The 84,254-nt window shown below is 43.9% G+C and carries 78 protein-coding genes and 3 tRNA genes (1 of these 81 cut by a window edge); 29 read left to right on the top strand and 52 right to left on the bottom strand.

Going from position 1 to position 84,254, the window contains the following annotated elements; all coding sequences use genetic code 11:
* From CLV51_RS25935 to CLV51_RS25960, 6 genes are all read right to left on the bottom strand, one after another.
* Window positions 1–1,312: the 5' portion of a bifunctional alpha,alpha-trehalose-phosphate synthase (UDP-forming)/trehalose-phosphatase gene (locus tag CLV51_RS25935; RefSeq protein ID WP_106531024.1), read on the bottom strand. 866 nt of this gene lie to the left of the window's left edge; the window shows 1,312 of its 2,178 coding nt (coding positions 1–1,312); it begins with the start codon at window positions 1,310–1,312; the stop codon falls past the left edge of the window.
* 234 nt (window positions 1,313–1,546) lie between these two features.
* Complete coding sequence (locus CLV51_RS25940) at window positions 1,547–2,509, bottom strand: Gfo/Idh/MocA family protein (RefSeq protein ID WP_106531025.1); 963 nt, start codon at window positions 2,507–2,509, stop codon at window positions 1,547–1,549.
* Between the two features lie 15 nt (window positions 2,510–2,524).
* Complete coding sequence (locus CLV51_RS25945; RefSeq protein WP_106531026.1) at window positions 2,525–3,433, bottom strand: EamA family transporter; 909 nt, start codon at window positions 3,431–3,433, stop codon at window positions 2,525–2,527.
* Window positions 3,430–4,050, bottom strand: a complete 621-nt coding sequence (locus tag CLV51_RS25950; RefSeq protein WP_106531027.1) for a CGNR zinc finger domain-containing protein — start codon at window positions 4,048–4,050, stop codon at window positions 3,430–3,432. The genes CLV51_RS25945 and CLV51_RS25950 overlap by 4 nt, the downstream gene beginning before the upstream one ends.
* A 228-nt stretch (window positions 4,051–4,278) precedes the next feature.
* Complete coding sequence (locus CLV51_RS25955; protein WP_158267159.1) at window positions 4,279–5,517, bottom strand: glycosyltransferase family 87 protein; 1,239 nt, start codon at window positions 5,515–5,517, stop codon at window positions 4,279–4,281.
* A gap of 140 nt (window positions 5,518–5,657) precedes the next feature.
* On the bottom strand, window positions 5,658–7,298 hold the full coding sequence (locus tag CLV51_RS25960) for a hypothetical protein (RefSeq protein WP_146151385.1): 1,641 nt from the start codon (window positions 7,296–7,298) through the stop codon (window positions 5,658–5,660).
* Window positions 7,299–7,396: 98 nt separating this feature from the next.
* Here CLV51_RS25960 and CLV51_RS25965 point away from each other — a divergent pair, with 98 nt between their 5' ends.
* The 4 genes from CLV51_RS25965 to CLV51_RS25980 are packed head-to-tail and all read left to right on the top strand — an operon-like array spanning window position 7,397 to window position 10,961.
* Window positions 7,397–8,284: a decaprenyl-phosphate phosphoribosyltransferase gene (locus CLV51_RS25965; protein WP_106531030.1), complete on the top strand. Its 888-nt coding sequence runs from the start codon at window positions 7,397–7,399 to the stop codon at window positions 8,282–8,284.
* On the top strand, window positions 8,284–9,615 hold the full coding sequence (locus CLV51_RS25970; RefSeq protein WP_106531031.1) for an FAD-binding oxidoreductase: 1,332 nt from the start codon (window positions 8,284–8,286) through the stop codon (window positions 9,613–9,615). Before CLV51_RS25965 ends, CLV51_RS25970 begins: the two co-directional genes overlap by 1 nt.
* A gap of 27 nt (window positions 9,616–9,642) precedes the next feature.
* On the top strand, window positions 9,643–10,374 hold the full coding sequence (locus tag CLV51_RS25975; RefSeq protein WP_106531032.1) for an SDR family oxidoreductase: 732 nt from the start codon (window positions 9,643–9,645) through the stop codon (window positions 10,372–10,374).
* Window positions 10,371–10,961 (top strand): HAD family hydrolase, encoded by a 591-nt coding sequence (locus tag CLV51_RS25980; RefSeq protein ID WP_106531033.1) that lies wholly within the window; start codon window positions 10,371–10,373, stop codon window positions 10,959–10,961. Before CLV51_RS25975 ends, CLV51_RS25980 begins: the two co-directional genes overlap by 4 nt.
* Window positions 10,962–11,040: 79 nt before the next feature.
* On the opposite strand, the gene CLV51_RS25985 is transcribed toward CLV51_RS25980, so the two are convergent.
* Together CLV51_RS25985 and CLV51_RS25990 are read right to left on the bottom strand one after the other, a co-directional pair.
* Window positions 11,041–11,820, bottom strand: a complete 780-nt coding sequence (locus CLV51_RS25985) for an acyl-CoA desaturase (protein WP_106531034.1) — start codon at window positions 11,818–11,820, stop codon at window positions 11,041–11,043.
* A 111-nt stretch (window positions 11,821–11,931) separates the two neighbouring features.
* Window positions 11,932–13,575 (bottom strand): ABC transporter substrate-binding protein, encoded by a 1,644-nt coding sequence (locus CLV51_RS25990; RefSeq protein WP_106531035.1) that lies wholly within the window; start codon window positions 13,573–13,575, stop codon window positions 11,932–11,934.
* 45 nt (window positions 13,576–13,620) lie between these two features.
* Here CLV51_RS25990 and CLV51_RS25995 point away from each other — a divergent pair, with 45 nt between their 5' ends.
* Window positions 13,621–15,255 carry a M1 family metallopeptidase gene (locus tag CLV51_RS25995; protein WP_106531036.1) on the top strand — a complete coding sequence of 545 codons (1,635 nt, stop codon included), beginning with the start codon at window positions 13,621–13,623 and terminating at the stop codon, window positions 15,253–15,255.
* A gap of 99 nt (window positions 15,256–15,354) precedes the next feature.
* On the opposite strand, the gene CLV51_RS26000 is transcribed toward CLV51_RS25995, so the two are convergent.
* Window positions 15,355–16,014, bottom strand: coding sequence for an NADPH-dependent F420 reductase (locus CLV51_RS26000; RefSeq protein ID WP_106531037.1), 660 nt, complete (start codon window positions 16,012–16,014; stop codon window positions 15,355–15,357).
* 155 nt (window positions 16,015–16,169) lie between these two features.
* Entirely contained in the window at window positions 16,170–16,916 is a 747-nt protein-coding gene (locus CLV51_RS26005) for a menaquinone biosynthetic enzyme MqnA/MqnD family protein (protein WP_106531101.1), read from the bottom strand.
* A gap of 143 nt (window positions 16,917–17,059) precedes the next feature.
* On the opposite strand from CLV51_RS26005, the gene purB reads away from it, so the two are divergent.
* Window positions 17,060–18,400 carry an adenylosuccinate lyase gene (gene purB / locus CLV51_RS26010; RefSeq protein ID WP_106531038.1) on the top strand — a complete coding sequence of 447 codons (1,341 nt, stop codon included), beginning with the start codon at window positions 17,060–17,062 and terminating at the stop codon, window positions 18,398–18,400.
* A gap of 419 nt (window positions 18,401–18,819) precedes the next feature.
* Here the strand turns inward: purB and CLV51_RS26015 are convergent, their stop codons facing one another.
* Window positions 18,820–19,170: a YraN family protein gene (locus CLV51_RS26015; RefSeq protein WP_106531039.1), complete on the bottom strand. Its 351-nt coding sequence runs from the start codon at window positions 19,168–19,170 to the stop codon at window positions 18,820–18,822.
* A 145-nt stretch (window positions 19,171–19,315) separates the two neighbouring features.
* Between CLV51_RS26015 and manA the strand changes: the two genes are divergently transcribed.
* Complete coding sequence (gene manA, locus CLV51_RS26020) at window positions 19,316–20,518, top strand: mannose-6-phosphate isomerase, class I (RefSeq protein ID WP_106531040.1); 1,203 nt, start codon at window positions 19,316–19,318, stop codon at window positions 20,516–20,518.
* 77 nt (window positions 20,519–20,595) lie between these two features.
* Here manA and CLV51_RS26025 read toward each other — a convergent pair whose 3' ends face one another.
* The 15 genes from CLV51_RS26025 to ureA all read right to left on the bottom strand — a co-directional run bounded on the left by CLV51_RS26025 (window position 20,596) and on the right by ureA (window position 36,493).
* Window positions 20,596–21,543: an NADP-dependent oxidoreductase gene (locus tag CLV51_RS26025; protein ID WP_106531041.1), complete on the bottom strand. Its 948-nt coding sequence runs from the start codon at window positions 21,541–21,543 to the stop codon at window positions 20,596–20,598.
* Window positions 21,544–21,592: 49 nt separating this feature from the next.
* Window positions 21,593–22,150 (bottom strand): GNAT family N-acetyltransferase, encoded by a 558-nt coding sequence (locus tag CLV51_RS26030; RefSeq protein WP_106531042.1) that lies wholly within the window; start codon window positions 22,148–22,150, stop codon window positions 21,593–21,595.
* Window positions 22,151–22,161: 11 nt separating this feature from the next.
* Window positions 22,162–24,765: a polynucleotide kinase-phosphatase gene (locus tag CLV51_RS26035; RefSeq protein ID WP_106531043.1), complete on the bottom strand. Its 2,604-nt coding sequence runs from the start codon at window positions 24,763–24,765 to the stop codon at window positions 22,162–22,164.
* Window positions 24,749–25,825: a DNA polymerase beta superfamily protein gene (locus CLV51_RS26040; protein WP_106531044.1), complete on the bottom strand. Its 1,077-nt coding sequence runs from the start codon at window positions 25,823–25,825 to the stop codon at window positions 24,749–24,751. The genes CLV51_RS26035 and CLV51_RS26040 overlap by 17 nt, the downstream gene beginning before the upstream one ends.
* Window positions 25,815–26,576 carry a nucleotidyltransferase domain-containing protein gene (locus CLV51_RS26045; RefSeq protein ID WP_106531045.1) on the bottom strand — a complete coding sequence of 254 codons (762 nt, stop codon included), beginning with the start codon at window positions 26,574–26,576 and terminating at the stop codon, window positions 25,815–25,817. The genes CLV51_RS26040 and CLV51_RS26045 overlap by 11 nt, the downstream gene beginning before the upstream one ends.
* Before the next feature lie 3 nt (window positions 26,577–26,579).
* Window positions 26,580–27,956, bottom strand: a complete 1,377-nt coding sequence (locus CLV51_RS26050) for a 3' terminal RNA ribose 2'-O-methyltransferase Hen1 (RefSeq protein WP_106531046.1) — start codon at window positions 27,954–27,956, stop codon at window positions 26,580–26,582.
* A gap of 286 nt (window positions 27,957–28,242) precedes the next feature.
* Complete coding sequence (locus CLV51_RS26055) at window positions 28,243–30,672, bottom strand: AsmA family protein (RefSeq protein ID WP_106531047.1); 2,430 nt, start codon at window positions 30,670–30,672, stop codon at window positions 28,243–28,245.
* Window positions 30,673–30,718: 46 nt separating this feature from the next.
* Window positions 30,719–31,423: a hypothetical protein gene (locus CLV51_RS26060; RefSeq protein WP_106531048.1), complete on the bottom strand. Its 705-nt coding sequence runs from the start codon at window positions 31,421–31,423 to the stop codon at window positions 30,719–30,721.
* A 9-nt stretch (window positions 31,424–31,432) separates the two neighbouring features.
* On the bottom strand, window positions 31,433–32,218 hold the full coding sequence (locus tag CLV51_RS26065; protein ID WP_106531049.1) for an urease accessory protein UreD: 786 nt from the start codon (window positions 32,216–32,218) through the stop codon (window positions 31,433–31,435).
* Entirely contained in the window at window positions 32,215–32,853 is a 639-nt protein-coding gene (ureG, locus tag CLV51_RS26070; protein ID WP_106531050.1) for an urease accessory protein UreG, read from the bottom strand. Before ureG ends, CLV51_RS26065 begins: the two co-directional genes overlap by 4 nt.
* Before the next feature lie 24 nt (window positions 32,854–32,877).
* Complete coding sequence (locus CLV51_RS26075; protein WP_106531051.1) at window positions 32,878–33,558, bottom strand: urease accessory protein UreF; 681 nt, start codon at window positions 33,556–33,558, stop codon at window positions 32,878–32,880.
* A gap of 5 nt (window positions 33,559–33,563) precedes the next feature.
* Window positions 33,564–34,067, bottom strand: a complete 504-nt coding sequence (gene ureE, locus CLV51_RS26080; RefSeq protein ID WP_106531052.1) for an urease accessory protein UreE — start codon at window positions 34,065–34,067, stop codon at window positions 33,564–33,566.
* Window positions 34,068–34,079: 12 nt separating this feature from the next.
* Window positions 34,080–35,801, bottom strand: coding sequence for an urease subunit alpha (gene ureC / locus CLV51_RS26085; protein WP_106531053.1), 1,722 nt, complete (start codon window positions 35,799–35,801; stop codon window positions 34,080–34,082).
* Window positions 35,798–36,178, bottom strand: coding sequence for an urease subunit beta (ureB, locus tag CLV51_RS29680; RefSeq protein ID WP_245898963.1), 381 nt, complete (start codon window positions 36,176–36,178; stop codon window positions 35,798–35,800). The genes ureC and ureB overlap by 4 nt, the downstream gene beginning before the upstream one ends.
* 12 nt (window positions 36,179–36,190) lie before the next feature.
* Window positions 36,191–36,493, bottom strand: a complete 303-nt coding sequence (gene ureA / locus CLV51_RS29685) for an urease subunit gamma (RefSeq protein ID WP_106531055.1) — start codon at window positions 36,491–36,493, stop codon at window positions 36,191–36,193.
* A gap of 177 nt (window positions 36,494–36,670) precedes the next feature.
* On the opposite strand from ureA, the gene CLV51_RS26100 reads away from it, so the two are divergent.
* On the top strand, window positions 36,671–37,417 hold the full coding sequence (locus tag CLV51_RS26100) for a DUF3108 domain-containing protein (protein ID WP_106531056.1): 747 nt from the start codon (window positions 36,671–36,673) through the stop codon (window positions 37,415–37,417).
* A 73-nt stretch (window positions 37,418–37,490) separates the two neighbouring features.
* On the opposite strand, the gene CLV51_RS26105 is transcribed toward CLV51_RS26100, so the two are convergent.
* Together CLV51_RS26105 and lepA are read right to left on the bottom strand one after the other, a co-directional pair.
* Window positions 37,491–38,036: a thioredoxin family protein gene (locus CLV51_RS26105; protein ID WP_106531057.1), complete on the bottom strand. Its 546-nt coding sequence runs from the start codon at window positions 38,034–38,036 to the stop codon at window positions 37,491–37,493.
* A gap of 114 nt (window positions 38,037–38,150) precedes the next feature.
* On the bottom strand, window positions 38,151–39,944 hold the full coding sequence (lepA, locus tag CLV51_RS26110; RefSeq protein ID WP_106531058.1) for a translation elongation factor 4: 1,794 nt from the start codon (window positions 39,942–39,944) through the stop codon (window positions 38,151–38,153).
* Window positions 39,945–40,196: 252 nt separating this feature from the next.
* Between lepA and CLV51_RS26115 the strand changes: the two genes are divergently transcribed.
* From CLV51_RS26115 to CLV51_RS26125, 3 genes are all read left to right on the top strand, one after another.
* Complete coding sequence (locus CLV51_RS26115) at window positions 40,197–40,454, top strand: acyl-CoA-binding protein (RefSeq protein ID WP_106531059.1); 258 nt, start codon at window positions 40,197–40,199, stop codon at window positions 40,452–40,454.
* A gap of 238 nt (window positions 40,455–40,692) precedes the next feature.
* Entirely contained in the window at window positions 40,693–41,931 is a 1,239-nt protein-coding gene (gene rocD, locus CLV51_RS26120; RefSeq protein WP_106531060.1) for an ornithine--oxo-acid transaminase, read from the top strand.
* 7 nt (window positions 41,932–41,938) lie between these two features.
* Window positions 41,939–42,580 (top strand): VIT1/CCC1 transporter family protein, encoded by a 642-nt coding sequence (locus CLV51_RS26125; protein ID WP_106531061.1) that lies wholly within the window; start codon window positions 41,939–41,941, stop codon window positions 42,578–42,580.
* 2 nt (window positions 42,581–42,582) lie between these two features.
* Here the strand turns inward: CLV51_RS26125 and CLV51_RS26130 are convergent, their stop codons facing one another.
* Window positions 42,583–42,963 carry a hypothetical protein gene (locus tag CLV51_RS26130; RefSeq protein ID WP_106531062.1) on the bottom strand — a complete coding sequence of 127 codons (381 nt, stop codon included), beginning with the start codon at window positions 42,961–42,963 and terminating at the stop codon, window positions 42,583–42,585.
* Between the two features lie 136 nt (window positions 42,964–43,099).
* A complete protein-coding gene (locus CLV51_RS26135; protein ID WP_106531063.1) occupies window positions 43,100–45,280 on the bottom strand; it encodes a S9 family peptidase in 2,181 nt (726 codons plus the stop codon).
* 278 nt (window positions 45,281–45,558) lie between these two features.
* Between CLV51_RS26135 and CLV51_RS26140 the strand changes: the two genes are divergently transcribed.
* The 3 genes from CLV51_RS26140 to CLV51_RS26150 all read left to right on the top strand — a co-directional run bounded on the left by CLV51_RS26140 (window position 45,559) and on the right by CLV51_RS26150 (window position 47,184).
* The gene (locus CLV51_RS26140; RefSeq protein ID WP_106531064.1) at window positions 45,559–45,816 is read left to right on the top strand and encodes a hypothetical protein; all 258 of its coding nucleotides are present in this window, start codon (window positions 45,559–45,561) and stop codon (window positions 45,814–45,816) included.
* Window positions 45,817–45,887: 71 nt separating this feature from the next.
* Window positions 45,888–46,502, top strand: coding sequence for a trimeric intracellular cation channel family protein (locus CLV51_RS26145; RefSeq protein ID WP_106531065.1), 615 nt, complete (start codon window positions 45,888–45,890; stop codon window positions 46,500–46,502).
* Between the two features lie 37 nt (window positions 46,503–46,539).
* On the top strand, window positions 46,540–47,184 hold the full coding sequence (locus CLV51_RS26150) for a MarC family protein (protein ID WP_211302127.1): 645 nt from the start codon (window positions 46,540–46,542) through the stop codon (window positions 47,182–47,184).
* Between the two features lie 389 nt (window positions 47,185–47,573).
* Here the strand turns inward: CLV51_RS26150 and CLV51_RS26155 are convergent, their stop codons facing one another.
* The 9 genes from CLV51_RS26155 to CLV51_RS26195 form a co-directional block, all read right to left on the bottom strand.
* Entirely contained in the window at window positions 47,574–48,662 is a 1,089-nt protein-coding gene (locus CLV51_RS26155; protein WP_106531066.1) for an efflux RND transporter periplasmic adaptor subunit, read from the bottom strand.
* Window positions 48,663–48,734: 72 nt separating this feature from the next.
* Window positions 48,735–51,953, bottom strand: a complete 3,219-nt coding sequence (locus CLV51_RS26160; RefSeq protein ID WP_106531067.1) for an efflux RND transporter permease subunit — start codon at window positions 51,951–51,953, stop codon at window positions 48,735–48,737.
* Window positions 51,954–51,964: 11 nt separating this feature from the next.
* Window positions 51,965–53,362 (bottom strand): TolC family protein, encoded by a 1,398-nt coding sequence (locus CLV51_RS26165; protein WP_106531068.1) that lies wholly within the window; start codon window positions 53,360–53,362, stop codon window positions 51,965–51,967.
* Window positions 53,363–53,408: 46 nt separating this feature from the next.
* Entirely contained in the window at window positions 53,409–53,756 is a 348-nt protein-coding gene (locus tag CLV51_RS26170) for a hypothetical protein (RefSeq protein WP_106531069.1), read from the bottom strand.
* 88 nt (window positions 53,757–53,844) lie between these two features.
* Window positions 53,845–54,663 carry a DUF6630 family protein gene (locus tag CLV51_RS26175; RefSeq protein WP_146151386.1) on the bottom strand — a complete coding sequence of 273 codons (819 nt, stop codon included), beginning with the start codon at window positions 54,661–54,663 and terminating at the stop codon, window positions 53,845–53,847.
* A gap of 301 nt (window positions 54,664–54,964) precedes the next feature.
* The gene (locus CLV51_RS26180; RefSeq protein ID WP_106531071.1) at window positions 54,965–55,978 is read right to left on the bottom strand and encodes an outer membrane beta-barrel protein; all 1,014 of its coding nucleotides are present in this window, start codon (window positions 55,976–55,978) and stop codon (window positions 54,965–54,967) included.
* A gap of 81 nt (window positions 55,979–56,059) precedes the next feature.
* Window positions 56,060–57,244 (bottom strand): BamA/TamA family outer membrane protein, encoded by a 1,185-nt coding sequence (locus tag CLV51_RS26185; RefSeq protein WP_106531072.1) that lies wholly within the window; start codon window positions 57,242–57,244, stop codon window positions 56,060–56,062.
* A gap of 268 nt (window positions 57,245–57,512) precedes the next feature.
* Complete coding sequence (locus CLV51_RS26190; RefSeq protein WP_106531073.1) at window positions 57,513–57,797, bottom strand: Rdx family protein; 285 nt, start codon at window positions 57,795–57,797, stop codon at window positions 57,513–57,515.
* 12 nt (window positions 57,798–57,809) lie between these two features.
* Window positions 57,810–59,039 (bottom strand): TCR/Tet family MFS transporter, encoded by a 1,230-nt coding sequence (locus CLV51_RS26195; RefSeq protein ID WP_106531074.1) that lies wholly within the window; start codon window positions 59,037–59,039, stop codon window positions 57,810–57,812.
* 142 nt (window positions 59,040–59,181) lie between these two features.
* Here CLV51_RS26195 and CLV51_RS26200 point away from each other — a divergent pair, with 142 nt between their 5' ends.
* Complete coding sequence (locus CLV51_RS26200) at window positions 59,182–61,254, top strand: ATP-binding protein (protein WP_146151387.1); 2,073 nt, start codon at window positions 59,182–59,184, stop codon at window positions 61,252–61,254.
* On the opposite strand, the gene CLV51_RS26205 is transcribed toward CLV51_RS26200, so the two are convergent.
* On the bottom strand, window positions 61,255–61,719 hold the full coding sequence (locus CLV51_RS26205) for an Lrp/AsnC family transcriptional regulator (protein ID WP_106531076.1): 465 nt from the start codon (window positions 61,717–61,719) through the stop codon (window positions 61,255–61,257).
* Window positions 61,720–61,885: 166 nt separating this feature from the next.
* On the opposite strand from CLV51_RS26205, the gene CLV51_RS26210 reads away from it, so the two are divergent.
* Window positions 61,886–63,016 (top strand): histidine decarboxylase, encoded by a 1,131-nt coding sequence (locus CLV51_RS26210; protein WP_106531077.1) that lies wholly within the window; start codon window positions 61,886–61,888, stop codon window positions 63,014–63,016.
* 92 nt (window positions 63,017–63,108) lie between these two features.
* On the opposite strand, the gene CLV51_RS26215 is transcribed toward CLV51_RS26210, so the two are convergent.
* Complete coding sequence (locus CLV51_RS26215) at window positions 63,109–63,363, bottom strand: hypothetical protein (RefSeq protein ID WP_106531078.1); 255 nt, start codon at window positions 63,361–63,363, stop codon at window positions 63,109–63,111.
* Window positions 63,364–63,460: 97 nt separating this feature from the next.
* The gene (locus CLV51_RS26220; protein ID WP_106531079.1) at window positions 63,461–63,763 is read right to left on the bottom strand and encodes a DUF6496 domain-containing protein; all 303 of its coding nucleotides are present in this window, start codon (window positions 63,761–63,763) and stop codon (window positions 63,461–63,463) included.
* Between the two features lie 271 nt (window positions 63,764–64,034).
* On the opposite strand from CLV51_RS26220, the gene CLV51_RS26225 reads away from it, so the two are divergent.
* The 6 genes from CLV51_RS26225 (at window position 64,035) to CLV51_RS26250 (ending at window position 68,797) form a co-directional block, all read left to right on the top strand.
* Window positions 64,035–64,355, top strand: coding sequence for a KGG domain-containing protein (locus CLV51_RS26225; RefSeq protein ID WP_211302128.1), 321 nt, complete (start codon window positions 64,035–64,037; stop codon window positions 64,353–64,355).
* 315 nt (window positions 64,356–64,670) lie between these two features.
* Complete coding sequence (locus tag CLV51_RS26230) at window positions 64,671–65,054, top strand: ribosomal maturation YjgA family protein (protein ID WP_106531080.1); 384 nt, start codon at window positions 64,671–64,673, stop codon at window positions 65,052–65,054.
* A 34-nt stretch (window positions 65,055–65,088) separates the two neighbouring features.
* Entirely contained in the window at window positions 65,089–65,451 is a 363-nt protein-coding gene (locus tag CLV51_RS26235) for a DUF1304 domain-containing protein (RefSeq protein ID WP_106531081.1), read from the top strand.
* Window positions 65,452–65,463: 12 nt separating this feature from the next.
* Window positions 65,464–65,877 (top strand): hypothetical protein, encoded by a 414-nt coding sequence (locus CLV51_RS26240; protein WP_106531082.1) that lies wholly within the window; start codon window positions 65,464–65,466, stop codon window positions 65,875–65,877.
* Window positions 65,878–65,967: 90 nt separating this feature from the next.
* Window positions 65,968–68,067 (top strand): transketolase, encoded by a 2,100-nt coding sequence (gene tkt, locus CLV51_RS26245; protein ID WP_106531083.1) that lies wholly within the window; start codon window positions 65,968–65,970, stop codon window positions 68,065–68,067.
* Window positions 68,045–68,797, top strand: coding sequence for an HAD-IIB family hydrolase (locus CLV51_RS26250; RefSeq protein WP_106531084.1), 753 nt, complete (start codon window positions 68,045–68,047; stop codon window positions 68,795–68,797). Before tkt ends, CLV51_RS26250 begins: the two co-directional genes overlap by 23 nt.
* 8 nt (window positions 68,798–68,805) lie before the next feature.
* On the opposite strand, the gene CLV51_RS26255 is transcribed toward CLV51_RS26250, so the two are convergent.
* From CLV51_RS26255 to CLV51_RS26280, 6 genes are all read right to left on the bottom strand, one after another.
* The gene (locus CLV51_RS26255) at window positions 68,806–69,813 is read right to left on the bottom strand and encodes a glycoside hydrolase family 130 protein (RefSeq protein WP_106531085.1); all 1,008 of its coding nucleotides are present in this window, start codon (window positions 69,811–69,813) and stop codon (window positions 68,806–68,808) included.
* Window positions 69,814–69,990: 177 nt separating this feature from the next.
* On the bottom strand, window positions 69,991–70,962 hold the full coding sequence (locus CLV51_RS26260) for a lipid A deacylase LpxR family protein (RefSeq protein ID WP_106531086.1): 972 nt from the start codon (window positions 70,960–70,962) through the stop codon (window positions 69,991–69,993).
* Between the two features lie 128 nt (window positions 70,963–71,090).
* Window positions 71,091–71,167: transfer RNA gene (locus CLV51_RS26265), tRNA-Arg, on the bottom strand.
* A 145-nt stretch (window positions 71,168–71,312) separates the two neighbouring features.
* Window positions 71,313–71,386, bottom strand: a tRNA-Arg gene (locus CLV51_RS26270).
* Between the two features lie 187 nt (window positions 71,387–71,573).
* Window positions 71,574–71,894 (bottom strand): hypothetical protein, encoded by a 321-nt coding sequence (locus CLV51_RS26275; RefSeq protein ID WP_106531087.1) that lies wholly within the window; start codon window positions 71,892–71,894, stop codon window positions 71,574–71,576.
* A 190-nt stretch (window positions 71,895–72,084) separates the two neighbouring features.
* A tRNA-Arg gene (locus CLV51_RS26280) sits at window positions 72,085–72,158 on the bottom strand.
* Window positions 72,159–72,281: 123 nt separating this feature from the next.
* Between CLV51_RS26280 and CLV51_RS26285 the strand changes: the two genes are divergently transcribed.
* Window positions 72,282–72,755, top strand: a complete 474-nt coding sequence (locus CLV51_RS26285; protein WP_106531088.1) for a 23S rRNA (pseudouridine(1915)-N(3))-methyltransferase RlmH — start codon at window positions 72,282–72,284, stop codon at window positions 72,753–72,755.
* Between the two features lie 29 nt (window positions 72,756–72,784).
* Window positions 72,785–73,411, top strand: a complete 627-nt coding sequence (locus tag CLV51_RS26290; protein WP_106531089.1) for a rhomboid family intramembrane serine protease — start codon at window positions 72,785–72,787, stop codon at window positions 73,409–73,411.
* A gap of 53 nt (window positions 73,412–73,464) precedes the next feature.
* On the opposite strand, the gene tilS is transcribed toward CLV51_RS26290, so the two are convergent.
* On the bottom strand, window positions 73,465–74,802 hold the full coding sequence (gene tilS, locus CLV51_RS26295) for a tRNA lysidine(34) synthetase TilS (protein ID WP_106531090.1): 1,338 nt from the start codon (window positions 74,800–74,802) through the stop codon (window positions 73,465–73,467).
* A 24-nt stretch (window positions 74,803–74,826) separates the two neighbouring features.
* Window positions 74,827–75,138: a tetratricopeptide repeat protein gene (locus CLV51_RS26300; protein ID WP_106531091.1), complete on the bottom strand. Its 312-nt coding sequence runs from the start codon at window positions 75,136–75,138 to the stop codon at window positions 74,827–74,829.
* Between the two features lie 135 nt (window positions 75,139–75,273).
* Between CLV51_RS26300 and CLV51_RS26305 the strand changes: the two genes are divergently transcribed.
* The 4 genes from CLV51_RS26305 to ispE all read left to right on the top strand — a co-directional run bounded on the left by CLV51_RS26305 (window position 75,274) and on the right by ispE (window position 78,689).
* Window positions 75,274–76,014 carry an electron transfer flavoprotein subunit beta/FixA family protein gene (locus CLV51_RS26305; RefSeq protein WP_106531092.1) on the top strand — a complete coding sequence of 247 codons (741 nt, stop codon included), beginning with the start codon at window positions 75,274–75,276 and terminating at the stop codon, window positions 76,012–76,014.
* Window positions 76,015–76,050: 36 nt separating this feature from the next.
* Window positions 76,051–77,028, top strand: a complete 978-nt coding sequence (locus CLV51_RS26310) for an electron transfer flavoprotein subunit alpha/FixB family protein (protein ID WP_106531093.1) — start codon at window positions 76,051–76,053, stop codon at window positions 77,026–77,028.
* A gap of 177 nt (window positions 77,029–77,205) precedes the next feature.
* Entirely contained in the window at window positions 77,206–77,805 is a 600-nt protein-coding gene (locus tag CLV51_RS26315; protein WP_106531094.1) for a bifunctional nuclease family protein, read from the top strand.
* A 74-nt stretch (window positions 77,806–77,879) separates the two neighbouring features.
* Entirely contained in the window at window positions 77,880–78,689 is an 810-nt protein-coding gene (ispE, locus tag CLV51_RS26320; protein WP_106531104.1) for a 4-(cytidine 5'-diphospho)-2-C-methyl-D-erythritol kinase, read from the top strand.
* Window positions 78,690–78,692: 3 nt separating this feature from the next.
* Here the strand turns inward: ispE and rplT are convergent, their stop codons facing one another.
* On the bottom strand, window positions 78,693–79,037 hold the full coding sequence (rplT, locus tag CLV51_RS26325; protein ID WP_106531095.1) for a 50S ribosomal protein L20: 345 nt from the start codon (window positions 79,035–79,037) through the stop codon (window positions 78,693–78,695).
* A 48-nt stretch (window positions 79,038–79,085) separates the two neighbouring features.
* Window positions 79,086–79,283: a 50S ribosomal protein L35 gene (rpmI, locus tag CLV51_RS26330; RefSeq protein ID WP_106531096.1), complete on the bottom strand. Its 198-nt coding sequence runs from the start codon at window positions 79,281–79,283 to the stop codon at window positions 79,086–79,088.
* A gap of 430 nt (window positions 79,284–79,713) precedes the next feature.
* Between rpmI and CLV51_RS26335 the strand changes: the two genes are divergently transcribed.
* On the top strand, window positions 79,714–84,254 hold a 4,541-nt coding region (locus CLV51_RS26335; protein WP_146151388.1), incomplete at its 3' end, for an Ig-like domain-containing protein.

Genomic DNA, 84,254 nt, shown 5'->3' on the forward strand with positions numbered 1-84,254 from the left:
GTTTCATCCGGCGCTGTTGCTCTGCCAACGGCATATCCAGTGCATCTACAATGGCACGTGTGATGGCGCCAATGTTATTGGGGTTTACTATGATGGCATCAATCAGTTCTTTAGATGCTCCTGCCATCTCGCTCAAAATCAATACGCCATCATTATTATTCCGGCTGGCCACATACTCTTTACTCACGAGGTTCATGCCATCGCGCATGGGTGTAACCAGGCAGATATCTGCAAAATTATAAAGGGCAGAAAGTGTTTCTACAGGGAATGAGCGGTAGAAATATTGAATGGGATGCCAGGCCAACGTGCGGAAACGTGCATTGATATTACCTACCTGCTTATCTATTTCATCACGCAGCTCTTTGTATTGTGGCACCGTATCGCGTGAAGGCACTACTATCATATACAACACCACCTTGCCTATGTATTCGGGATGTAGTTGCAGCAGCAACTCGAATGCCTGCAATCGTTGTAAGATCCCTTTGCTATAGTCCAGGCGATCGATAGAAAGTATCAGACGATCCTCCTGGAAGTTCTCTTTTAAATTTTTGATTTGCTGCAGCACCATCGGGTCACTACCCAGCGCAACAAATTTATCGTAGTCGATGCCCATAGGAAATGTTTCCACAACAATGGCCCTGTCGTTAAATGACACTACATTGGCGGAAGTGTTCACCGGCAGGATACGGCTGGCTGCATTCAGAAAATGACGGGTATCATCAAAAGTATGAAAGCCCATCAGATCTGCACCCAGCATACCTTCCAGTATTTCTGCACGCCATGGGATGAGGCGAAATAATTCGTAAGAAGGAAAAGGGATATGCTGGAAGAAGCCGATGGATATTTCCGGTAACGCTGCACGGATCATACCGGGCAGGAGTAATAATTGATAATCATGAATCCAGATAATATCTCCGGGTTCGGCCACCTTCAAAATAATATCCCTGAATTTCTGGTTTACCTGGTAATAAGCATCCCAATTGACTTGTTCATAGTGTGCATATACGGCCATATAGTGGAAAACCGGCCACAGTGTTTCATTTGAGAAGCCTTCATAAAAATTATTAATCTCCTCCTGTGTAAGAAAAACCGGCATGAGGTTAGTCTTACGTAATTCCTTTGTTACCTTTTCCTGGTCCTTCAGATCAATAATTTCCTGCCCTGGCCAGCCTACCCAGATATTATTTCCTTCTCTGTAAACAGCGCCTAAACCAGTAGCCAATCCGCCTTCGCTGGTATGCAATATAAATTCACCGTCTGTTTCCGAAATTTTTACCGGTAGCCTGTTCGATACAATAATGGTCTTTCGCATAGTCAGTTTATATAAGCTATTATCTAATTACATTCAATCGGAACAGCACCAACAAAACAAAAAATGCACCCAAAAGAGCGGAACCTATATATAAATAAATACAATGCTGCTACAATGGCTAAGGTTCATCAACAGGGTTTATCCAGAGTTGGATAATGGGCTATGCCTGTGTAACGTGAAATCGCAATATACTGATTATCAAAGGAAAGAGGAAGAGAAATCTCCCCTTCCCTATTATTTTTGACTGGTTAATTGTTCCATCATATCCATCCCAATGGCAGCTTCGGCCACGGTACAGGGATTGGGGCCTTCGCCCCGGAAATACTTTACCACTTCCGCAATAAGGGGCTGCTGTATATGTGCAGGTGTTTCAAATCTGAATTCCTGGGTATGCCCTGCGGTATGCAGTGTTACCTGGTCAAAATCCCGGAAAAAATGAAAGCGGATACTTCCTTTACTCCCACTGATGATGCATTCGTCTGTTATTTCGTTTTCGGGAGAGATAAAATTCCAACTGCCATTAAAGATGATATCATTATTAAAGAGCAGCTGTCCACTAACGATATCGGGTACACGCTGATCATCTCCCCTGCTAATACCACTGCATTGCAGTGGTTCACCAAAGTAACGGAGCATTATATCCAGCTGATGCGGCGCCAGGTCATGAAAATAGCCGCCGCCTGATATGGCGGGGTCCAGGCGCCAGCCTGCATTTTCTTTGGCTGCTGCTTTCCAGAGACGCAGGTCCACTGCATGTACTTTGCCAATACGCTCTTCAGTGAGCAGCTGCTGTACACAGGTAAAAGCCGGTAATTTGCGGCGGTAATGCGCCACACTCACTTTTGCATTGGTATTAGCTACGGTATCGGCTATACGATGCGCTGCTGCAGCATTTAGCCCTACCGGCTTTTCAATATACACCGGGTATCCCCGCTTAATAGCCCCCAATGCATATTCCTCGTGACTATCGGGCGGCGTGGCAATATAAATAGCGTTTACTTCCGGATCATCCAGCAAAGCATTGGCATCTTCATAATAATGACCGATGCCATGTCTTTCTGCATAATCCTTTGCCAGTGCACCATTTCTGCGCATCACGGCCCATACCATACTGTTTGGCACCAATCCGAAAGCCGGACCGCTTTTCACTTCTGTTACATTGCCGCAGCCGATAATGCCCCATTTGATCGTGTCCATATACAAGTGGTTTATTTATTTTCTTCCTAAAGTCATTAGTACTACCCCGGAAATAACGATGGCTGAAGCCACACCAATCATGGAAGTAATAGCCTCATGCCCGATGGCCCATCCCAGAAATAGGGCAACTACCGGATTTATGTATGCATAAGTAGCTGTTAACTTGGGCGGTGCATTCTTCGCGAGCCAGCTGTAAGAAGTATACCCTACCAGGGAACCTATTAGCACAAGATACAAATAAGCCGTCCAACCTTCAGGCGTCATCATTGGCAAAGTGCTCCAGGCACCGGGCTCAAAAATGCCGCTCACCAGGAAGGAAAATACACTACCAGCCAGCATCTGTATAGCGGTACTGGTTATTTGTGTAGGCATAGGCAATCTTTGCACAAAGAGTGTTCCCACCGCCCAACAGATATTACCCACTACCACCACTATAATTGGCCATAACGGAAACGTACGTACGTCATGCTGTGCAAAAGGATTAAAGAGCAGAAAGAGTCCGAGAAAGCCCAGCGCTATACCGATCATAGTAAGCGCAGACGGTCGTTTTTTACTGAAAAATGCCCAGTCTATTCCCATGATCCAGGCTGGCATAGCCGCCACCAGGAGCGCCACCAACCCGGAAGGCATATAATGTACTGCCAGTGCTACCGTGGTATTGCCAATACCAATGAGTAGCACGCCCACAAAACAAGCCGACAAAAACTGTTGCCGCGTAGGCCATACTTTTTCCCGCAGGTGCCCTATCACTAACAACAGGCTTCCGGCCAGCAAAAAGCGCAGGGCTGATAACAGAAATGGCGGCACCACTTTGGTGGCTATTTTCATACCCAGGTAAGTAGAGCCCCAGATAATATACACCGCCAGCAGACATAGGACCAGTTTGGAAGAAAGAGGGCTGCCGGGTTTACTTAAAGTCTTCATTGATGCTTATGTTTATTACGCTGATAACATTGTTGTACTTTATTGACATCTCCGCAGGTGCTCATGCTGCACCATTTGCGTGAGCTATTACGGCTTTTATCCAGGAACAACCAGCCGCAGGCAGGACACTCCTTTACCTGTGACAATTTATCCGAGGTGTAAAGCTCCACCGCCGACTTAACCAACCACCAATTCACCTGCTCCGGTGCCGGCGCATTAAACTGCAGCTTACCTTCTTTGGTGCCGGCAGACCAGCTCATTTCAATATTGGCGTAGGCATCGCCTATGTAAGTGTTTAATTGTATAAGGTCGGCAGGTGCCGGTGACTTATGCGCTATTACTGCGGTAAAGAGCCGGTATAGTAATTCCCGTAGTACGATACTCTTTTCAAAAACGACGGTGGCCTTTTGCGGATATTCTTTAGCCAGTCGTTCCAGTGTGTGAATAATTTTGGCAGACAATGCTCCCGTATGTCCGTACCATTGAAGCAAATCTTTGAAGCCGGAGAGGTAATCACAAGACGCTTCCTTTTTCCGTTTACTAACAGTATTCACAAAATCGAGACACAAAATACCGCCATCGAGCCGGAGGGTGGTAATGGATTTTTGGACAGACATAAATAGCTGTTTTAAGACCTGTGTGACAAAGGTAAATCTAATTATTAACCACCAAAATTAATTTTACTGGTTAATAAAAAACAGGGTAAAAACAAGGCGTTTATCTATCTAAAACAATCCCTCAAACAGATTTACGTAAAACACTAATAATCAATATTGTTATAAATAGAAAACAGCCCTTAAAAGGGCTGTTTTCTATTACATATTGATAGTATTTTAATCAGCTGATTAACCGATGGCGTTACTTAAACGCCTTCTTACCGGAGCAGCTTTTTGCGGTGCTGCAATTATTATTTGCGGTGCTGTAAATAATGGTTCCAACACAATTTTTATCCATACGATTGAGCAAAAAACAGCCTTCACTGCATATGGTTCAATGTAGGTTCTGGCGATCCAATAAGGGGTAATAATATCTGTTGAAGAAAAGGAAGTGAACACTAAAGTGAGCACTACCAAAACTGTATTTACACGGGTAGGTGCCTGTGTAAAATACCAGATGGCCACCCCTGTCAGGGCAATAATATAGGTAGGCGACTCTCCTTTGTGATTGAAGATAACCACCCATATTAAAATAGAAGCCAGCATATGTAAACGGAAAACCGGCTCCTTGTAATAACGGAAACGGGTAAATGGCAGCATAAATACAAGGCCGGCACAAAGTATAAATAGCTGCTTGGAAATATCCATATTAAACCAGGTATGCCACCAACCCATTACAGATACCCCATAGGAAGCACTGTAATCATTGGCCAGCAGATTCCCCCAGCTCTTGTACAGAAATACCAGCTGATCGGAAGATATGACCAGTAATGGCATTAATCCGATCACTACTGTCCAGAATACGGTATACAAAGCGGCCTTCCAGCGTTCCGGGTACAACAGGAACAAGGACAGCGCCACAATGCCAAACACTTTAATATAGATAGTAATGACCAGCAGCAAGGCAGCTGCCCATACTTTTTTGTTTTCCATAAAATGCCAGGCCAGGATAAAGGCACCTGCTATCATCACATTGATCTGTGAGCTGGTAAGCGCAATCATCATCTCAATAGCCAGGAACAAGAGCATTACCGGAAACCGTTCTTTCTTAACGGGCAATGTTTTCACCGCAATAATAAACACGATGACGTTCATCAGGTTCCAGCAAATCAATGCGGGCACATCCGGCATCCAGGCAAAGGCACCCATCCACATGGCAAAGGAAGGACTGTATTTGTAGAGGTCATAATACTGATCTTCATAGAGCACATAAAGGTCCTGACCATGAATCAGATGCGACCAGGCATTCTTGAAAATCAGAAAGTTGTTATAACGGGTCCATCTTTCCATGTCTGCTGATGAATACCAACATTGAAGGGAAATGGCCACTGCCATCAAAAGGAATACGAGGTAAAGATATTTGACCGGAATTCGACTGACGGCCTGACATAAGGCTTGCCAGCGGGTTCTCACGGCTAACATTGGCATGATACTCATTTATGTGACGGTTGTAGTTCGTTAGTTGACAGTTGTAGTTGACAGTTGCAGGCAAATCTATAAAAATAAATCTCAAAATCCATTGCCGGTAGCAACAGATTTTGAGATTATTATGTTAAAATTTTAATATGTTAAGGTTTCACATACACTTCAATGATGGCATCTGTAGGTCTGCGTGGTGCCAGGAAAGAGTCTACCTGGTGATAGTGCTGCTTCAGCTCGGCGCGCAAAGCAAAGGGGTAAAAATTATTTAACGTGGGAGCATATTCAAATAAGATCAGATCATAATGATGTTGCTGCACCTTTTCTTTAAAAGCAGCCAGCTGCCGGTTAAACATACCTACGCCCAAATGATACCACATCGGGTAATCAGCGCCCGTTTCCAGTTTATAAGGCATCGCCACCGCCAGCGGGGTGAGTTCCGTCATGTTCAACACTTTGATGTCGCCCTGCTTTTCCTTTACTACCGGTAATGCCAGTACGCGATCGATACCTTGTACAGTGGCAGCAGGCATGTATATTTTATGAAACACTTTCAGGTTAGAGAAGATCCAGTTGGATACTGGTACATCAGTGGAATCGACAGACAACAAATAGTTACGCTTAGATACTACATTCTCCCGATTAGGATCGTTGCCTGCCGCTGCTTCCTGTACAGGGAATAACCGGTCGGTAAAACGACCAATATATTTCCACCATGCACCAGACCACCAGAATAATACCAGTAATGTAGCTGCCAGCAATGGCTTAAACTGATTAATCTTTATTTGCAACAGGTCGCATAAATACGTGGCAATGAAAGCAAAAGCAAAACTGTGAAAGAAGATATTATTATCCGGTGGAGTGTAACTGGTTACCTGGAAAATAGCTGCTTCTCCCAACATTCCTATAGTGAGCAATGCAAATAAAACGTCGCGGCGCTGTTGCATCCAGGTCTTCCAATCCTTCACTTTGGCTACTATGCAAACTATTACCAGCACTACATATCCTTTAATCCAATTGGAACTACCCAGTATCTCATCTGTAAAATCGTTTATGGCTAACCGTGAGTTATGAGGTGGTTGTCCGTGATTAAACCAATAAGCGAATCCCGGCATAAGTGGTACTATGAAGATCAATGCAATCACAGTAAACATGGCAACGAATACCGGCACATTCCACCAGCGGCGGGTTACTATACTATCATACGCCAAGAGTGCCAGGCAAAGCATAAGTGCCATACCTCCGCCATCCTGTTTGGTAAAAAGCGACAGGAAAATAAACAGTGCAGCTGCCCCCATCCAGGTGTATCTCCCCCTGTTGTTGTCTGAGAGGATACCCTTTAACAGGAAACTCATACCTACCAGTTCAAATACAATCACGGTATGATTGTACCATGGCCAGAAATTAGAAAAAGAATAGGATAATACAAACACTAACACCGACAGCAAACGTACACCTGGCGCAGTACCTACACTTTTCAAAATAGAACGGAAAGCTAAACCTGCCATTATATTAATAAACACCTGCGCCTTAACCAGCGTAATCAGCTGGGGGCCCAGTAGCTTAAAAAACAATGCGGGTATTAACCAGTATCCGTAGCCCAGTGGCGTACCGAAATCCTTATAGGGGATTTGCCCGGATGAGATACGATAAGCACCTTCCCAGGATAAAAAAATGTTTACCCTATATGGGAATGTAACGAATAGCGGCACCAGGGCCAATGCTATAATAATAATGACTTCGGTAATAGCCAGTTTACGACCTTTTAAGGACAAAAACGATGTAGACATAATTGGGATTCACTGTAAATACAGAAACAGTAATAATATTAACGTAATCAAAAGTACTTGAATAATTTGTAACTTGTCGCGACAACTTCCAGGCCCCTATGCGATATTTACAACTACTGCGTCCAAAACATTGGGCGAAAAACGCTTTTTTGTTTATCCCACTCTTCTTTGCAGGTGAGGTATTCAATATTGATAAGTTGCTGCAGCTGTTAGTGGCATTTATATCCTTTAGCCTTGTTGCCAGTTCTATTTATGTTATCAATGATTACCGCGATATTGAAGCAGATAAAAATCATCCAATAAAAAGGAAACGCGCCCTGGCCTCAGGTGCAGTATCCAAGCCAGCAGCCATTATCATCGGCTCCCTCTGTTTTATCATTGGTATGGCATTGGCGCTATATATAAAAGAGAAGTTTGCTTTTGTTGTTTCCATCTACTTTGTGATGAACCTTTGTTACTCGCTGGGTTTAAAGAATACTTCTATTCTCGACATTTTTATACTGGCCATTGGTTTTGTGTTGCGGGTGAAAGCCGGTGGCGTAGCAGTACATGTGGCAACATCCGAATGGTTGATCATCATGGTGTTCCTGCTGGCATTATTTATGGCGATCGCCAAACGCCGCGATGATGTTCTGATTAAATTACAATCCGGCAAAGATATGAGGAAGGCAGGCAAAGGTTATAACATGGATTTCATGAATGTAATGCTATCACTGGTTTCAGCGGTAATTATTGTGGCCTACCTGATGTATACCATATCGCCTGAAACGCAGACCAGATTCAATACTTATCGCCTCTACTACACCTCCCTCTTTGTAATTGGCGGATTATTACGATATTTGCAAATAACCTTCGTAGAGAACAATACAGGTTCTCCGACCCAAATCCTATATAAAGACCGTTTTATTCAATTAACCATACTCCTGTGGGTCCTGAGTTTTTACGTAATAATTTATTTACCCACGAATAAAAGCTTTTTTGAATAATGCAAAAACGGTTAGCAAACTGGGGAAACTACCCTGCTGTTGCCAGTGATGAAAATGTGTTTACGCAGGAGGCGCAACTACGGAAATTTGTGGTATCCAATACCCACATGATTGCCCGTGGTAATGGTCGTTGTTATGGTGATGCTTCTCTTGGGGAGCACAGCATTTCCATGCTGAGATATGATAAGGTACTGGCCTTTGATAAAGAGAACGGCATACTGGAAGCACAGGCCGGCGTTACGCTGGACCAGATACTGGATATTATTGTACCACATGGCTGGTTTTTACCTGTTACCCCTGGTACCAAGTATATTACCCTTGGCGGTGCTGTTGCTTCAGATGTCCACGGCAAAAATCATCATGTAGATGGTTCCTTCTCCGGCCACATTATTGATATGGATATAATTACAGGCAATGGAGAAACTATTTGCTGCAGCCATACAGCGCATACAGATCTCTTCTGGGCTACCTGCGGAGGCATGGGGCTTACCGGCGTAATTACCCGTATAAAATTTTCCCTGAAAAAAATAAGTACTGCTTATATAAAACAAACACAAATCAAAGCCAGCAACCTGGAAGAGGTAATCCGTTTGTTTGATGAATATAAACACTACACCTACTCTATGGCCTGGATTGATTGTCTGCAAAAAGGCGATTCCTTTGGCCGGAGTATCTTAATAGTTGGTGAACATGCTGCACCGGAAGAGCTGAGCGCAAAACAAAAAGAAGCGCCCCTAAAGTTGCCGGCTAAACGAAAATTATCTGTGCCTTTTAACCTGCCCTCTTTTGTGCTGAATACCTTTACCGTAAAAGCTTTCAATTGGTTATACTACGGAAAGAATTATAAAAAAGAGATGCATAAGGTAATTCCTTACGAACCTTTCTTTTATCCACTGGATGCTATCCTCCATTGGAATCGTGGTTATGGCAAAGCGGGATTTGTACAATATCAGTTTGTTTTACCACTCAATAAAAAAGAGGGTCTGGTAACTATTCTGAAACGCATCAGCGATAAAGGCTGGGGTTCCTTCCTGGCCGTACTCAAGGTATTTGGTCAACAGGACAGCCTGATTTCCTTTCCTATGGAAGGTTATACGCTGGCGCTGGATTTCCCGGTGCGCAATGGTTTGCTGCCATTCCTCGATGAACTGGATGAGATTGTATTACAATATGGTGGCCGTTTATATCTGTCGAAAGATGCGCGGATGAAACAGGAAATATTCTGGAATAGCTATCCAAATGCGGCAAAGTTTGCTGCTATTGTGCAACAATACAATACCAACAACCGGTTTGTCTCGTTGCAATCGGAAAGATTATTATTGACAAAATAGTTTACCCTCATTAACCAAACACCACACATGCCCACTGTTTTATTATTAGGCGCAGGTTCGGATATGGCTGTAGCCATTGCCAGGAAATTTGCTGCTGAGCAATATGATATACAATTAGCAGGTCGTAATGCTGCCGCTTTACAACCACTGCAACAGGATTTGCAGGTTCGTTATGGCGTAACAGCTACTACACACGACTTTGATGCTACTTCTTTTGGCAGCCACCCTGCTTTTTACAACTCCCTGCCGGTACAACCGGACGTTACTATCTGTGTATTCGGGTACCTGGGCGACCAGGAAAAGGCGCAAAGCAACTGGGAAGAAGCAGCGGCTATTATTAATACCAACTTTACCGGTGCTGTTTCCATATTAAATATTGTAGCAGATAGCTACGCAGCCAAAGGACAGGGTACTATCATAGGTATCAGTTCCGTTGCCGGAGAAAGAGGCCGGCAGAGCAATTATATATATGGTAGCGCCAAAGCGGGATTTACAGCTTACCTGAGTGGATTACGTAATCGTCTTTTTCGTAGTGGCGTTCACGTGATGAGCGTACAACCCGGTTTCGTAAACACCCGCATGACGCAACATTTAACCTTGCCTCCTTTGCTCACAGCCCAACCGGAAGCAGTGGCTACTGCGGTATTCAAAGCTGCGAAAAAGAAAAAGAATATATTGTATGTAAAATGGCATTGGAAATACATCATGCTCATTATCAAATCAATACCGGAAGGTGTTTTCAAAAAGCTTAAACTGTGACTATTGCATTTTTTGATTTTGACGGCACTATTACCAGGAAGGACACGCTCTGGGAAATCATTCGTTTTCACAGAGGCCGTGCAGCGATGTATGCCGGCATAGTGCAACTATTGCCGGCACTGATTCAGTTTAAATGTAAACTGACTACTGCGCAGGAAATGAAGCAACAGGTATTACAGTATTTTTTTAGTGAGATGACCATCGCGGATTTCAATGCCAAATGCGAAGCCTTTTGCCAACAGGAATTACCTTCCATGATTCGCCCAAAAGCGTTAACGGCTATACGAAAACATCAGCAACTGGGACACAAGGTAGTTGTTGTTACAGCTTCTGCGCATAACTGGGTAGCCCCCTGGTGTAAGACAACTAACGTTGCCTGCATTGGCACGGAACTGGAAGTAAAAAATAAACGTATCACTGGTAATATACTGGGACTCAACTGTAACGGAGAAGAAAAGGTAAACCGCATCAGGCGCGCTTACCGACTGGAAGACTTTCAGCAGATATATGCTTATGGAGATAGTAAAGGAGATAGACCCATGCTCGAATTAGCACAGCATGCAGAGTTCAAACCATTCAGAGATTAAGACTTCCTTAAATAAAAAATGTCTCACCATTACAGTGAGACATTTTCTATTATTGTAACAGATTGATTGTACTACGTAATTAAGCCGCTTTGGCTTTCTTCAACTGTGCCGGTGTAATCATCGCTGGTTTCAGCTTGATGATACCTACAAAGTTCAACAGTTTCATTACCTGGTAGCTAGGATCCAGTTCGTACCATTTCTTAGCGAAGTTAGGACTGTCTTTAAACTTGTGGTGGTTATTCTGGAACAGCTCACCCATCAAAACGATACCCCATGGAGAAGTATTGCGGGAATGATCACCGTTATCAAAGTTTTTGTAACCATACTTGTGACCGCACCAGTTAACGATAGCACCCTGTACAGGTCCCATCAGGAAATGGATAGGTAATAGTAAATACAGATACCACATACCTGCAGGAACAAATACTACGTAGAAAGCTACATAAGCAGCCATCCAGGAAAAACGGGTAATATTACTATCCCCGAATTTATCCATAGCATCCCATTCCGGTAAAGGCTCAGCGGTGAACTTAGCATCCACTTTGCTGGTGCGGGTAACAAAACCGTTGTAAATACCACGGGTCTGTACCATCATTGCCCATACATCTTTAAAGAAATGTGGAGAATGCGGATCATGTTCAGTGTCGCTAAACTCATGGTGCATGCGGTGCATAACGCCATAAGCTCTTGGAATCAGGTATGATGAACCCTGGAAGAACCAGGTACTGAAGTAAAAGAAACGTTCCCAGAACTTGCTGGTAGTATACATCTGGTGAGATGCATATCTGTGTAAATAGAATGTGTGAAAGAACAATGAAAAGAACCAGTGCACACAAAAGAAAATCAGGATCGCCGTCATTTTCGATACTTTGTAAAGTGACAAATAAACGCCAAAGTTAAACTAATTACACGGATATAAAATCATAAAATGGCGCTTGTTGGTGAAGGAAATGTTAAAAAAATAACAAATTTAATTCTTCTTCACCCTTCGTAACTCCAACAGGTTCATACCGTTACCAAAAAGTCCTGCTACATTAGGCTGCACTAACCGGATCACTTCGTCATAAAAAAGAGGTACTACCGGGGCGTCCGCTATTACCATCCGGTCCATTTGCTGATATAGTTCGTAACGGGTACTATCATTGTTTTCTTCCAGGGCCTTTTCATATAATACATCAAATGCCTTGTTTGCATAACGGGTGTAATTAGGTGGCGCAGGGTTCTTACTATAAAACATAGCGAGATAACTTTCCGCATCCGGATAATCGGCTATCCAGCTACCGCGGAAAAACAGGGCCTGCGATTTAGATGTTTGCTCCAGCAACAGGCTTTTCTGTACTACCTCTACCTGTATGTGAATCCCTACCTCCTGTAATTGATTGGCCACATAGTTTGCCAGGTCCGCATAAATAGGAATAGATAATAGTTTGATGACAGGCAATCCATTTCCTTCGGGATAACCTGCTTCACGAAGCAACTGCCGCGCCATAGCCGGATCGTAGGGATAACCTTTCACTTTTGCCGCATCAAAAGATGGTAAGCCTGCCGGCACAAAACCCGCTGTAGCGGCTGTGCCGATACCATTCCGGAGGTAGGTCATCATTTTCGTACGGTCGATGCCGTAGTTGATGGCCTGCCGTATCTTCCGGAGCCTAACCGGCGATTGTTCCACCAGTGTATTGTTACTATCTGTCAGAAAACCAAGGTACTCTGTATTCAGATAGGGATTTTTTCTCAGCACCATCTTCCCCTCCCATTCTTTTCTCAGTTTTCCTTGTTTCGTTAATACTTCATCTTTAAAGGAAGCATCAATATCGTTCATGAAGTCCAGTTGTCCCTGCCGGAATAACAGGAACTCAGATGCCTTGCTTTCAAGAAAGCTCACCTGTACTGCTTCCAGATAGGGTAAGCGCTGCCCGGTACTATCTTTTTCAAAATAATCCGGATTACGATGCAGCACCAACGCCTGTCCTTCTTCCCAGAAAAAGAAGCGAAAAGGTCCGGTGCCACAGGGATGGTTGCGGAAATCTTTTCCATATCTCTCTACAGCTTCATGTGGTACTACAGAACAATATTGCATGCTGAGAATGCCCATCACAGGATGGAAAGGACGATATAAAGTGAGTTCAAAAGTAGAATCGTTTGGTGCACTGAAACCACTGTCGGCGCTCAACTTACCATTAAAGATCCAGGCACCCGGAGATGCGGTGGCAGGATCCATAATACGACGCAGGCTGTACACCACGTCCTGCGCGGTCATACGCCGGCCTTTGCCACCGGGAAAGATGTCGTTATCATGAAAGTATACATCTGTTCTCAGATCAAAAGTATAGGTACGATGATCGGCAGATACATGCCACTGTTTCGCCAGGGAAGGACGTATCACCAGGTCATTATCCGGTTCCACGAGGGTACTATACAATTGCCTTACCGCCCATATTACCTCCTGACTTTTCGCAAAAGCCGGGTCCAGGCTGGAGACCCCTACCGTACTATTATATCGGAATACTTGCCGCTGCTCCTTTTGCGGGCTCCCGCAGGACCATAACAATAGGCTGATGAGTCCCACAAAACATCCCCGGAGTATAACCGTCTGACAATAACAACTTTTCATTTGGTAGTAAATTAATATCTTTCCGTTTAAAATATACGAATAAATATGCGCGGCATACCAATGCTTTGTATGGCCCTGCTGGCAACCTTTACAGCCGGGGCTCAACAGCACTTTACAAAGGCTGACACGTTGAGAGGAACCATTACCCCTGAACGTGCATGGTGGGATGTAACTACATACGACCTGCATGTGCAGGTCGATCCCAAAGACAGTACTTTCAGCGGGTTTAACACGATTACCTATAAAGTGCTGAAAACAGATAGTACCATGCAGATAGACTTGCAGGCACCTATGGTGATTGACAGCGTAGTACAGGATAAAAAAACACTGTCCGTTACCCATGATGGCAATGCCTGGTTTGTAAAGATGCAGGCACGCCAGGTAAAAGATAAATCCAAAAAGATAACCGTATTCTACAGCGGCAAACCCCGCAGAGCAAAAAATGCACCCTGGGATGGCGGTGTAGTATGGGCTAAAGATGAAAAGGGCCGTCCGTGGATAGCTACTGCCTGTCAGGGTTTAGGAGCCAGCATATGGTGGCCTAACAAGGATCATCAAAGTGATGAACCGGAAGACATGCATATCAGCGTTACCGTTCCTAACGACCTGGTAGATGTTTCCAATGGCCGCTTAAAAAAGAAAATAGAGAACCCGGATGGTACCATTACCTGGTGCTGGTATGTAGATAATCCTATTAACAACTACGACGTAGCACTTAACATCGGTAATTATATAGAAATGAAAGATACCTTTTCCGGTGAAGGCGGTAAGCTGGATCTCGGTTTCTGGGTATTGGATTATAATGAAGATAAGGCACGCGAACATTTCAAAGTAGTGAAGCCTATGTTGAAATGTTTTGAATACTGGTTTGGAAAATATCCATTTTATAAAGACAGCTACAAACTGGTAGAAGCACCTTACCTGGGCATGGAGCATCAGAGCGCCGTGGCATATGGCAACAAGTTCCAGATGGGCTATAGTGGCCGCGATCTTTCGGGCAGCGGCTGGGGATTAAAATGGGACTTCCTGATCATCCATGAAAGTGGCCATGAGTGGTTTGGCAACAGTATTACCAGCAAAGACCTCGCTGATATGTGGATCCATGAATCGTTTACCAACTATTCTGAAACCCTCTTTACAGAGTGTCAGTATGGGCTTAAAGCTGCCAACGCGTATGTACAGGGCATCCGCAAAAATATTAAAAACGACGTACCCATCATTGCACCTTACGGCGTAAATGCAGAAGGCAGCGGGGATATGTATCCCAAAGGCGCCAACATGCTTCACAACATCCGTCAGATTATGGAGAATGATGAAGCCTTCCGGCAAATGTTAAGAGGTCTTAATAAAACCTTCTATCATCAAACGGTTACTGCAAAAGAAATAGAGCAGTATATGAGCCATGCAGTAGGTATGGATCTAAGTAAAATATTTGATCAATATCTCCGCCATACTACTATTCCTACGCTGGAATACCGGTTTAACGGACAACAGCTGCAGTACCGCTGGGTTTCGGATGTAAAGGATTTTAATATGCCTGTAAAAGTAAAATTAAGTGAGAATGGTTTTAAATTAATATACCCGGGAACGTTATGGCATAGTTCCAATATTACGTTGGATAATATTAAGAATTTTGAGGTAGACAAGAATTATTATATCAATGTGAAGCAAGTGAAGTAAGCTTTTAGCAGTTAGCTTTTAGCTTTTAGACAAATGCAGCGAAGACATACATATATCTCCGCTGCATTTGTCTAAAAGCTAAAAGCTAACTGCTAAAAGCTATTTCTTCAGCAACTTAAACGCATGTGCTGTACTATTATTCAGAAAACCGTAAGCTGCCCATAAAATAGAGAGTGGTTCTATACTCCGGCTCATTTCTATCGTTCCCATATCTGCTACATCATGCCAGCCAATCTGGTATAATAAATTAACCACTTCCTTTTTAGCGTCTGCATTATTACCGGCAATAAACATGGTGGGTGCTCCTTCTTTGAGTTCGGGCAGCAACATTCTTTCATGACCAATACAGCTAAGTGCCTTTACCACATTGGCATCTGGCGGTAGCCAGGCCTGAATCTGTTCGCCGGCAGAGTTGTTATGTCCTAAAATGAAGGTCAGGCGACCGTTTTCATCGGGGCCTTTACCATCCAGAGGGTTGGTAACATCCACGACTGTTTTGGTTTTGAAGTTCCAGATGCCCGCTGCTTCAATCGCTTTTTTAGTGCCCACCCAGCTGGTACAGATCAATAGTAACTCACCAAATTCAGCAGCCTGCCTGAAAGTGCCTGCTACGGCTTGTTTACCCTGTTTCTTTACCCATTGCTGCAAAGATTCCTTTGATGGATTACGTGTACCGATAGTAACATGGTGGCCTGTTTGAATGAGCCCCTTTCCAAGCGTAAGCCCGACCGGACCACTACCCAGGATACCGATTTTCATGACCGCAGATTAAATTAAGAGATGATAAACGTGTGAAATATGAAGATACTTAATTTTGGTCTAACCCGCGTAAGGTAGCGGAGCAATTAGCAAACAAGCCATAATATATGCCTGAGGCACATATTATGGCTTGCTAATGATGTTTCGCCTGTTGTTTAATCTTCTTTCAACAGATATCCCAGGAATTTCTGCATTCCCTGGCGCTTTGCCGGTGTGAGCGGATAGCTGATGTTATGGATATAATAAGTGGTAAGATCGTAGAGATCATAAGGATTTTCTGCTACTACAGCAGGAATATTCTGAATACCAATACCCGTAGCGTGGTTAAATTCCTTTATAAATTTGGCCGGCAGCGGCTTATTGCTGATCCAGGCAGCAAATACAAAAGGTAAGCTTGTAAAGCGCGTCCAGTTTTCTGCGAGGTCATATATATACGGAGATACCTTACGTTGTGCTAACGCGCGATCACCGATCACCAGGCCCGCATCGGTGCCTTTGATATTTTGCTGGTAGTCACCGGTAGTGGGTACAAACTCCACATCCAGCTTCCAGTACTCATGCACCAGTACTTTGAGCAGGGCTACAGAAGTACGGCTCTGATAATCCAGGTAAATACGTTTTATCTCGTTTAAGGGTACATCACTATATAAACAAACAGATGCAACAGGTCCTTCCGCACCAATACAATAATCTGCTATGATATGATATTCCTTTAATTTGGGAATAATAGCTACTGGCACCAACGCCACGTCTACCTCTCCATCTATAAGCTGCTGGGCTATTTTAGCCGGATAATCCATCGATAATTCCATCATCTCCATCACCGGATGATTCCTGAATCCATACAATAAAGGCTTCGTATTCAAATAACTTACAGCCGCAACTTTTACTTTCCGTTCCAATTTCAGTAATTTTGAAGCTGCAAAAGTAACTAAATCCCGGTTAACAAGTTCCAAATGAATAATTGTCTCCCTGTAAATCAGGGTTTCAAGCGAACTTGTTACCCATAAACGTGTTAATTGTAATTACTGGAATTTCATACATTATGCAACTACAACCATTAACTGCCATTTCTCCGCTGGACGGGCGCTATCGTAAGCAACTGGACGAGCTGGCCAATTATTTTTCTGAATTTGCGTTGATCCGTTACCGTGTGATGGTAGAGGTGGAATATTTCATCGCGCTCTCTGAGCAAAAGCTGTTTACACTGCCTAAAGCCAAGGTGCCTTCCCTGCGTAAAATTTACCAGGAGTTCACCATTGAGAACGCGCAACTGATCAAGGAAACAGAAAAAATCACTAACCACGATGTGAAGGCAGTGGAATATTTTCTGAAGAATGAACTGAAGAACCTGGGTCTGGACGATAAACTGGAGTGGGTACACTTTGGTCTTACTTCACAGGATGTAAACAATACCGCTACCCCCCTGCTCTGGAAGGATGCGGTAGAACATGTATACATGCCGGCACTGGCAAATTTGATCCTGGAACTGAAAAAGATGGGATTATCCTGGATGAAAGTGCCTATGCTGGCCCGTACCCACGGACAACCTGCTTCGCCTACCATTCTCGGTAAAGAAATACTGGTGTTTGTAGAACGACTGGAAGGCCAGGTGAACCTGCTGGGGCAAATTCCTTTTGCCGCAAAATTCGGCGGAGCTACCGGCAATTTTAATGCACACTATGTATCTTTCCCTAAAATTAACTGGGAGAAATTTGGTGAAAAATTCGTGAATACCACGCTGGGCCTGCAACGTATGAAGTACACAACACAGATTGAGCATTATGATAACATCGCTGCACAGTTTGATGCACTGAAACGTATTAATAACATTTTGCTTGACTTCTGCCGCGATATATGGACTTATATCTCCATGGATTACTTCAAACAAAAGATTAAAAAGAATGAAGTAGGATCTTCCGCGATGCCGCATAAAGTGAATCCGATTGATTTTGAAAATGCAGAAGGTAATCTCGGACTGGCTAACGCGTTGTTTGAGCACCTGAGTGCCAAGCTGCCTATTTCCCGTCTGCAGCGCGATCTCACAGATTCTACCGTGTTGCGTAACTTGGGTGTTCCATTTGGGCACACCTTATTGGCTACTAAATCTATTCAGAAAGGATTAGAGAAGCTGATCCTGAATGAAGCAAAACTGAATGCCGACCTGGAAAACAACTGGGCGGTGATAGCAGAAGCTATTCAAACAGTATTACGTCGTGAAAACTATCCGCAACCATATGAGGCGCTGAAAGAGCTGACCCGGGGCGGAGAACAGATCACGCAGAAAAGTATGCATAAATTTATTGAAGGTCTGAAGATCAGCGCAGCGCTGAAAAAAGAACTGAAAGCTATCACTCCACATAACTACACCGGTTTGTGGTCGTAATAAAAAAAGTAAGGCTCCGTTCCGGTTTAAACCGGAACGGAGCCTTTTTATTTGTATTAAGTTCTATGACTCCCGAAAGCAATTACTTTACGGCGTGAATGCGTTTCATTGGTTAAACAAACGCTCGGTGTATTAATTTTCCTCCCTGCTCTCTGCCTGTTATATGGTATAGCCAGTCAATCATCTCTCCTGAATAATGCAATAAAAACACAGTACATAGATTACCATATGTAATCAGTGTATTAGTTTTTAAGGGAAATGATTTGCTTGAAAACTACCGGAATACCGGAGGTGTATAACAACACAGGGTTAAGTTTCTAAAAGCTGTGCAAAGATATAAAATATGATGCTATTACAGAATAATTATAGGTGTTTTTTTGTTAATAGCTGGTTAATACAAAACAGCTGTCTAAACCCGCTCAGAACACATCTCTCAGGTGCATTAACTCATATTTCTCACCCATAAATGTAATCGCAATAATATCAAATCTGATTGCAATCGGATGCAAGTTATAATGTTCCAGGTAATCAGTTGCTACCTCCTGAATGTGTTCCTGTTTTTTATAATTCACCGCTTCTTCCGGCCAACCGTAACGATTGTTACTGCGGGTTTTTACTTCGATAAAATAAAGTGTTCCTTTTTTTTCGGCGATGATATCTATTTCCTTTCTGCCGGATTTCCAGTTAATATGTAGCAAGGTGCAGTGTTTACTTACATAGTCCTGTGCTATTATTTCGCCACGGCGACCTAAAGAGAGATGGTTAAGCATGTCTTTGTTCTATTGGCTTTAACAAACAAACACCGGAAATATTTTACTTTTCTATTCGTAGCTATTTTACCGGTTAACGCCTATTTTTGCAGACATATAAAATTATCACTTCTCTGCTAATTAACAAGTAAACAGATAACCATATATGAACTTATTCAGACTGGAAGGAAAAGTACAGCACTATGCCTGGGGTGGATATAAATATATTCCTGCACTACTGGGAATAACGACTACGGATCAACCGGCTGCAGAATACTGGATGGGTGCGCACGAGAGCGCTCCTTCCACCATCACTACTGCCAACGGACCTATACCACTTAACCAACTCATTCAACGTGATCCGGCCAACCTGGTAGGTCCTGCTACATGGAAAAAATTTAAAGAGTTGCCTTTTCTCTTTAAGATACTGGATGTGAGAGATATGTTGTCTATACAAGTGCATCCTAATAAAACCGAAGCGGAGAAAGGTTTTGCAAGAGAGAATGCCGAAGGTATTCCTTTAAATGCACCGAACCGTAATTATAAAGATGCCAACCATAAACCGGAAATCATGGTGGCATTGAGCGAATTCTATCTGCTACACGGCTTTTTGCCGCATGAGCAATTACATCATGTGCTGGACAGCATTCCGGAGTTTACCTCACTGGTAGGCATATACGAAAAGGAAGGATATTTTGGTTTGTATAAAAGCGTGATGGAAATGCCGCAATCGCTGGTGAATATTATTCTTCGTCCGCTGACAGACCGCATGATACCGCTTTATAAGGCCAACAAGCTGGCTAAGACTGATCCCGGCTTCTGGGCCGCCCGCGCGGTGTTGAATGATCCGGCCAGCATTGATAAAATAGATCGTGGCATTTTCTCTATCTACTTCTTTAATATTATGCAGGTACAACCCGGTGATGCCGTATTCCAGGATGCCGGCGTTCCGCATGCCTACCTGGAAGGACAGAACGTGGAACTGATGGCTAATTCAGATAATGTACTGCGTGGTGGTCTTACGCCCAAACATGTAGATGTGCCTGAACTACTGAAACACACCCGCTTTGAAGGTGTTGAACCACATATCATTAAAGGTGATGTGAGTACAGATGGACTGGAAAGAATTTATCCTTCTCCCGCACCTGATTTTGAAGTGAGTAAGATAGATATATCTGCAGGACAGGTATACACCCATACCGCTGCTGCTGCTGAAATCCTGATTGTAATCAATGGTACTGCCACTATCATAGGAGATGATACCCTTGCTTTAACGAAAGGGCAATGTGTGCTGACAGTATACGGTGCTTCTTATCAAATCAGCACTGATAGCAGCGTTGAACTGTTTAAAGCCACTGCTAATATTTAAGGTTTTATTATTAACAGATGTAGATATTTTGTTTCAGTAAAGGAGATATCACTGAAACAAAATATCTACATTAATTATTACATTATAATAACTGTTTTTCCCTTTCCTTGTGCTTGCCGGCTCAGTGCTATTGCAGCAGGTACGTCTTCCAGTTTAATTTTATTCTCAACAGGAATCGTTAATCCGCCGCGATCAATTACCAGCGATAAAGTGTTCAGAGAAGCAGCGCTTCCTTGTGTTTCAAAGTTGCCGCCGCGGATATTTTTTGCTTTCAGTGCCTCTTCATCTGCCACAAAAACAGTGGTGAGAGCGGCACCTCCAGGCTTAATTAAATCGAGATTTGCTTTGAATCCTTCCCCATCACTTACCAGGTCTATTAATCCATCCACACCACCGGGAAACTGTGCCTTCACCTGATCGTATAACGGCGCTTGTTTATAATTAATAGTAACCGCCGCGCCTAATTTTCGCATGCGTTCTGCAGCATCTTCATCCGGCACAGTGGCTATTACCCGTAAACCTTGTGCAGCGGCCAGTTGTGTGGCAAATGATCCTACTCCACCAGTAGCCCCGTTGATGAGGACTGTATCACCTTCCTGCAAATCCAGCTTGTCCAACAGTTGTTGTGCTGTCATGCCGGCGGTAGGTACTGCGGCGGCTTCGGCGGCACTAAGGCTTACCGGTGCATGTGTGATGCCTGACTTCTCCGGTACGATAACATATTCTGCGTAAGAGCCTTCTCCAATAGGCGCATGAATAAATTGTCCATAAACCCTGTCTCCTTTCTTAAACCGTGTAACCCCTTCTCCTACTTCTTCTATAGTACCGGCGCCATCTACGCCCATAATCAGCGGAAACTGGTGCGGCATTTTTCCGTCCAGAATACCATCAATCATTTTCCAGTCGAATGGATTCAAGCCGGCGGCGGCTACTTTTACCAGTACTGTACCCGCCCTCACTGCAGGTTTGGGAAGATCCATTACAACAGGAATGTCTTTGAATTTAGATACGGCTACGGCTTTCATAATTATAATTTTTTATGTAGAAAGATGATGATGCAGTTACCTTGGCAAATTAACGCCAATCCCAGGCCACTACTTGCCATTCTTTATCATTATGATCTGTATAAACATGGATAACTTCAAAGCCCACCCGATCATGTGCTGCCTGCGAGCGCAGATTAGCGGCGGCAATTTCTGTAACGAGACAATCATATTCGCCCGAAAACAAGGCACGGTGATGCTCGTATAACATATCAAACACGCCCTTCCCGCGATGTCCGTCCTTTACACATATCTGCCCCATAAAATAATATTTCAACGCAGACATCTTTGTTCCGTTGATCTCCAATGTTTGCGTCAGTTCCGCCAATGGGTGCATCAGCTCAATGTCCTGGCACGCTTCCCTGGTAATAGCCAGCGCGTAGCCTATCATTTCGTCATCTACCCTGCTAATGGGCTGGGGCATATCCTGCATCATACGCAGCAATACCGGTTCGCTATACTCGAATGTAAGAAATCCCTGCGAAGCAGCGGTGAATACATCGATGTGCTGAACCAGATTACTGCGCTGCAGTGCAAGCAGCTCATCGATTTCAGCCAATTGTAAGATTGTTGGGTTACTGTTAGACATGCATAGTTTTTTTAAAGTCGTGGGTCCACAGGTTCACTCTCTAACGCTAAAATACCAAATACACACTGATGTACCAGCTGTAATGGATCTTTATTTACAAATCTTTCTAATCCTTCCAGTCCTAATGCAAATTCACGCAGTGCCAAAGAGCGTTTAGCTGTTAACTTACGGCTACGTAAACGTTCCAGATTTTCCGGGGCATCATATTCCGGTCCATAAATGATCCGCAGGTATTCTTTACCACGGATCTTTATTGCCGGCTGGATCAACCCTTTTTCATCTTTGTTCAGGAACGTATACGGTTTTATTACCATCCCTTCTCCACCGGCAGCTGTTAAGGCTTCCCACCAGCTGATGGCTGCATTTTCACTGTCCATATCGCCGAGGTCTACCAAACGGTAAGAAGTGGCACGAAAGAGCTGTGTATCACCTGCACAAATATTTTTTATGGCAGACATATGCCATTCGTGGTCTTTATCGAAATAAGTCTTGCCTTCTGTAGCCATAATATGGAAAGGCGCCAGCTTGTAATCTTCCAACGAGTTCACCGGCCAACAGTATTGCCTGTAGGCGGTAACGTAATCCTTGGCTTGCGCTAAACGCTGACTATATCTATCCAATAAAGCCTGTGCAGGTACATTTTGCTGTATCGCCCGCTGCAAAGCTGCTACCACAACAGGCAACGCCTGTGTAGCAGCCGTACCTGTTGCCGCATACTGCGTTTGGAGCAACGTTTGTGCCTTGGCACTCCATGGCATCAGTTCTGTATCCAGGCATACCCAATCAGTGTTAAAGGTTTCATAGAAGCCAGTACTGATAAGGGCCGTATTGATACGTGTTATAAAATCCTGTTCTGTTTCCTTGTCTGTGAAAAAGCTTCTGCCTGTTCTCGTATATACTACACCGTTACCTTCACCGGCAATACCAAAACGCTGTTGTGCTACGATCTCATCTCTGCAAACTACTACTACAGCGCGCGATCCCATGTGTTTTTCTTCGCAGACCACTTTCCGGATACCAGCCTCTTTAAAGTATTGTAGTCCCTGTGCCGGGTGTTCCAGCAGCCCCGGCTCTTTGCTCGTTTCTGCAGGTGACATGGTGGGCGGCAAATAGATCAGCCATTTAGGATTGATGGCAAATCGGCTCATCACTTCCAATGCAGCAATATTGTTTTCCTCACGGATCGTAATGTTATGACTAAAACGGGTATGCAGTATTTTGCGCCCGGTAAAATCCTCAATATCCAGTACATCATCATATTGTTGTTGAATACTCAGTGCGCTGCCTGCATTATAACCAATAGGACGTGCAGGTACAGCGTACTGTTCCAGTGCCGGTACAGATACCAGTTCTTTCTCCGGATAGCGCAGGGCAGTGAGTGTGGCACCAAATACACAACCGGTGTCAATATCTATAGTATGATTCAGCCACTGTGGCTCAGGTACAGGCGTATGCCCATATACTACCATCGCCCTTCCTTTATATTCCATGGCCCAGTTATATCTCACAGGCAAACCAAATTCATCGGTTTCTCCGGTGGTTTCACCGTACATGCAAAATTCTCTTACTGCGCCGGAACCACGGCCCTGCATGCTTTCTTTCAGGCCTGCATGCGCTACTACCAGCTTTCCATCATCTAACACATAATGACTGACAAGGCCATCGATAAAGGATTTCACGGCATCAATAAACTCAGGTGATTCGCCGGCCAGCTGCATAGCTGTTTGTTCCAGTCCATGTTTGAGCTGCACATTTTTACCGTTTAAATAACGCAGGAGTTTTGCATCATGATTACCAGGTACACACAAAGCAAATCCGTTATTGACCATATGCATCACCAAACGCAGTACCTCCGGGGATTTGGGGCCGCGGTCTACCAGGTCGCCTACAAAAACAGGCTTACGAAACCGCGTATAGCCGTCGGCGGTAGTAGTGAGCGGTGCGCTGATAAACTGCGCGTTTTCTTTATCTATCTTGTAACCGAGCGTATCCAGCAGTGTACAAAGTTCATCATAGCAGCCATGTACATCGCCGATAATATCAAATGGACCGTGTTCGTCTTTTTTATTATTATATAAAGGATTACGGGTAATGGTTTCCAGCTGAGCAACCTCTTCTTCTGTGCGCAGTTCAAAACTATGCCGGAAGCCTTCCTCTCTGAGGTAGCGGATACTACGCTTCAGCTGACTGATCTGCTGTGGTATTACATGTCCGCCAAAGTTACGGTCGCTGCGTAAAGCATTGCGCTCCTGGCATAGCTGCTCCGGCATATTCAATACAATGGCTACCGGCAGCACATGATATTCCCTGGCCAGTTTAACCCATTCCTTGCGGGATTCCGGTTGCACATTGGTGGCATCAATTACCGTCAACAACCCGAGCTTCAAACGTTTAGCGGCTATAAACCTCACGAGCTCAAAGGCGTCAGCCGAAACCGTTTGATTGTTTTCATCATCGCTGATCAATCCTCGGCAGACATCTGAAGAAATTACTTCTGTGGGTTTAAAAAATTTACGCGCAAAGGTAGATTTACCCGCACCGGATGGGCCGATTAATAATACCAGTGATAATTCTGGTATAGAGATATGTGATAATTTATTATTTCTTCGGGACATAATATTCCTCTCTTATTCTTATTAACAGTGCTGCAGCCAGCTGTGGGTCCGGATGTTCCGGCAGATCTGATTTTGCATACAGCTGTTCCATGTTATGTAATTTTTGGGTAGCCATTTCCAGCAACGCATCATAGGTAAATTCACCATTACGAATACGTAGCAGAAAATCGCGGTCGTGACGATATACACGTACTTCTTTATGCAAGGCTATTTCTTCGGCCATGTTAAGCAACCGGAAAGTATGCATCATATGTTTGCTATCGTAATCTGCACCCAGTTCCTTATTGTGCTGATAGCGTGCATCATTGCGGAGTGTAACCCATTGCCAGTAGGCGGCAAAGTCTTTACAATAAACAGTATAGCCGTCTTTGTTGAACTGCATGATCACTAATGGATCAACGCCTTTAGGTATGGTACTCAGTTGCACATCATTGGCATTCTCACCGGAGAAAATACCTTTAAAAGTCGCGACTGTACTGAATTGTACAGGATGATACAACGCATATACGTCCCGGAAGTGGTCGATACCTGCGAGTCCGCAGTCCTGCTGTTTCAAGTTGTTTTCGTGTAACCACGCTGCTAAAGGAATACTTCTGCCACCGGCTACTACGTAGCAAAATTCAGACACATCCTTCCTGGTAGCGGGATACGACTGATTAATTTTCTTATTCAGTCCACGTGCTTTTTTAATCTGCGTTTTGGCATAACCTGCGAAAGTATCCAGGCATAACCGCGATAAAAAGTCCTGCGGACGAATCAGGTCCATCAGGGGATGACGCTGTAATTGGCTACCAGCACCTGTGCTAAGCAATTCGAGCATATTGGGATTGTTTTTTTCCAACAATTCCAGGAAACGTTTAATCTCAAAATACACTTCATCGTTGGTAGCGTTAGATACCTGGTCGGTGTACGTCATACCGTACAACTCGCGCTGAGGCAATATGAATACACCTTTTATATCCGTATCCGATGTAGGTACCTGCAGGTTATAAGCCTTGCTGCCACTGATACATTCGAGCAGGATACAATTACGTTGTTGTTGTAACGCCTCAAAAGTCATGACGAATATATTTTCTGAAAAGCGTGTCCAGCTCCACAGTATCGTTTCTCAATTGTGGCAGATCATCCACCTGCTGTTTACAGGCTTCCAGCGTATAGGCGATCCAGTTATGCAATACGGGCACCGTTGCCAGCAACGTTTTTTCATCTGCACCTACCTTAACTTGCAACAGCTGATCTATAGCCATCTGCAGCGCATCATCTGTAACCAATGTACGTAGTGTGCTAAATTCCATTGGTGGCACACCTTTACCGGCCAATATCCATTGACAGGCCAGCATGGGGCGCAATACATAGAAATATTTTTTTAGCTTCACTTCTTCACCCTGTAACTCGTTACTAAAGGTGTTGAAAGCCATGGATAAGTAATGATGACAACCCGACCGGGGTGAAAAATACTTATCCGATAGTCCATTCAGTACCTGTTTGAAATCGCTTACTTCCTGGTAAATAATGGGCGACTGTAGCCACTCATACAATGGTGCATTAGATTTCAGGAATAGTTGTAAGCCTTTACGGATATCCCATCCACTGATATCCAGCACCTCGTTCACCTGCAATTCTATTACATCACGCTGCTCTATAATACTCAGATAACTATCTATTTTGCGGGTATAAATAAAACGCACATCGTAGTCGCTGTCAGGCGAGGCAAAGCCCCAGGCACGGCTACCCGACTCACAGGCATACAATATTTTTACCTGGTGTGATTGCTCCAGTTCCTTTATTTTTTCCTGAATAATTGTTTTCATAAACTATCTTTTAAACAAGGCCAGTTGGCTGGGGCCTCCTACTACTTCATCTGTTTCTCCTAATGGCTGATAAGAAACTGAATAGCCAAATTGTTGGGCTACACGGTTTCCCCAGGTTTCAAACTCAGTACGGGTCCATTCAAAACGGTGATCACTATGCCGGAAGGCGCCGCTGCTCAGCTTTTCGAACTTTACGTTGTATTCTGCATTCACAGTGGTGATGACCACCAATTGCGGGCGGGCGTATTCAAACACTACTTTTTCCAGGGCTGCCAGTCGTGGTTCATCGAGGTGTTCTATCACTTCTACCAATACACCTGCATCAAAACCTGATAAACGTTTATCCTTATACGTTAGTGAGCCCTGTATAAGCTGCAAACGTGCTTTTTGTATTTCCGGCAGGCGGTCTATTTTTAGCTTATCCTGCGCAATTTCCAGCGAATGATAGCTCACATCTAATCCCAGTATACGTTTGAAGGATGCTTTTTCCATCAGTAAGCGGAGCAGTTTACCTTCGCCGCAGCCCATGTCGGCTACGGAGCTAACGTTGTGTTGCAGGAGTATATCCCTTACCGTTAGTAAGCGTAGGTCATGCAGCCGCAATTTATCCTTATCCTTCGGTGCTTTTTCTTCCTGTGATACTACTTCGTCTTTCATGATCACCTCGAGCGCCTGTCGTGCCAGCGGCGCAATATTTTTAAGGTAGCGACGGGTGATCAATTCTTTGACAGGATGCGTATCCAGCCAGCCATTGCCTTTTTCCATGAGTTTTTCTATTTCATGGCCGCCTACAAAGTAATGTTTATCGTTATCACAAACAGGAATGAGCACATACAACTGGCATAACACCGTTTTAAGCGGTAATGTATGTCGCAGTGTAACATTAAAGTACCGGCTCTTTCCCCACTCCGGAAATTGGTCATCCAGTTGATGTGACTGAACTGTAACTTTATAGCCTAATGGCTCAAAAATCTGTCGCAGTATAGGTTCACCGCCTTTCACCGGCAATACCGACAAACCAATTTCAAAAGGAATAGCCTCGTCCACCAGGTGGGGCTTGTCTTTACAGCGTCCATTCATAGCCGTTGCGTATGCCTGCGCAATTGCATTACTCATAAATGAGGAGGCCACATAAGGGCGGTCATTTACATACTGTTCAAGGGCAAATCCACTGCTGCCAGGGGTACTGCGGCGTACCAAGCCTACGGGGTCCAGGTCCAGCAGCAACGCAGCCGTGCATTTATCGTCCGTAGCTTCCGGATAAAAAACATGTACACTACCGGCAGTCAATGCAACAGTCTGGACTTTAGCGGGGTGTTTGTGCAGTAAATAGCCAAGGTCAGTGGCGGGGTAACGTGTAGTCGTAATTGTTAGTAACATCGGTTAATCTTCATTTCTTCACAGAAACTCTCTTTTTTAAATTTATCATCCGAAGATATTATTATTTTGTATATGCCCCAAGTTCCAGGCTTATAAAATTTTGTCTTTCTCCCGATTAGGTTGATTATACTGATTACCTCGATTATTTTTTAGGATTTAAAAAGATTAGCGAAGATAAGAGCGATATACCCGTTCTCATCTTCGCTAATCTTTTTAAAAAAATCAAAATCAGAAAAAAATAATCGGGGTAATCAGTATAATCAACCTAATCGGGAGAAAGACAAAATCACTCTTCAGATTTTCCTTTCCCTAATTTAATCTTCACTTTACCATCTTTCTCCGAAACAGCACGCAGGTGCAATACAATGCCTTTATTGCTACGTTTGCGTCTTTCTTCTTTATCTGTAATGGCAGAATCTTTGGCAGGATTACGTAGTGGTACGTCCAGGTTGATGTTGGTACTGGTGTTAATACCATATACCCCGTTTACGTCGATGTTAATAGCGCTCGAAGCAATGCGCATCTGCGGAATAATAATTTTATTTCCTTCTACCTGTAAGGTGTTGGAGAGATTCTCAAAAGTAATACTATCTAATCTCCGCCGGCGAAAGGCGATGTTCCCGATATCAGCCAGCGGGCCAAAATTCAGCAACTCCCCCTTCTTTATGTTAAAGCTTACTGTACCAAATAAAGCGTTTTTTGCCAGGGTACCATTATCCAGTATATTTCCTTTGATGCTTGCCTTGGCCGACACGTTCCCCCGCAGATTTTCTGACTTCAGGGAAGAGAGCCCGAAATTATCAAAGGCATAAAATAGTTGATTGATCTGTACATTATTGATAGTTGTGTTCAGCTGAAAAGTATTATTATTTCCCTGCTGATGCACACTCCCGGCCAGCTGCATGCTGCCGCCGGCATGTTGTAACGTAATCTGATTTAATAGTATATCCGTTTTCGTTAGTGCAAGCGCAGCTTTTACTCCCTGCGCAATAAAATGCTGATAAATCACTTTATCCAGCTGTACCTGCATCTTTACATTGCTGTTTTCCAATACTACATCCAATTGTCTGGATACGCGCGTCATCTTCGCTTTTTGTTGGCTGGGAGATAGTTTCGCTTTTTGACGTGACGTCAGGAAACTCTTAAATTCATTGAGGTCTACCAACGGACTGCGAATAGTCCAATTCAATTCTATTTTATCCGGTGTGGTAAAATAAAAGTTCAGCAGATTTTTTACGATGCCATCCATCTGCAAACTACTTTTATCTGTTTGAATATGTATATCATCCAGCACCAGATCCTGACCGGTGAAACGCAACGTGGCATTGGCATTATGAAAAGATAGGTTACGCGGTATGTAAGTAAAGGCGCCTTTCTGTACCTGCACATTCCCTTGCAGAGAAGAAGCCGTGTTATCGTCTTTTAACACTGGTCCTGTGTAATATAGATCCGCATTAGCGTTGCCGTCTTTAAACAATATCGGGCCGGTTTGCGACGCATTATTCAGATTGGTTAAAGCGAACTGCGAACGAAAATGCCCATGTAACAATGGCTGTTTCAGATTCACCACCCGGATGGCATCCGCCTTCAGTGGAATGCCACCTAGTGTAGCACCCAGCTGAAAAATATTGACAGCAGAATTTTCATCATTATGCCCCTGCCCTGCTATTACCTCATTATTAAATCTTCCGGTAAAATGACAGTTGGTCCACTCTCCCATGGTACTTACCAGTACATTATTGGTAGTTTTCCATGTAATCAATACGCGGGGCGTATCGCGGTATTTCATATGCCCTTCCAGGTCAGCTTCTGCATCCAGCGGCTTTCTTAGTGCAATGTTGCTTAATTTGGTATTGATATTAGGCGATAACCAGGAAGCAGCATCCTGCAGCAACACCTGGTTGGCATTGATCTTCAGCCGAAATGCCGGCGGTTTTTCTCCGAAGGTAAATTGCCCGCCTATCAAAATCGGGTGATGATCTATCCTGATTTCCTGCTGTGGTATTTGCAGGATCTTTGTACGCTTGTTAAAGTATAAGGATAGATTCAATTGCAGTTCTTTATCTTTCAGATAACTGCCTTTGTTGGTATTAAATGCAAAATCTTTCGCCAGTATATCCGACAACATAATAAACTGCATACTGCTGTCATTGTTATTCAGCCTGCCATCCAGCCGTTTAACATCCAGGTGAAATAGTTTGAGTTTCTGTTTATTGTCTATTACAAAACTGATATTCTCGAGCATCAGTCGCTTGATATTAGCATCTTTTGTATTGCCGTTTTTTTCTCCGGAAGATTTGGCCTGCAACACATAGGTATTGGAATAGCCCGTTGTATCGGTATACAGATAAATGGTTCCGTTCTGCAGGCTAATATCAGTGATGTCTATATGCTTGCGTAACAGGGATAACGTGTTCACCCGTACGAAAATATAGTCTACGTCCAGCAATGCATGATGGTGTTGTTGCCAGAGGCTATCCTGCAATACTACTTTTTTTAATCCGATGGATACATTGGGAAAACTCTTTAGCAGCGAGGGTTCCATGTCTGCAATGGTAATATTACCATTGAGGCGCCCATTCATTTGCGAAGTGATTTGCTTTAAAAAAGCGGCTTTGTTGGCATGTATATACCAGGTCATACCAAGGAATAACAATACAATGAGTCCGACGAATATACCTCCGGTAATAAGCGTGATCCTGAGCCATTTTCGCATATGGTAAAGGTTTATCTGGTATTAACAGGTTAAACGGGTAAACAGTTCACCAACCCATAAAAACCATGCCTACCCCACAAAGCGTAACTGCTGCGCCACTGATTGCCGGCATATAACGTTCTGTGGTAACAGGTTTCAGCATAGAAAAACCATAATAGCCCAGGACCACCATCACTATCATAGTGATGATAGTAAAGATGGTAAAAGTGACCACCAGCGTAATGATACCGGTTACCGACTGCTGCGCAGCAGGATAAAATAACAGTGGTAGTAATGGCTCCGAAGGCCCCATTACAAATATGACAAACAATATCCACGGTGTTACGCGAATGCGCTGCTGTGGCGCCACATACGCTTCATTATGCCGATGCTTGTAAACATACATATCGCCATCTTCATACACATCAAAATGTTTATGCGGCCTGTTGGCGATAGCCTTGTACATTCCCCATATGAGGTAAAAAAGCCCCAGTGTCAGTAATGCCCAGCCCGCAATACCACCACGTACTTCCGTAATGGCCGTAAAGCGCGACAGCTGCCAGCCCAACACTACGCCTATCATGCCAATCACCAGGGAACTGAGTACATGCCCCAGGCCACAGAGTGCCGTCCAGCCAATAGTTTTAGCCACCGGCCATTTGCGGGTGCGTGAAAAAACAATAAAGGGAACATAATGATCCGGCCCTGATGCGGTATGCAGACAGCTGATAGTGATAGCCGTTAGCAATAAGCTGTTATTGATGAGCGACATAATAATTATTTAGGAAGATAAAAGCCCCACCAATTGCTGCAAACATGCATGCAGCTGCTCTCCGCCCTGGCCAAGCAGCCTCACCATCACGCCACTTCCATGGGTACGGGAAACACCCGCCAGTAGCGCCGGCTGCGTATCCAGGTAACGGTGAAGCCTATCCGTAATTTCATTCAATGTTGTATTTGTATGGGTATCAAAAAACAGGAAAGTGGCCTGGTGGGTGTAGCCTTCCATCCATCCCATTGCCTCAAAATCCATGAGGCCAGGCTGCATGAGCAGGTTGTCTCTCAGCAGCAATTGTTCTTCGTGATACACCTGTGTAATGCTATGCAGTTTTGAAAACAGGAATACCTCTCCATTTAATTTGCGGCCGCAGGTGATGATCTCGCTCCAGATGAGCCGGCAATCTACCGCCAGGTGCAGATCTGTGTGCGCAGTGTAGGTGGCATTTTCATGCGGTACCAACGGATGCGGCAAAAAAGTAAAGGTGCTCCTAGGCTGTAGCCGCACCGTCATTTGTTGCTGCGCGCCTGTTTCCATGCTGAATAAACGCTGATACGCCTGCGTTTGCAGGTGTAATGAGGTACCCGCAGCCACGGTTATATCCAGCTGGTAATGGTCTTTATCCAGCATCCCCGGAGAAGAACTCATCATCATCAGCCGCAATACAGGATCTGTACGATCTTCCCGCACATTGGCAATTTTAAAAGGGCGTGTACAATAACTTTCTTTCAGATAAGTATGCGCACTATCCGTTCTTTTACCTGTTAATATTTTTAGCTCACTGATCATGTCAACAGGTTAGGTGCGGCAATATCTTCCAATAATGCATATCGTTTAATCCAGTTAATGACGTCGTCCAGCCCCTGCCCGCTCATCAGGTCGGTGAATACGAAAGGCTGTCCCACTCGCATTTTACGCGCATCGCGTTCCATAACACCCAGGTCTGCGTGCACATAAGGAGCCAGGTCTATTTTGTTGATCACCAGCAAATTGGAGCGGGTAATGCCCGGCCCCCCTTTACGCGGAATCTTATCTCCTTCTGCTACATCAATTACAAAGATGGTTACATCTGCCAGATCAGGACTAAAGGTGGCGGAGAGGTTATCACCTCCGCTTTCAATGAAGATGATTTCAATATCCGGGAAACGACGCACCATTTCTTCCACTGCTTCCAGGTTCATGCTGGCATCCTCGCGGATGGCTGTATGCGGGCATCCGCCGGTTTCTACGCCTATAATTTTTTCAGGGGGCAGGAGACTATTTTGCGTGAGAAATTCCGCATCTTCCTTCGTATAAATATCGTTGGTGATCACCGCCACGTTGTAATCTTTTGCCATGTGGCGTGTCAATCGCTCTATCAATGCGGTTTTACCGGAGCCCACAGGACCGGCTACGCCTATTTTTATATATTCACGTGTAGTCATGCTAGTTATTTTTTTTCCGGGAGATTAAGACATATATAACCTGCTATACAATCTTTCATGCTGCATACTCCGGATATCAAATCCCGGATTACACAGGCCCAGCAATGATTTATCCGGCTTCAAGGTAGCCGCAGTCAATTCTTTTAGTAATGGTTGTAAATCGAAAATAATGTCTTGTCCATCCATTTGTCCGAGGGGAACCAGCTTTACACAATTGGTTACCATAGCGGCGGCAGCATTGTAATAAAAGGCGAATAAGGCAGCAGCTAACGGGATCTCTAACAGGGAAGCATACACGCCAAATACAAGGCAATAATGTGGTCCGATACCAATGCTGGTTTCATATTGCGTGATTAAAGGGCTATCATATTTACGGCTGAAAATACGCGTGAGACGGGCACCCAGCTTATGGCTGGCTTCCCGGATTTCCCGTGGCGCTTTCACTGCAGTACACAGTTGATGTAATTCCAACAGCTCCTCAATATTGTTATGGGCAGCAGTAGCATAAGCCAGGCTCATAAAAGCAGCATCATTAAATTGTATACTATTCCGGAGCATATTACGCACGAAGGTGGCAGCAGTAGCGGCATTATGCACCAATCCCTGCTGCACAAAGGTTTCCAGGCCAGCCGAATGCGCATAACTTCCAATGGGCAACGTGCTGTCTGCCAGGTGTAATAAGCTTCCCAGGTAATGCTGTTCCATATCAGTTATTTTGATGCCAGTTCTAATATCTTCTCAAAAAAAGAAGGGCCGTTGTAACCATGCGTATGTGGTTGTACGTTAGTGCGCAAAATATTTAACAGCTTACGATGTTCTTTGGTTACAGCATACCCGGCAGCATGCAGCCAACGGAACAGTGGCTCGTCTGCCGGAATCAGCAGCTGCTCTCCTTCCAGGAATAATGGCAAATGTTTATTGCCTATTTCATAGCATACCTTTGCCATTTCCGGCATGTTACGCGGACTGATAACAATAGCCTCACATGGAAGGATATCTACTACAATGGAGAGTTCGTCGTCCTGGTACAGAATGTCGTTCTGCTGCAGTTGCTGTCCTTCCTTTGTAAATTTCAATGCCACTTCACGCCCGCCGGTAGTATGTTTACGCTGAATACGACGGGTAGTTTCAAACCATTCCAATGGCAGCAGGTCCGTTTCCTTACTACTGCGTGTATGCGTCAGCGTATTACCAATAATTTCACGTATCAACATATGTTTCGCTGCTTAAAATAAAAAATACCGTTGTGCCATTGCCAATTCTTTCAAAGGTTCGCAGGTAATCTTTTCTCCATCTACGCGCACCTCGTAAGTTTCCGGATTCACCCGTATATCCGGCGTTTTATCATTATGGATCAGGTCTTTTTTAGAGATATTCCGGCAATTATGTACAGGCAATAATTTCTTTTGCAAACCGTATTCTTCTGCAATTCCTTTTTCTAACGACAACGCAGATACGAATAATACACTTGTATGCAACAAAGCTTTACCATGGGCACCAAACATATGCCGGTAGATAACAGGTTGTGGCGTAGGGATAGAAGCATTGGGGTCGCCCATTCTGCTGGCGTTAATCATACCTCCTTTGATGATCATCTCCGGTTTCACACCAAAAAATGCAGGTTTCCAAAGCACCAGGTCCGCCATCTTACCGGGTTCCAGGGAGCCTATGTAATCCGAGATGCCATGCGTAATAGCGGGGTTGATGGTATATTTAGCGATGTAACGTTTTACGCGGAAGTTATCATTTTCGCTTTCCTTATCTTCTTCCAGAGCGCCACGTTGCTTCTTCATCTTATCTGCTGTTTGCCAGGTGCGTATAACTACCTCGCCTATACGACCCATTGCCTGTGAGTCGGAACTCATGATACTGAATACACCCATATCATGCAGGATATCCTCTGCAGCAATGGTTTCCGGACGAATGCGGGAATCGGCAAAAGCCACATCTTCCGGTACATTTTTATCCAGGTGGTGACATACCATCAGCATATCCAGGTGCTCATCAATGGTATTCACGGTATACGGACGGGTAGGATTGGTAGATGCCGGCAATACATTCGGAAACGAGGCAGCGCGGATAATATCCGGTGCATGGCCGCCACCGGCGCCTTCTGTATGAAAAGTATGAATTACGCGGCCGTTGATAGCATTCAGGGTATCTTCCAGGAAACCGGCTTCATTTAATGTATCCGTATGAATGGCTATCTGCACATCCAGTTCATCGGCCACTTTCAGGGAGGCATCTATTACGGCCGGCGTGGCGCCCCAGTCTTCATGGATCTTTAATCCTAAAGCACCGGCGGCAATTTGTTCCACCAAAGGCCCGGTAGTAGCGCAATTACCTTTGCCAAAGAAACCCAGGTTTACGGGATAGGCTTCGGCTGCCTGTAACATGCGTTGTATGTTCCATTTACCGGGTGTAACGGTAGTGGCACTGGTGCCATCGGCCGGCCCTGTACCGCCGCCAATCAGGGTGGTAATGCCACTGAAAAGCGCATGATCTATCTGGTGCGGACAAATAAAATGGATATGTGTGTCGATACCACCGGCGGTAGCAATAAGATTAGCACCGTTGTGTATTTCCGTAGCGGCACCAATGATGAGCTGCGGATGTACTCCATCCATCGTATCGGGATTACCTGCCTGTCCGATGGCCACAATCTTCCCATCTTTAATACCTATATCTCCTTTCACAATTCCCCAATGGTCGATGATCATTACATTGGTGATCACAAAATCAAGCACCCCTTCGCTACGCAAGGCTGTGGCGGATTGCGCCATACCATCACGTACACTTTTGCCGCCGCCGAATTTGCTTTCATCCCCATATACGTTGTAGTCCTTTTCTATTTCTATGATCAGATCAGTATCTGCCAGTCGTACACGGTCGCCGGTAGTGGGACCGTACATATTTACATATTTTGTTTTGCTGATAGATAAACTCATAGTTGTTCAGATTTAAAGTTCAGCAATGCCGCTTTTTCCAGGCTCGCAGCTTTTACAACAGGATCAGTGGTATCACCATTAACGAGGTTATTGATACCCATAGCACGTTTGTTGCCGCCCAGTGCTACCAGTTCCACCTCTTTGGCTTCTCCCGGCTCAAAACGCACTGCATTGCCGGAAGGAATATTAAGCCGCATACCAAAAGCTGCTTCACGGGGAAAAGACATCATACGGTTGACTTCAAAAAAATGGCAATGGGAACCAATTTGTACAGGCCGGTCGCCTATATTCACCACACTTATCCTTACCGTTTTACGGCCCGCATTGGCAATGATATCGCCTTGCTTTAAAAAGTATTCTCCGGGGATCATCTTCATAAAATTTAATGGTTAGCGAATTGGATCATGTACGGTCACCAGTTTAGTGCCGTCTGGAAAAGTAGCTTCAATCTGTATTTCGTGAATCATTTCCGGGATGCCTTCCATCACCTCTTCACGGGTGAGAATGGTAGCACCGTAGTTCATGAGTTCCGCTACAGTTTTGCCGTCGCGGGCAGCTTCCATCAAGCGGCTGCTGATCAGTGCAATGGCTTCCGGATAATTGAGCAGCAAGCCACGTGCTTTTCTTTTTTCTGCCAGCTCACCGGCCAGGTGCAGTAATAGTTTTTCGGTTTCCCGTGCAGTCAGGTGCATATGAATAGATTGTTGTAATAAATGATTAACCGGGAGGATTGGTTGGTGTGCGATAGGACCGTTAAAGTACAAAAATTGTTTGAATTACCATCTAACATAACAGATCACCATATATCCTAATTTGACAAATGCTATGTTTGTGCAACCGTAGATTTATTATCATAATCTACTAGCCTAATGAGAAAATTCACCCTAATTGTGGCGGCGCTGAGTTCTTTTGCCAGCATAGTTTTCGCCCAGACAGACACTATCAATGCCAGCAACCATAAATTAGTGATGTCGCGCGTAAAAACGCAAACCGCCTCGTACCTTGTTTACCTGATGGACAGTGCCACACAAAAGCCTGGTTACACAGACCTCTGGGTACGTTCCCTGCGTACTACTACCCGCGATAATAAACCGGTAGTGGCGTTTAAATGGCAATGGTATCGTCATGACAGTATTGCACGCGAAGTAACCGGCGTTGCAGATGCAGCTACCTTTGCACCAATATTTGAATCCACTTATTTTCCATCAAGGGGAATATTAGCATATGATTTCAAAAATGGTTATATGATGAAATCTGATACGGTGGCAGGTAACAAAGTGCCCGATGGGAAAATAACAAAACTGGATCTCCCTATCTTTAACTGGGAAATGGATATGGAAACATTTGGGTTGTTGCCTATCAAAAAAGCAGGACAAAAATTTGTCATCGCTTTCTTTGACCCCAACGGACCTAAGCCTGCCTATTACACATATGAAATTACAGGAGAAGAAACAATTGCCTTAAACGGCGAAGCTGGTGTTAAATGCTGGACGATGCGCATTCAGTATGAGCCTGAAGCTTATGCCATTTTCTGGATCACCAAACAATCACATGAGATGATAAAACTAAAGGAATATTTTAAGGGGAAATACCGCTTTAAAGTGAAGCTGTATTGATGATAGTATGTTGTGATTTTGAGAGGTATTTATCGGATATACATCTCAAAATCACAACATAAATAAATGGCTTTTATCCGCCTATCTTACTAAATTGTACCCGCACTGCTTCCAGCGCTGCGGGTTTCATTTTAGACGTTTTTTCCAATACACTGATAAAGTAGTCCACTTCTTCTTTCTGACTGGGGCAACCTACGTTCTGCATTTTATCATTCATTCCTTTCACGCGGCTATCTGCCAGCAGTTCACCATTGGTATCTAAAACCAGCCAGAAGGGAATGCCCTGATCTGCTCCATGGTATTTCTGCAGCAATTCACTACCCCCGGGGTTTTCCAGCGTTTTTTTTGCGCCATTTTCCAGCACCGTGATGTGTCGGATTTCATAATTATCTTCAAAAGATTTTTTAATGGACACATCATTCATTGCGGTATCCATTTTATGGCACCATCCACACCAGGAGGCGTGAAAAATGATGAATACTTTTTTATGTTTGCCGGCAGCCTTGGCACAGGCTTCTTTTACTACCTTGTCAGCTGCCAGCGGCGCTTCCTGCGCCCGTAATGCTGCTGAGGATAAAATAGAAAATATAACTGCTAAAGAAACGACTAGAGATCGCATAAGAAATTGGTTTTCCTCAAAATAAGCAATTAGCTTTTAGTAATTAGCTTTTAACAAAAATGCAGCGGAGATAATGTTATCTCCGCTGCATTTTTGCTAAAAGCTAATTGCTTATTAATCGTCCAGCTTCAATACCGCCAGGAACGCCTCCTGTGGTATTTCTACGTTACCTATCTGACGCATACGTTTTTTACCTTCTTTCTGTTTCTCCAGCAACTTACGTTTACGGGAGATATCACCACCATAACATTTCGCAGTTACATCTTTACGCATAGCGCTGATGTTTTCACGGGCTACGATCTTAGCACCGATAGCTGCCTGGATAGCGATAAGGAATTGCTGACGTGGCAACAGTTCCTTCAGTTTTTCTGTCAGCTTACGACCAAATTCCTGTGCACGACTACGGTGAATCAGCGCACTCAGGGCATCTACTTTTTCGTTATTCAGCAGGATATCCATTTTCACGATATCACTATCGCGGAAACCGATGGGCGAATAATCGAAGGAAGCGTAGCCACGGGTCTGGCTTTTCAGCTTATCATAAAAGTCAAATACGATTTCTGTCAGTGGTATTTCAAACATCAGCTCTACACGCGTGGTAGTGAGGTAGCTCTGGTTAAGCAGGATACCACGTTTACCTAAGCACAGCGTCATGATGTTGCCGATGTACTCTGGTTTGGTGATGATCTGCGCGCGGATGAAAGGTTCCTCGATCTTCTCCAGTTTGGTAGGATCGGGCATTTCACTCGGGTTATTTACTATGATCACACCATCGCTGGTGGTATGTGCAATAAATCCCACGTTCGGAACAGTGGTGATCACCGTTTGATTAAACTCTCTTTCCAGACGTTCCTGGATGATTTCCATGTGCAACATGCCCAGGAATCCGCAACGGAAGCCGAAGCCCAAAGCCTGGGATGTTTCCAGCTCGTAGGTCAGGGAGGCATCATTGAGTTGCAGTTTGTCCATGCAGTCACGCAGCTCTTCGAAATCATCCGTATCCACAGGATAGATACCAGCAAATACCATTGGTTTTACTTCCTGAAATCCGTTAATACCTGTCTTACAAGGATTATTAGCCAGGGTGATGGTATCACCTACTTTTACTTCCTTAGCGCTCTTGATGCCTGTAATGATATAACCTACATCACCGGTAAAGACTTCTTTCTTAGGATCCAGTCCTAATTTGAGGATCCCTACTTCATCTGCAAAATATTCTTCTCCGCTATTAAAAAAGCGGATCTTATCACCTTTTTTAATGGTTCCGTTGAAGATGCGGAAATAGGCAATGATTCCACGGAAAGAGTTAAATACGCTGTCGAAGATCAATGCCTGCAGGGGCTCATCATTGCTGCCTTTTGGAGCCGGGATACGGGTAACGATAGCTTCCAGAATTTCTTCGATACCGATACCTGTTTTACCGGAGGCTAGCAGAATATCTTCATCTTTCACTCCAATCAGCTCAATGATCTGGTCTTTCACTTCCTCGATCATGGCGCCCTGCATATCAATTTTATTGATAACAGGAATGATTTCGAGATCATTTTCCAATGCCAGGTATAAGTTGGAAATGGTTTGTGCCTGGATACCCTGTGCCGCGTCTACCAGCAGCAGTGCGCCTTCGCAGGCGGCCAGTGCGCGGGAAACCTCGTAAGAGAAATCCACGTGTCCGGGCGTATCGATCAGGTTAAAAATATATTCTTCGCCATTTTTGGCGGTATAGCTCATTTGAATAGCGTGACTTTTGATAGTGATCCCTTTTTCACGTTCAAGGTCCATATCATCCAGCACCTGGGCCTGCATGTCACGGTCAGAAATAGTATGGGTAAATTCCAGTAAGCGATCTGCCAGGGTACTTTTACCGTGGTCAATATGGGCAATGATACAAAAATTGCGAATATTCTTCATATGTTGTTTTGCTGGTCCGTAGGCTTATCGTAACGTAATCCATTAAACCTTTTCAGCCGGCAAAGGTATTGAAATTAGTTCATTAGTTAATGCGATTAGTGATTATGTTTTGTTGTTTGGTTTTTAGGGAGATAGGAACAGCCGGGACGGCTTTTTTTGATATATTAACTTTTAATGCTCAACTTTATAAACATAGCAGAAAAAAAGAACAGCTCAAACCGCCTTGTTAAATAATTAAAATTAATCACGACCATGGAACTTGTTAATCAATTTGAGAATGCCGTTGCCGAAAGCAAAACACTGCCGGAGAAACCATCTAATGAGATATTGCTGCAGTTATACGCCCTGTACAAACAAGGTACTACCGGCGATGTGGACACCGATCCTCCATCCAATATGTTTGATTTTGTAGCCAAAGCCAAGCATGAAGCATGGACGGAGCTAAAAGGAAAAACAAAAGAGGTGGCTATGCAGGAGTATGTGGATCTTGTAAAGAATTTAAAGGGATAATTTTGTCTTTCTCCCGATTAGGCTGATTATACTGATTACGCTGATTTTCATTTTTCTGATTTTGAAAGATTTAAAAAGATTAGCGAAGATGAAAACGAGTATATCCGCTTTTATCTTCGCTAATCTTTTTAAATCATAAAAAAAATCAGGGTAATCAGTATAATCAGCCTAATCGGGAGAAAGACAAAAATCGCTACAATCCTCTCCGCCTTTCTGCGAAATGCCTTACTTTTGAGGTATGATACCTTCATTTACGATTAGCGAAAAGTCACAGCATTACTTAGCTCTGGAAGAACAGTATGGCGCCCACAACTACCACCCGTTGCCGGTTGTACTGGATCGCGGGGAAGGTGTTTACCTGTGGGATGTAGATGGAAAACGTTATTACGATTTTTTATCAGGTTATTCTGCAGTAAACCAGGGACATTGCCATCCTAAGATCATTGCTACACTGATAGAACAAGCGAAAAAACTCACGCTTACCTCCCGGGCTTTTCATAATGATTTGCTGGGGGAATATTCCCAATACATCACCAGCTATTTCGGATACGATAAGGTACTGCCCATGAATACGGGTGTGGAAGCGGTGGAAACAGCGCTGAAGCTTTGTCGCCGCTGGGCCTATATGGTAAAGGGTGTACCCGAAAACAAAGCAAAAATTATTGTTTGTGCCAATAACTTCCATGGACGTACCCTGAATATTATTTCCTTTAGTACTGATCCGTCTGCACGTAATAACTTTGGCCCTTTTATGCCGGGTTATGAAGTAATTCCTTATAACAGCCTTACCGCGCTGGAACAAGCTTTACAGGATAAAAATGTGGCAGGCTTCCTGGTAGAACCCATACAGGGAGAGGCAGGCGTTATGGTGCCCGATGAAGGATACCTGTCCAAAGCAAAACAATATTGCCAGGATGCCAACGTATTATTTATAGCAGATGAAATACAAACAGGATTGGCCCGTACCGGTAAGATGCTGGCCTGTGATCATGAAAATGTGCGTCCTGATATTTTAATTCTCGGTAAAGCCTTGTCCGGTGGCACATTGCCGGTAAGTGCGGTATTAGCAGATGATGAAATTATGCTAACCATCAAGCCAGGTGAACATGGCTCTACTTATGGCGGCAACCCGCTGGCTTGTAAAGTAGCCATCACTTCGCTGCAGGTATTGAAAGATGAACATATGGCTGAAAACGCCACTGCAATGGGACAATTGCTCCGCAATGGTCTACAACAGCTATCATCTCCTTATATTACAACGGTCCGCGGAAAAGGGCTATTGAATGCCATTGTGATCCAGCATAAAGACCCGGAAGCCGCCTGGGACCTCTGTCTTACTTTAAAAGAAAATGGCCTGCTGGCCAAGCCAACACATGGCGATAAAATACGGTTTGCACCTCCTCTGTCTATTAACGCCACACAGATAGCGGACTGTGTACAAATCATCCAAAAAAGTATGGAGGCAGCCTTTAGCTAATACCTGTATGACAACATCCCATAAGGCCATCCGCAGTTCCGGATGGAAAACAGACTTCTTAATCGGCTTTCCCGACGGGCTTTTCCTGTTGTTCTTTGCAACGCAGATCATTCAGACATTTCCGATTGAAGTACAAACATTCTACACCATTCATTTATGCATCTGGCTGATAGGCGCTGTGCTGGTGATGTTCAGCTCCTTTCAGGCCAATAAGGGTGATGCACAACATGATAGCGCGTTGTTGTCTGATAAGGAAAGATCCAGGCTACAACACCTTGATATCAATGCCCGTACTATTGCGCATATTGAACATGAAATGGTAAAAGATGCCAAAACCTGGGAGGATACGTTGGAACAGGAAAAAGTAAGGGAAACTACGTTTAGTCATTCCCGTGCTGTAAGGAGTGCACTGTTTACGGGATTCTTTTTTTTATTGGGAGGAGCCATGTCGCTGGGGCCTTATCTCTCTAACGAAAATTTCAATGCGGCCTCTCAGACCAGTATCATGCTGGTTTTCCTGGGATTAACTGTCTTCAGTTTTATGAAAGCTAAAATCACTGCTCAGCGGCCGTTACCTATTATCTTACGTTACTGGTTAATGGGCGCCGGAGTTTTTCTCGGCGCCTGGATGTTGCATAAACTGTTTTAATATTATTTACCGGTACGCGTAAACAACACGCAGCCAAATACCACCAATGCGGCAGCCAGCGATATATACAGCGCTACACCGGGTTGTGGACACTCTCCCATTTCACAACGGGCATACAACAACATATTGCGTAAAGTCCATGCTGCGAGGAAACCGCCTACAAACAGGTTTATTTTAGAAATCCAGCTATTCTTAACCAGGAACAGGATAATTGCCATTACCGACAGCACAATATTCAATTTTCCAGGTTCTCCATAACTGGAGCCGGTGCCGTTAACGCCCGTAAATACCAGGTGCCTGCTTTCGATAACAGACCATGGAAAAAAGGCGCATACAATTACCAGCAGCGCAGCTAACACACCAATAATACCTGTCTTGGACATAATTTTCATTTTAGGGAGGCGAAGTTACAGCTTTTAGCGATTAGCAATTAGCTTTTAGAAAAAATGCAGCGGAGATAAAAGCATATGCTGGTCTCCGCTGCATTTTTTCTAAAAGCTAATTGCTAATCGCTAAAAGCTATTTCCCACCTGGTTGGCAATGCGCACGCAGATAAGTAGTATATAAAGTAGATAAGTGCTCGTAAGTACCCGGACCTTCAGATATGGCGTGGGTACGGTTTGGATAGGACATGAACTGGAACTGTTTATTGTATTTTATCAATTCATTCAGCAGCATTTCAGCATTCTGATAATGCACGTTATCATCGCCGGTACCATGAATATACAACAGGTTACCTTTCAGGTTGCGGGCGTAAGTGATGGGAGAACCTTTCACAAAGTCCTCGCGGTTCTCTTCCGGTAAGCCCATATAACGTTCCTGGTAGATATTATCATAGGTAAGCTGATTGCCTACAGCGGCAATAGCAATCCCTGTTTTATAGATCTCCGGATATTGGAACATCAGGTTGAGCGTCATAGAACCTCCGCCGCTCCAGCCCCATACTGCAGTACGTTCCGGGTCAATGAACGGGAATTTTTTCATCAGTGCTTTTGCGCCCATTGCCTGATCACGGGCATTGATCAACCCTACTTTACGATATACGCATTTCCGCCAGTCACGCCCTTTGGGCAATGGGGTACCACGGTTATCAATGGATACATAGATGTAGCCATCGGCTGACATGTCGCCATCATACAGGAAGTTGCGACCAGCCCCTATAGCATCGAGTGTGGTAGCACCGGCAGGTTCACCATATACATAAAATACCACCGGGTATTTTTTAGCAGAATCAAAGCTGGCGGGCTTGCTCATCCAGCCATCCATGGTAATACCATCTACTGTTGTTACCTGGAAATATGCTACTTTATTGGGTGCTTCAGCTGATTTTTTCAGTGCATTTAACACGGCATTGCTGCTGCTGGTATGTGCCGGCAGCTGTACGTTTTCCGAAACCGGGTAAGTAAATGCGTTGCTGAATTCGTGTATTGCCCAGGTACCATAAGGAGAAATTTTATATTCATGAGAACCCGGCTCATTGGCAGGTGTAATGCGTGTTGCTTTGCCACCGTTTAATGATACTTTATAGAGATATTGTTGTGTAGGGTTTTCCGGTGAGGCCAGGAAATAGATCTCGTTATTGGCTTCGTCAATTTTAGCAATGCTGATAACATCGTAGTTGCCGGGTGTAAGCAGCGTTGCTTTTCCTCCGTCTGCTGTAATGTTATAGAGATGGCGCCAGCCGTCCTGCTCACTTACCCAGATGAATGACTTACCGTTGCGGATAAAATCCCAACCAGCAATATTATCATCATCCCAACGTGATTTTACATCAATCCAGGCGCTGTCCTTTTCTTCATACAACGTATGTGCTTTACCATTAGCTGCATCACAAATCATGATCTTGCTATCGTTTTGTTTGCGGTTAAGTTGCTGAATGATCAGTTCATTTTTACCGGGCATCCATTCCATACGTGGAATATAATGTTGTTGCTGATCACCTGGAACCTGCATCCAGGTTGTTTTAGCAGTACGTATATCGGCAACGCCTATACGACAAGCAGAAGGGCTCTCACCTGCTACAGGGTATTCTACCGGTATTGTAAAAGAGTAAATAGAATCCGTATTGTTAATCATGAGAAAGTCGCGGATCCTGGTGGCATCAATCTGCCAGTAGGCAATGCTGTTGCCATCGGGGCTCCAGCGGAAACCGTCGCGGCAGCCAAATTCTTCTTCATAGGCCCAATCGAAAGTACCATTAATAAAACGGCGGGTACCATCGGTTGTAAGTGCAGTGATACTTCCTTTGCTGAGATCTTCCACATAGATATTATGATCACTTACGTAGGCGGCTTTGTTACCGTCTGGTGAAAGTTTAGCAAACATCAGAGAAGCCACTGGCTTACCTTTCCCCAGCTGTTGTAGTTTGCCGGTAGCAATATCCAGCACCCAGTAATCGCCCCTGGTTTCATAACGCCATACTTTTTTAGTATTGGTGTAGAGGAGTAATTTTTTTTCATCTGCAGAAAAATAAAAATCTTTAACTGCCAGTGCGTGGCTACTACCTGCAGGCGTATAGCTGCTGGCCGGCACTTTTATTTCAGATGGCTTACCTGATAAGGGATAGGCTACAATGCCGGTGGCTTCTGCTTTCAGAACAGACTGACCGTCGCGGCTCCATCTGTTACCTTTCCCGGGTTGCGCCTGCAGCGGCATATAAGCCACCGCAATTAATACAATTAGTAGTGAGATTTTCTTCATCGGTTTAGAATAATTTACAATGGTAGCCAAATTATAAATGAAAAAGAATGAACAATATGGGAATGGTGGTGTTATGGTGCTAAGTGGTTAACTCCGGAAGATAAAATCTTTTTTATCTTTTTTAGAGATTGTGGATAAAATCCCACTTTAGTTGGAAAAAATCTATTTCTTTTTTTCTATTTTTATGTCAGAATTAACATTTAAATAATGAAAACCAGCTGGTTAGCTAGAGACTACCAGCCCTTTTTAAAAACTATCCTGTAGGAAAACCATAGATTATGTTACAGATTACCTTATCTTATAAGAACCGCGAGTATTTGCAGTTTGAAGACACTTCACTGGCGCAGATTGCGGAAAATACCCAAAAGCTCCTTTGCGCATTACTGGAAGATATTTACGACCTCGTAACCAAGGAAGCTGGCCGCTTTCTTATTTACCTGGATCATCATCCTAAAATTGAAGTAGAAGGATTCAGCAATGATCTGCGCAACCAGATAGAACGCACCCTGCGTGGTGAATCCGCTTACGATTATTGATCCATCAGTAGATTTTCATATCCTGTAATTTAAAGTATCCTTATCTTAGTCCACAAATTAAGACAAGGGTAATGCATCTCACCTTTATTCAGGTATTAGAATTACTTGGCACATTCGCTTTTGCCGTTTCCGGGGCAACAGCCGCTATCAATAAATCATACGATGTAATAGGATTACTGGCGCTGGCTTTTATTACAGCCATCGGTGGCGGTACTGTGCGCGATCTGCTGATCGGGGCTACACCGGTAGCCTGGATGACAGATGAATTGAGCAACACGGCTATCATTGTGGCGGCCATTATTGCTGCGCTATTCTTTTCCTACGTAAAAAAACTAACCCGTTTGCTCAGCACCTTTGATGCCATTGGTCTCGGTATGTTTACCATTACCGGTATCAACAAAGGCATTGCAATAGGCCTGCCAATGCCCGTATGTGTGGCATTAGGTGTAATTACCGGCACCTTTGGCGGATTGCTGCGCGACGTGATCTGCGGTGAACAACCTATTCTTTTTACCCGTGAAGTATATGCTGCGGCTTCTATTGCCGGTGGTATACTATACCTGGTAACAGGCTTCTACACAGGTATTCATGGAGATATTGCACAGGGTATAGCCGTTACCGTTATAGTGGTAATAAGACTTGTTAGTCTGCGTCATAACTGGCAGTTGCCACGTATGCGCGCGTGATGATTTCTCAATTAATAAAATTTCCTATATTGCCGCTATGATGGTACTATTCGATAATTACATTGCATTTGCTACTACTGTATTCATGGGTTTATTGGCGATTGTAAATCCAATTTCTGCTATTCCTGTATTTATGGAGCTCACCTCCTACATGGATAAAAAAGCAAAACGAAACATTGCCACCAAATCAGTATTGATTGCATTTTGTATCATCCTTGTATTCAGTGTGGCCGGCAAACTCATCTTCCATGTATTTGGTATTACGCTGGCCGCCTTACGCGTAACAGGTGGTATCCTGGTATTTGTTATCGGATATGAAATGGTGCGCGGCAAGGAGAGTAAAACGGAAAATGCCAAACTAGGCGATCAGCCGGTAAAAGCAGATCAGGGTATTAGTGTAGCCATTACCCCACTGGCAATGCCCTTGTTGGCCGGTCCGGGTACTATTACCACCTCCATGAGCTATTCTGCCGCCAAAGACCTTACCCACCTGATGATTGTAATTGCTATTTATGCCATTATCTGTTATATCACCTATCTCCTTTTCATTGCTGGTGAACGCATTGTAAAAGTTATTGGCACCAACGTAATGATGGTAATTACCAAAATGATGGGACTTATCCTCGCTGTTATCGGTGTACAAATGCTGGCCCTCGGTGTTCGCGAATTATTCAATTTCTAAATTATCTTTTATAGAACAATTTGAAATCGTTTCGTGTTATTAACCCAGAGACTTTGAAGTGGAAGATTATTAACCACCAGCACTGTAACACTGATAGTATGAACTGAGAAAAGCATCATCAACCTGGCCATAACCATTATGAATAACATTTTCGAGAGAACCTGAAATCAATCCAAGTCAATTTGTCCTGTCAGATACCATTCACGGAAACGTGTCAGCATATGCTATTGCCTTCTTAAAAATTTTTTAGTTGAACAACAGGTAAAATCCGTTATTGATTACTAGGTGGATGTTATTTGTTCTCTTTTTTTAATAGGAACAGAAGAAATCAATATAGACGGAACAGTTAGCTAAAAGCCGTCCCGATTCATCGGGACGGCTGATATTTATCAGGGAATATTGGCCCCTTCCTTTATTTCATCAGTAGCATTGGCAATTACCTGATCATTAGCCTCCAGACTGCCAAATACCTCTGTAGAATCATTATGATGATTACCCTCTTCTATATCAATCCACTTTGTATGGTGATCTTTTATCACTATTACATACTTTTTCTCGGTAGACATGACAATGGCGGTAGACGGCACCACCAGCGCCCGCGCAGAGCCATTTAGCGGCAGCGATACTTCTGTATACATACCGGATTTGAGTACATGAGCAGCATTTTGTACATCTATCTCCACTGCTTCAGAACGGTATTTTTCGTTGAGCGTACCCGCCTGCCGGGAAATATTCCCCTGAAACTGCTGACCAGGTATGGCATTCACCTCAAAGTTGACAACAGACTGCTTCATTAGCTGCGCACTATACATTTCAGGAATCTGCAGCACCAACCTCAACTGATCTTCCTGCTCCAGCATCAACATTGGTTTATCATCCACTTTGGTATCGGGACCTACCAACGCACCCGGATGAATATTACGCTCTGTAATCACACCATCAAAAGGAGCTGTAACGGTGAGATAACTGCGGTTTACTTCCTGCGCCCTGAAGTTGGCCTGCTCACTGTTCATCAACGCACTATCCGCCAGCATACGCGCTTTGGACAGCTCCAGGTCGTGCGCAGAAATGGTACCCGGTGTTTCACTGGTGGCCAAGGTACGCTCATAGTTATCTTTGCTCGAAGCAAACATAGCAGCTGCCTGAATATACTTAGACTGTGCTGCATAATATTGTTGCGCTACCTCTGGTGCTTCCAGCACCAGCAACACCTGGCCTTTTTTTACTTTGGTTCCCCTATCCACCAGTATACTTTTCACAAAACCATTGATACGCGGGTAAATACTTACCTTCTGAAAAGCCGCTAAAACACCCGGCAGGCGGATACTTCCGGCTAACGGCCGTTGCACTACCTTCGCAAAAGTGTATTGCCGCCCATTTGTATCAGCCACTTTCTTTTCAGGCATTGCGGCTGAATTACAGGCTGCCATCCCCACCATAACAGCGAACATTGGTAAATAATATTTATAATTTTTCATAATTACTTTTTTATTGATCTGAAATTGTCATACCCGGGATTCATGAAGATGATTACCCTGGTTTGTTTATTTTTAATCTTCTTTTTCCGATGGCATTAATGAAGGAGAATTATAGCCCGACTTTCGTTGCATCAATGCATATACCTGCGGCAGGATCAACAATGCGGCTAAAGTAGAAGCAATCAAACCGCCAATCACCGCACGACCCAGCGGAGCCGTCTGATCTCCTGCCTCGCCCAAACCGCTGGCCATCGGGATCATACCGGCCACCATTGCCAAACTGGTCATCAGAATAGGACGTAACCGCACACCAGCACTCACAATAGCTGCCTTACCTGCATCTTTATACTCCAGCCGCAACTTTTCCGCATTGGTAACAATAAGGATGGCATTGGCTACTGATACACCGGTGGACATGATCATGCCCATATACGACTGCAGATTCAGCGTTGCGCCTGTAAGTAGTAAGGCTATCAGCGAGCCCGCAATTACCGCAGGTATGGTAGTGAGTACCACTAATGATAATTTGAACGACTGGTAGTTGGCCGCCAGTAATAAAAAGATCACTACCACCGCTATTATCAGGCCGTTCTGCAAACTCCCTAATGTTTCTACCAGCAAGCTGGACGCGCCTTTCAGCTCAGTAATCAACCCTTTAGGTGGTGTGCCCATATCTTTAATCGCCTGTTGCACCGCAGCGGTAGCCGCACCCAGATCTATACCAGAAATATTGGCACTAACGGTAACGAACCTACGAGGGCCGGCACGGTCAAATTCCCCCGGCATTTCGCTGGTAGTAAAAGTTGCTACATCAGCCAGCACAGGCCTTGCCTGACCAGGCACCAATGGAATTTCCTTCAGATCATTCACAGCTGTCATGTTGTATTCAGGTACTTGAACCTGCACCTGGTAAGTGTAGGCAACTTTTTCATCGAGCCACTGGTTCTTTTCTGTAAAACGACTGGAAGAGGTAGACGCTGTCACAGAGCGGGCTACCTGGTAAATATTCAATCCCATTTGTGCCAGCTTAAACCGATCGATATGAATACTGATTACCGGAAAGTGAAGCGGCTGGGCTATTTGCACGTCACGCAGGAAAGATATTTTTTTGAAATGATCCACCAACTGCTGTGCATAACCGGAGATCTGTTGCATATCTTTTCCGGCCACCCGCACTTCGATAGGCGTAGCGGCACCTTGACTCATAATTTTTTCCGTCAGATCAATAGGTTCAAAAGAGAGACGCATTTCAGGTATTTTGGCCGCAATATTTGCCCTGAGCTTATCTTTCAGCGATTCTATATTCACCTTGTAATTTTCTTCGAGGTTCACCTGCAGCACTGCTTCATGTGTGCCACTGTTGAAAATATACAGGTTGCTCGTACCATAACTACTGGGAATTAAACCCACATAAGCAGAGCTGATGGCCACATGGCCGTTTACAGTGCTATCTACTATAGCCAGCACCTCGTGTAGTTTGGCCTCGGTACGTTCCAGGCGGGTGCCGTCCGGCTCACGTAAACGCAACTGAAACTGACCCGCATTTACGTGTGGCATCAGATCTTTCCCTATCCACCAATAACAACCTCCCGCGAGTAGCAAGGAACCTATAATATATACGGTAACGATTATACGCGATTTGTTCATGCCCTTTTCGAGCACCTGCATAAAACGTAATTTAAATCTTTCAAAACCGTCATTCTTTTCCGGATGTTTTTGCTCATTGCTAAGATGCACATTGATCTCATTCACTTCTGCAGTATCCAGTGCCAGTCCTGCGTGCGCATGGGGTGTACCATGATGATACTGATACCTGTCTGCTTTCAGCCACCAATTAGAGATAACAGGCACCAGGGTTTGCGCCGCAAAAAACGAAGCAATCATCGCGAAACCGATGGACAGCGATAAAGGCAGAAACATTGCGCGTGGTACACCTGTCATAATAAAAGATGGCGCAAACACCGCCAGGATACAGAGTAAGATCAGTAGTAACGGAAACGAAATTTCTTCACACGCATCAAAGATGGCTTGTCGCTTGGACTTGCCCATTTCCAGGTGCTGGTGAATATTTTCTATCGTCACCGTAGCCTGATCCACCAAAATACCGATAGCCAGTGCCAGACCACTCAACGTCATGATATTAATGGTTTGCCCTGCCAGCTTTAATCCCATTACAGCGCACAATATGGCTATCGGTATAGTAACTACTACCACGAGGCAACTACGCAGGTCGCGCAGGAACAGCAACACCATCAAACCTGTAAGGAGTGCGCCCAGTGCGCCTTCTGTAATCAAACTTTTTACGGCATTGATAACAAATACGGATTGATCAAACTCGTAGGAAACTTTCACATCATCCGGCAGCAGGCTTTGCATTTCCGGGATTTTAGCTTTCAGTGCCGTCACCACATCCCAGGTAGATGCATCTGCTGTTTTTACAATAGGAATATATACAGAGCGCTTTCCGTTGACTAATGCGTAATCCACAGTTACATCTGCGCCATCCGCTACCCTGGCTACATCCCGGATGAATACCGTGGAGTTGCCATTGGTAACAATGGGAATATCACCAAAATCAGCCACCTGTTTTTCCAGGGAGTTGAGCGTGGTCACGTACATGGTATTATTAATGCGGATATTGCCTGAAGGCGTCATCACATTGTTTTTAGCGATAGCTTCCACCACTTCATCTGCAGAGAGATTAAAACTGCGTAGTTTCTGCGGATCAACATTCACCAGCACAGAACGGGAGTTGGCCCCAAAAGGCGGCGGGGCAGACAAACCAGGTACCGCCGCAAACATTGGCCGGATACGGGTAGCAGCGAGGTCGTATATTTCCTTGAGTGTTTTCTTGGGGCTACTGAAAACCAGCTCTCCTACCGGCAGCGAAGACGCATCAAAGCGCAATACCTGCGGTGGCAAAGCACCCGGAGGAAAAAATTTCATCGCACGGTTCACCTGCAAAGCCACCTGTGCAGAGGCTTCCGCCATATCTGTACTTTCATAAAAGGTGAGCTTTAATAACGTTAACCCCTGTATGTTTTTAGTCGTAATATTTTTCACACCATTGACATACAGGAACTGATCCTGCAATCGGGTGGCAAAAAAACCTTCCATCTGTTGCGGCGACATTCCCCCGTATGGCTCTATCACGTAGATAGTAGGCAGATTGAGTTTCGGGAAAATATCGATGGGTATATTGAAGATGGACAACACAGAAAACAGCAGCAAGCCACCGGTGATTACCACCACAGCAATGGGCTTTTTCAGTGCCGATGAAACAAATGACATAATGGTACCGTTTAATTCAGGTCAGGTAATAATTGTGATAAACTGTTGCCGGCGTAAGCAGCCCGGAACAAAGCTTTCCAGGCTGCATCGCGGGTTTGCACCAGGTCCGTTTCCGCCCTGTTCAATACAAAAAGCGCGTTGGTCACGTCAATAATATTGGTGAGCCCGGCCTTGTATAATGCCATCTTTTGTTTAGCTGCAGCTTGTGCGGCTGCCAGTTGCAAAGGCAGTTCTTTTAGTTTATCCTTTGACGTTAGTATATCCGCCTGCGCCTGTTGTAGCAGACCCGAAAGATTAGTGCGGGTAGTTTCCAGCTGTTGCTCCGCTACCTCAGATTTATATCGTTGTACAGCCAGTTTTTCATGGGTGCGTTTTAAATCAGTGAGATTATAAGTGATACCCATTCCCAGTAAATAATTATAGCGGCTATACCCCATACCACTCCACAGATTTTTATCATACATATCATTAAAAGACCCGCTGGAACCACGCATCCATCCGGCAGCCATCAGGCTTACTTTGGGCAGGTGTGCCTTACGGATCACCTGTTCCGCTGCCCGTTGCTGCAGGTAAATGGAATTGTAATACTCCAGCATAGGATGTGATCCATTAATGGCTGGTTCTTCTTTTGTTAGCAGCGTCAGCAAATGTGCATTATTGGTAGTATCCGGTAGTACCAGAGCCGTGTCAAGCCCCGTAAAAGTGGACAGTTGAATACGTACCTGGTTGTATTGATTTTTTACATCCAGATAATTGAGACGTGCTTTTGATAGTTCGGCCGCAGCCACAGCACTGTCTACACCCGGTTTCAATCCGTGCAATACAATGGCAGTTACTGCCCGCAGTACTTCCGCATTCCGTTGTATATTATCTGCCTGAATTTTTCTGAGTGCCTGCAGCCGTAGCAGTTCGAGGTAATTTTGTATAACCGTTACCGTTAGTTGATTGGCCGTATTATCTAAATCGGTTTGCTGCACTCTGAGTGCCTGCTTAGCCTCTTTTTGTTCACTGCCATAAGCACCGAAGTTGTAAATTTCCCACTGCATATTGGCCATCGCTATATTGCCGCTCATCAGTGCATTATTATTTTCGTTTCGGATCCCACCGGAGGTGGACGGGATCATGCCCATGGTAAAATACGAGCCGTAGATACTGTTATCAGTACCTGCATCTATTTGCTCATGCAGTTTTATGGCCGGGTACCAGTTATGCTTTACATCTGTAACGTTGGCCTGTCCGGCTTTTACCTGGGCCTGTTTAGCCTTGATAGCCGGATAATGCGACAACGAAAGCGCTATAGCCTGGTGCAGTGTAAAACTATCCGCTGCAGATTGTGCGAATAAAGTTGTGATGGGTAATAAGCATAGCAATAGCCCACACGTCTTCTTCGCGGAAATATGTAAGTTCATAAATCGCCAAAAAAAATGAAATTAAAAGAAATTAAAAAACGGGAGATCAGGCGGTGGGTGGGCCTCTCCAGCTTCTCAGCGGAATGGGAACGCTGAGGTAAGGGTTATAATGATAACCGGCAAGAACCTTATCTACATAAATATAACGTGCTGTTACTACTGCCAGAAAAACAGGACTGACTTTTTCGTGGCCATCATTTAAACCAACAGGTCGCCGTTTGAATATTGTGACAGTAGTCCTGAGGTTCGGTGCTTTCAGCGCAGATATGCCGGTATTAGCAGCGTGAATGGTGTTTCCGGCAACACTTTTTTGTAAGAGCACACTCCCACCCTGCAGCTGTGGCAGGATAAAAGCAGCGATCAATACAAAAAATAATTGCCTGAATAATTTCATCTGGTATAAAATTACGGATGCACTAAGGTATTGAATACCGGCTGGTTTAGGGTAATCCTTAAGCCTATTTTAACCAAATTTTAATATGTTAAAAGAAACAAACCAGGCATAGTTCTTCTAATTTCAGTAATGCGTTGGCCAGTCTGAAATCCTGCATAGACAAACAGGTAAAGGCCTGATATTCATCCAGTGCCGGGCCAATGGCCACTATTTTCAGTTCGTGCGCATCCAGTTGATCATTTACGAAGTCGAGCATTGCTTTTGCAAAATCATCTGCTGCCACCATCTCTTCATATGCCGCTGGTGTAGGCGCCGTCAGCGTGATACCTGCCGACTGCAATGGTGTTAATTGATTCAATTCAGTAATGCCAATGGAGGAAAACTCCTGCCATTCAAATTCAACTACATTGCCGGTGTTTTCTAATGCCTGATGCAATTCCTCCCAGATCGTCATCACATTCGGAGATACAATTTCAGGTAGCCGGCTGATCTGCTCTTCTGCAGTATCTTCATTAAAAATATCCAGGTATAGCTGTACCAACGGATCCCGTGCATTGGATAAACCCTGTAATTTTTCCAGCATCTTCAATTCCTGCATCATGGTAGTCCAGCGCAACATCAGTTCTTCTTCATCTTCCTCATCCATCTCATCGCTGATCAGTTTGGCTTTGTCTTGCAGTTTGTAATTATCGAGGCGGTGTTTTTTGATATGCAATCCCAGTGCGTTAAACGAAAGCTCGTAAGAAGCGTAATTAAGGAAGGCTGTGCTGATAAGCACTTTATCTATGAATACTTCATGTACCACACTTTCTTTAGTGTCTATGTACGAATAGCCACTATCCTTTCCATAGGTCAATGTCAACCAGTTAAAATCTTCCCGCGAAATATCAGGCACTTGCTTTTGCATAAAATAATCGATGAGGGACAAAAGTAGTAAAATGGACCAGGATTTAACGGATTGAATGGATTATCCTGATTAGTGGAGATTTTAGCGGATTTTGTCTGAACCAGGATTAGGCTGATTATACTGATTACCCTGATTTTATTTTTTTGTGATTTAAAAAGATTAGCGAAAATTAAAGCGAATATATCTGCTTAGATCTTCGCAAATCTTTTTAAAATCTTCCTAAAATCTTTCTAAAATCTTTCTAAATCAAAAAATAAAATCAGGGTAATCAGTATAATCAACCTAATCCTGGTTCAGACAATCACAGTCTAAACTTCAACCCTGCGTTCACTCCCAGCCCACCAATATTAATGTATGACTTAAGATCGTTGGAAGGTTTGGTATCGTCTTTATAAAATGTTTTCGTTCCCTGCTGATTAATGGGTGTATTGGAATTTTGATCCAGTGTAGTTACATAAACTGTTTTCTTTTCAGCCACACTAAGCTGATCTACCGAGCGGGTAGATAATACCTGGATAGTGGCGCCAGTACTACCATTAACGAGTGTATTAGTTTCATTATATCTGGTAACTTCTTTCTCTTTGCTCTTCACCGGTACGTTCCTGTATTCAGCTTCTACAAATACATCGAAACGGGAAGCTACTTTAAATGAAACACCCAGTGCTCCCTCGAAACCGACAGTAATATTAGGTTTGATTTCCTCTTTACGGCTGATGACTGTATGTATCATAGAACCGGGAGGTACTAACACAGTAGGTTGTGATAACTGACTGGCCTCTGTTTCAATATACAGACGGCCCCATAACGGTACTACCACACCAAAACGAACATATGGATTTACTTTTTCCATACCGGGACTGATCACCACGCTGGGAGCAAAATCAATTGCGTTTACGTAACCATGTGATTCCACATGTCCAAGTTCTTTACCGGAACCCACAAGGGTAGTGAGTTGGTTTGTCATCAGGTTTTTCTGACTATGGAAGTAATTAAACGTTCCTTCTACAGACATATACTTGTTGATGTCGTAACCAACTGTTAAACCACCTCTCACACCCTGGCCATAAGAACCGGTGAGTACTTTACGGCTCAGCGTATCAAACGGGTTAGCGTGCGTAGGATTAAATTCTTTGTGTAAATCCTCCGGCGGATATGGGCCAACATTAGGGAATTGCCCGGGTGATACACTAAAAAAATATCCACCGGTAACTTTGAGATAAAATCTTGAATGTGCAGCAGAACCGGATTTGTCCTGAGCGATTCCTGTAACAGTCAATCCAAACAAGACTGCAAAAAGCAGGAGAGGTCTTTTCATATGCAATGGTTTTGGTGAGTTATAAACAATCTACAGAAAGTTAACAAATTGTTATCACATAACAAACACCAAACCGGTAAACTAAAACGCTTCTGCCAATGAAAGGTATAATCCTTTTTGCCTGGACTCCCCGGTACGCTTCTCTCCTACGGCATAGTCTATACGAATAGTAAGTTTTGCGTTTTCATCATAGAAATACCGGATGCCGGCACCACAGCTCGGCTTAAATCCCGAAAAACGGAAATCATGATTGGCAAATACAGTACCACTGCCGGCAAAGGCTGCCAGCGCAAATTTAGGTTTCACATCTACAAACCAGATGTGAATATGCATTTTAGGATCTACCAAATAACGATATTCCGCCTGTCCTGCCAGGTAATTCTGATTACGGTATCTGCCGGTATAGTATCCACGCATAATATTATCATTACCCATTTCAGGCAGTAGATAAAATGGTAATGCATTTCCCTGTAAACTATTAAAGATGCCGTTAAAGCCCAATGTGCTTTTGCGCGAGAAAGCAATAAAGTGTGTACCCTGCGCTTCCACCTTAAAGAGTGGCTGTTTGCTGAGGAATGATGGAGCGTAAGCAGCATTGAGTTTCAGCCACCAACCATGACGCGTATAATTTTCATTATCACGGTTATCAAAGATACCAGTGAGACCAAGAAAAGTAACATAACCACCATCCTTATCTACCAGTGGCATGGTATTATAAATTCCTTTATTATCGCTGCTGCTGTAAGTATCATGCTGATATAAAACAGAAGCACCTGCATAGAAATGACCCGTAATGCGTTTCTCCCCTTCCAGCTGTACTTTATAACGGATATTACTCACCAGCGACCGGGTATCATAATGTGTAGTATCACCGATACCAAAAAAGTAAAGCGGGTAATTCTGATAACGCAGGTTTCCTTTGAAATGCCAGGTGTTGCCACTGGTCCAGATATTTGCTTTCAGGTCTATTTTAAACTGTTTTTCTGTGGTAACAGCAGGAATCAGATTGAGGGTAGAATTACGTGTAGCCAGATTAGGGTGCTTGTTATCTGTATAAAAAGAATATAACATAGCCGCGCCTATCTCCAGACCTTTTTCCTGTGAATAGCCCAATACAGGCAAAGGAAAAAAGCTGCGTCTGCGCAATGATAAACTATCGTGTATGCTATCCTGTGGGGTAGCAATCTTTAAAGCGCTGTCCTGTTGGGCCTTTGCACCTATCGCCAATAAAATCAATAAAGCCGTGATATGGAGGATCTTACACATAGGGTGCAAATGTAAGAGGAAATTCTGAACAATGATTTTTGTGATTAGTATGATTATCCTGATGAGCGAAGATTAGATTATCTGAACCAGGATTTTTAGGATTGAATGGATTACCCTGATGGGTGCTGAAGATCGAAGAGAAGTTTTTCGCGGATATCTTCGGTATAAAACAACATAACACCCATCAGGGTAATCCATTCAATCCTAAAAATCCTGGTTCAGATAATCTAATCTTCGCTCATCAGGATAATCATACTAATCACAAAAATCATTGTTCAGAATTATCCGAGTGCCCAAGGCTTTTCTCCGGGTTCACATGATCCCGTACCAATTGTTTGAGAAATTTTATCTCCGGAAAATGCCCGGCTTCTTTACGGTCAAATATTTTTTCTTCATTGAGATAGATTATATAAGTTCCGCCAGTTTCACTGGGACGTAATGTAACTCCGCCCAGATCATCTGTAAAAGTAGTCAGCAGTTCCTGCGCCATATAGGCTGCCCGCAGCAGCCAGCCGCACTTTGGACAATATTCAATTGTGATGATAGGTTTCATTAGCTTATTATTTTATCTGTTTGCACGGGCAAACCTAAATCCGGATAATGAAATGGCGGCCAATACGGTACCTGTTACTAACAGAAAGCCCCCTGCAATAAAAGGTGCGCCGGGAAAATATACCGGTGTGCCTGTTCTGGTAAACCAGGTAAACATATTGGTCATGAAAAGCGGGCCTATTACCATTGTAACGCTCATTAAACTTGTTAATGCGCCCTGCAATTCTCCCTGTTCATTGGCTGGCACCTGGCTGCTCATAATACCTTGTAAAGCCGGACCGCAAATACCACCCAGGCAATAAGGTACCAGGAAAGCAAACATCATCCAGCCTTGTGTAGCAAAGGCAAACAGGATGTAGCCAATGGTGTAGAGGATCAATCCAATTATAACAGACTTCTTCTGACCTATTTTCGGAATGATGATACGGATTAATCCGCCCTGTACCAATGCCACCATCACACCTACAAACATCAGGGAATAACCTACCCAACTCTCTGTCCAGTGAAATTTTTCCATCGTGTAAAAGTTCCAGGTGGATTGTACAGCATATCCTGCAATGTATACCAGCACTAAGGAAATAATCAGTCCTGCTATTACCGGATAACGTCTCAGGTTTTTGAGTGATCCTATCGCGTTGGCTCTTTTCCATTCAAAAGCACGGCGGTTTTCAGGCAGTAACGATTCCGGCAGTACGAAAAAGCCATAGAGAAAGTTGAGAAAGCTCAGTACTGCAGCGGCCATAAATGGTACGCGCGGTCCCCAATGACTGAATAATGCACCTAACCCCGGGCCAATAATAAAGCCCAGGCCAAAGGCGACGCCGATCATACCAAAATTCTGTGAACGTTTCTCCGGTGTACTGATATCTGCAATATAAGCGGTAGCAGTACTCATGCTGGCACCTGTTATACCAGCTATAATTCTTCCTACAAATAATAACTGGATAGTGGGGGCAAAAGCGAGGAAAATATAATCCAGGCAAAAACCCATGAGGGAACATAGTAACACCGGCCTCCTGCCATAACGGTCGCTCAGCGCGCCCACTACCGGTGATAAAATAAATTGGGTGATAGCATAAGCAAAGGTGAGCCAGCCTGCATATTGTGAGGCGCCACTCAGTCCTTCGCCGGTTAACTGCTCGATAAGTTTAGGCATTACGGGAATAATAATCCCGAAGCCTATCACGTCTATCAGCAGGGTTACGAAAATAAAGCCCAGCGCAGCGTTTCTTTTGACGGTCATACGAATTAAAAATTTGCCGAAAGATACAACGGTATTTGAATTATGGGGAGTATAACACAAAAATCACACGCTGAACTACACATTTTATTGCAACATCCTTTGAATCGTGGTGCATTATCTTTAATTTTAACCTATATTTTAAGTGGACCGCCCCCGAATCGCTCCACTGACGTCACAGCCAACTTTATACACTATGCTGCCGGCCAGTCCTTTGACTAAATGCGTTTTTATTCCCCTATGTGTACTTCTGCTATCACCTGCAGTTGTAGCACAGCAACCTGCTACGGATAGCTTACAGGCCTCCCTGAAAGCACATCCAGGAAAAGATACCGTGAGAGTGAACCTGCTGAATCAGATTGCCAGAATCTATTTTACCAAAGATGCCTCCATTGCAGAAACATATGGAAAAGAGGCCTTACAGCTGAGTGACAGCCTCCATTATAAAAAAGGAATCGTATGGGCTACCCGCAACCTCGCACTGGTAGAAAATACCAAAGGTCACCTGGATCAACAAATGCAACTCACCCTGACTGCCCTGAAACTGGCAGAATCGCTGGGAGATTTGCCCATGCGGGGGGTGTTGAATAATGATGTAGGGAATATTTTCACGGAGCAGAACAGTCCCCGCGATGCACTGGTATACCTGAAAAAATCACTCCGTATTAAGCAGCAGCTGAATGAAAAACCTGAAATAGGAAAAACCCTGAACAATATCGGATCGGCCTATATTTCTCTGCAGATGCACGATTCCGCCATGTACTTCCTCGAAAAAGCGGAGAAAATAAAACTGGAACTCAATGATCAACGCGGCCTTGCCTATACTTATGAAAACATGGGCATCATTGCCATGCTACAGCATCGGTATGATGTAGCCCTGCGCTATCACCAGTTATCAGCCGCCTACTATAAAGCTGCTGATAATTTACCAGGGTTAACTAAAGCCAGTCTGAACCTGGCGGAAGTGCAAACAATGCTGGGTGATATGAAAAATGCAGAGAGAAATTTAGCCGCAGCAAGAGATATCAATAGTAAGCTGGGCAATGTGAAGAATGAAATGATCTATTACAAGATCCGCTATGAGCTGGACTCTGCAAGGAAAGACTATGCCGCTGCACTCACTAATTATAAAGAATTCAGTGAACGCAACATTGATTATTTCAATGTAGAAAAAAGCAAACAAATATCGCGGTCGCAGGAACAATATGAGTCGGAAAAGAAGCAACGGGAAAACGTGTTATTAAAAAAAGAGCAACAGATGCACCTGGCCACCATTCAGCAACAGCGGGTGCTGGTACTGTCTGCCGCTGCACTGTTCCTGGCTTTGCTGCTCATTACCGTAATGGTTTATCGTTTATACAAGCGGCAGCAGGAACTCTACCTGGAACTCAATAACAAGAACCGGGAAGTATCCCTGCAAAACCGGATTATCCTGGAACAGAATAGTACTTTAGAAAATCTGAACCAGGTGAAGGATAAAATATTTTCCGTGATCTCTCACGATCTTCGCTCTCCCCTGGCCATTCTGGAAGGATTACTTTTTTTGTTAAAAGATGAAAAAATTGATGCCCAGCAGTTTCGCCTGTATACAGATGAGTTGTGGAGAGATGTGAAAAACACCGCCTATATGATGGACAATATGCTGCAATGGGCCAGCAACCAGATGAAAGGCATTGGTGTGAAAGCAGATGATTTTGACGTAACCCAGCTGTTGAACCAGGAATTTGAATTATTGCAAACCCTCGCCCGTCAAAAGGAAGTGAACCTGATCCACGAACTGAATAACACTATTATGGTGTATGCAGATCCGGATATGATCAGGCTGGTACTGCGGAATCTGATCAACAATGCTATCAAATTTACGCCTGCCGGCGGTGAGGTAGTAATTACGGCACGCCAGGAAAAAGACCAGGCGGAAATTACTGTGCGGGACAACGGGAAAGGCATTCCACCGGAAAATCAACATCGCATATTCTCCAATATCTACTATTCTACTACAGGCACTCAAAACGAAAAAGGCTGCGGGTTAGGTTTACATCTCTCTAAAGACTTCGTAGAACGTAATCATGGCCGCATCTGGTTCCTCAGTAAGCCGGACAATGGGAGCAGCTTCTATTTCACATTGCCATTAGCGGAAGAACATGATACTACCGCACGCGGCTATACGGTGGTAGTACAGGACCATCCGGTGAGTGGTGTAAGTGTGTTAAGAAGATAATTACAACAATCCGAATGCTGTTGTGTGCTTGATTTCCGTCATTACAAAAGAGCTGTGCACCTGCGCTATATTTTCAATAGCCGCCAGTTTATTCGTTAAAAAATGCTGATAGCTGCGCATATCATCTACCACTACTTTCAACAGATAATCATAAGTGCCTGCCACGTGATAACATTCCATTACTTCTTCCATCTTAGCCATAGCTGACTCAAATTTTTTGATCAGTGGCTGTGAATGCAGCTGCAGCGACACATTACAAAAGGCTACCAGGGTTTTGCCTACCTTTTCACCATGCAGTAATGTTACATAGTTTTTGATGATGCCGCTCTTCTCAATTTTCTTCAGTCGCTCGTAGGTAGGAGTAACCGACAACCCTATACGATGCGCTATTTCTTTGGTGTTGAGTCTTGCGTTGCCCTGCAATACCTGCAAAATCTTACGGTCTGTTTTATCCAGTGTATCCATCACAGCTAGTTTTATCTGAAAAAGATATTTTTGGCAGATGATAATAGTCTGATTTATCTATCTTTTTAATAAAAGTAGTATATATTTTCTGAATCAACCCTCACAGTAGTTTTAAATAATGGCTAATACATAGCTTCGCAGCATTATACACCTGTAATATACGATTATGAAAGAGTACCGGTTACCTGCCGCTGATGCAACGCAGCTGAATGACCTGTTGACACAGGTACAAACCTGCACGAAAGATTTCCTGGGATATCCTGTATCTAAAGATTTTGATTATTCACCACTGCTACCCTTCCTGCAGTATCCACTCAATAACCTCGGCGATCCGTTTGTATCATCTACCTATACCGTTGGTTCCAGGGAGATGGAAAAATTTGTAGTGGAATTTTTTGCCAGACTATTTCGCGCACCGGCAGATGACTGGTGGGGATACGTCACCAACGGTGGCTCGGAAGGTAATTTATATGGGCTGTACCTCGCGCGGGAGCTATATCCCAAAGGAATGGTGTATTATTCTGAAGCTACGCATTACAGTGTACAGAAAAACCTGCACCTGCTGAATATGCCAGGCATCATCATCCGCACATTGCCCAATGGTGAAATTGATTATGAAGACCTGGCAGATACCATGCGGATGAACCGGCACCTCCCGGCCATCATGCTGGCCAATATCGGCACAACCATGACCGAAGCCAGGGACGATGTAGGCCGCATTAAAGGCATCCTGAAAGACCTCGCGATCCGGCATCACTACATTCATGCAGATGGTGCACTGTCCGGCAGTTACAGCGCATTTTTAGACCCCAGACCAGCATTTGATTTTGCCGATGGTGCAGATAGCATTGCCATCAGCGGGCATAAATTTATTGGCTCCCCTATCCCCTGTGGTGTGGTAGTGGCAAAAAAATCCAACCGCGACAGGATCGCCAGATCCGTTGCCTATATCGGTAGTATGGATACTACTATTACCGGTTCAAGAAACGGCCATAGTCCGTTGTTTTTATGGTACGCACTTAAAAGCCTGGGGCTTGCAGGATTAAAAGAAAGGGCCAGGCATAGTTTATCCATAGCCGCCTACGCGGTAGCACGTTTAAATGAAAACGGTATACCCGCCTGGCGTAACCCCAACTCCATAACGGTGGTGTTTCCTGATCCTGCAGGGAGCATCCGCCGGAAGTGGCAGCTGGCTTCAGAAAGCGGCTGGTCGCATATCATTTGCATGCCTAACGTTAGTAAGGAGCAGATAGATGAATTTGTAGCCATGATGGTAGCAGAAGAGATGGCGGTTTAAAAACTTTCGGGTGTAAAGCTGTGTGCATAGGAGTCTACAGCCTTTCGCAGGCGCTCTTCCAACATCTGTGGTGTAAAAGGATAAGTGAGAGATCATTTCATTTTATCAAGGATCTCCAGCCAGATAATGCGGGCTATCTGCTCTGTTTCTACTGTACGTATGCTGCCTTCCAGCGTATCTTTATGATCGGCAGTGAATCTATCTGTATGGGGTTCGTAATCCTCCAGTAAATATTCACTTACATCCGGGATCACTTCGTACACTGTTTCCAACGCTATATTGTTGATCGTAATGATCAATCCGTAAGGTTTGCCCTTTATCATCACAGTGACACTGTGCTTTTCCATACTTTAAATGCCGCAAGTGATATGCCATTTAAAAAGGCCGGCGCTGTACAATTACCGGCCTTTTTTGTATATAATGGAAGGATAAAATCATACTATTTTACCTGGCCATTGCTTTAGCCGGTGCTTTCTTTGCAGTAACTTTTTTCTTTGGTGCTGCTTTTTTTATGGTAGCTTTTTTTACTGTTTTTTTAATAACTTTTTTCTTAGCAGCCGCTTTCATCGGGGTGGCCTTACGGGGAACTTTGGCCCCCTCTTCTCTTGCTTCAGATAAGCCTATTGCGATAGCTTGTTTGGGATTAGTTACTTTTTTATTGCTATTGCCACTTTTTAGTTTCCCCTCATGCATTTCATGCATACTTCTTTCTACCTTTTTCTGGGCTAGTTTTGAGTACTTTGCCATGACAAAAAATTTAGATGGGTTAAAAAAAGAAATAACACGGATTAGGGCACAAAATATAAGCCAGCCATATTCTCCCGGTACCTGACGGGAATATGTGGAGTCAACCGGGGAAGTGTGTTAAAAATTCTATGGATTGTGGAATGTATTGCCCCATTCATTTGCTACATCGATTCCCAATATGGGCCGCCACCCGACAAATAAAGCGGTGGCATGCATCTTGTTCGCCGTTAGGGTAAATGTTCAACAACTATCACTATTAAAATTCAGGATTATGGAAGACATCAGATATCAACAAGCTGCTTCAACTGCTCCTATGCACGACAAAAGTTCGGTAGATAAGGCCAGGCATAGCAAACGTGGATTTGCTTCTATGGACCCTGAACAGCAACGTGCCATTTCCAGAGAAGGAGGTAAAGCTGCCCATCAGCAAGGTGTTGCACATAAATTTACATCAGAAGAAGCACGTGCAGCAGGTAAAAAAGGTGGCGAAGCAGTGAGCAAGAATCGTGAACACATGGCTACTATTGGCCGTAAAGGCGGCACCAATCGCGGCAAAAAGAAAGTAAACAACGAAAATGATAGTCATGAATAACCCGGCATAGCCCGGGTTATTTTAGCTTTGCCGATTAATCCCGTCGATGCCCATCCCCCCAAAGTTTCAGTGCCAGCAGCAATGACTCCAGGCTATGCCCATAAGCGGTTACCTGGTAAGCAGCTGGCTATGCGTTTTCCGGACCGGCAATACGCTCCATCAATTCATGCCTTTCCAGCTCCTTCAACGCTCTCTACAACATCCGGGCAGTAATATGCTTAATATCGCTATGCAACTCATTATATGCTTTGCATAGCGGATTTCCTTTGGAAAAGAAGATAAAACTATCTTTCTTATATTTGTCCATTTTCATCTATGAAAACACAAAGACGCTGGATCTATTGCCTGCTGATCGTATTGAATGTTCCGCTGGGACTAGCTACCAGGTGGACCCCACAATATTTTCCAGAAATCATCCGGGTATATGGTGGTGATGTATTATCTGCCACCTGCATCTTTTGGGGTATACGATTCCTCTATCCTGTTAAGCCTTTATGGAAAATTGCATTGATCAATTACATTGTTTGTTTTGCTATTGAAGTGCAGCAGCTATATCAGGCCGAATGGGCGGTGAAGTTCCGTAATACACCTGCCGGTATTATATTGGGGCATGGCTTCCTGTGGAGTGATTGTGTATGTTATGCAGTAGGTACCGTAATCGCTTTTGTATTGGCCTGGCTCATAGAAAAGATAATTTAAGTATATTTATTATGAACCATTTAACAACCTGTTTATGTTAACACTCATTAAAATACTCATTGGGGTGGTCATGCTGGAACATCTTTACATACTATGGTTCGAGATGTTTGCCTGGACCAGCAGAGGACCTAAAGTATTTAAATCTCTCCCTAAAGAATTATTCCCTCCTACCAAAGCATTAGCTGCTAACCAGGGCTTGTACAATGGCTTTCTGGCGGCCGGCTTATGCTGGACATTCTTTATCGCGGATCCGTTATGGGCCATGCGTGTAGCTATTTTCTTCCTGAGTTGTGTAGTGATAGCCGGGATATATGGCGCATTGACAGCCGATAAGAAAATCTTTTTCGTACAGGCATTACCGGCATTGGTAACATTGCTGTTGTTCCTCTTTTATTAAGCATACTTTTTCATGATACAGGAATCAGATATCCGGGTAGGCAACTATGTTGCTTACTTCGATTATAATATGGAAGAAACAGCCTTTCTGGTGGAAGGAATTCTGCAAGGGTTTATTTATAACTCGGGGCTGCCGCTTAGTAAGATCTCCTGTGAGAAGGCTAATCCGGTAGTATTGGATCTTTACCTGCTGGCAAAATTTGGATTTATTAAGGGAGATAAGGAGCATGGAGAAGACGTAAATGTGCATTCCTTAAAATACAACCGGCTCAACAGTGTGCATATCAAATATGAAAACGATGTATTCCAGCCAATGACGGATGCTCCCACCGGGCTGGTGCCTTACGGGCGCCCAATAGCACATGTACATCAGTTACAAAATCTTTTTCATGCGCTTACGCGCGATGAATTAACATTGTTTGAATAACGCTTGCTCATTTAAAAAATATTAGGCCAACCTTATGAGCATGATGTTTGTTTAGCAATGTATACGTTGAAATAAAAAACAAAACATGCCATGAGTACACCAACTACTACAGCTGAACTGGATCAATTATGTATTAATACAATGCGGTTTCTCTCTGTGGATGCAGTGCAAAAGGCCGATAGCGGGCATCCCGGATTGCCATTGGGCGCTGCTCCCATGGCTTATGTGCTCTGGACAAGATTCCTAAAACATAATCCATCTGATCCTCATTGGTTTAACCGCGACCGGTTCATATTATCTGCCGGCCATGGTTCGATGCTGCTGTATAGCTTACTGCATCTTACCGGTTACGATATCCCGATGGAACAAATCAAACTGTTTCGGCAATGGGGCAGCATCACCCCTGGTCATCCTGAACGCGGACTCGTTCCGGGTGTAGAAGTGACTACCGGTCCTCTTGGACAAGGTTTTGCCAACGGCGTTGGCATAGCCATGGCAGAAGCCTATCTGGCAGCACAGTACAACAAACCCGGATCAACCATCATTGATCATTACACCTATGCATTGGTAAGTGATGGCGATCTGATGGAAGGCGTTGCTGCCGAAGCGGCTTCCCTGGCGGGTCACCTGAAGCTGGGTAAACTGATTTATTTGTATGATGATAACCGCATCACACTGGCATCTGCTACGCCCGTAACTTTTACAGAAAATCATGAAGAGCGGTTTCGTTCCTATGGCTGGCACACACAGATTGTAGCAGACGGCAATGACCTGGGAGCTATTGATAGCGCTATTCGTGCAGCACAAGCCGACACAGAACGTCCCTCTATCATTCTTATACGTACACATATAGGATATGGTTCTCCTAACAAACAGGATACCTGTGCTGCACATGGCTCCCCACTGGGTGAAGACGAAGTAAAGCTGACCAAACAGCACCTGGGCTGGCCTGTGGAGCCTTCGTTCCTGGTACCTGAAGCAGCCCAAACTCATTTTCGTACAGCCGTTAACGTTGGGAGCAAATTATCAGCAGCATGGGAAGCGCAATTTATTAGCTACAAGGAAAAATACCAGGAATCGGCGCAGGAATTGGATGCGCTTATTCACGGGCATATCCCAATTGACTGGGCTAAAAACATCGCACCGTTTCCGGCAGATGTTAAGGGCATTGCTACCAGGGCCGCTTCCGGAAAAGTGATGCAGGCATTTTATCCGCTGCTACCTGGTTTTATTGGTGGCTCCGCGGACCTAAATCCTTCTACTTTTACAGAGCTGAAGGATGCCGGCAATTTTGAAAACCCTGCCATGGCAATAGGTGATATGCAGGGCAGCGCTACCGGCGGCTGGAGTTATGCGGGTCGTAACGTGCAGTATGGCGTACGGGAACACGCCATGGGAAGCATTTCTAATGGACTGGCTGCACATGGTGGCCTCATTCCTTTCTGCGCTACATTCCTCACCTTCTCTGATTATATGCGGCCTCCTATGCGATTGGCCGCATTAATGGAACTTAAAGTGATCTATGTTTTTACGCACGATAGTATTGCTATGGGAGAAGATGGTCCCACACATCAGCCGGTAGAACACCTGGCTGCTTTACGGGCCATTCCGGAGTTGATTATGATCCGTCCTGCTGATGCCAACGAAACAATTGCAGCCTGGCATATGGCGGTGGAAATACCCAAGAAACCGGTAGCCCTGGTGCTATCCCGGCAAAATGTACCTACGCTTGACCGGCAACAATATGCTCCGGCAGATCATCTCCGTTTTGGCGCCTATATCCTGGCAGATGCCCCACAGGGGAATCCAGAACTGATACTCATAGCTACCGGCTCAGAAGTGAGCCTCATTGTGGCTGCGCAGGAAAAATTAAAAGCACAAAACATAGCGGTGCGGATTGTTTCCATGCCCAGCTGGGAACTATTTGACGCACAAACCCCGGAATACCGTGATAACATCATACCTGCTAATGTTCCTGCCAGAATAGCCGTGGAAGCGGGGATATCGCAGGGGTGGCATCGTTACACAGGTGATAGCGGTGAAGTAATATCCATAGATCGTTTTGGCGCCTCTGCACCAGGTCCTGTGATGTTGCGTGAATTTGGATTTACGGTAGATCACATTTGTGAACGCGCATTGGCATTGCTGAAAAAAACAAGTCCTGTATATGAAAAAACTGGTGGTCTTTGACCTGGATGGCACCCTTGCTGAAAGCAAATCTTCTATCGATGATGAAATGGGGACCCTGCTCTCTGCTTTGCTGCAGGTAGCCCGCGTAGCCATTATTTCCGGCGGTGCGTGGCCACAATTCGACAAACAGGTATTGGCCAAACTGCCCGTAAATGATTTGCTGCAACGATTGTCCATTTTGCCTACCTGTGGCACTCAGTTTTATGAATATACATCAGGATGGAGCAAACGTTATGCAGAAGATTTTACGGCCGAAGAGAAAAAAAAGATCATCGACTCATTAAATAGCGTAGTAGACACATTGGGCTACAAAGCGCCACAGTTATGGGGGGAGCCTATAGAAGACCGTGGCAGCCAGATTACCTTTTCAGCATTGGGCCAGGAGGCTCCTTTGGAAGAAAAGAAAAAATGGGACCCTGACTTTGCGAAAAGACAACAAATGAAAACTTTGCTGGAAAAACTTATTCCGGAGTTTTCTATCAGTTTAGGCGGCACCACTTCTGTTGATATCACCAAACCTGGCATAGACAAGGCTTACGGCATCAGAAAGCTGAGAGATATATTATCCATTACCATCCCCGAAATGATATTTATAGGTGATGCTATCTTCCCCGGCGGCAATGATTACCCGGCAAAAGAAGCAGGTGTGGAATGTATAAAGGTGCGTGACCCCGATGAAACTAAACGGGTGATAGAAGCCATTGTCGCTTGTCTTGGTAGTATTACATAACACATGCATTATGCTGTTTTATGAGATAATAATTCTGTTAACAATGCAGATAAACTAACGGAAGCACTGGCTATTACATCATCACCGGCGCCATAGTAGATATATAAAGTATCACCAAAAACAGCTGTTCCTGTAGGAAAACATACGTTACTTACATCTCCTTTTAATTCCCATTCACTCTCCGGTGTAATGAGTGCATAAGGTAGTCGTGCAATTTCCTTCAGTGGGTTTTCCAGATCCAGTAATGCTGCACAACCTACATACACATATCCGTTTACAGTATCATGCACCCCGTGATAAATTAATAGCCAGCCGCTCTTGGTTTCAATGGGCGGGCAGCCGCCACCAACATAGCTTACCTCATGATCATATTTTGGAGCCAGTACAATATAATCATCGAAATGAAGGAAATAATTTTGCCAGAATTCAGTGGTCAGCTCAGCTAAATCATTTACAGCAACAATCTGTATATCCGGCTTTACACGATGCAGAAAATGAAATTTATTATTGATTTTCCTGGGAAAGAAAACCAGGTCTTTACTCCATAAAATAGTATTCAGGCTATTATAACGTTCGTATTTTTCATTCAGTTCCTCTCTGCATTCCGCGAGATTTATAAAATCATTGTATTTAATCTGGGAAACGATTAATCCTTTTTTTTCGAAATGTACCAGGTCACTGGAAGTAGCCAATGCGCCACTTGCAGTTGTCCCGTCATAAGCCGTATAGGTAAGGTAATACAGGTCATCTATCTTCACAATGCGGGGATCTTCAAGTCCTTTGGATTCATAATCAAATTGCGGAAAGAGCAGCGGTGTATCGGCGCGCTCCGATACTGTTAGCGGGTCTTTCAGTTTGCAATAACCAATGGTGGAATGATTACCTTGCCGTACAGCCCTGTAAAAAATGTGTACCTCCTCCCCAACCCTTATCACAGCGGGGTTTAAGACACCTTCATTTTCAAAAGTAAAATTGGTTTTCTCCAGCAGGATGCCTTCTTTTTTAATTGCTATCATGACTTTTCTTACCTCCGATGGGGAATAACAGTAAAATAATTTCTTATAATATTGAAGAAAGCGGTAAAGTTACCAGCTTGTATAAGTTACTCATTTTTACTGATTTGCAGAAAGAATATCCTGTTGTTGCTATTAAATTTTGCGTTTAATATTAAACTTACTTACGCGCTATCCCATTTAAAAGCCAAACCCAAACTGGACTCCACCTGATCTGTGTGGCACACTGGTTTGGAATTCTCTTGTTTGCATAGACTGGTAATACTCCAGATACATCCTTTTAAAGATGATGACTAAGCCGAATCTGTTTAGCAGCACCACCCGGTTAACATCTTTATTGGGAATCGTATACGGACTACCGCGGTCAAATAACCCACCTTGCAGGGTAGCATCAAATACCACCAGGCTCATAACGGGTTGTGCATAGAGGTAATACTGCACCTTTTTGTGCACAGCAGTGGCATTATCTTTATAAGGATCATAAAAATTTCCGGTCATCAGAGAAACGCCTGCTGTAGCTTTATCGCTCAGCGTACCAACTCTGGCACTTCCATAGGCTGCCACAGAAAAATGAGCTGGAAGGGCATATAACTCCCGTTCATAGTTCAGTTGGTAATTCAGTATAATATCATTATTGATCTGATTATGCCAGCCCAGTGGCAGTATATAGTTTATCCAGCGATGAATTGTTTTCTGCATATCTTCTCCACCCGCCCAGGCCCCGATGATCCCGGTACTTAGCAAAGTAGTGATCCGTTCCCGACGGGCAGTATTAGTAGCCATTAAAAAGGTTTTGAAGAACAATACTGCTGCATAAGGACGATCACCGTATATAATGTTGTACTCGTTAAGGTTATTGGGGGTGTAAGCCTCATGTTCAACAGCAAGACCGTAATTAACCGTGGCATGTTTGGGGCGCCATAATAATGCGGATAAAGGGTTATGCTGCAAAGCGGGGTTTATACATTCTAAATAAACACCCTGGGTATAATCGCGATCTGTACCTGTAAAATAATCATTTTCATAGTAGATCCTTACATAGTGGTTGCTATTGATATTTCTGAATGCAGGTGTATTGTCTATAGCCTGTGCGGCTGTCAGCACGGGAATAAGACCTTGTATCCAGCAAAACAACCAACGGTATAAGCGCATACTATTTATGTACGGGATACAGATGGCAGTGGTTTTAATTGCCGGATAATATGCCGCATAGCAGGTGGTGCAGCCATTTCAGGGCATAAAAAAAGACGAACCGATGTAACTCGTGTTCGTCCTTTAGTTGGTGACCTCATCTGGATTCAAACCAGAAACCTTTTGATTCGTAGTCAAATGCTCTATTCAGTTGAGCTATGAAGCCGTTTCCCCGTTTCGGGATTGCAAATGTAGAACAATTATTTATTCTAACAAATTATTTTTCAATTTTTTACATCTGTAAGCTTTTCTACAGATTTCCAATTTTTGATAAAAAATGCTGCAGGTTTTGCAGCATTTTTTACTTTTTGTGACCTCATCTGGATTCAAACCAGAAACCTTTTGATTCGTAGTCAAATGCTCTATTCAGTTGAGCTATGAAGCCGTTTCCCCGTTTGGGATTGCAAATGTAGGATTAGTTTTAAATTAAACAAAAAATATTTGAAATATTTTTTTGACGTACTACCGTCAACGTATACACGCAATATAGAATATCCCGCAAGATGCTTATTCAAAGCCTGTTTGCGGGATATTCTAAAAAAAAATAAAATAACAATAACGATTAAACGCTGCTAATGAAATTTCAATACTACCATACTATACAATAGCGCTACCCCTATTAATATGGGTCCTAAAAAAGAGATCCAGGAAACAGCAGGATGGGGCAATGCCTTTAATAGCGGCAATAAATCTTCATGCACTTCATACAGTTTATCATCTGTTTTGCGCACGCACCATATTTTGCCGATAGGAAAAAGGGGAATCCAGTACAGGTGGGCATATTCCTGTCTTACTTCAAACTGTACAAAATCAGGTACATCGCTGGCAATACCGATATCTGCCAGTTGAAAAGCTTTCAGGCACAGGCTTCTACGGCCATAAATAAAAAACATAGTATAGGTCAAAGGGTTACACGCGAGGGCGCAATGATTACAATATATATATTATTTATACAATTCAATACCCTCCTTTTACCTGATTGATTATAGTGCGTATATCCGCTGTCGTTAGAAAGAAGTTGTGGGATATGTACAAACAAAAAAAAGACAAACCGAAATTATCGTGTTTGTCTTTTTTTGTTTGTGACTCCGTCTGGATTCAAACCAGAAACCTTTTGATTCGTAGTCAAATGCTCTATTCAGTTGAGCTACGGAGCCAATAAATATGATTGGATGGCAAAGGTATGCGTTTTTTTGAAAATGCCAAATTCTAGGCGGAAATTTTCTGCAATCTCCTGATTTACACTTACTTTTGCAGCAATTGCTTAATTATTATAAGAAGTGAAAATTCAACTCTGGAGCATAGGAAAGGAACATGATCCCTACATCAGGGAGGGTATTGCTGTATTTCAAAAAAGGTTACAGCATTATGTAGATTTTGAAGTAAAACTGATACCTACCGTGAAGCAGGCGGCTAGTTTATCTGTACCGGAACTCAAAAAACAGGAAGCTAAAATCATCATGGATCTCCTGCAGCCTACGGACTTCCTCCTGGCGCTGGATGAGAAAGGAAAGATGATGACCACCGTACAATTTGCAGATTTTTTACAGCAGCGCAATAATGCAGGTACACGGCAGCTGATCATCCTGATTGGCGGGGCCTTTGGAATTGATCAGTCGCTGTTACAACGGGCACAATTACAGATGTCACTGTCTCCTCTTACCTTTCCGCATCAGTTGGTCCGGCTTATTTTTACAGAGCAATTATATCGTGCTTATACGGTGTTAAATCGTGAGAAGTATCATCATCAATAGCTATATTTATAGTCTAACAACCCGAACTTATGACCTTTTCAATCAGCATTGTTATCATCGTCATTACATGCCTCATTTCCTATTCTGCGTTGCAAAATTATGATCAGCTGAATAAGCTGAGCATGCAGCCATATATGGTGAAACACTACAAACAATACTACCGTTTTATTACGTCTGGTTTTGTACATGCAGATTTTCAACATCTGTTGTTCAACATGCTTACACTGTATTTTTTTGGAAGTTTTATTGAGCAGGTTTTTACGCAATTATTCCAGAATAAAGTGGTGTATGTACTTTATTATATACTGGGCATTATCGTTTCTGATATACCCTCGTTTATCAAACACCGCGACAATGAAAGATACTCTTCCCTGGGCGCTTCCGGGGCTATTTCCGCTATTGTTTTCACCGCAATAATGGTGAATCCATGGGCTTCTATTTATTTATTCTTTGCCATCAAAATACCTGCGGTTATATACGGTGTGTTGTTCCTTGGTATTTCGGCCTATATGTCGAGAAAAGGTGGTGGAAATATAAACCATGATGCTCACTTATGGGGTGCATTGTTTGGCATTGTATTTCCGCTGTTATTTCATCCCGAACTCGGCACTTCATTTATCTATCAGCTCCTGCACCGTTCACAATTCGTACAATAATTTTTTTTTGGGAGAAGTATACCAGCACCGGTATTCTTCTCCCAAAAAAATTGTTATTTACTAAATTCTATACATAACATTTCCTTCGTTGCCGGTGTAATCTTAGCCCTGTCATCCACCCGCATTCCCAGCACCCAAACAATACGCTTAGCTGACTCCAGCACCCATACATTTTCTTTTTGCGGCAACGATAACTTCTGATCAATCAGAAAACGGCTCAGTTTTTTCTTCTTTGGCATGCCCAACGGATAAAAATAATCACCTTGTTTCCATCTTCTTAAAATCAATGGAAAACTTACCTGTTTGGCATCCAGCCATGCCACTTCAGGGGCTGTTGGAATATTGGCAGTACCTCTCTCCTGCTGGCGCAGGTGTAACTGGCCGCCTCCAAAATGAATATTCGGCTGCGATGCTTCAATCACCACCAGCGGCGCATCCAGTGTAGGCGTTGGCGTTATGAGCAACCACTGACGATTACGGATAATGCGGTGTGTGGCAGTTTCCACGTAACGACCAGATTCACTGTCCAGCAGTCCCAGTACCTGTTGTGTTTGCGCAGGTGAACAACCAAATTCCCGAAACAGTTCCCAGGCTATGGTTTGCAGCGGTACACTATGCTGCAGTTTCAGAACAGGCACCATCCAGGTATTATCTTTCGAAAATAATAAACGTTTACGATGCTTTGTTATCGCCTCCTGATACAGTATTTCCGCTTCTTTCATTTTTTCGATGGTGGCAGCCATATTCTTCACAGCACTGGGAAATACTTCCTGCAACTGTGGAATAATATGATGACGGAAATAATTACGTGTATACTTATCCGTTATATTCGAACTATCTTCTACAAAAGGAATATTATAAAAAGAAGCATACGCTACAAGCATATCTTTCTCTGTAAATAATAACGGACGGATGATACGTTCCTGCTTAGGCAAAATGCCATGTAAGCCTGCAATACCAGTGCCTTTTGAAAAATTCATCAGGGCCGTTTCCACACTATCCTGCATATGATGTGCGGTAGCGATATAGGCATACCCTTCTGCTGCCCGTACCTGTTCCAGCCAGTTATAACGCAGTTCCCTCGCAGCTACCTGGATAGCTACCCTATTTTCCGTTACATATGCCTGGGTATCAAATTTCACAGTGTGCAGCGGCAATGTCAGTGATACAGCGAGCTGTTGAACAAACTGTTCATCTCTCACTGATTCCTCCCCGCGCAACTGAAAATTACAATGGGCAATACCCACCTGGTAACCTGCCTGCTTAAAAAGATGTGCCATCACAATGGAGTCTACTCCTCCACTCACGGCCAGCAAGACTTTCTGCGTAGGATCAAATAGTTTATGCTGGGTAATATATGCTGAAAAATTTGCTACTAAATGTTGCGGCATGCGTTGTTTGTTGGATTTAAAATATCAATATGTCAGATCTTCGAAGGCCGACTGTAACTCGTTATAAGCATGCCTTTCATTACCTGCTTTGGCCATGGCCATGCCTTTCTCATATACGCTGATAGCGCCTGCGGGATCACCTGCGCGCTCCAGTAATTTGCCCAGATGGTAATAAGAACCCACATAGCCTGGTTCGTGTGCCAGCAGTTCTTCAAACAGTTGCCGGGCAGTGATATCGTCATTTAGTTTGATATACTCCAGTGCCAGTGCATGTTTCAGGAAGCTATCATCAGGGCTTCCTTCCAGGAACTGTTTTATTTGCGCGATTCTATCCATGCCGTTTATAATTATTTATTAATATAATATGTCAATTGTAATACTGATTAAAATCATCTTCACCAGCTGCGGTTGGCGTACTTTATTTAGATATATTTGCTATTACCGCATTTTTAAACAAAACAGTTTAAGGCCATGAAGATTTTAGTTTGTATCAGCAAAACTCCGGACACGACTGCAAAAATAGCTTTCACGGACAATAACACGAAATTCAATGAGGCTGGTGTACAGTTTATTATTAACCCGTACGATGAATGGTATGCACTGGTAAGGGCACTGGAGTTGAAAGAAACAATAGGTGCTGACGTGCACCTCATTACTGTTGGCGGAGCAGACTGTGATCCGATCATACGCAAAGCGCTGGCCCTGGGTGGCGATGAGGCATTCCGCGTAAATGCAGATAGTGCAGACAGTTACTACATTGCATCACAAATAGCGGCACACGCTAAAGACAAACAATACGATATCATTTTTACCGGTAAGGAAACCATTGATTATAATGGCTCCGGCATAGGCGGCATGGTTGCTGAGCTGCTGGAACTGCCCTATGTATCGATTGCAGCAAAGTTTGAGCTGAATGGCACCGTAGCCACCGTTAACAGAGAAATTGAAGGCGGGGAGGAAATATGCGAAGTATCGCTACCGGTTGTGGTTTCCTGTCAGAAAGGAATGGCAGAAGCACGTATCCCTAACATGCGCGGCATCATGGCTGCCAGAACAAAGCCTTTGGCAGTAGTAGAACCAATTGCAGCTGATACCCTGACCGGTATCGTAAGTTTTGAACTGCCGCCAGCTAAAGCAGGCGTAAAACTGATCAGTCCTGATAACGTGGAAGAACTGGTGAAGTTACTACACGAAGAAGCGAAAGTGATCTAAGGGTAAACCATTTCTCATCTACTAATTATCTCATTCATGTCTATATTAATATTTGCCGATCAGGCACAGGGAAAAATTAAAAAGGCTTCATTTGAAGCGGTGCAATATGGTGCAAAAATAGCAGCGCAGTTAGGTACTACCGCTACGGCTTTGGTGCTGGGACCCGTTGATGCAGCGGAGTTGGCAGCACTGGGTCAATATGGTGCGCAAAACGTATTGCATGCTGCAGATGCCCGTCTTCATGAAGTAGAAAGCACTGTATACACAAAAATTATTGCTGAAGCAGCAGCGCAGGAAGATGCTAAAGTGATCATCTTCTCACATAATTTTGATGGTAAAGCCGTTGCTCCGCGTGTAGCAGCAAGACTGAAAGCTGGTCTGGTAGCGGGAGCCATCTCCTACCCTGATACTTCTAATGGTTTTGTAGTAAAGAAGAGTGTATTCTCCGGCAAGGCATTTGCAAACATCAATATCACTTCTGATAAAAAAGTAATTGCACTGTTGCCAAATTCATTCCCGCTTACACCAGGTACCGCATCCGCTACAGTAACCAATTTTACGCCTGCTATCAGTGATGCAGACTTTAAAGTAAAAGTGGTGAAAGTAGAAACGGTGAGTGGTGATATTCCGTTAACAGAAGCTGAAATAATTGTGAGTGGTGGTCGTGGATTGAAAGGACCTGAAAACTGGGGTATCCTGGAAGATCTGGCAAAGGCACTGGGCGCAGCTACGGCCAGTTCCCGTCCGGTAGCTGATGCTGGCTGGCGGCCTCATCACGAGCATGTTGGTCAGACTGGTTTAACCGTAAGGCCTAATCTCTACGTGGCGATTGGCATTTCCGGTGCTATTCAGCACCTGGCAGGTGTTAACGGTAGTAAAGTGATTGTGGTGATTAATAAAGATCCGGAGGCACCATTTTTCAAAGCAGCCGATTATGGCATAGTAGGTGATGCATTTGAAGTAGTGCCTAAGTTAACGGAAGCTGTGAAGAAATATAAGCTGACGCAGGCCTAATAATACTTATGAATTACGAATTGCGAATCAGGGGGTCAAAATGATCTTGCTTATAACCGCAATTCGTAATTCGTAATCCTCATATTAACCATTTATCATTATAGATTTTTTTTAGATAAGGAATATTTTTCTAACTTCACGGTCTTACAAAATATTCAGCGACAACGCAAGACAGATATGAGAAAAATAGAACTGGAAATAGTTGCTTTATCGCACAGCATTACGCAGACTCATTCATATGCCGTGGTACTGGGAGAAGTAAATGGCTTACGCCGTTTACCTATTGTGATTGGTGGCTTTGAAGCGCAGGCGATCGCAGTGGCACTTGAGAAAATGCAACCCAGCCGCCCCTTAACGCATGATTTGATGAAGAACTTCATGAATGCATTCAACGTTGAATTGCATGAAGTAGTTATCAGTAATCTCCAGGAAGGTATTTTTTATTCCAAGCTTATCTGTTCCAGCAACGAAGAAACGATTGAAATAGATTCCCGCACATCAGATGCACTGGCGCTGGCCGTGCGTTTTGGCTGCCCTATTTACACCTTCGAGAACATCCTCAACAGCGCCGGTATATTACTGGATGATCCGGGAGGCAAGAAAGGTAACAAACCTGTAACGCCCACTATTTCTGAGCATGAAAAAGGTGCAGAAGATGACCTGAAAGCGTTGAATGTAGATGAGCTGACCACACTGCTGCAGGAAGTACTGGAGCAGGAAGACTATATCCGCGCCATCGCAATACGCGATGAGATTAACAGTCGCAAAAGCAAATAATTTCTTTCAGTAATGTATGTGCAGCCGGCGGAGTAATGTCTGTTGCTGTGAGTTTACTATGCAATGTATTTTACATGATTGTATTTCCTAACTGCAAAATAAACCTGGGCCTGCATGTTACCAACAGGCGAGCCGACGGTTTTCATGATCTGGAAACTGTTTTTTATCCTTTATCTGTTAATGATGCACTGGAAGTCATTAGTCCGGGTACCTTGCAGTTTGGGAGCAGTGGTATAGCTGTTCCGGGTAATGCCCATGATAATCTTTGTTTGAAGGCTTTTCACCTGCTGCAAAAAGACTTCCCCACTTTACCACGCGTGAATATTCATTTACATAAACATATTCCTATTGGTGCAGGATTGGGCGGAGGCTCTGCAGACGCTGCTTTCATGTTACAGTTGTTGAATAATAAATCACAGTTAGGGTTGAGTGAAGCGCAACTGATAGATTATGCGGCACAGCTGGGGAGTGATTGCCCGTTTTTTATAGCCAACAAACCTTGTTATGCCACCGGACGCGGAGAAGTGCTGGAGCCAATAACACTGGATCTTTCCGGATACTCCTTCCTGCTGGTGCACCCTGGTATTCATGTAAGCACCAGTTGGGCATTTAAGCAGCTCACACCCCAATTACCTGCTTACGCGCTGCGGGAGAAGATACAGTTGCCTGTAGCCGCCTGGAAGGGCGTCATCAGTAATGATTTTGAGGAGCCGGTATTTCAGGCACATCCGGTATTGGCAGGCATTAAAGAGAAAATGTATATGGGGGGAGCTGTGTATGCAACGATGAGTGGCAGCGGATCTGCTGTGGTTGGCATCTTTCCAAAAAACAAAATAGCTGACATCTTGTGGGATGCCAGCTATCGGGTATTTAAAATTCGGTAAGTCTTACTTTACGGAAGCTACCAGCGTTTTGAAAGTTTCTGGTTCATTCATAGCCAGGTCAGCCAGAACTTTTCTGTTCAGGTCGATATTTTTACCAGCTAATTTATTCATAAACACAGAATAGGTCAACCCTTCTGCTCTAACAGCAGCGTTGATACGGGCGATCCACAGCTGACGGTAGTTTCTTTTCTTTAATTTACGGCCAACGTAGCTATAAGTGAGTCCTTTCTCGAGGACGTTCTTCGCTACTGTGTAAACATTTTTTCTTTTACCGTAGAAGCCTTTGGCTTGCTTTAAGATCCTTTTTCTCCGGGCTCTTGAAGCTACGGCGTTAACTGAACGAGGCATTTGCTTTGTTTTTTCTCAGGTTATAAAATTCGATTCTTTTGACAGATACTAGCGCATTCCGAGCATTCTCTTAACCAGGTTAAGATTTGCAGAGTGAACCAGTGTACTACCTCTTAAACTACGTTTTCTTTTCGTAGATTTTTTAGTCAGTAAGTGGCTTTTGAAGGCCATGAACCGCTTAATCTGTCCGTTCCCACCAACCTTGAACGTTTTCTTGGCACGGGAATGTGTCTTTACTTTGGGCATCTTACATCAAATTTGGTCTGCAAAGGTATGAAAATAATTTAATAAAGCACAGTCCTGTGTAAATAATTCAGCCCCCACCCACAATGTGGATAACTTTTTTAATACTTTTTTCTCCCTTAGTAACGAATTGACAATCAATTTTCATTTCGCCTTCTCTGCGCTTATCTAGCCACTTATTCATATTATAAATATTAACACTTTTTTTATTTCTCTATATTATCATTAATTTTAATCTTAATTTATTATAATATTTTAGCCATACCATGTATAAACACCTTACGCCTATGAAACCATTTTACACTCCCTCGCAAGTAGACCGGATAAAGGTCGCCGGTCATTTTTATCGACGTAACCAGTTGAGAGACAAAGCGGCATGAGCAAACTGTAGCGCTCAGACCTGATACTTTTTTCACTTAACTGTTTTGCACCTATGAAACGACTATTAACCTTCCTATACCTATTGCTGGGGCTTGTGCTGCTGAATACACAAAAAGTCAGGGCCCAAACCGTTTTTATGAATGCCCCAGACACCACCTGTGCTGGTAGCTTTGCTACAGTGAACGGTATGATATGGGATCAAAATGCTGTTACTGTAGACAACATGGTCTGGACAGTGACGCCCGCAGACCCTACTGCCACCATAAAACTACTGTCCGGAAAGCTGGGTGCAGCAATGCTCCCGGTGTATTCAGGCGTAACGGCTGTAACAGTCAGACTGGATTCTGTTGGTAAATATACCTTCAAGGTTACCATCTTTGGAACAGACAATAATACCCATAAAAAAAGTTCATGGACGAAAAGCGTTGTAATTTATGCTGCGGATTGTTCTATCCAAAAATGTGAAGGGAATACACAGAATGTTGGTTCCAACTTTCTGGAAGACTTTGGTACATTCAATGTTGGAGATCCGAGGAGAAGCAGTCCTTATGTTCCAGGTTATATATTTAATGGAAACCCAGCCTCTGCGCTTGCAGATAATGAGTATTGCGTTTATTATACTACACTACATGATGTGAAAGATGACTGGGTAGATGCCAGGGATAAGTCACAAACCGGGACGGGGGGCATGCTGGTAGCCAACTCCTCTGTTGATAAAAAAACAGTTTATAAAAGACAAGTAGATAATCTTTGCCCCGGATCTGTTTATAACTTCAGTGCCTGGTTCCTGAATATCAACTCAGACAAAACAATTAATAGCATTTGTGCCAGGTCTACAGAAACTCCTCCCGGATACAAATATGCCGGCGTAACATTTATTGTAAGAGATCTTAGCGGTGTAGAACTAAAAAGATTTAAAACATATAACGTTTCCATGAACCTGACCGCCTATCAATGGCAGCAGTACGGTGGAAGCTTTAAAACAAAACCGGGCGTTACAAGTGTAACAGTAGAAATACAGAATGATAACCCGGGTGGTTGTGGTAATGATATTGCTATTGACAATATTGAGTTTAAGTATTGTGATCCTAATATTTATGCATTTATAGATGGTCAGGTTGATACACATGTTATTGAAGACAAAATATGTGCTGGCTCGCCTATCAACATGACTTCTATTTATACCCCTTCAGACTACTTTACAAAAGCAACCTTTCAGTGGCAACGGAGTGATGATAATGTTACATGGACTGACTTGTCCAATGGTCCGGCACTCGCCGGCGCCACAGATTCCATCCTTCAGGTTAAAAATGGTTACCTCGTAGGAGATCCTTTGGCGCCAAAATTAATCTGGTTCAGAGTAAAGATCACTGAAAATGGCAACGGGGCATCATGTGCCAATCCTTCCTATCCTACCAAGCTGACAATTTTACCAAAACCACAGGTAACAGTTTCATCTGGCAGGATATGTAAAGGGAGTGGCGTAGACTTAACAGCTAACGGTGGCTATTCAGTGTATGAATGGCGGGTAATTCCCGTCGTAACTGGCCCGACATTGCATGTCGTCCCTGATACTACTACTACTTACAGAGCAATTGGTATAGCAGATTATGGAAACAACAGGATCTGTAAAGATAGTGGAGAGGCTAAGGTAATAGTAGATACTGTGCCTAAAATAAAAATTGTGGGCGGCCCTGCGGAAATATGCTTAAATGCCGGAGTCACCTTACAAATCAACCCTATCGGCGCATATAATGGTGTTACCTGGCAAAACAATACGACCGTTATTCCAGGTCTTCCTGCCAATACATTAAAAATAACAGACGTACCTGTTGATACCGGTACCAAGGTATATAATGTAATTGTGCAGAATGTTACCTGTTTTGCTTATGATACTATGAGGATACGGGTGCGGTCAATGCCGGTAGCGGATGCGGATACGGTTATCAAACAATGTAATAATAAGAACTTCACCATCCTCAGAAAGGCGCTCCCTGCAGATATGCAAGGCCAGTGGACATTTATTGGTGCAGATCAGGGTGCAATCATTACTAGCCCGAATTCAGCCACAACAACCGTAACAGGTGTGCCGGCTGGTAAAACAGTTACACTACTTTGGACCATCACCAATATTTACAAACCCGATTGTATTGCTACCTGTAAGGCTACATTAACGAATACACCACCGCTTACAGCAAGCATTGCAGGCCCGGATATAGTACAATGTGGTTTAACCAATAATACCTTCCAGTTGGCTGGTAGTCAACCTGGTATTGGTGAAACCGGTAAATGGACAGTAAATCCTCCGACAAACCCGGCAACTGTTTCCTTTAATTCCGATGTTGCATATAACGCAGTAGCTACTTTTATTAGTCCTACCCTCCCAACAAATGTGGTACTAACATGGACTATTTCAAACGGCGGCGTATGTGCTGACAATACATCTAAAATTAATCTGAGCCTTAAAGCAGCTCCGGATGTTAAAGCAACAGCACCAAACGTATGTAATACCAGTGGCACTTTTGTGGTTAAATATAGTAATGCAACAGGAACTATTAATCAATACGCGATTAATGTAGATCCTGCTGCAGTTGCCACCAGAAAGATGCCTTCATTTACGGCAATTACCAATGGCGTATGGCCCGGCGGAGCTGCTGGCAATATCAGTGTAACATTACCAGCAGGAACACCTGTAGGTAATTATGATTTTATATTCACAGTACAGGAAGGTACGCTGCTGGGTTGTGCCAAGAGCGTTCCCTTCACACTTTCAGTAGAAGCACCATCTACAACACCTACATCAGTTACAGCCAGTGTAAGCAGCATCTGTAAAACAGGTAGCGCTACATTAAAAGTAATAGGGGGCGTACTGGGTACCGATCCCAATGGCACTACAAATGCTTCGTGGAAATGGTACACAGGTGGTTGTCCGGGTACACCGGGCAGCGTTGCTGTATCACCGGTTCTGGTACAACCCGATGGATCTATTGTAACCTTTAATAATATTACTACCACTACTACTTATTATGTGCGTGCTGAAAGTGCAGGAGCATGTAGTAATAGTAACTGTGCGTCTGCAACCGTAACAGTGTTTGCTCAACCGAATGTAGCAAATGCCGGTAGCAACCAAAGTGAATGTAATCGTCTTACCGACTTCCAGTTAAATGGTAATGCCACAGGTGTACCTGGTTTAAGTGGAACCTGGACCACAACTAATGCATTAGCTACCATTCATAATCCTACTCTTCCCAATGCAACTGTAACAGTACCTGTAGGCCAGACTGCAACATTAGTATGGACGATTTCTAACGGACCTTGTTTAACAACCAGTGCTTCAATAATTATTACGAATTATGCAATTCCTGCAAATGCTGATGCTGGAGTAAATATTACCAACTGTAATAACACCAGCTTTATCATGAACGCCAAAGCTCCTACTGAGTTTGGCGCGGCTGGTAAATGGACATACCCAGCCATTCCTGGTATGACCGTTTCAAGTGATACGGATCCTAAAGCAACCATCTCTATTCCGGTTGGTAACAGCGTGGTATTCACATGGACGGTTTCAAATGGTACATGTCCGGCCACTTCTGCAACGGTTACATTAAGCAACTATGCGGTTCCGGCAAATGCTGATGCCGGCAAAGACCAGGTAAACTGTAATAACACCAACTTTACCATGACCGCCAAAGCTCCTGCTGAGTTAGGCGCAAGCGGTAAATGGACATACCCTGTTATTGCGGGTATGACTGTTTCCAGTGATACAGATCCTAAAGCCACCATCTCCATTCCGGTTGGTACCAGTGTAACATTCACATGGACTGTTTCCAACGGTACATGTCCGGCCACTGCTGCAACCGTTACATTAAGCAACTTTGCAGTACCGGCAAATGCTGATGCCGGCAAGAACCAGGCAAATTGTAATAACACCAGCTTTACCATGACCGCCAAAGCTCCTACCGAGTTAGGCGCAAGCGGTAAATGGACATACCCTGCCACTCCAGGCATGACCGTTTCAAGTGATACAGATCCTAAAGCAACTATCTCTATCCCGGTTGGCACCAGTGTAACATTTACATGGACCGTTTCCAATGGTAAATGTGCTGCTACTGCTGCAACCGTTACATTAAGCAACTATGCAGTACCAGCAAATGCTGATGCTGGCAAGGACCAGGTAAACTGTAATAACACCAGCTTTACCATGACCGCCAAAGCTCCTACCGAGTTAGGCGCGAGCGGTAAATGGACATACCCTGCTATTGTAGGTATGACCGTTTCAAGTGATACGGATCCTAAAGCAACTATTTTTATCCCGGTTGGCACCAGTGTAACATTCACCTGGACTGTTTCCAACGGTAAATGTGCCGCTACTGCTGCAACGGTGACATTAAGCAACTATGCAGTTCCAGCAAATGCTGATGCAGGCAAGGACCAGGCAAACTGTAATAACACCAGCTTTACCATGACTGCCAAAGCTCCTACCGAGTTAGGCGCGAGTGGTAAATGGACATACCCTGCCACTCCAGGCATGACTGTTTCAAGTGATACAGATCCTAAAGCAACTATTTCTATCCCGGTTGGTACCAGTGTAAC

Source organism: Chitinophaga niastensis, from assembly GCF_003014755.1.
GTDB classification, from domain to species: domain Bacteria; phylum Bacteroidota; class Bacteroidia; order Chitinophagales; family Chitinophagaceae; genus Chitinophaga; species Chitinophaga niastensis.

Bases quoted from the DNA above. Each gene is read 5' to 3' on its own strand.
- CLV51_RS25955 (WP_158267159.1), bottom strand. From the start codon at position 5,517: ATGCCAATGTTAGCCGTGAGAACCCGCTGGCAAGCCTTATGTCAGGCC.
- ureB (WP_245898963.1), bottom strand. From the start codon at position 36,178: ATGAAGATGATCCCCGGAGAATACTTTTTAAAGCAAGGCGATATCATT.
- CLV51_RS26155 (WP_106531066.1), bottom strand. From the start codon at position 48,662: ATGAAAAATTATAAATATTATTTACCAATGTTCGCTGTTATGGTGGGG.
- CLV51_RS26250 (WP_106531084.1), top strand. From the start codon at position 68,045: ATGAAAAAACTGGTGGTCTTTGACCTGGATGGCACCCTTGCTGAAAGC.
- CLV51_RS26310 (WP_106531093.1), top strand. From the start codon at position 76,051: ATGTCTATATTAATATTTGCCGATCAGGCACAGGGAAAAATTAAAAAG.
- CLV51_RS26195 (WP_106531074.1), bottom strand. From the start codon at position 59,039: ATGACCGTCAAAAGAAACGCTGCGCTGGGCTTTATTTTCGTAACCCTG.
- CLV51_RS26240 (WP_106531082.1), top strand. From the start codon at position 65,464: ATGATACAGGAATCAGATATCCGGGTAGGCAACTATGTTGCTTACTTC.
- CLV51_RS26305 (WP_106531092.1), top strand. From the start codon at position 75,274: ATGAAGATTTTAGTTTGTATCAGCAAAACTCCGGACACGACTGCAAAA.
- CLV51_RS25950 (WP_106531027.1), bottom strand. From the start codon at position 4,050: ATGTCTGTCCAAAAATCCATTACCACCCTCCGGCTCGATGGCGGTATT.
- CLV51_RS26230 (WP_106531080.1), top strand. From the start codon at position 64,671: ATGAAAACACAAAGACGCTGGATCTATTGCCTGCTGATCGTATTGAAT.
- lepA (WP_106531058.1), bottom strand. From the start codon at position 39,944: ATGAAGAATATTCGCAATTTTTGTATCATTGCCCATATTGACCACGGT.
- CLV51_RS26050 (WP_106531046.1), bottom strand. From the start codon at position 27,956: ATGTTACTAACAATTACGACTACACGTTACCCCGCCACTGACCTTGGC.
- CLV51_RS26000 (WP_106531037.1), bottom strand. From the start codon at position 16,014: ATGAAAATCGGTATCCTGGGTAGTGGTCCGGTCGGGCTTACGCTTGGA.
- CLV51_RS25960 (WP_146151385.1), bottom strand. From the start codon at position 7,298: ATGTCTACATCGTTTTTGTCCTTAAAAGGTCGTAAACTGGCTATTACC.
- CLV51_RS26225 (WP_211302128.1), top strand. From the start codon at position 64,035: ATGGAAGACATCAGATATCAACAAGCTGCTTCAACTGCTCCTATGCAC.
- CLV51_RS26060 (WP_106531048.1), bottom strand. From the start codon at position 31,423: ATGTCGCTCATCAATAACAGCTTATTGCTAACGGCTATCACTATCAGC.
- CLV51_RS26045 (WP_106531045.1), bottom strand. From the start codon at position 26,576: ATGAAAACAATTATTCAGGAAAAAATAAAGGAACTGGAGCAATCACAC.
- ureG (WP_106531050.1), bottom strand. From the start codon at position 32,853: ATGACTACACGTGAATATATAAAAATAGGCGTAGCCGGTCCTGTGGGC.
- rocD (WP_106531060.1), top strand. From the start codon at position 40,693: ATGATACCTTCATTTACGATTAGCGAAAAGTCACAGCATTACTTAGCT.
- CLV51_RS26185 (WP_106531072.1), bottom strand. From the start codon at position 57,244: ATGTGTAAGATCCTCCATATCACGGCTTTATTGATTTTATTGGCGATA.
- CLV51_RS26275 (WP_106531087.1), bottom strand. From the start codon at position 71,894: ATGTTTTTTATTTATGGCCGTAGAAGCCTGTGCCTGAAAGCTTTTCAA.
- CLV51_RS26135 (WP_106531063.1), bottom strand. From the start codon at position 45,280: ATGAAGAAAATCTCACTACTAATTGTATTAATTGCGGTGGCTTATATG.
- CLV51_RS26130 (WP_106531062.1), bottom strand. From the start codon at position 42,963: ATGTCCAAGACAGGTATTATTGGTGTGTTAGCTGCGCTGCTGGTAATT.
- CLV51_RS26290 (WP_106531089.1), top strand. From the start codon at position 72,785: ATGACCTTTTCAATCAGCATTGTTATCATCGTCATTACATGCCTCATT.
- CLV51_RS26145 (WP_106531065.1), top strand. From the start codon at position 45,888: ATGCATCTCACCTTTATTCAGGTATTAGAATTACTTGGCACATTCGCT.
- CLV51_RS26035 (WP_106531043.1), bottom strand. From the start codon at position 24,765: ATGTCCCGAAGAAATAATAAATTATCACATATCTCTATACCAGAATTA.
- CLV51_RS26235 (WP_106531081.1), top strand. From the start codon at position 65,089: ATGTTAACACTCATTAAAATACTCATTGGGGTGGTCATGCTGGAACAT.
- CLV51_RS25970 (WP_106531031.1), top strand. From the start codon at position 8,284: ATGCAAAAACGGTTAGCAAACTGGGGAAACTACCCTGCTGTTGCCAGT.
- rplT (WP_106531095.1), bottom strand. From the start codon at position 79,037: ATGCCTCGTTCAGTTAACGCCGTAGCTTCAAGAGCCCGGAGAAAAAGG.
- CLV51_RS25940 (WP_106531025.1), bottom strand. From the start codon at position 2,509: ATGGACACGATCAAATGGGGCATTATCGGCTGCGGCAATGTAACAGAA.
- ureA (WP_106531055.1), bottom strand. From the start codon at position 36,493: ATGCACCTGACTGCACGGGAAACCGAAAAACTATTACTGCACCTGGCC.
- CLV51_RS26055 (WP_106531047.1), bottom strand. From the start codon at position 30,672: ATGCGAAAATGGCTCAGGATCACGCTTATTACCGGAGGTATATTCGTC.
- CLV51_RS26030 (WP_106531042.1), bottom strand. From the start codon at position 22,150: ATGTCTAACAGTAACCCAACAATCTTACAATTGGCTGAAATCGATGAG.
- CLV51_RS26175 (WP_146151386.1), bottom strand. From the start codon at position 54,663: ATGCAAAAGCAAGTGCCTGATATTTCGCGGGAAGATTTTAACTGGTTG.
- CLV51_RS26105 (WP_106531057.1), bottom strand. From the start codon at position 38,036: ATGCGATCTCTAGTCGTTTCTTTAGCAGTTATATTTTCTATTTTATCC.
- CLV51_RS26180 (WP_106531071.1), bottom strand. From the start codon at position 55,978: ATGAAAAGACCTCTCCTGCTTTTTGCAGTCTTGTTTGGATTGACTGTT.
- rpmI (WP_106531096.1), bottom strand. From the start codon at position 79,283: ATGCCCAAAGTAAAGACACATTCCCGTGCCAAGAAAACGTTCAAGGTT.
- CLV51_RS25995 (WP_106531036.1), top strand. From the start codon at position 13,621: ATGCGCGGCATACCAATGCTTTGTATGGCCCTGCTGGCAACCTTTACA.
- CLV51_RS26190 (WP_106531073.1), bottom strand. From the start codon at position 57,797: ATGAAACCTATCATCACAATTGAATATTGTCCAAAGTGCGGCTGGCTG.
- ureC (WP_106531053.1), bottom strand. From the start codon at position 35,801: ATGAGTTTATCTATCAGCAAAACAAAATATGTAAATATGTACGGTCCC.
- CLV51_RS26015 (WP_106531039.1), bottom strand. From the start codon at position 19,170: ATGCTTAACCATCTCTCTTTAGGTCGCCGTGGCGAAATAATAGCACAG.
- CLV51_RS26075 (WP_106531051.1), bottom strand. From the start codon at position 33,558: ATGGAACAGCATTACCTGGGAAGCTTATTACACCTGGCAGACAGCACG.
- CLV51_RS26140 (WP_106531064.1), top strand. From the start codon at position 45,559: ATGTTACAGATTACCTTATCTTATAAGAACCGCGAGTATTTGCAGTTT.
- CLV51_RS25990 (WP_106531035.1), bottom strand. From the start codon at position 13,575: ATGAAAAGTTGTTATTGTCAGACGGTTATACTCCGGGGATGTTTTGTG.
- CLV51_RS26160 (WP_106531067.1), bottom strand. From the start codon at position 51,953: ATGTCATTTGTTTCATCGGCACTGAAAAAGCCCATTGCTGTGGTGGTA.
- ispE (WP_106531104.1), top strand. From the start codon at position 77,880: ATGATTGTATTTCCTAACTGCAAAATAAACCTGGGCCTGCATGTTACC.
- CLV51_RS26260 (WP_106531086.1), bottom strand. From the start codon at position 70,962: ATGCGCTTATACCGTTGGTTGTTTTGCTGGATACAAGGTCTTATTCCC.
- CLV51_RS26315 (WP_106531094.1), top strand. From the start codon at position 77,206: ATGAGAAAAATAGAACTGGAAATAGTTGCTTTATCGCACAGCATTACG.
- CLV51_RS26210 (WP_106531077.1), top strand. From the start codon at position 61,886: ATGAAAGAGTACCGGTTACCTGCCGCTGATGCAACGCAGCTGAATGAC.
- manA (WP_106531040.1), top strand. From the start codon at position 19,316: ATGAACTTATTCAGACTGGAAGGAAAAGTACAGCACTATGCCTGGGGT.
- CLV51_RS26220 (WP_106531079.1), bottom strand. From the start codon at position 63,763: ATGGCAAAGTACTCAAAACTAGCCCAGAAAAAGGTAGAAAGAAGTATG.
- CLV51_RS26300 (WP_106531091.1), bottom strand. From the start codon at position 75,138: ATGGATAGAATCGCGCAAATAAAACAGTTCCTGGAAGGAAGCCCTGAT.
- CLV51_RS25985 (WP_106531034.1), bottom strand. From the start codon at position 11,820: ATGACGGCGATCCTGATTTTCTTTTGTGTGCACTGGTTCTTTTCATTG.
- CLV51_RS25975 (WP_106531032.1), top strand. From the start codon at position 9,643: ATGCCCACTGTTTTATTATTAGGCGCAGGTTCGGATATGGCTGTAGCC.
- CLV51_RS26165 (WP_106531068.1), bottom strand. From the start codon at position 53,362: ATGAACTTACATATTTCCGCGAAGAAGACGTGTGGGCTATTGCTATGC.
- CLV51_RS26100 (WP_106531056.1), top strand. From the start codon at position 36,671: ATGAGAAAATTCACCCTAATTGTGGCGGCGCTGAGTTCTTTTGCCAGC.
- CLV51_RS26205 (WP_106531076.1), bottom strand. From the start codon at position 61,719: ATGGATACACTGGATAAAACAGACCGTAAGATTTTGCAGGTATTGCAG.
- CLV51_RS26125 (WP_106531061.1), top strand. From the start codon at position 41,939: ATGACAACATCCCATAAGGCCATCCGCAGTTCCGGATGGAAAACAGAC.
- CLV51_RS26255 (WP_106531085.1), bottom strand. From the start codon at position 69,813: ATGATAGCAATTAAAAAAGAAGGCATCCTGCTGGAGAAAACCAATTTT.
- CLV51_RS26025 (WP_106531041.1), bottom strand. From the start codon at position 21,543: ATGAAAGCCGTAGCCGTATCTAAATTCAAAGACATTCCTGTTGTAATG.
- CLV51_RS26215 (WP_106531078.1), bottom strand. From the start codon at position 63,363: ATGGAAAAGCACAGTGTCACTGTGATGATAAAGGGCAAACCTTACGGA.
- tkt (WP_106531083.1), top strand. From the start codon at position 65,968: ATGAGTACACCAACTACTACAGCTGAACTGGATCAATTATGTATTAAT.
- ureE (WP_106531052.1), bottom strand. From the start codon at position 34,067: ATGTTGATACGTGAAATTATTGGTAATACGCTGACGCATACACGCAGT.
- CLV51_RS25965 (WP_106531030.1), top strand. From the start codon at position 7,397: ATGCGATATTTACAACTACTGCGTCCAAAACATTGGGCGAAAAACGCT.
- CLV51_RS25945 (WP_106531026.1), bottom strand. From the start codon at position 3,433: ATGAAGACTTTAAGTAAACCCGGCAGCCCTCTTTCTTCCAAACTGGTC.
- tilS (WP_106531090.1), bottom strand. From the start codon at position 74,802: ATGCCGCAACATTTAGTAGCAAATTTTTCAGCATATATTACCCAGCAT.
- purB (WP_106531038.1), top strand. From the start codon at position 17,060: ATGCAACTACAACCATTAACTGCCATTTCTCCGCTGGACGGGCGCTAT.
- CLV51_RS26115 (WP_106531059.1), top strand. From the start codon at position 40,197: ATGGAACTTGTTAATCAATTTGAGAATGCCGTTGCCGAAAGCAAAACA.
- CLV51_RS26040 (WP_106531044.1), bottom strand. From the start codon at position 25,825: ATGACTTTTGAGGCGTTACAACAACAACGTAATTGTATCCTGCTCGAA.
- CLV51_RS26150 (WP_211302127.1), top strand. From the start codon at position 46,540: ATGATGGTACTATTCGATAATTACATTGCATTTGCTACTACTGTATTC.
- CLV51_RS26065 (WP_106531049.1), bottom strand. From the start codon at position 32,218: ATGATCAGTGAGCTAAAAATATTAACAGGTAAAAGAACGGATAGTGCG.
- CLV51_RS26170 (WP_106531069.1), bottom strand. From the start codon at position 53,756: ATGAAATTATTCAGGCAATTATTTTTTGTATTGATCGCTGCTTTTATC.